This is a genomic window from Micromonospora sp. A202, from assembly GCF_006715105.1.
Classification (GTDB): Bacteria; Actinomycetota; Actinomycetes; order Mycobacteriales; family Micromonosporaceae; genus Micromonospora; species Micromonospora zamorensis.
In genome coordinates, this window is sequence record NZ_VFMP01000001.1 from 1,645,677 (window position 1) to 1,757,807 (window position 112,131).

The following is a 112,131-nucleotide window of genomic DNA, read 5'->3' on the forward strand; positions in this document are numbered from 1 at the left end:
GCCGTCGGTCAGTGCGTCGCCGGCTTCAAGGGCCCGACCGACTGCAATCTGTCCGGCGGCGCCGCGTTCGTCAACGCCGACGGCAGCGGGAAGCTGCCCACGGTCACCCTGAAGCTGGCCCAGAAGTTCGGCGCGTTCGACTGCACCAAGCGCGAGTGCGTGGTCGCGGCGCAGATCCTGCCCACGAGCGGCAACGCCGACCAGGTCGAGGCCAACAAGGTCTCGGTGACGTTGACGTTCGGCAAGAAGCCGGCGCAGAAGCCCGCACCGGCAACCCCGTCCGCGACCCCAGCCGCGCCGGCGGCACCCTCGGCCACGCCGGCCGCCACCACCTCACCCCCGACCGGGCCGGGGGGCGCCGCCGGCACATCGGCCCCGACGCTGGTCAACGCCAACCGGGTGAACGCCGGCCCGGACCGGTACGCCGTCACCGTGCTGGTCGGCTCCGGCCTGCTGTTGCTCTGCATCGGCCTGCTCGTGCTGATGCCCTACCGGAACCGGAGGTCCTCATGACCCGACGTCGTTTCCCCGTCCGGATGGCAGCGCCCGCGCTCGTCCTGGCGCCGCTGCTGCTGACGATCCCAGCGGCGGCCCCCGTCCTGGCGGCGCCACCGGCCGCGGCGATCGGTCCCACGGCCGCGACGCTGGGCTGCCGGCTCTACTTCAACGACGCCGGTACCGGCAGCTCGCCGACGGTCTGGCAGGACACCTTCACCCTGACCCAGTCGCCGGCCGAGCCGAAGGTCGGCGACACGGTGACTGTCACACTCACCGCGCCCACCGGCCCCGACAATGGGCCGGTGGGGCTGAACGCCGGTGACGTTCCGGTGAACGTCACGCTGGCCCTGGGCGGCTCGCTCTCCGGCAGCGCGACGCTGCGGATGTCCTCGTACCCCGCGCGGGCCGTCGCCCCGACGGAACCGCTCGGCCCGATCACCGCGACCGGCACCTACTTCGCCGCCGCCGCCGGGGCGGCGACGCTCACCGTCGGCCGGGTCACCTTCGCCAACGCCTCGGCCACGACGCACTGCTCGGCGGCCGGCGACCGCGACCACAAGGCCGCACCGGTGCCGACCTCCATCGTGGAGAGCTTCACCGTCGGCGGTACCGGCACCGCGACCCCACCGCCGAGCCCGTCCGCCTCCGCAACGCCGCCGCCCTCCGCGAAACCGTCGCCGTCGCTCCTACCGTCCGCGACGGACGACCCGCCGCCGACGGCAACCGACGAGGTCGACACGCCGGCCCAACCCTTCGGCCCGAAAAGCGTGAAGCTGAACTGCAAGACGCTGAGCAGCCTCTCGACGTGGACCGCCACGCACACGCTGAGCATGTCGCCCAGCAACCCCGGTCGGGGTGCCAAGGTGACGGTGAGCCTGAAGTTCTCAGCCGGCCCGAAGAGCGGACCGGTGCCTGTCGGCGCCGGTGACCTGGTGCCCAAGGCGACCGTCAAGGTCGGCGGGGTGGGCAGCGGCACGGTCAACCTGACGGGCCCGGCGTACGGCGCGATCGACGCCAACGCGATCCTGCCCGGCGCGGCGCTGACCGGGACCTACACCACCTCGCAGGCGGGCCTGGTCAGTCTGACGGTCACCAACGTCGTCTTCGATCACCCGCAGGTCGACACCGAGTGCAACGCCGGCGCCGACCCGGTCACCGGCCCGAAGGAGACGTCGATCGTCGCCAAGTTCACGGTGAAGTCGCGGGCCGCGACCGACGACGAGGGCGAAGGCGGTAGCGGTGGCAACGGCGACGGTGGTGGGTCGCTGCCGACCACGGGCGAGGGGGGCGTGACGACGCTGATCCTGCTCTGGTCGAGCGCGGCGCTCCTGCTCGGTGTCGGTCTGGTCGTGGTGCTGCCGAGGCGTCGCCGTCTGCTGCGCAGCTGAACCGGCGAACGGCGCGGGCCGGGGATGCTGCCCCGGCCCGCGCCGCTTGCGTTTGCCGACAGCGCCGTGTCAGTACTCGCGCAGCAGGGAACCGGCGCCGTACACCTTGTCGGTGATCCCGTTCTCGCGCAGCGCCATCCACCAGGTCGCCGCGTTGATGGCGATCACCGGCTTGCCGAGCCAGCGTTCGGCCTCGTCGGCCAGCCCGACCATCGACAGGTTGGTGCCGCACTGGACCAGGGCGTCCACGTCCGGGCCGTCCACGGCCAGCAGCGCTCGGCGCAACTCGTCCTCCGGAACGTGGGCGATGGAGACCGCGGTCGGGCACTTGAGCCCCTCGATCGCGGCCACCTCGAAGCCGATCTCGGAGAAGAACTGCACGACGTTCGTGTCGCCGATCGGTTGGTACGGTGTGACCACGCCGATGCGGCGTGCGCCGTAGAGGCGCAGTGCCCGCTCACACGCCTCCGCGCCGGTTGCCACCTCCAGCCCGGTGATCGCCTTGATCTGGGCGACGAACTGCCGGTTGCCCTCGACGCCGCCCCAGAACGTCTCGGCGGACATGCCCATCACCATGTAGTCGGGCTCGCAGGTCAGCACCCGCTCGCAGGCCCCGCCGATCTCGTCGCGGATCTGGGTCAGGAGGTTCTCGAAGTTGCCGTCGCTGGAGAGGTCCTGGTCGCGGATGTGGATCCGGGAGAAGTGCGCGGTCACCCCGGGCACTGTCATCCGGTAGAAGTCCGGCTCCACGATGGTGTTGGTCGACGGGGCGATGACGCCGAACTTGCGGCGCCAGCCGAGCGCGTCGGTCATGAGCGGACGGCTCCTTCCTGGGCGGGGGTCGGGTGGGACGTGGTCGAGGCCCGGCGGTGAGCGCGCACGGTCAGCCACGCCGCGGCCAGCAGCGCCGCCTGTCCGAGGGTGTTGGTGCCCTGCTCCACCCACTGCATGGCCAGGGTTTCGTGATCCGGGTGGTTGCGCAGCGGCACCAGCAGCAGCACGCAGGCCAGCCCGGCGACGTAGAGCGCCACCGCGCCCCAGGCACGCCGCCGGCCGGCGATGATCGCGGCCAGGACGCTGACGGTGGTCACGCCCGTGGTGGCGAGGGCGAAGATGGGGGCGAAGATGGCGTACGCGGCAGCCACGCCGGCGGTCACGGCCAGCACGGCGGCGAACGGCCACCACGGCACGCTACGCCCGCGCAGCGCGCTCGCCAGGCCCCAGATCAGCCCGACCGCGCCGACCGCCATCAGCGGGAACAGCGCCGCCTCCAGCCAGGGCAGGTCGATCGAGAATCCGGCCAGCAGCAACTTCCAGGTCGACTTGGCCAGGCCGCCGAGGCCGATCAGGACGGCGCTGACGCGGGCGACCGGGCCCACCCGCGGCACGACCCGGGCGGCCACGCTGGCCAGGATCCAGAACCCGACCAGCGCCAGGCCGGTCGGCACGAAGTCCTCCAGCGCGAGGACGACTGTGTAGTCGCTGCCGTTCACGACAGGTGCCCGCGCCGGGTCACCGCGGGCCCGCCGACGGGCTCGCCGAAGAGGTCGCGCTTGCGGAAGGCGGCGACGGCGAACCGAGCGGCGGCCTTGCGGCTGGTCAGCCAGGCGGCCCGGCTGCCGTTGCGGCCCCCGGCGAGGACCCGGTCGGCCAGCCACGGGGTGACCGTCTCGACCCGGTCACCGAGGATGTTGAAGACCTTCTTGGCCTTCGCCAGCTCGTCCGGCGGGTAGTCGTGGGTGAGCAGGTCGGTCACGACGATGCCGGGGGAGAGGTGGTGCACGGTGACCCGGTCGGCGACCCCGGCTGCGGCGAGCTCCTTGGCCAGCCCGTCGGTCAGGTAGGTGACCGCGCGCTTCGATGCCCCGTACCCGGTCAGCCCCGGCCGGGCCTGGCCGTTGGAGCCGAAGCCCTCCATGTTCCACAGCGCGCCGCGGCCCTGCTCGATCATCGCGGCGAGCACCACCGCGCTGGCCCGGGCCACCCCGCCGAGGTTCGCCGCGAGCACTCCGTCCAGCTCTGCCGGCGGCAGCTCCCACAGTGGGCGGCGGGCATGGTTCGTGCCCGCGTTGTTGATCCAGATGTCGACCCCGCCGAACGCCTCGGCGGCCGTCGACCAGAGCACGGACACGTCGGCGCGGTCGGTGACGTCCGCACGTACCCCGAGCACCTCGGCTCCGGCCGGCACGGAGGCTTCGGAACGCAGTGTGGCGAGCGCAGTTGCCACCGACTCCGCGTTGCGTCCGCAGAACGCGACCCGGGCGCCGCGGGCCAGCAGCGCGCGTACCAGGCCGGCACCGATCCCGCGGGTGCCGCCGGTCACCACCACCGCGGTCATTCGGTCGGCTCCCAGGCGAGCAGGCCGTGCAGGACGCTGTCCAGCACGTTGCCCCGGAACAGCTCGTACACCACGGCGAGGCGCCCGCCGGCGGACATGCCCGGTTCGGCGTCGATGGCGAACTCGCGGCCCTTGACCTTCCACACGTCGCCGCCGTCAGCGTGAAAGTGCCAGGACGGGTAGCTGGCCCGGCCGAAGCCCTGCGCGTTGCCCCAGGCGTCGGGGCCCTCGAAGAACAGCCGGTCACCGTCGCGGCGCTGCTCGACCACGTACCGCCGGTCCAGGCCAGCACCGGCCCAGCTGACCACCCGCCGGGTGCGCAGCAGATCGATCGGCTCCAGGTCGAGGCGCACCGCGACCTCGCCGCGCAGTTGCTGGTCGGCGCCCCACAGCTCGCAGCTGCCGGTGAACGCGCCGGCCTGCTTGGTCGGCAGGATGTACGGCACCGGACCGCGCCGCTCCTCGGCGGACAGGAACCCCGCCACCCGTTCGCGGGTGTCCGGGTTGGTGTCGTGGTCGAAGCTTCGGGTGTAGACGCCGTTGAAGCAGCCCACCACCGTCCAGCCCTGGTAGAGCATCGACGAGTAGACCTGGGTCTCGCCGTCGGGCAGCACCTGATTCCAGGTGTTCAGGTCGACCTGCCAGCCGGGGCCGTAGTAGTGCGAGTCTACAAAGGAGCCGTACGGCTGGCCGGTGCCGAAGAAGTCGGGGCCGGTGTAGACCCGGTCGGCGTCGGAGTCGATGACGCCGAAGGCGAACGGCGCGCCCAGCCGGTAGCGCCCGGCCAGCTCGCCCCCGCCGACCAGCCCGCCGTCCATGAAGTACGTGGTGACGCCGTCGGCGAAGACCGACGAGCGGCGGATCTTCTCGAAGCCCTGCCACACACCGGTGGCGGTGAACAGCGACGGCCGGCCGTGCCACTCGCCGGCGATCCGCTGCTGCCACTCGCTCGGTTCAGCCGCCGCCGGTGCGGTCGGTTCACCCATTGCCGATCAGCTCCGCCCGGATCCGGTCGGTCGCCGGCTCGCCGATCAGCCGGGTGACCCGGGCCCAGACCGGGTCGACGTCGGGACTGAACAGGTTGACCCGCACGGCAGTGTCCCGGGCGGCCAGGTCGGTGTCGGCCAGGCCGGCCACGACGTCGGCCGGTAGGCCGTCGGTGACCAGCGCGGACCAGTGCTCGGCGTACGCGGAGACGGCGGCTCCGATCTTCCGGAACGCCTCCTCGGTGGCCCGGCTGACCAGCATCCACGGCGACATCAGCGCGTGCTGGCGCGGCCCGATGTCGGCCCGGCTCAGCCCGTCCATCGCGCTGGCCTCGGTGAAGACCGGGGTGAGCGGCTGGTACGCCGCGTCCAGGTAGGGCAGGTGGCTGCTCAGCTCGGCCCGGGGAATCAGGTCGAGGTGGTAGGCGTAGTAGTCGCCGCCGTACACCGAGTCCAGGGTGAAGTGCGGGACCGCGCTGTCGGCGGCGGTGAAGGCGAAGACCATGTGGCTGTCGAGGCGGATCATCGGAACGACCAGCCCGACGTAGACCACCTTGGCCACCGGCTGACCGGGTGCGCCCTGCCAGACCCGCAGCGCACCCACCGGGTCGGGCGACATCGGGCTGCTCAGCGGCTCGTCGATGACCGCGGTGAGCGGGTGTCGGGCGGTCAGGTGGGCCACCGCGTTCTCGCAGAGTTCCAGCGGGAGACTCATGCCTGCTCCTTCGTCGTCGCGCTGCTGGTCGGGCTCGCCTGCGCCTCGGCTCCTGCGGCGGCGTCGGCGCCCTCTTCCTCGGTGATGCGCTTGAGCCCGATCCGCTGCGCCTCCGCCACGGTCGGGTGGTCGCCCTTGGCCTTGTGCACCCAGGCGCGGGCCAGCTCCGGGTTCTCCCGGCGGGCCGGCGAGGGGATGACTGTCGCCTCCCGGCGCGGCACGTCGCCCGTGATCCGGTCGGCGTCGGAGAGCATCCAGCCTCGTTCGGCCAGCTCCTGGCGGCGTCGCCGGTAGTGCACCGCGATGAGGTCGCTCTTGACGTGCAGTTCCGCGCCGAGGTCGAACGGAAGCAACTCGGGGCGGACGTTGTTCACCACCTCGGCGTCCTGGTAGAAGATCTTGAGGACGCGCTGCACGGCGTTGCGGTTGGCCCACGCCCCGGTGAAGAAGGTGCGCAGTGCGACCCACTTGACCAGCGTGGTCGTCTCGTCCACCGGAATGTTGGTGTCGTAGATGATCAGCTCACCGATCGACAGCCGGACGTGGAGCTTGATCATGTTGGGCAGCATCCAACCGGCCGAGGTGACCACCGGCGGGCGGTTGGCCAGGTCCGCGTTGTCGCGGTTGACCAGCGACCAGAGGCCCTTGGAGCGCGGCGGGTGCAGGCTGACCGTGGCGAACGCCGACCACTCGTCGGGGATTTCGAGCTCGTACTCGGGAACCTCGGGCTTCTGCGGGTTGCCGAATGCGCCGCCGTGCACGAAGGGCGCGTGCGCGATGTCGCAGCCGTTCTCCAGGATCCGCTCGTAGTTGGCCTTCCACAGGAACTCGCCGGTCACCGCGCGGAACTTGCCGCCGTTCTCCACCAGGTTGTCGAACTCCGGCCAGACCGGGATCGGCGGTCGCTCGGCCTCGGGCAGGTCGCCCATGAAGACCCAGACGAAGCCGTAGCGCTCCTGCACGGGGTACGAGTCGACCCGGGCCTTGTTCGGGATGCCCCGGCCGGGCTGGTTCGCCGGGATCTTCGTGCACGCCCCACCCGGCTCGAACTCCCAGCCGTGATACGGGCAGACGATGTTCTCGCCGGCCGTCGAGCCGCCGGAGAGCGCCGCGCCCCGGTGCACGCACAGGTCGGACAGAGCCACCACGCGCCCGCGCGGGGTGCGGTAGAGGGCCAGGTACTGGCCGAGCACGGTGATCCGGGCCGGCTTGGTGGTGACCCGGTCGGAGAACTCGACCGCGTACCAGAAGTTCTTGAGCATGGTGGCTTACCTCCGACGGAACGAGGCGATCGAAGAGGTGGTGCCGAGCTGTGCCAGCAATCGGTCGAAGCCGTCGGCCGGTTCGCCGCGAAGGTGGACGGCGAGGAACCCGGACAGCAGGTCGACCAGGAGCGCGCGGGTGGCTTCCGGCTCGGCGGTCGCCTCCGCGTCGAGGAAGGCGCGCGCCGAGGTGGGATCGAGCGGGTGCACGATGCTGAAGTGGTTGGCGCCGGCCAGCCGCACCAGCAGGTTGGTGCCGCCCGCGTCGGGCAGCGCCTCGTCGAAGGTGCGGGTGATCGGGTCGGCGCGGGTGGCCTTGTCCTCGCCGTACCGGTCGGCCGAGCCGTTGATCACGCCGTCGTGGGTGCCGGCGAGCAGCATGACCGGGCAGTCCACCTGGGCCGGCAGCACGGTGCCGGCCGGCCAACCGAGCATGGTCGCCACCATGGTGTGCGCCCCGTAGCTGGCCACCGCATGGACCTCGGGCAGGAACCGCGCCGACTGCAGCGCGACCGTACCGCCGGCCGAGTGACCCACCAGCGCCACCCGGTCGAGGTCGAGCAACCCGTCGAGCGGCCCGGTGAGCTGCGCCAGCGCGTCGAGCACCGGGCGCAGCGACGGGCTGGTCGGTCGGCTGCCGTAGCCGTCCGGCCGGGCCGCGTCCAGGTCGACGCCGGGAGTGATCCCGTGCAGGCCGGCGAAGAGCACTCCGACCCAGTCGTAGGTCACCGCGACGACGCCCCGGGCGGCCAGTTCCATCGCCAGCCAGCGGTAGGCGTCCTGCCCGACGTTGACGCCGGAGACCAGCAGGGCCACCGGGTACGGGGCACCGGCCGGATCGGCCGCGAGGACCCCGCTGAGCCGCTCGGCGTCCGAGCCGGTGGGCCGGGCCGGGTAATAGACCCGCAGGTGCGCGGTGTCGAACGGTGCCGGCGCGCCGGGGACGCGTACGGCCCACCAGACCGACCGGACACCGCCTTCCTGCCCACCGCTCATGCCGACGGCCGGGGGAGTTCGCGGTCGCCGCCCCAGAGCGCGCGGACGAGCTGGTTGGTGGTCTCCTCGCCGAAGTAGCGCACGCCCATCACGTTCGCCGGGTCGCGGTCGGCGATATTGCGGCGGATCCGCAGATCGGTCTCGGCGAGCGCGGCCCGCTCCTCGGCCGGCACCGGCTCGGCCTCGTCGACCCAGCGCAGCCAGCGGTCGACGTGGGCGTGGGTCACCTGGCTGACCTTCTCGATGTTCTCCGGGCTGCGGTCGAAGGAGTAGCAGTATGCCGTCGGTGACAGGCTGGCCCGGATGAACCCGGCCCGGCTGACGAAGTAGTCGAACGCCGGGTCGTTGCGCAGTTGCAGCCACTCTTCGTTGGCCGGCTCGTAGTACCTGTCGTAGTAGTCGCCGTCCTCGACCATGTTGACCCGGGGCACCGAGTCGACGTAGAACCAGCCGCCGGGCCAGACCAGCAGGGCTAATCCCAGGTGCGGCACCCTGACCTGCGGGCCCAGCCAGCACGTCAGGTGCAGGTTGGCGAAGCTGGCACCCGGGTTGCCCAGCCAGGAGTGCACGAGCCAGTCGACCTCGGGCCCGGTGTACGCGGCGAGCGAGCCGCCCGGTCCGTTCGGGTAGTCCCCGTAGTTTTCCAGCGCCTCGGTGGACGGGTCGCGGGTCAGCGCGAACCGTGCGGTGATCTTGGCCTTCAGCTCATTCAGGAGTGCCTGGTACCGGTGGAACGTCTCGTGGACGTCGACAGTGGGGGAGTCGTCGAGCATCTCCTCGACGTGTTTCAAGGTGTCGGCCACGGTCAGCGCCTTTCGGTAAGGGCCTCGACGAGCCGCCACGGGCGGCCGTCGACGAGGTCGGTGCGGCGGGAGACGAGCCTGTTCGCCGCCTGCGCCGGCGCCACGACGGCATGCGTGACGGACCGGTCGGCGGCGATGTCGGTGCGCAGTGGGCTGCTGATCCGGCCGGTGAACGGCCCGGCCCAGGTGGTCCAGAGGGTGAAGTCGGCGCTGAGGGCGAAGACCGCGGCGCCGGTGCCGAGCGGCCCGGCGGCGATCACGTTGAGCCGGTTCTCCGCGGCCCGCTCCGGCAGCCCCAGCGCCAGCTCCCAGGGCTCGCGCGGGGTGAACGGCACGGCGACCACATCGGCGTCGGCGAGCGCGGCAAGCCGGAACGTCTCCGGGAAGATCGCGTCGTCGCCGACCACGATCGCCAGCCGCCCCCAGGGCAGGTCGAAGGTGCGCAGCGCGCCTCCGGGCCGTGCGGCGTCGCGGGCCGCGCCGGCCCGATGCAGTTGTGGCTGCTCGCCGAGCACGCCATCCGGGCCGATGAGCAGCCCGACCGGGCCGTCGGCGGTGCGGGCGGTGGCCACCGCGTACCCGTTGGTGCCACGCAGTGCCGGTGCCAGCGTCGCGGCCACCTCGGCCGGCCCGACGTGCGTGCCGAGGGCGTTCTCGGCGAGCACGGCGAGCAGCGCGCCTTCGGCGACCGCCTTGGCGAGCAGGTCGGCCGCCTCGCCCGGGTCCCGAGGGCGGACCACGGCGACCGGCAGGCTCGACGCGCTGGGCGGCCGACGGCGGCCGGTCGGCGCGTCCCCGAGCGGGCCGTAGAGCTCCGGCCGGCGGGCCGCGAGGATGTCGCTGCCGTCCGGGCGGTGCTTGTCGTCGGCGCGCTCCGGAGCGATGTCGGCGATGACGACGGCCTCACCGGTACGCGGCCCCTTGGCCAGCACCGTGCCGTCCGGTGCGACGATCTGCGACTCGCCGGCCCCGTGCAGCCACTGCTCCGGCACGCCCAGGCCGCGGCTCATGGCCGGCAGATGCTCGGCGGGCAGCAGCGGGCCGACCTTGTTGGCGGCGATCACCCAGGCCCGGTTCTCCGCGGCCCGCACCGGAATGTGCAGCGCGGCCTCATCGGTGGCGAACGAGTTCAGGCTGTTGAGCAGCACCTGCGCGCCGCGCAGCGTGAGCCCGCGGGTGGTCTCGGGAATGACGCCCTCCATGCAGGCGTACATGCCGAGCCGGCCGATCGGGGTGTCGAGCACCGGTCCGACCTCGGTCGCCGGGTCGAGGTGGTCGTTCTCGGCACCCATCAGGACCTGCTTGTCGCAGCTGCCGAGCAGCGCCCCGTCCGGACCGAAGAGGAAGTTGGTGCCGCCGGTGCGTCCGTCGGGATAGGCGTGCGTGACATTGATCTTGATATACATCCGATGCTCGGCGGCGCTCGCGGAGATCGCGGTGAGGAAATCGTCGCCCGGCCGGGTGGCCAGGGCGTGCGCCTGGGCGCGGTCGGTGTACCAGGCCAGATGGTTGCAGAACTCGGGTAGCACCACGAGCTGTGCGCCCTGTCGGGCGGCGTCGGTGACCAGGCGCAGGCAGGTGGCCAGATTGGCCCCGATGTCCTGGCCGGCCTCGAACTGTATGGCGGCAACCCTGATGGTCATTCCCGCTCCGGTTCCCCTGGCGAAACGCTGTTTCCAGAACATACACTCGGGCGACGCCGGGGAACAGGGGGAAGAACAGGTGTTTACGCACGTGGTACTCATGAAGTTCGACGATGCGGCCGATGCTGCCAAGGCGAGGTCGCTGCTGGAAGGTCTGGCCAGCTCAATTGATGAGATCGCGACGCTGACCGTCGCCCTGGACACGCTGCGGACCCCGGTCTCCTACGACCTGTGCATGATCAGCACACACACCGACGTGGACGCGTTGCGCGCCTACCAGTCCCACCCCGCCCACCTGGAGGTGGCGGGCTGGCTCAAGCCGCGCCTCGCGGCCCGCGTCGTCGTCGACTACTGACGGCAGCGCTCGACCGACGCGGCCCGGCCTCAGCCCGGGTACGCGTTGGCGGGCAGCCCGGCGCCACCTGGCCGGAACGGGCCGGGCGCGTGCACGACGCAGGTCTGCGCGTACTCGGCCAGACCCTCCTCGGCATACTCACGGCCGTATCCGGAGCGCTTCACCCCACCGAACGGCGCCCGCAGCGACAGCCCGGTGCGGTTGTGCGTGTTGACGAAGACGAAGCCCGCCTCGACCCGACGGGCCAGCACGAACGCCCGCTCCTCGTCGGCCGACCAGACCGAGCCGCCAAGGCCCAGTTCGTCGGCGTTGACCCGGGCCAGCAGTTCCTCCTCGTCGTCGTAGAGCAGCAGCGGCACCGTCGGCCCGAACTGCTCCCCGGTGATCACCTCGGCGTCGTCCGGTGCGTCCAGCACGAGCGTCGGGGCCACGAAGTACCCGCCGGCCAGGTCGGTGCCACCGTCGACAGTGCCCAGCGGCAGCGCCGTGGCACCCCGGGCGACGGCCGCCGCGACGATCCGCTCGACCCGGGCGACGGCACCGGCCGAGATGACCGGGCCCATGCTCACCCCCGGCGTGAGCGCGTCACCGACGCGCAGCACCTCCGCCGCGGCGGCCCGGTACGCCGCCACGAACTCGTCGCGGCGGTCGCGGTGCACATACAGGCGCTTGGCGGCCATGCACACCTGGCCGCTGGTGGCGAAACTCGCCAGGACCAGCCGGCGCATCGGCTCGGTGCCCAGGTCGGCGTCCGGCAGGAAGATCGCCGCGTCGTTGCCGCCCAGCTCCAGCACTACCGGTGTGGTCTGGGTGGCCGCGGTCGCCGCCACCTGCCGGGCCGCCACGCCGCCGCCGGTGAACGCCACCTTGCGCACCAGCGGGTGCCCGACCAACGCCGCACCGGCGGCGGCGTCGCCGTGGACGACCGCCAGCGTCCCGTCGGGCAGCGCCCCGGCGAGCAGGCGCAGCACCTCCGAGACCGCCAGCGGGGCCAGCGGTGAGGGCTTGACCACCACCGCGTTGCCGGCGGCGAGGGCCGGGGCCACCTTGAGCAGGGTGAGGATGATCGGCGCGTTCCACGGCGTGATCGCGGCGACCACACCGTACGGCCGGGGCAGCCGCAGCAGCCGACCGGCCGCGTCGTCGATCTCCCGATCCGCGTACGCCGCCGGGGCGTGCTCGACGACCCAGCGCAGGTACGTGCCGGCGAACCTGACCTCGCCGCGGCAGTCGGCGAGCACCTTGCCCGACTCCCGGGCCAGCAGCTCGGCCAACGGTTCGAGCCGCCCGGCGATCGCGTCGGCGCCAGCGGCCAGCGCAGCGAGCCGCCGCGCGATGCCGGTGGCCGCCCAGCTGCGCTGCGCGGCGTCGGCCCGGCGGACCAGGGCGTCCACCCGCTCGGGCCCGCTGACACCGACAGTGCCGACCAGCTCGCTGGTCCTGGACGGGTTCTCCCGCTCGATCACCGCGCCGCGCGGGCCGTCGCCAGGTGTCGTCATGCCCGGACCGCCGGCTGCCCGGCGTCGGGGCGCAGCGAGGCGATCATGGAGCTGCGCAGCAGGTACGCCCGGGCCGCCGCCGGATCCTCGGCCAGCGCGCGCAGGCCGGCCAGCTGCGCGGACCGTAACTGCGGATCGGCGGCCCGCATCCGGCGGTAGTTCTGGTCGGAGACCTCCTGCACGTAGGTCAGGGCGATCCGGCGCCGCTCGTCGGCCACCGCCGTCACCGCCCGGTCCAGCTCCCCGCCGTCCGGTGCCGGGCGGCCCGAGGCCAGCACCTGCGCGTAGGCGACCGCGTCGTGGATGCCCGAGTTCATGCCCAGCCCACCGAGCGGGTTGTTGACGTGCGCGGCGTCGCCGGCCAGCAGCACCCGCCCCTGCCGGAACGTCGCGGCGACCCGCTGGTGCACCCGGTACAAACTGGCGTGCGCCACCCGCCACGGCCGGCCCGGATCGGCGATCGCCCGCAGCCGCCCGTCGAGCCGGTCCAGCTCGTGCGCGTCAGGGGTGTCCTCGGGGGTGGGCAGCAGCACCCGCCAGTGGTCCGGCGTGCGCAGCAGCACCGACCACTCGACCGGGTCGAAGACGTAGTTGACGTACGCCAGCGGGCCGAGCAGCGCCGGCAGGTCCTCGTCGGTGGAGGCCACCAGGAACCGTTCGGGGTAGGTGATCCCGTCGAACGGCAACTCCAACGCCCGCCGTACCGCCGAACTGGCGCCGTCGGCCGCGATCAGCCAGTCGCCGGACACCTCCCGGCCGTCCTCGGCGACCGCGACCACACCGCCGTCGGCCTGATCCGCGCCCTGTCGTACCGAGTCGACCGGCCAACCGAAGCGGACCCGGGCCGTCGGCTGCCCGGCCAGGTGCGCCAGCAGGATCACGCACAGCTTGGACTGCTCGCACTGCACCCGGTACGGGAACGGGGTGTCCTCGGCGAGCACCGAGAGGTCCAGCTCCGCGATCAGTCCCTCCCGGCGATCCCGGTAGGCGAACGTCGGCGCCACCAGCCCGCGCGCCAACAGGTCCGCGCCGACCCCCAACGCGTCGAGCATCTCCAGCGTCGGCGGGTGGAACGTGGAGGCACGGGACTCGGCGGCGAGGTCGTCACCGGCCTCCAGCACTGTCACCTCGCACCCCCGGCGGGCCAGCGCGAGCGCCGCGGTCAGCCCGACCGGCCCCGCTCCGGCGATCAGCACGTGCATCAGGCGTACCTCCGATCGAGAGTCAGCGCATCGTCCTGGCCGACCAGCGCGGTGAACGACGACCAGGCGAGCCGGGGCACCGCGTCGGCGTGACCGTGCCGGCCGATCGCGGCATAGGCGGCGGCAGCCGCGCGCAGCGCGGCCAGCATCGGCGCGACCGGGTGCAGCACGACCCGGACCCCGAGCGCGCCGAGCGCGTCGTCGGGCGGGAAGGCGCGCACACCAGCCGCCTCCGAGCGATTCACCACCAGGGGTACGCCGGGCAGCGCGGTACGCACCGCCGCCAACTCCTCGGCGGTGTCCACACCCTCCAGGAAGACCGCGTCGGCGCCGGCGTCGGCGAACCGGCCGGCCCGCTCGATCGCCTCGTCGAGGCCGGCCACCGAGTAGGCGTCGGTGCGGGCGATCAGCACCAGGCCGGTGCCCGCCTCGGCGATCGCCCGGATCTTCGCCGTCGCACCTGCGATGTCCAACAGCTCCTTGCCGTCCAGGTGGCCGCAGCGCTTCGGGCTGACCTGGTCCTCCAGGTGCAGCCCGGCGACGCCGGCCGCCGCGTACCGCTGGGCGGTCCAGACCGCGTGCAGCGGATTGCCGTAGCCGGTGTCCGCGTCGGCGATCAGCGGCACGCCGGCCAGCGCCGGGACGAGCCGGGCGGCCCGCTCCGCGACGTGTGTGCCGTGCAGGTATCCCAGATCGGGAAGGCCCAGCTCGACCGCGGCGCAGACCGCACCGGACAGGTGCACGACGCGGTGCCCGGCCCCGGCGGCCAGCGCGGCGGTGAGCGGGTCGTGTACGCCGGGGGCGTGCACCGGCGAGGCGCCGCCCAGCAGCGCCCGCAGCACGTCGGCCGGGCGTGCGGTTGCCGCGCCGCCGGCCGTGGGCGGGGGCGGAGCCTGCGCCGGGGCGGTCTCGCCCGGGGTCATGACCGGCCGTGCAGCGCGAAGCCGCCCTCGACGCCGACGACCCGCGGGTTGGTGAAGAACCGCAGGGTCTCGGCGGTGCCCTCCTCGCCGTACCCGGACAGCCCGAACGCCGGGCGCGGGCTGAACAGGTGCAGGCTGAGCACCGAGGAGCCGTTGACCTTGACCTCACCGGCCCGGATCCGGCGGGCCACGGCCAGCGCGGCCTCCTCGTCCGCGCCGAGCACGTACGCCTCCAGCCCGTACGACGTGCCGTTGGCCAGCGCCACCGCCTCGTCGACGGTGGCGTACGGGTGCACCGCTGCCACGGGCCCGAAGATCTCGTCGCCGGTGTGCGCGGCGGCGACGCCGGTGACCAGCGTCGGGGCGAGGAAGTTCCCGCCGGCCAGCGGCCCGGCCGCCGGCAGCGTGGTGCCGGTGACAGCGGTCCCGCCGTGGGCCAGCAGGTCGTCGCGGGCGGCCACCACCCGGGCCAGGTGCCGGGAGTGCACCAGCGGACCGAGGTCGGTCGCGGGGTCCAACGGCGCGCCGGCGACCAGGCCGGCGAGCCGGTCGGCGATCGCGGCGACTATCTCGTCGTGCCGGTCGGCGGGCACGATCAGCCGACCCAGCGCCCGGCACCACTGCCCGTTGAGGGTGCTGAGCAGGTCGACCGCGGCCCGGGCGACATCGGCGACGTCGGCGTCGGGGAGCACGACCAGCGGGTTGTTGCCGCCGAGCTCGAGCTGCACGGGCTTGATGTCGTAGGCGCAGGCTGCCGCGACCGCCCGCCCGGCGGCGAGCCCGCCGGTGAAGGAGACCGCCCGGATCCGGGGATCGCCGACCACTGCCGCACCGGCCTCGGCCCCGCCGTGCACGAGCTGGAACACCCCGGCCGGCACGCCGGAGGCGGCGAGCGTGGCCCCGACGACGGCGGCGAGCCGTTGGCTGCCGTGCGGGGCGTACTCGCTGGGCTTGAGGATCGTGGGGCAGCCCGCGGCGAGCGCGTTCGCGACCTTGTGCGCGGCCATCGGCGCGGGCGCGTTCCACGGCACCACACAGGCGGCCGGACCCCAGGGCAGTCGTTCGGCGTACGCGATCCGGCCGTCCTCGCGCTGGAACTCCTGGCTCTGCGGGCCCTGCCGTAGCTGGGCGGCGGCCAGCCGGAACGAGCCGCCGAGGATCACGCCCAGCGGTATGGTCTGCCGGATCGGCACGCCGGTGGTCGCCGACTCCAGCGCGCAGATCTCGGCCGCGACGCCCTCGACCGCCTCGGCGACGGCGTCCAGTACGTCGGCGCGATCACGGGCCGGTAGCGCGGCCCAGCTCCCGGCCTCGTGCGCCGCCGATGCGGCGGCGACGGCGGCCTCGATCCGGTGCGACGGCGTGCCGGCAGCGGGCCGCCGCACCGCACCGGTCGCCGGATCCTCCAGGTCGAACCCGAGCGGTGCGTCGCTGGGCGTCCAGACCCCGTCGACCAGGTCGGCGAGATCGGGCAGGTCCGGCTGGGTCACCCGGCCACCGCCGCGAACAGGTCGTTGGACCGGTCGCTGGTCACCGAACTGGCCGCCTCCAACCGGCCGCGCTCCGGCGGGAACGTCATCACCAGTCCCATCGCCAGATCGCGCAGCGCCCGGCCGACGGACCCGTTCATGGTGGCGCCGGACGTGCCGGACGCCTTGAGCGCGCCGACCGCCACGTCGAAGCACGCCTCGCAGATCGAGCCCTTGGCCAACCGCCACTGCCGGTAGACCTCGGCGTGCGGGCGCAGCGGCGGCTCACTGGTCTCCAGCAGCAACTGGCGGCGCAGCCAGAGGTACGCCGTCTCCAACCGTTCCGTCATGTTGCCGATGATCACCTGGTGCATGGGGCTCTCCGCAATCGGCCGACCGGTGTCGGCGAAGGTCTTCTGGGTGAGGCTGGTCAGCGTGTCGTCGTAGACACTCTGCGCCGCACCGACGTAGACCGCCGTGATGGCCAGCTGGTTGCCGACGAAGCTGCCCCGACTGCACTGCAACATCTTCACGAAAGCGCCGGGCACGGTGAGCGCCTCGTCGGCCGGAATGAAGACGTCGTCGAGCCGGATGCCGTGGTTGGCCGAGCCGCGCATGCCGATGCCGTCCCAGGCCGGCCGTGAGGCGACCCCGGCGGCATCGCGGGGGACCAGGAACAGGGCCAGCCCGTCCGCCGTCTCGTGCCCGGCGAGTCGGGCGGTGACCAGGTAGGTGTCGGCGACGCCGGTGGCGCAGCCGAACGACTTCTCGCCGGTGAGCGACCAGCCGTCGACGCCGTCGCGGCTCGCCGGCGTGGCGGTGGTGGAGATGGCGATGTTGGCCGACGAACTCTTCACCGCCTCGCTGGCGAAGTTGGCCAGCCACACCCCACCAGCCATCCGGGTCAGCACCTTCTCGGCGAAGGCCTGCACGGCGGGGACGTCGGCGTCGTCGAAGAGGCCGCGCTCGATGGCCTCCAGCGGCAGCAGACCACGGGAGGCGCTGGTGTTGTGGAAGAAGAAGGCCAAGGCCGTCGACGGGCACGCGCTGCCCATGGCGAAGGTGGCGGCGGCGAGGTCACGCAGGCCGCCGCCGAGACCGCCGTACTCCTGCGGAACCACCAGGCCGAGCAGCCCGGCATCGCGCAGCAGCGCGACGTGCGCGGCGGGGAACACCCCGTCGGCGTCGGCCTGCGCGGCGGCGGCCCGCAGCGCGGGCAGCACCTTCTCCACTCGGGCCGCGCGATCCTGCTCGGCCGGGGTGAGGTCGTCGATGAGCCGTCCGCCGGTGGACATGTGGGTCACTCCTCTGGTTTGTTGGCGGGGAGCCGGGGACAGGACACCCCGAGTTGCCGGGCGAGAAAGACCAGGTCGCGGGTGCGCAGGGCGCTCGCTCGACCGCTGAGGGTGGTGTCGAAGCCGGTGACGCCGCTCTTCATCGCGACCATGGCGTTGACCAGGCCGAGCCCGCGCTGGGGCCGCAGCCGCACCCGGAGTGAGGCGCGGCGGGCGCGTACCGTGGCGTCGGCGAGCACGGCCCGCACCTGCACCGGGCTGGCGTCGGCCTCCTCGACCAGGGTGACGGCGGTGTGCCCGGCACGCAGCAACTGGTCCAGCTCGGCGAGGGTGGCATCCTCGCCGCCGGGCCGGAAGGCGTCGGCGATCATCGGGCCGGGGGTTGCCCGCACCGTGAAGCCGGCCGTCAACAGGGTGTTCGCGCGCAGGCGGGAGAGTCGGCCCCCGATCGCGATGTCGATCTTCTCCGGCAGCGGGTCGGCGAGCTGACTCCACGCGCTGGAGTGGAACAGCAGCGGGGCGCCGACCCGGGGGGTGCTGGCCGCGAGCACCTCGGCGACGAAGATCGTGTGGTCGCCGCCGGGATAGGCGTGCACGACCCGGCAGTCCAGCCAGGCGGTCGCGTTGGCCAGGACCGGGCAGCCGGTCTCGGCGTGCGCCCAGTCCAGCCCGGCGAAGCGGTCGGTGACCTCGGGACGCATGCCGGCGAAGCGCTGGCCGATGCCGGCCTGGCCCTTGCCGAGAAAGCTGATCGCGAAGACGCCGGCCCGCTCCACCAGGGCGTGGCTGGGAAGGTGGACGCCCAGGCAGACGGAGACCAGCGGCGGGTTGAGGCTGACCGACGAGAACGAGCTCGCGGTCATGCCGTGCCGCTGGCCGTCGATGACCGTGGTCACGACACCGACGCCACTGGGCCACTGGGCGAGGGCCGAGCGGAACGTGATGCTGTCGACCGACACTGGCAGGTTCTCCGTTTCGCATGAGGAAACGTCGTTACCAGAAACGTAACGAGGGGTGGTGGCCCGTGTCAACCGCCGATCGGTCCGGGCGCCTCGCCGCCGAAAATCGGTGACCCGCTCAGGACACGGTGTTTCGCTAGGTGAAATCGAGCGCCCTACACTGCTCTGGAGACGGACGCACGAACAGCGCTGTGGAGGCCCAACCATGCCCAGTCGGACATCGGAGGCGAAGGCACCGGCCGCGGAGGACGGCGAAGGCCAGTCCCGCTCGATCGCGGCGGTCGAGCGGGCGATGGACGTGCTGCTCTACTTCGGGCGCAGTGGGCGCCCGGACCTGGGCGTCACCGAGATCGCGACCGCGTTGGACCTTACCAAGGCCGCCGTGCACCGTATCCTCACGGCGCTGCGCAGCCGGGAGCTGATCACCGTCGACCCGAGCACCCGTCGCTACGCGCTGGGCCACGCGGCCGTCACGCTCGGCCGGGCCTACCTGGCCCGCACCGACCTACGCGCGATGGCCGGCCCGGAGCTGCGCGGGCTGGCGGCCGAGACGGGCGAGACCGCCACGCTCTCGCTGCGCCGGGGCGACACCCGGCTGTACGTCGACCAGGTGGTGCCCGAGCAGGAGCTGCGGCTGGACGTCAACATCGGCATCCCGTACCCGCTGCACGCCGGCAGCTCGTCCAAGGCGTTCCTGGCCTTCGTCGACGACGACGAGCTCGACGTCTACCTGGAACGGCACCGGCTCGACGAGATCACCGACCGCACCATCACCGACCCGGCGAAGCTGCGCAAGGAGTTGGCCGCCATCCGTAAGCGCGGCTACGCCACCTCGCGCGGCGAACGCCAGCCCGGCGCGACGTCGATCGCCGCACCGGTCTACGACCACGACGGGCACGTGGTGGCGGTCGTCAGCGTGGCCGGGCCGGTGGGGCGGTTCAAGCCGGACTCGCCCGAGCTGTCGAAGTCGCTGCTGAAGGCGACCGGCCGGATCTCCGCTCAGCTCGGCTACAGCGGCGCCTGACCGACCTGCCCGGGTCACAGCGCCGCGAGCGGCTTCAGCACGCCGAGCGCCGCGGCCGCCAGCACGCTGCCCCAGATGCCCCACACGTAGGGCAGGCAGCCGTCGATCGCCCGCCGCATCGCGTGCTCCACCTCCGGCGTGGAGCCTGTCGTCATCAGCGCGCCGAAGGCCGGCCCGAACGGGCGCAGGGTGAGCCGGATGCCCAGTCCGCAGGCGATCGCGATGCTGTAGAGCAGGATCTTGCCGCCCAGCCACCTCGGGTTGGTGTCCACCCCGAACGGTGCGGCGGCGAAGAGCGTGTAGAGCGCGGTCCCGGCCAGGCCGGCGATCAGCACGGTCCGGACCGTCCAGTCCGCCCGGCGTACCCACCGACGGTGGCCTGGGCGGTGGTGGTCGGAGATCGTGGCGGCCAGCCACGCCGCCGCGAACACCCAGACCAGTGCGACGATCGGCCGGCCGAACGGGTTGATCCCGAAGACCTGCGCGCCGTGCGGGTCCAGCGCCATCAGCGTGACGCCGCTGGGCAGGAAGAGAACCAGGCAGATCTTGGGCCCCAGGTCGAGCCCGCCCATGATCTTCAGCGCGGTGGCCCGGGCGGCCGGAGTGAGGTCGGGCTTGAGGACGAACCGGCTCGACCAGAAGACCCCGAGATCCCCGCCCAGCCAGAAGACGAAGAGCACGATGTGCAGCAGAATCCACCAGCCGTGCGGGTGCGGTCCCATGGGGCCTCCTTGACGTCTCGACCACTAACGGAAACACTGTATCCGTAGCCGAAACAATGGCCGCATGGCCGGAGCATCGTGGAACGGAAGGGCGCGAAGCCGTTGAGGTCGTACCTGTACGTGCCCGGGGACGCGCCCGACAAGCTGGCCAAGGCGGCGAGGCGCGGCGCGGATGCGGTGATCGTCGACCTGGAGGACGCGGTGCCGCAGGCCGGCAAGGACGCCGCCCGCTCGGCGGTCGCCGCCTTCCTGCGCTCCGCACCACCCGGGGTCGCCTGGTGGGTGCGGATCAACCCGGGCCGGTTGGGCCACGTCGACGCGGCGACCGTCGTGGGGCCGGGGCTCGCGGGGCTCTGTGTGGCGAAGGCCGAGTCCGCCGCCGAACTGGTCGCCCTGGATGAGGTGCTCGGCGCGGCCGAGTCGGCGGCCGGGTCGCCGGTGGGCACGACCCCCGTGGTGCCGCTGCTGGAGTCGGCGGCGGCCGTGGTCGCGGCCCTCGACATCGCCCGCGCACCCCGGGTACGGCGGCTGCAACTCGGCGAGGCGGACCTGCGCGCCGACCTCGGTGTCACGCTCGGGCCGGACGAGCGGGAACTGCTCTTCGTCCGCTCGCAGGTGGTGCTGGCCAGCGCGGCGGTCGGCATCGAGCCTCCGGTGGGGCCGGTCAGCACCGACTTCCGGGACCTGGTCGCGCTGCGCGAGTCGACGATGGCGCTGCGGCGGCTCGGCTTCGTCGGCCGGGCCTGTATCCACCCTGCGCAGGTCGCGGTGGTGAACGAGGTGTTCACCCCTGCACCCGACGAGGTGGCGACGGCGGCGGACCTGGTGGCCCGCTTCGACGCGGCGGTCCGCGACGGCGTGGGAGTCTGCCTCGACGCACAGGGCCGGCTGGTGGACGAGGCGGTGGTCCGCTCCGCCCGGCGCCTGCTCGCCCTGGCCGTGTAGACGCCCGCCCGGGAGCCGGGCACTCGCCGGCACGCGCGGCTGCGGGTGACCGGGGTGTGACGCGGCGGTGGTCGTGGCCGCGGCACACCCCGTCGCCATCACATCCCGTCGCCGGACCAGGGGCCGCGCGAACGGGACCGCACCGGCAGGGTGGAGATGACCGGCGCCTCGTCGTGCTCGTGGTAGTTGGTCGCCGTGCCGCCCCACTTGACCCACTCGTCGGTGGTGTACCAGTTGATCAGCTCGCCGTCCGACCGGATGATCCAGTCGATGTCGGTCTCGGCGACGAAGTGGCCGTGCTTCACCCCGGCCGGCCGGAAGCAGTAGGTGCCCTCGTCGATGTCGCCGAAGTTGTACGCCATCTTCCCGCCGAGCGTGTAGAACTCCTCGTAGCAGGGGTGGTGGGCCAGCCGGTGGTCGCTCCAGCCCTTGTGGGCCCGGATCAGGCGGGTGTAGAAGTTGGTCACCGGGTCGCGGTGCAGGAGCTTGATGTAGAGCGGGGTGATCGGCCCAACCGTCGGGGCGGCGGTCCACTCCATGTCGTTGGAATCCACCGCCGTCACCTCGCCGACGGCGGACTCCCACCGCGCTGAGGCCGGGCTCCACTGTGCTTTCCCGACGTCGAAACCGCAGTCGCCGTACTCGCGCCAGTGCAGCACCGACGAGCCCTCGCGGATCTTGATCCAGTCCATCGGCACGCCCCGGGGCACCTGAAGGTAGCCGCCCGGGCCGATCTCCTGACCGCCGTAGATCAGCGAGCCGGACCGCACGAAGAACTCGGTGTCGGCGTGCGGCACACCGGGCCCGCGCCCCCAGTCGCTGTCGAACCGCAACGCCAGCGAGGACGATCCGTCCTCCTCGTCTGTGGAGAGCCGGCGTTCGTGGACCCCGCCCTCGCCGTGCGGCAGCTCCCCGACGTGCCAGATGTAGTCATTCTCGTGAATCAGTTCGACGTGCGCTCGCACCCGCTGCTCCTCACTTCGCGTTTCAGGGTCTTCCCGGCGGCGTTTGCGGGCGGCGCCCCCAGCCGGAGGTGCAGGGCGTCAGGCAGCCGGCGATGGTGAGATCGGCGCCGTCCGGGACCAGCATGGCTGCAATGGAAACACTGTTTCCACGGGCACGGCAAGCCCTGCAATGTTCCCCCTAGCGAAACGGTGTATCCAGCGCATACGATGCGTCGAATGAATGGTGCCGAGCTGTCCGCCACCCCCGGCGGCACCGCGCGCGGCGGCAGGCTCGATGCCGACTACGCCGGTGCCGGGTTCGCCCGCCGGCTCGGCTGGGGCACCCGGCCCGCGCTCGTGCTGGTCGACCCCGTCGCCGCGTACGCCGTACCCTCGTCGCCGCTGTTCCTGGCCACCGCGGAGGCCGCGCTGGCCGCGATGGCCGCGCTGGTGGCGGCGGCCCGCGCGGCCCGGGTTCCGGTGGTTTTCACCGCGGTGCGGTACGCCGACGAGTCCTGCGCCGAGGCACCCCTGTTCGCCGCGAAGGTGCCGGCGCTGTCCGCGTTCGCCGCAGGCAACCCACTCGGCGACTTCCCGACCCAGGTCACGCCCGCCCCGGGCGATCACATCGTTTACAAGCACTACGCCAGCGCCTTCGCCGGAACCGCCCTGGCCGCCTGGCTCACCGCGGCCGGCGTCGACACGGTGGTGCTCGGCGGCTTCTCCACCAGCGGCTGCGTCCGGGCGTCGGCGGTGGACGCCCTGCAACACGGGTTTCGCCCGATGGTGGTGCGCGAGGCGTGCGCCGACCGCGATCCCGGCCCGCACGAGGCCAACCTCTTCGACCTCGACGCCAAGTATGCCGACGTGGTGCCGCTGGCCGACGCGGTCGCCCGGTTGGCCGGCCACTGACCGGACCCGTTCTCCCGACTTGAGTGGGCAGGAGCAGTCATGCGTAAGGCAGTCATCACCGGCAGCACCAGGGGGATCGGCTTCGCGCTCGCCCGCGAGCTGCTCTCGCGGGGCCACTCCGTCGTCGTCTCCGGGCGCTCGCGGACGGCCGTGGACGACGCCGTCGCACGGCTGCGCCCACAGGCCCTCACGGCAGCGACGGTCCACGGGTTCGCCGTGGACGTCACCGACGCCGAGCAGGTCGAGCGGATGTGGAGCGCCGCGGTCGACGCGATGGGCGGTGTCGACCTGTGGATCAACAACGCCGGCGTCGCCAACACCACCCGGCCGATCGTCGACACCGCGCCGGAGGACGTCCGGACGATGGTCACCACGAACATGCTCGGCACCGTGTACGGGTCGCAGGTCGCCGTCCGCGGCATGCTCACCGCCGGCGGCGGCCAGGTCTTCAACGTGCTCGGCGGGGGCAGCGACGGCCGGATCCGCCCCGGCATGGGGGTCTACGCGGCCACCAAGCGTGGTCTGGACTCGTTCACCCGGGCACTGGCCAAGGAGGTCACCGGCACCGGCGTGCGGATCGGCCAGATCCGCCCCGGCATCCTCATCACCGAGGGGTGGCTGCGCGAAGCCGCCGCCGCGCCGGAGCAGGTGGCGCGGCAGCGCAGGTGGCTGAACATCCTCTGCGACCACGTCGACGACGTCGCGCCGTACCTGGTCGAACGAATGCTGACCAGCACCAGGAACGGCGACGCGATCGCGTGGCTCACCACCGGCCGGATGACCCGCAAGGTCCTGATCCCCGGCAAGCGGGACGTCCTCGCCCGCTACGGACTCTGACCGGGCCGTCATGCACATCGATGACTCAGGGAAGGACGGCACCGGGTGAAGGGTGTGCAGCTCAACATGGCCGCCGGGATCCGCGAGTTCGGCCGGGCCACGCCGGGCCGGGTCGCGGTCGTGGACGGCGACCACGCCGTGACGTTCGGCGCGCTCGACGAGCGCTCCAACCGGCTCGCGTCCGCGACGCTCGCGCACGGCATCGCCCCCGGTGAGCGGATCGCGGTGCTGAGCAACAACCGCTACGAGTACTTCGAGATATCGGCGGCGATGGCCAAGGCCGGCATCCCGACCGTGCCGTTGAACACGAAGAACAACAGCTCGGACAACGCCTACATCCTCGCCCACTCCCGGGCGAGGGGGATCCTCCTGGCCGACGAGCTGGCCGGCAACGTCGACGGCCTGCTCGACGACCTGCCGCTCGTGCTCAGCTTCGCCGGCGAGGTCGGCCAGCGGTACGAGACGTTCCTGGGACAGGGCCGCGCGGTCGATCCGCAGATCCCCGTCGATGAACTCGACCCGTTCTGCATCACCTACACGTCCGGCACGACCGGGCGGCCCAAGGGCGTCCTGCTGACCCACCGCGGACGGGTCCTCACCGCGTTCGGAGTCGGGCTGGACTACGGGCTCGGCCCCAACCGCAGCACGATCGCCGTCGCACCGATGTACCACGGCGCGGGGTTCGCGTTCGCCTACACCGCCCCGATGCTCGGCGGCTCGTGCAGCGTGCTGCCGACCTGGGATCCGGAGCGGCTGTTGGACCTGATGGCCTCCAGTCGCGCCTCCACGGTGTTCCTGGTGCCCACGCACGCCCAGCACCTCCGCCGGTTCTGCGAGGAGCCGGCCGCCCGGTACGACCTGTCGGCGCTGCGGACGCTCTACTTCAACGCCGCCGCGTTGCCGGTCGCGCTGAAGGAGTGGGTGATCGCCGCGTTCCCCGGCGTCGACGTGCACGAGCTGTACGGCTCGACCGAGTGCTCCATCGTCACCAACCTGCGCCCCGAGTTCGCCCTGGAACGGGCCGGCAGCGTCGGGCATCCCTGGTTCTGGAACGAGATCCGGCTCAAGGACGACGACGGCAACGAGGTCGGGCCGGGTGAGCCCGGCGAGCTGTTCGCCCGCTCGCCGCTGCTGCTGGCCGGGTACCTCGACGACGAGGAGGCCACCCGGGCCGGATACGACGCCGACGGGTTCTTCTCCGTCGGCGACGTGGCCGTGCGCGACGAGGAGGGCTTCATCACCATCTTCGACCGGAAGAACGACATGATCATCGCGGGCGGGGTCAACATCTTCCCGCGCGAGATCGAGGAGGTCATCGCCCGCCACCAGCCGGTCGACGAGGTCGCCGTCATCGGCGTGCCCGACGAGGTGTACGGCGAGCGCATCGCCGCGTTCGTGGTGGGCCGCCCGGGGACGCGGATCGACGTCGGAGCCTTGGAGGGCCACGTCCGGCAGCACGTGGCGCGCTACAAGGTGCCCCGCGAGTGGCACGTCGTCGACGCGTTGCCGCGCAACCCGAGCGGCAAGATCCTCAAGCGGATGATCCGCGACGGGTACCTCGCGCGTTGTCAGAAGGAGAGTGACTGATGGGGCTCAAGCAAGGCTGGACCGGGCGGTTCTTCGAGGACTTCGAGATCGGAGACGTCTACCAGCATCCGCTGGGACGCACAGTCACGGAGACCGACAACACCTGGTTCACGCTGCTGACCATGAACACCAACGAGATGCACTTCAACGCCGAGTACGCCGCACGGTCGGAGTTCGGCAAGCCGCTCGTGGTGTCGACGCTCACGGTGGCCATCGCGGTCGGGCAGAGCGTCACCGACCTGACCCAGAACGCGTTCGCGAACCTCGGCTGGGACGAGATCCGGATGACCCACCCGGTGTTCGCCGGTGACACGCTCTACAGCGAGTCACTTGTGCTGGAGAAGCGCGAGTCCGCGTCCCGCCCGCATGCCGGCATCGTCACGGTGCGCACCCGCACGCTGAACCAGCATGGCGACGAGGTCTGCTCCTTCAAGCGCACGTTCTACGTGTACCGCCGGGGCGCCGAACAGCTGGAAAACCTCTTCCCGGTGGGGAAGTCCCCACTCTCCCTCGACGGCGACAGCAAGGAAACGGCATGAGGCTCACGTACCAGCCGTGGGGGGAGACGCTAGCGGAGCTGGCCGATGCCGGGCGCCGGGCGGAACGCGCGGGCGCCGAGGTGCTGTGGGCCTCGGAGCTGCACCGGAGCGCGACCGGCACCGCCGCGGCCCTGGCCGGGGCGACGTCGACCGCACGGATCGGCACCTCGATCGTTCTGGCGTTCACCCGCAGCCCGATGATCACCGCGCTGGAGGCGCTCGACCTGGACGAGCTGTCCGGTGGCCGGTTCGTGATCGGCCTCGGCTCCGGAGTGCGGCGGCTCAACGAGCAATGGCACAACGTGCCGTTCGGCAAGCCGGTCGGTCACCTGCGCGAGACGGTCTACAACATCCGGCTGTTCTGGGACGCCTGCACCACCGGCGCCGAGATCCGTGCCGACGGCGAGTTCGAGCCGATGCACATCCGCGGTTACGAGCGGCCGTACGCCGTTCCGGAGCGGCCGATCCCGGTGTACCTGGCCGCGATGGGCCCGCTGATGACCCGGCTGGCCGGCGAGATCGGCGACGGCTGGATCAGCCACGAGCTGTGCTCACCGGGATACCTGCGGGAGCACATCCTGCCCGACCTCACGCTCGGCATCGACCGCGCGGACGGCAAGACGCGCCACGACGTCGACGTCGTCGTCTCCGCGTGCTGCTCGGTGGCCGCCGACCCTGCGCTCGCGCGCCGCCGCGCCGCCGGTGTGGTCGGCTTCTACGCCACGGTCCGCACCTACGCCGACTTCTTCGCGTTCCACGGCCTCGCCGAGGACCAGCAGGTCGTCATCGACGCGTTCCGGGCCGGTGCCGGCGCGGACCACCTCGCGGGCAGCGTCAGCGACCGGATGGTCGACGCGCTCACCATGGCCGGCACCCGCGACGACGTCGCCGCCCGGATCGCGGCCTATGACGGCATCGCCGACACCGTGAAGCTGAGCCCGCCGACCCACGGGCTGCCGGCCGTCGAGATCCGCGCGGCCCAGGACGAGATCATCGCGCTGATCGGTGAGCTGACGGGAGCGACCACGTGAGACCGCTGGAGGACCTGCGCATCATCGCGGTCGAGCAGTACGGCGCCGGGCCGTTCGGCAGCGTGCACCTGGCCGACCTCGGCGCCCAGGTCATCAAGATCGAGGACCCGCGGGCCGGCGGCGACGTCGGCCGGTACGTGCCGCCGTACGCCGAGGACGAGGACTCGCTCTTCTTCGAGACGTTCAACCGCAACAAGCGCAGCGTCTCTCTCGATCTGGCTACCGCCGCCGGGCGCGGCGTCTTCGAACAACTCGTCGCGGTCTCCGACGTCGTCTACTCCAACCTGCGCGGGGACGTGCCGGAGAAGCTGCGCATCCGGTACGACGACCTCAAGCATCTCAACCCGCGCATCGTGTGCGTGTCGCTGACCGGGTTCGGGATGACCGGGCCGCGCAAGCAGGAACCCGGCTACGACTACGTGTTGCAGGGTCTCGCCGGCTGGATGGAGCTGACCGGTGAGCCGGACGGACCGCCCACCAAGTCCGGACTGTCACTGGTGGACTACTCGGGCGGCTTCGTGGCCGCGATCTCGCTGCTGGCCGGGGTGCACGCCGCCCGCCGCGACGGCGTCGGGATGGACTGCGACGTCAGCCTCTACGACACCGCGGTGTCGATGCTGACCTATCCCGCGACGTGGCACCTGAACGCCGGGTTCCAGCCGGTCCGCACACACCACTCGGCCCACCCGTCGCTCGTGCCGTTCCAGGCGTTCGAGGCCAAGGACGGCTGGATGGTCGTCGGCTGCGCGAAGGAGAAGTTCTGGGCCCGGCTGTGCCAGATCGTCGGCCACCCGGAGTGGGCCGAGGCCGGCTCGCCGTACGCGACCTTCGCCAGCCGGCGGGAGCAGAGCGCCGACCTGGTGCCCCGGTTGGAGGCGATCTTCCGGCAGAAGACCGTCGACGACTGGCTCACGCAGCTCTACGCCGGGTCGATTCCGTGCGGCCCGATCAACGACGTCGGCGCGGCCCTGGCGGACGAGCACACCGCCGCCCGGAACCTCGTGGTCACCACCGACCACCCCCGCTACGGCGAAGTACGGCAGCTCGCGTCCCCGGTGCGGGTCGGCGACGAGACGCCCACCTACCGCCGGGCACCGCAGCGCAACGAGGACCTCGCACTCGTCACCGAGGAGATCCTGGGCCTGGACGCGCAGCAGGTGGTGGCGCTGCGGGCGGCCGGCGCGTTCGGCGATGCCGAGCCGGCACACGGCGCGAACACCCCCGACAGCCTCGACACCACAGCCACGTCACGATGATCGCCGAGGAGCTTGCCGAGTGGGGCACGGGCCACGTCGAAGTGCCGGCCGCGGTCCGGGCCGCAGCGCTGCGGCACCTGCTCGACGGGGTCGGAACGGCGCTGGGTGGGCTGCGCGCCAGCCCGATGACGGGCGAGCCCGGTGGGCGGTCGTCGATACCGGCCGTCGTCGTCGCCCGGGGACTCGGCGGGCCGCCGGAGGCGACGATCATCGGGTCGCGGGGCCGGGTCGGTGCGCCGGCCGCCGCGCTCGCCAACGGCACCCTCGTGCACGCACTGGACTTCGACGACACCCACGCCGGCGGCCTCGTGCACGCCACAGCCGTGGTGCTGCCGGCCGCGTTCGCCGTCGGCGAGCAGGTCGGCGCGCCCGGCCGGGCCGTGCTCGAGGCCGCCGTCGTCGGCTACGAAACCGTGTGCCGGGTCGCCGCCGCCGCGTCGCACGGCTTCCACGCCCGCGGGCTGCACGCCACGATGGTGGCCGGTGTGTTCTCCTCGGCGATCGTCGCGTCCCGGCTGCTCGGCCTCGACGCCGCGCGGACGACCGACGCGCTCGGCATCGCCGGGAGCCAGGCCGGCGGGCTCCTGGCGTTCCTGCACAGTGGAGCCTCGACGAAGCAGCTGCACCCGGGATTCGCCGGGCACGCCGGCATCCTCGCCGCCCGGCTGGCCGCGGCCGGGGCCGGCGGCCCCGCGAACGTCCTCGACGGCCCGCACGGTGTCTACGACGCACTGGCCGCCGGCGCGGTCGACCTCGCGTCCATCACCGCCGGCCTCGGCACACGCTGGGAGACCACCCGGATCGGCATCAAGCCGTACCCGGCGTGCCAACTCTCCCACGCCGCGATCGACGCGGTCCGCGACGCGGTGCGCCGCGGCGGTGTCCGTTCCGGCGACGTCGCCGCGATCGACGTCGACGTGCACCCCGACTCGGTGCCCACGGTCTGCGACACACGGCGGGACCTGGCGCGACCGGCGTCGCCGTACGCGGCGAAGTTCTCGTTGCCGTGGAGCATCGCCGCCGCCGTCGTCGACGGTGACCTGACCACCGCAACGTACGAGCCGGACTCGCTCGGCCGACCCGAGGTGGAACGCGTTGCCCGGCTGGTGCGTTGGCACGTTGCCCCCACCGGCGGCCCCGCAGCCGACGCGCCCGGCACCGCCCGCATCACGCTCGTCGACGGCTCGGCCGTTCCCGGCAGCGTGCCACGCAGCGCGGGCGGCCCGGACAACCCGCTGACCGACGAGCAGCTCGTCGCGAAGTTCCACGGCAACGCCGGTGGCGACACCACAGACGTCGTCGACCTGCTGTCCCGTCTCGACGAGCTGGACGCCATCGAACCGCTCATGGCGGCGCTGGCCGCCGCCGGTACAGGCAGGGACCGCCCGTGACACCACACGCCATCAAACCGCCCTCCTTCCGCTGGTTCCCGTACGACGGCTTCACGTTCTGCCTCGGCCTCGCCGAGGGCGACGCGGCCTGGACCTCCGGCCACACCTCCGCCGCGTTCGACGAGGCCGTCGGCAGGATGACGGTCACCGGGGACATGGCGGCGCAGGCGCGCACCGCGTACGAGAAGGTGCTGACGATCCTGGCGGCCGCCGGGTTCGGGCCGCAGGACGTCACCCGGGTCACCGAGAACGTGACGGTCGCCGGGCTCGCCGAGTACCAGGCGGCCGCGGCGGTCCGGCGGGAGGTCTTCGGCGACCACGAGCCCGTGCTGCGGACGGTCGTCGTCGAGCGGCTCGTGCGGCGTACCGCGCTGCTGGAGGTCGAGCTGCACGCGGTCCGCGGCGGCGGCGAGGTGCTGGCCGCCAGCGAGCCCCGGCCAGCCGGCACCTGGCAGGCCTCCACCGTGCGGGCCGGCCACGACGGCGCGGTGTACCTACCGACGATGGTCCCGGTCGACGCCACCGGCGCCGTGGTCCACCCGGGGGACTTCGCCGCGCAGTACGCCTACTGCCTCGACCGGGCGGGCGACCTGCTCACGGCGGTCGGGCTGTCCCTCGACGCGGTCGTCACGACCTACGACTACTCGACGCCGGAGACCCGCGACGTGTACCGCCGGACGCACCGCGTGCGGCGGGAACGCCTCGGCGGCGCCGGCGTCTACCCGGGCGCGGGCGGCATCCTGATGAGCCGGCTGCACCACCCGGACGCGCTCGTCGCGATCGACGTGACCGCCTCCCGGCACCCCCTGGAACTGGTCAACCCCGGCTGGTCCCGCTACGACACGCTCACCTACGCCCCTGGGGTCAGGGCCGGCCGGACCCTGTACATGTCCGGGTTCGCGGCGCTGGACATGCAGACGCAGCAGGCCCTGCACCCCGACGACATCGTGGCGCAGGCCGAGGCGACGTACGGCGCGATCCTGCACCTGCTGCGCCACGCCGGCCTCGGACCGGAGCACCTGCTGGAGACGACCGAATACTGCGTCGAGTCCGCGCTGTCGGCGTACCGGGGCGTGGCCGGCGTGCGGGAACGGCTGCTCAGCCCGCCCTGGCCGGCGTCGACCGGAGCGATCTGCAAGGCCCTGCTGCGTCCCGAGTTCCTGCTCGAGGTGTTCCCGACGGCGCTGTACCCGGTATCAGCGCCGCGCGGCGTGGCGGAGGAGAGGGCATGAGCCTGCTGACCGACGACCTGCGTGCACTGCTGGGCACGAGGAAGGTCTACACCGCGCCGGAACCGCTCGGCGCCGCGGCCGGCCGGTACTTCGGTATGGCCGTCGGCGACGACAACCCGCTCTACTCCGACCCCGAGTTCGCCCGCGCGCAGGGCCTGCCGGGCGTGACCGCCCCACCGACGCTCATCTGCGAGACCAACCAGTACGCGAACCTCCCGATGGACAGCGACGGCTATGCCGGGCACTCCTGGCACCTCGACCTCCCCGGTACCCGCCAGGTCCGCGGCGGCAACAGCTACACGTTCCACCGCCGGGTACGCCCCGACGACGTCATCACCGCGAGCTGGGAGATCCACGACCTGACCGAGAAGCGGACCCGCACCGGCGCGGACATGCTCGTGGTCTCCTCGCGCGCGACGTACACCAACCAGGACGGCGAACTGCTCGCCGTCAACGAGGAGACGATCATCCTGGTCGGCCTGGACGGTGCCGCATGACACCTCCGGTGCCACCGAACGTCGGGGCTGCGCTGCCCACGCTGGAGCGCACCATCACGCTCACCGACATGGTCGCCTACGCCGGCGCCACCTGGGACTGGTACCGCCTGCACTTCGACAGCGAGTTCGTGGCCGCCGCGCGGGTCCCGGGCCCGGTCGTGGACGGGCAGGTGTTCGGGGCGCTCTTCGTCGAGCTGCTGCAGGACGCGCTCGGTCCGCGCTGCTTCGTGCACGAGCTGTCGTTCACGTTCCGGAACCTGATGTTCGCCGGTGAGACCGTGCGGTGCGAGGCGACAGTGGTCGAGGTCGGCGCCGACCGCGTCCGGGTCGAACTCTCCGCCACGATCCTGGCCAGCGAGTACGGCCCGCAACGGCCCGCCGCCCGCCCTGCCCACGCGACGGTCCTGCTGGGCACGGCCGACGGGCCGGGCGCGCAGTGACCGGCGTGGCGATCGTGGGCGCGGCCGAGTGCGACCTCGGCAGCACCGGGAAGTCCACGCTCACGCTTCAGACCCAGGCCGTCACCCGGGCGCTCGCCGACGCTGGGCTGACCCTCGCCGACGTCGACGGACTGGCCACCACCGGAGTGTCCCGTTTCTCCACCACACAGCTCGCCGAGTATCTCGGGCAGCAGCCCCGCTGGGTCGACTCGACGTTCGTCGGCGGGTCGGCCGCCGAGATGATGGTCGCCCGCGCCACCCAGGCCATCGAAGCCGGCCAGTCGTCCACAGTGGTCATCAGCTTCGCGTCGAACCAGCGCTCCGCGCGCTCGCGCAGTCTCGGCGGGGTCGTCGAGGAGCACATCCCGGAGGCCCAGTTCGAGGCGCCGTACGGCCCGTTGTACCCGCTGTCGTACTACGCGATGGCGGCGCAGCAGTACTTTCACCGGTACGGCGGCACGCGGGAGAAGCTGGCCGAGATCGCGGTCGCCGCCAGGGAGTGGGCGCTGCTCAACCCGGCCGCGTTCCGCTACGGCGCCGGGCCGCTGACCGTCGACGACGTGCTCGCCGCGCCGATGGTCTCCAGCCCGCTGACCGTCGCCGACTGCTGCCTGGTGACCGACGGCGGCGGGGCGGTCGTGCTCACCACGCTCGACCGGGCCCGCGACCTGCGGCACCCGCCGGTACGGGTCCTCGGGTACGGCGAACGGTCGACGAACACGTCGATGACCGCTGTCGAGGACCTGACGGTCACCGGCGCGCGCGAGTCCGGCCGCGAGGCGTTCGCCCGGGCTGGCATCACACCGGCTGACGTGGACGTGCTGGAGGTGTACGACTCGTTCACCATCACGGCCGCGCTCAGCATCGAGGCACTGGGCTTCTGCGGACCGGGGGAGGTGCTCGACTTCATCCAGGGCGGCCGGATCCGTCCCGGCGGTGAGTTGGCGCTGGACACCTCCGGCGGTGGCCTGTCGTACTGCCATCCCGGTCAGTACGGGGTGCTGCTGCTGGTGGAGGCGGTCCGCCAACTGCGCGGCGAGGCGGGAGCCCGGCAGGTGCCCGACGCCAGGGTGGCCGTGGCGCACGGCACCGGCGGGATCCTGTCCACGCACGCGACGGTCGTGCTGGGGGTGCGGTGATGCACGTGCCGCCACCCGACGACGTGACGGCCGGCTGGTGGGACGCCACCCGGGAGCACCGCTACACGCTGCAGACCTGCGGGTCCTGCGGGCACGTCCAGCATCCGCCGCGTGCGCTGTGCACCGCCTGCTCGTCGATGGTGGGTCTCGGGTTCGTCGAGGCGTCCGGCCACGGCGTCGTGGACACGTTCACGGTGGTGCACCGGGCACCCGTGCCGGGGGCTGCCGTGCCGTACACGATCGCCCGGGTCCGGCTCACCGAGGGACCACTCGTGCTGTCCACCCTCGAAGGGCAGGACTGGCGGATCGGTGACCCGGTCCGTGTCGGTTGGCTCGACCTCGACGACGGCCGGGCGCTGCCGGTCTTCCACCGCTGACGGAGGCTACCCATGGACTTCACGCTCACCGAGGAGCAGCAGGACTTCCGCGCCCTGCTCCGCACGTTCGTCGACCGGGAGATCATCCCGGTCGCGCGGGAGTGGGAGCAGACCGGGCGGTACCCGACGGAGATCGTGCGGGGGATGGCCGAGATGGGGCTGTTCGGCATCACCGTGCCGGAACAGTACGGCGGCCTCGACCTCGACCCGGTCTCGTTCGCGCTGGTGTTCGAGGAACTCGCCCGCGGCTGGATGGGCATCGCCGGCATCCTCGGCAGCCACTCCCTGGCCTGCCGGATGATCGCCATACACGGCACCGAGGAGCAGAAGCAGGCCTACCTGCCCGGCCTCGCCACCGGCGCCCGGCGGAGCGGCATCGGCCTCACCGAGCCGGACGCCGGCACCGACCTGCAGGGCATCCGCACCACCGCCCGTCTCGACGGCGACCACTACGTCGTCAACGGCACCAAAATGTGGATCACCAACGCGCGGTACGCTGACCCGCTGCCGGTGCTGGTCAAGACCGACCCGCACGCCACGCCCGCGCACACCGGCATGAGCGTGCTGCTCGTCGACGCGACGCTGGACGGCTTCCAGGTCCTGCGGGACATCCCGAAGCTCGGCTACAAGGGCACCGAGTCCTGCGAGATCCTCCTCGACAACGTGCGGGTACCGAAGGACCGGTTGCTCGGTGGCGTCGAGGGCGTCGGCCTCAAGCAGGCGTTGTCCGCCCTGGAGTGGGGCCGGGTCAACATCGCCGCGCGGTCGGTCGGCATCGCGCAGCGCGCCCACGACGAGGCGCTGGCGTACGCCCAGCAGCGCAAGGCGTTCGGCAAGCACATCGCCGAGTTCCAGGCGATCCAGCTCAAGCTCGCCACCATCGCGATCCAGCTCCAGGCCGCCCGCCTGATGGCGTACTGGGCGGCCGACGCGGTCCGGCGCGGTCGCGCCGACGGCCAGACCGGGATGGCCAAGGTGTTCTGCTCGGAGGTGGCCCTCGAGGCCGCGATCGACGCGATGAAGGTGCACGGCGGCTACGGCTACTCCACCGAGTTCGAGGTCGAGCGCCTCTACCGGGACTCGATCCTGATGAGCATCGGCGAGGGCACGAACGACATCCTGCGGACCGTCGTCGCGAAGGCGCTCGTACGCGGCGACCTGACGGTCTGACACTCCCACCAGGGCGGGTTCGTCGTGCCCGGCCGACGACCGCCGAGGCGCGGAGCGGCGGTATGGGGGCCGTGGCAGGTGGGCCCGGTGGCCCACTCCGGGCGGGAGGATCGGTGACGGACCTTCCGCAGTGGGCCACCGGGCGTGCTCAGCGGGACGCGGCAACGTCGACCAAGATCGTCGTCAGCTCCTCCGGGGTGTCACGCATGAGATTGTGTCCACCGGCGAGAGCATGGGTGGTCCAGCCTGGCTCCGCGCGGAGCTTCTCGTAGGTCGTGGTGAACGGGGACTGGTCGGCCCACCCGGCGGCGTAGACGTAGTCCCGGCGGCGGATTTGTCCCGGGTCGCCGGTGAGTCGGAGTGGCTGGAGCACCGAGGCGATCGGGTGCGGCGTCGCCCGGACGTCGAAGAACGGCAGTGCTCGGGATGCGCAGCCGGTCTCGTCCACCTCCAGATACCACCTCCGCTCCTGGTCGGACACCAGTGACCAGCAAGAGTCGCCGTCGGCGGGTACCACGGCGTCCAGGTAAACCAGCGAGTCGATCCGGTCCGGTGCCCGGTCGGCGGCGCCGGTGATGACCATCCCGCCGTAGCTGTGCCCGACCAGCACCGTGTCGTGTAGGTTCTCGCCTTCGAGAAGGGCGACGACGTCCTGGATGTGCGTGTCGAGGTTGACCGTGCCGTGCAGCAGGTGGCTGCGTTCACTCACGCCGGTCAACGTCAGCGGGTGGACGGTGTGTCCCAGGTCGCGCAGCCGCCGGGTGACGTGCTCGAAGCACCAGCCTCCGTGGCACATCCCTGGGACGAGTAGGAAGTTTGACATCGGGCTTGCTCCTTCGGTTGGTTCTCAGGATTGTGTCCACTGTGGTGAGTTGTCCGAGGAGGGCGCTCAACGCTGCGGCGGCGCACAGGACAGCGGTCCACCCGAGTGTGGCGGCGGTGGAGGTGTGGTCGGCGACCAGACCGGCGAGCCACGGACCAGCGGTCTGACCGGCGGCGAACACGGCGGTGAAGACGGCGAGCGTGGCGGTCCAGTCAGCGGTCGGAGTGTGAGCCCTGATGAGGGCGGTGACCGCGGCCGGCACGCCCATGAAGGTCCCCCCATAAATGAGCGCGGAGACCAGGACGACCGGTGTCGCGGATGACGTCAGCGCCAGTGCCGCTCCGCCGCTCAGGACGGTCAGCAGGATGGCCAGGGCGCGGGTGCCGGGCCACCTGGCGATCGGGCGAGTCCAGACGGCGGGCGCCACCGCCACTGCCGTTCCGAGCACCGACCAGGTGAGCATCACCTGCAACACGGAGCTGTGCCGTTCGACCAGATAGGCGGAGAGAAAGGTGATGTAGGTGATGTAGCCGGCGGCGAACAGCAGGTAAGCCAGGGCTGCGGGCAGGAGTGGCCGAAGCCGGGCGCGGCCGACCTCAAGCCGCCGGGCACCGTCGCAACTGACCACGGTCCAGCTCACCCCGGTCGCTACGGCGGCGGCAGCACCCAGAGCCACCCAGGCGAGCCGCCAGTGCGCGCCGAGCAGGGGTATGGCCAAGCCACTGACCACGATGCCCAGCCCAGCGCCGGCGAAGTAGACGGTGAGGGGAGTAGCCGAGGCGGCGTCTGCGGCGAGGCGGGACGCGATCACACTGCCTGCGACGAACACCACCGCTCCGGCCGCGCCGGACAGCGTTCGGAGAGCCAGCAGCACAAGGTAGTCGCCGCTGACCGCGGTCGCCACCAGCGACGCGGCGGTCAGCGCCATGCCAGCGCGGAACGCGATGGCGGCACCGACTCGGCGTACCAGCCCGTTCGTCAGCAGCGCGCCCAGCAGATAGCCGAGCCCGTTCGCTGTCCCCATTCCGCCGGCAGCGGCCAGCGTCCAGTTCAGGTCGTCGCGCATGGCCGGCAGCAGCATCCCGTAGGCGAAGCGTGCCAAGCCGAGCGCGGCGGCGGTGCCCAGGGCCAGCCGTGCGGCGCGCCACACACTCGCGGGCGCTGTCGACGTCATGAGCCCTCCACGTCATCGAACCGATCGGTACGAACCCGGCGATGGTAGCAGTAGAAGGAACCGGTCGGTACCATCTCTGTTATGCCAGTTCCCAAAGGTTCGACGATCGACCCGGAGCGCACCCGCGCCGGCATCATCGAGGCCGCCGCCCCACTGCTGTACGAGCGGGGCCTCGACGGCATCGGCGTCGCCGAACTGTGCGCCAGGATCGGCGTGTCGAAGGAAACCGTCTACCGATACTTCGGCACCAAGGACGGTCTCATCCAGGCGGTGCTGGAGGCCCGCAGCGAGCGGGTGACGGCCTGGATCGCCGGGGCCGCAGCCGCAGCCGGGGACGATCCCCGCGAGCAGCTCGCCGCCGTCTTCGACGAACTTCAACGGTGGTACGAGGAACCGACCTTCCGTGGCTGCGCGATGCAGAACGCCGCCGCTCAACACCAGGTCGAGGCGGTACAGACGGTCACCGCCCGCCATCTGGAGCGCCGCCTCGGCCTGCTGGCCGCGATCGCTGAGCGCGCTGGCGCAGCCGACCCCGACGCGCTCGGGCGACAATTGCTCCTGTTGGTCGAGGGCGCAACCCTGATCGCCGCCCACCACGACCGGACCGGTGCTGGCCACCACGCCAAGCAGGCCGCCCTCGCACTGCTGCCCGCCAACCGGCCGAGCCGGGCCGCCCGTCGCTGACGTTGTGCCTCACTCTGGTCAGAGGCAACCTCCCGGCCAGTCGCGCCTCGTCGTGACAACCCGACCACGCCCACGTCAAACACGGAGAAGCTACGCAGTCCCGTGGCAGCTCCAGCCGTCCACGCCCGACAGCAGCCCTTCCACGAGCTGCCCGGCAGAACGACGGGCTCCGCCCGCAGGAACCGGTCAGCGGAACGCGTCACCGCCCCGTCTGGGACGAGACGCCACCCGGCGGGGTTTGTGCTGTGGCACACGGCCACCGCACGATCTTCGGTTGTCCTCACAAACCATCGATGATCACGCGGTGGCCGTCTTCATGCCCGCGCCACGCCCAACGCAAAGCCAAAGGACGTTGCAGTATCAGCGACTTACCTGTCGCCGACCGACTTGACAGTCAGTGCAATGGCAATGTTGATTACGACAATTACTGCGAACGAAGTAGCGAGCGCGCGATTTCCGAGCGCATGCAGCGCCAGCGCGGCCGAACCGAACACGAGCGCTTTTACCACGAGCACGCCAATGAGTGGCAATGCAATTGTCGCCTTGGGTGATGCAAACAGCCCCCATGTGATCGCCGCCAACAGGGGCGCTCCGACGGCGAGCGCGACCTTGACCGGGACGGCCGAGTCAGTCTTGAGGCCCCAGTAGCCGAGAACGGCCAGTGCTGCAAGTTCAAGAAGAAAGGCCAGCAGGTCGTTGACATGTCGCAGGAAGTTCATCCCAATTCCTCGTTCAAAGTCGATTGTCGCAGGCTTCAGGAGCCAAGAACGGGTGACCTGGTGCGCCTTTCTTGTCTCCGATGTCCGCCCGGCCACACAGGGCAACACAAGCTATCCAACACCTGAGGGGAGACCGGCCGCGTCGCATCGAGGGTGGGACTTCTTGGTCCGGCCAGCGGGCGGCGTGTCGAAAACTCAGGAACCAACGATCCGGGTCAACGTCGCCAGCAGGCGCTCGAGCTCCCTGCGGTCGGCGTCGGGCAGCTCGCGGAGAATGGCCGCCTCGTTGGCCAGGTGCTGCTCGATGAGGCGGTCGGTCAACGCCGCGCCGGCCGGGGTCAGTCCCACCACTCGGCCTCGAGCGTCGCTGTCGGAGACCGAACGCGACACGAGGCCCCGGGCGATGAGCCGGTCGACTCGCTTGGTCACCGCCCCGGTGGTGACGAGCATCCGTTGGCTCAACTGCCCGGCCGTGAGCGTGTACGGCGGGCCTTCCCGGCGCAGTGCCGCCAGCACGTCGAACTCGCCGTTTCCCAGATCCGCCTCGGCGAACGGCGGCCGTAGGGCCGCGTCGAGCACCTCGGCCAGCCACTGGATCCGCCCGATGATCAGCAATGGGTCGGGGTCGAGCTCGGGACGTTCACGACGCCACTGGTCGACGATGCTGCCGACGCGGTCCTCATTCATGCTTGCATCTTACCTTCCACGGAAGGTAAATTTCCTTCCGTGGAAGATAAATCTGATCGTACGTCGGTCCCGATGGTCACGGCCTACGTGGACCCGTCCTGCCCGTTCGCCTGGATCACCTCCCGATGGCTCATGGAAGTGGGGAGGCTGCGTCCGATCGACCTGCGGTTCGAGGTGATGAGCCTTTCGGTCCTCAACGAAGACCGCGAGCTGGAGCCCTGGTACCGCGCCTTCAACGACCGCGCGTGGGGGCCGGCGCGGGTATGCGTGGCAGCGGCGGTGCACCACAGCCCGGCGGCCCTCGCCCGCCTCTACCCGGCGCTCGGCCGCCGCATCCACGACGAGGGCGACAAGGACTTCGCCACCGTCGTCCCGGCGGCCCTGGCCGAGGCAGGCCTGCCCGCCGACCTCGCCGACGCAGCCCACCGCAGCAACCTCGACCCGCAGATGCGCGCCAGCACCGCCAAGGCCCGGCAACTCGTCGGCGAAGACCTCGGTACCCCGACCGTCGTGATCGACGGCGTCGCCTTCTTCGGCCCCGTGCTGACCTCCATCCCCCGCGGCGAGGAGGCCCTGCGGGTCTTCGACGGCGCCCGCCTGCTCACCGGCTGCCGGGCCTTCTCCGAACTCAAGCGGGCCCGCTCCGATGGCCTCAGCTTCGCCTAGCCCGGCCGCGCTCACCGCGGTCCCTCACCGGCGGCCAACCACCACCCTCATCCGGGCACAGCTCGTCACCGCCGTGGGCGACGGCTGCTTCTACGTGATGTTCGTCGTCTACCTGGTGCAGGTCGGCCACCTGAGACCGGCGCAGGTCGGCGGCCTGCTGACCGTCGCGTGGGGGGCCGGCTTCCTCCTCACCCATCCCCTCGGAGCATTGGGCGACCGGATCGGACTGCGGCGGGTGACCATCCTGCTGTCCGCGGCCACCGCGGCCGCCCTGCTGACCTTGGCGTCGGCACCGACACCCTGGTTGGCCTCGTCCGCCTGCGTCGCGTACGCGATCGCCCAGAGCGGGGCCGGCGCGACCCGGCAGGCCCTGCTGGTCTCCCTGGTGCCGTCCACCGAACTGGTCGCGGTGCGAGCAGGTATCCAGACCGCCGTCAACGCCGGCATCGGGTTCGGCGCCGCTGCCGGAGGGCTGGCGCTCTTCGCCGGTACCCCCACCGTCTACCGCGCCGCCCTGGTCGGTGACGCGGCGCTCTTTGTCGTGAGCGCGATCATGCTCACCCGGCTGCCGCCCGCCGCACGGGCCCCCGTACGGACGGGCCACGGATGGGACGCCCCGCGGGACACCCGCTATGTCGTGGTAGCAGCGCTCAACGCGGTGCTGTACCTGTACATGCCGATGCTCAGCGTGTTGCTGCCCCTCTACCTGACCAGCCGCACGGCGGCGCCGTCCTGGATCGTGGCGGCGGTCTTCGTCGTCAACACCCTCGGCGTCCTCGGCTGGCAGCGCCGGACGGCCCGACGGGTGACCACCCTGGCCGAGGCGACCCGGGCGATCCGCCTCGCCGGCCTCGCGCTCTGCGTAGCCTGCGTGCTCTTCTGGACGGCGACCGCCACCACCGACCCTGCCGTCACCACGGGTCTCCTCCTCGCCGCCGTGGCTGTGCAGGTGGCTGGCGAGCTGCGACTGGCCGCCGGTTCGTGGTGCGTCGGATTCGCGTTGGCCGATCCAACCCGCCCCGGGCAGTGGCAGGGCGTGTATTCCAGCGGCGTCCCGCTGGCCCGTGCCGTCGGGCCGGCCGCCCTGACCACCCTGGTTATGGTCTGGTCCGGTCCGGGGTGGCTCGTTCTCGGGCTCGTCTTCCTGGCCACCGGGCTCACCACGACTCTCGCCGTCACCTGGGCCGCGCACCGCCGGCCCTTCCAGACACTCGACCCGGGAGCCACCTGACCACTTGCCCTGGCCTACCGCGGCCACGAGCAGGCAGTGCACCGATGGATTGATGGTTACGCGGACAGGCTGGAAGAGCGGCCACGGGGTATTCGGCCCATCCCAGGTGACGAGTGGCGCGACCCGCTCGGCGACCCGGTTCGTACCGGAGACTGGCTGAACTATTTCGACCGCGAGTTGGCCGGCGAACCTTGGCGGGAGGTGTTGGTCCGGTGGTGGCCGCGCCTGCTACCTGGCATAGCCGCCGGCGCGACCCACGGCGTCATCCGGGTCGGCCACGCCGTACGCGCGTTGCTTGACGAGGAGACCAAGCCGCGCGTCGCCGAGCTCGGTCAGGGGCTGGCCTACTGGGCCGCCCGGTGGCAGCCCCTCGCGCCACCTGGCGCCGGGCCGTACCCGACAACCGACGCCCGGTCCGCGCTCGACGCGGTACCCCGCGTACCCGACCAGCGGTCCGGCATTCGAGCCCGCCTCGCCCAACTGGCCGACCTGAGCCGGTGGCCTTCCGCAGCCGGCGCGGTGCCCGGAAACAACACGGACGACGTGCCGACACGGCTCGCGGGGATCGTCGACGCCGCGGTGGTCCGGCACGGCACCCACGGGTACGCGAGCCGTGTCATGCTCGTCCACGCCGCGACCGCGCCGAACGCGGTCCTGCGTGCGTTGCCGGCTCTGCCGCAGGCGCTCTGGGTGCCGAGCCTCGCCGCCGCCTGGGCGGCAACAGCTGCCGTTACTGCCGCTTACGCCCCGGCCGAGGCGCGGCCCGCCCCGTCCGCCGGCACCAACCTGAGCCTCGATGAGGTCATGCGCCGCGCAACAGACAGCGGAGACGCGCACGCGATCAAGTTCATTGATGCCTTGAGCGACACGTACACCCGATCCGGAGATTCCGCGCTGCTCGCCATCGCCGCGCAATCCGTCGAGCAGATCGCCGCCGACTGACGAGTCCGCGCGGCCGCTGGCGGTGTCGTCGTTCGTCCGATCTCTCGTGCCGTCAGTCAGGCAGGTCGGAGATCCGGGTAGAGAGTTTGCGCAGCACCTCGAGCTCGTCGGGACTTAGATGATTGAGGAAGCGCGCGCGTACGGAAACGACATGGTGTGGGGCAGCTTCATCCAGCACCCTGAAGCCGTCGTCGGTCAGGTGCAGGATGCAGCCCCGCGCGTCCTGTAGGTCGGGCTCCTTGTCGATGAGTCCGCGCGCCTCCATTCGGGTCGCGTGGTGGGACAGTCGGCTACGCGACCACTCCATCTTGTGGGCGAGGTCCTTGAGCGCCCACCGGCGGTTCGGCTTCTCCGACAGCGTGCTCAGCACCTCGTAGTCGGCCGGCGACAGCCCTGAGTCGCGGGCCAGGTCCCGGTTGAGCCGCGCCGGCAGCGTCGTCAGCAGGCGCCGGAAAGCGCGCCAGGCGTGTTCCTCGTCCTCGCTCAACCAGGCAGTGTCCACGCGGTCACCCTACATCTCGTTGACACGTCATCGAAAGCTCGGTTATGTTCGTTGACATGTCATTGAAAGCGCAGACTGCCCAACTGAACGTCCTGGTCATCGTCGCGAGCACCCGCCCCGGACGGCTGGGACCAGCAATCGCCGACTGGTTCGTCCAGGCGGCCCTCCCGACAGCCGCGGCGGCCCGGATCACTCTCGACGTCGCGGACCTGGCCGACATCGAGCTGCCGCTCCTCGACGAGCCCGAGCATCCCTCCAGCGGCATCTACGTCCACGAGCACACTCGCGCATGGAGCCAGCGGGTTGCCGCAGCTGACGCATTCGTGGTGGTGACACCCGAGTACAACTACGGCATGCCAGCGGTGTTGAAGAACGCTCTGGACTTCCTCTACCACGAGTGGGCGTGGAAGCCGGTGGGATTCGTCAGCTACGGCAACACCTCGGCCGGCACCCGGTCGGTGCAGATGACGAAGCAGGTCGTCACCACCTTGAAGATGATGCCCATCGGCGCCACCGTCGCCCTCCGCATCGCCGACAACACCCAGGACGGGCAGGTTCTCCGTTCCGCGGGACTCGACGACACGGCTCGCAGGGTGCTGCTTGAGTTGACCCGGGTGGCCTCGGCGATGCGGCCCCTGCGCACCGAACCGGACAGTGACGTCACCAGCGTGCCCGGGCCGGTCGAAGGACTACGGCTGACCATCGCCCAGCCGGACGACCTCGCCGAGCTGCTCGTCCTCCAGCGGTGCTGCTGGGTGCAGGAGGCCCTCGCGAACGACACGCTCGACCTGTCGCCGCTCCGGGAAACCCTCGACGAACTGCGCGAATCGACGTCGACATGGCAGCTGTGGTGCGTACGTCGACACGGACGCCTCGTCGCAGCGGTCCGAGCCCAGGCACGCGGCCGTGGGTGGTTGGTCGGTCGCCTCATGGTGGCTCCCGACCAGGCCGGAAACGGCATCGGCTCCTGGCTTCTCTCATACGCCGAACAGCAGGCCCCCGAGGAAACCACGCACTACGAGCTGTTCACCGGCCACCGCAGCACGAGCAACATCAAGATGTACGAACGCGCCGGCTACGCCCTCACCTACGCTGACGACACCCCGGATGGCAGCGTCCACCTCATCAAACAGAGGCAACCGACCGCCTGACCCTAATCGCCGGTTGTCAGCGGTTACCTCGGCGCGCAGGGCCGCCATACAGGTGGACGCGGCTGTCGACATCGAGGTCCGGTTCGCCGTGCAGGAAGCGGTCGTGTGCGACACGGCCGTTGCTGACATGAACCACCCAGTCCTCGTAGTACCAGCTGGGGTCGCACGCGCACTGGGTGAACCGGAACCGGAAATTGGCTCGATACCGGCCGACCTGTCCGTGGGCGAGGGTGAACAGGCGGGCCGACACTCCCGGTGGGGGGAACGCCGCCGCGCCGGGCAGGCGCTCGACGGTCACCGCCGGGCCGTCTTCGGAGGTGAGCCACAGATTGAGGTTGCGGGCGATGCTCACGTCACCGGTCAGTACGTCGCTACGACGTACGTAGCCGCCGGCCTCATCGGCCAGGACGTCGTGGACTACGACGTGGCCTTCTGAGAGTGGCGCCGGGAGTGCCACTGGGCGGTTGAGCCCTCGACGGGCGTTGGCCTGTGGAGCGCCGCGCCCAGCCGCGCTCCATCGCACGCGTACCCGCTGAATGACGATCACGCCCAAACCATGGCCCACTGAACACACGTCTCGCCAGCCGGTATCCGCTCATGCCGCTGCGCTGCGGCACTCGGCGAGCAGACGAGGGGTGATGTCCCACTGTGCTGTTACCTTGCCGGCAGTGAATTAGGGCGGAACGGTTGTGTCGTACCTCCGGTGTTCCTCCTCACCTGATCGATCGAGGCGACCGGACCGCAGATGTGCTTCGGTGTGCTCGTGACTCGCACAAGGCTGGTTAGGTGGGTGACCCCCGAAAGGGCGGAGTCGGTTCTGCTCATGGTCGCCGGGCTCGCTGGCTGGCTCGTGTGGAAAGCCGGTGCACCCAAGTGGGCGGGCCTGGTCCTGTCACTCGGCGTCGCCCTGTTGGTCCGATGGATGCGGCAACGAGGACACATCGAACGCGCTCTCGTCCGATGGCTCCACCGTAACGAGGAGCCATCCGGGGTATAGATCAACACGGTGCCCGACCTGACAGCTCAGCTGGATCAGGAGGGGCTCGCCCGCTCTATCTGGTGCGGGCGGACCCGGACGCAACTCTTCTGTCGGCCGGATCGTTGGTGCGACAAGGGGAGGACGGGGGCGGACGATGGCGGCGGAACGCGGCGCCGCACTGCTGCGCCCTCCGACGAGTTCGGGCCGCGCGACCTTCCTCGAACTCTTCTTCGATCTGGCCTTCGTAGTGGCCCTCACCCGGGTCTCGCAACGATTCGCCGGCCTGAGCGATGACACCGGTTGGGCCCTCGTCGAGGGGTTCGGTCGTACGCTGCTGCTCTTCTTGGCCCTCTGGCTGATCTGGTCGCACACAGCCTGGATCACCAGTCGCTACGAGCCAGAGCGACCGATCATCCAGGCCGTCGTGGTCGGCACCATGTTCGCCGGCCTGGTCATGGCGGTGGCGTTGCCCCGGGCCATGGAGGAACGGGCGCTGCCGTTCGCGGTCGCGTACCTGATGGTGATGGTGGTGCGGCCGCTGGTGATCGCGGCCGCGCTGCGTGGCCATCCGCGACGACTGGTGCCGTTTCGGCTTGCCGTGTGGGCTTCGGCGAGTGCGCCACTGTGGCTGGCCGGCGCATTGGGGCCGGATCGACTTCGCCTGCCGCTGTGGGCTGCCGCCCTTACTGTCGACTACGTCGCCTGGGCCCTGGGTTGGCCGTTGCCGTGGCTCGGGGCCTCAGAGGTGGGCCGCTGGCGGATCGCCGGCACGCATCTCGCCGACCGTTACCAGCAGATGTTTCTCATCGCACTCGGTGAGTCGATTCTGGTCATCGGCGTGGTCTTCAGCGGGACGGACTACTCCGCGGTGCGGGCGGCCGCCTTCGCGGTCGCGTTCGCCATCAGCGCGCTGATCTGGCGGATCTACTTCCACCGCGCCGGCTTGCTGTTGGCCGAGGCGTTGGAACGGTCGGCCATGCCCGGCCGGCTGGGCGCGTCGTCGGAACGGACGCATCTGCTGATCGTGTTCAGCGTGCTCGTCACCTCGGTCGGCTACGAGCTGGTGATCCACAATCCGTTCGGGTCGCCGCGGCCCGGTTGGCTTCTGTTCGTGGTGGGCGGTCCGATGCTCTTCCTTGTCGCCCGTATGCGGCTGGAGTACGAGATCTTTGGCCGGGTTTCGCCTTCCCGGGTGGCCGGAGTGCTGGCCCTGCTGCTGTTCACGCCGGCATTGGCCCGCTGGGCACCGATGGTCGGGTTGAGCGTGGTGGCCGCAGTGCTGGTCCTGGTCGCGCTACTCGACAGCCTGCGGAGCCGGGGACGACCACTGGAGGGTTCCGCTTCGCCGATCGGGCGAGAGGCATCTAGCGAGCGTGACTCCGAGGCGTGACCGCGCGACTCTTTGCACCAACCAGGCGTACTAAGGCGCGGACTCGGCCGACTGGCGCTCGGTATTGATCCGGAGCAGTCCTTCGACCCCGCTGAGGAAGGTCTCGGACACCAATGCGGGGTCGAAAAGGCACCCGGCCGCCATGGCGCCGTCGCGGAGCATGACGAAGTGGCGTGCGGCGGCATCCGCCGTTTCCTCGTGGACCTGCGCCATCTGCGTGGTGAGCGTGTCCAGGAACCATTGCCGGTGGGCGATGATCTCCTGGTGTACGGGATGGTCGGTGTCGGGATACTCGGCCGCTGCGTTCAGGAAGGCGCATCCGCGGAACCCGGGGGACTGGAGGTTTCCAGCGATGGAGCCAGCAACGGCCAGGAGGCGGTCGACCGGCGCGGAGTCGGCGGCGATGGCCGCCTCGACCGTGCCGCGCTCCATGCGGTGGATCTCCCGCAGGTACGCCAGAATGAGGTCGTCCTTGCTGGGGAAGTGCCGGTAGAAGGTGGCCCGGGTCACTTTCGCCTCAGCAATGATCCGGTCAACGCCCACGGCGTGGATGCCCTCGGCGTAGAAGATCCTGGTGGCCGTGGTGAGGAGCCGGAGCCGCGCCTCAGAAGGCCGCGTGCCGGGTTCGGTGCGGAGCATCCCACCATCTTAGCGATAGAACGTTCGGTCTAACACGTCGCGCAGCCGAAGGTTTGTGGTGGCGACCCCCGGCGGATTAGTGGGTAGAACGGTCTGTCTTGACAGGCGGGCGGGGGCTCGTCATGCTTGAGACGCGACAGAACGTTCGTTCTCGTCGAGCCTTCGCCGAAAGGGTCACCGTGACCACCATTGCCGCTTCCCCCGGGATCTTCCAGCCCGCCTCCGCCTTGCGGCGGCTGTACTTCACCCGCTTCGCGTTCGCCATCGCGTGGGCACTCGTGACTATCGCCACCGCCAGGGAGATCGGCCCGCTCACGGTGGCACTCTTCGTGCTCTACCCGCTGTTCGATGTGGGCGCCGCCATCTACGACCTTCGTTCGACGCGGCTCGCCGGCTCGCCGGCCCTGCTGTACGTGAACATCGCGGTCAGCCTGATAACCGCCGTCGGCGTGGGCGTCGCCAGCGCGTCCGGCATCCCCGCCGTTCTGCGGGTGTGGGGCGCCTGGGCGATCGTGGCCGGACTGGTCCAGTTGATTGTGGGTGTCACTCGTCGAAAGATGGGTGGCCAGTGGCCGATGATCATCAGTGGCGGTATCTCGGTTCTGGCTGGTGGGTCCTTCATCGCCGGTGCGTCCGCGGCTGACCCGTCGCTGACCAACGCGGCTGGCTACGCCATCCCCGGTGCCATCTTCTTCCTCATCGCGGCCGTCCGTCTCGGCCGTGCCGCGAAGGGCAACTGACATGACCGCCTTCGAGTACGACGTCGTCGTGATCGGTGCCGGTCCGGTTGGGGAGAACGTCGCTGACCGGGTCGTGCAGGGCGGCCTGACCGCCGCCATCGTCGAGCGGGAGTTGGTCGGCGGGGAGTGCTCGTACTGGGCCTGCATGCCGACCAAGGCGTTGCTGCGTAGCGCGTCCGCGTTGCGGGCGGCTCGCCAACTGCCGGGTGCGCGGGAAGCGGTGACGGGACGCCTGGACGCCGCAGCGGTGCTCGGACGCCGGGACTCCTTCGCGTCGCAGTGGAAGGACGACGGGCAGGTGTCCTGGCTTGAGTCGGCGGGGATCGCGCTGCACCGCGGGCAGGGGCGAATCCGTTCGACTCGGGTCGTCCAGGTGACGGGGGTCGACGGCGTGACGGTCACGCTGACCGCGCGGCACGCGGTGGTCGTCGCGACCGGGAGTAGCGCTCTGCTGCCGGATATTCCAGGCCTGCGGGAGGCGGCGCCGTGGTCCAGTCGCGAGGCCGCCTCGGCCGCCTCGGTGCCCCGCCGGCTCGCGATCATCGGTGGTGGTGTGGTGGCGGCTGAGATGGCGACCGCGTTCGGCGCCCTGGGATCTTCGGTGACGGTGCTGGCCCGTGACGGTGTGCTGCCGTCGGCAGAGCCGTTCGCGGGGGAGTTGGTCACGGAGTCGTTGCGCGAGGCCGGTGTGTCGGTACGCCTCGGCGCGAATGCCGTCTCCGTCAGCCGCGACGACAGCGGAACCGTCCACGTCGATACGGCCGACGGTGAGCAGGTTGAAGCCGACGAGGTGCTGGTGGCAGTCGGTCGTATCCCGAACACCCAGGACATCGGACTGGAGAACGTTGGGCGGGCGCCGGGTGTCTGGCTGGCGGTCGACGACACGCTGCGCGTCGTCGGCGGCGGGGGATGGTTGTACGCCGCCGGTGATGTGAACCGGCGAATGCTGCTGACCCATCAGGGCAAGTATCAGGCGCGCGCGGCGGGCGACGTGATCGTGGCCCGGGCGAGGGGTGAGAAGGTCGAGGACGGTCAGTGGGGCCGTCATGCGGTGACGGCTGATGAGCGTGCGGTGCCGCAGGTGATCTTCACCGATCCGGAGGTCGCGTCGGTCGGGCTGACCGCAGCTGCGGCTGCGGCGGCCGGACTGCGGATCCGGGTCGTGGATTACGACCTGGGCTCTGTCGCCGGATCGTCCCTGCACGCCGATGGCTACAAGGGGCACGCCCGAATGGTCGTCGACGAGGATCGAAAGGTGATCATCGGCTTCACCCTCGCCGGCCCGGACGTCGCGGAACTGATCCATGCCGCGACCATCGCCGTCGTCGGCGAGGTTCCGCTGGACCGGCTGTGGCACGCGGTTCCGGCATACCCGACCGTCAGCGAGGTCTGGCTACGGCTGCTGGAGACATACGGCCGGTGACGGTGCAACCAAGCGCTCGCCCCGCGTCGTCGAGTTGTACAGCTGGCATTCCAGATCTCGCTGACAGAGGTCTGAGCCGCCTTGAATACTGGGTGCTGCACCGTTCCCACAGCCGAAACTGCGGGCCGGTACGACGGCCGCCAGCTCGGAAGGAATGCCGCGATGAACGCTGCATCTGACATGTCCGCCCAGGACGCTGGGATGCCCACCATCGTGCTTGTTCATGGCGCATTCGCCGACTCGTCGAGTTGGAACGGAGTGATCGCTCACCTCAAGGGTCGGGGCTATCCGGTCATCGCCGTCGCGAACCCGCTCCGCGGTGTGCACAAGGACGCGGCGTACGTTCGATCTGTCGTAGACACCGTGTCCGGCCGGGTCGTGATGGCCGCTCATTCATACGGCGGATCAGTGATGACCGAGGCTGCCGATGGTGCCTCCAACGTCAAGGCTCTGGTGTACGTCGCCAGCGTGAGCCCGGACGTCGGCGAGAGCGTGGCCGACCTGGTCACGAAGTTCCCGGGAAGCGCGCTCCTCACTTCCGTCAAGATGGTGCCGTACCCCCTCGACGAGGGCGGCACGTCCATGGAGCAGTACATCTATCAGGAGAAATTCCCTGCGGTTTTCGCCGCCGACGTCGACCCCGACACCGCTGAGCTGATGGCGGTGACGCAGCGGCCGCCCACCGAGGCCGCCCAGACGGAGAGCGTGACCAGGGCCGCCTGGAAGACGATCCCGTCCTGGACCCTGATCACCACCCAGGACATGGGGATTCCGCCGGACCTCCAGCGCTTCCTGGCCAAGCGGGCCGGCTCCACGACGGTTGAGATTGAGGCGTCCCACGCCGTGGCGGTCTCTCAACCCGGCCCGGTCGCAGACCTCATCGACACCGCCGCCCGCGCCACCACGCGCTAGGTGTTCGTTCCGACTGGTCGGACTGCGCTGGCCGTGCCTGCTGGGAGCAACAGGGTACGTTGGCGCGGTGGGCACTCTTTGGACCCTGGGATGTGATGCCGACGATCCCCAGCGGATCGCTGCTTTCTGGGCGTTGGCCCTCGGCTATGTCAATGAGCCCGGCTTTGACGAGCCCGACAACGCGTCCATCGTCGACCCGGACGGCCGGGGCCCCGCCATTGCGTTTCTCAAGGTGCCCGAGGGCAAGTCTGCCAAGAATCGCATGCACATCGACATCCGAGTCGCCGGTCCGGGCGCCGGTGACATGGCCGAGCGCACCCTGTTGATCCGGCAGAAAGTGCCCGATCTGGTCGCCGCCGGTGCGACGGTGGTCCGCGAGGAGTGGCACGGCGATGTCCTCGGGCACGTCGTCATGCTCGACCCCGAGGGCAACGAGTTCTGCGTCGCTTGAGGCCATGATCAGGGCCCATTCCGCAACCGGGTCTGTCGTTGTCCGTTACTGCGTGGGCCTACTCACCGGCATCTCATGGATCTCGGGAAACCAGGCGCAGGGTGTGACACGTCCTGCACAGTCACCGACGACGACCGACCCGGGGATCCGGCATGCGGTTCACCAATGGTTGTCGATGTTGGCTGCCCACGATCGGACCGGATGGCACCCTGGGCACGTGGACAGGGCAGGGAGCCGGGGGAAGCTGGCATCGGGATTGCGGTGAACGTCCTCTGATGCGTACCGCGATGATCGTAGTGGTCGCGCTGGCGGCGGTAGTGATCGTGGACCTGATCTTTGGCCTGCTGGTCCGCCGCGTAGCCCGTGGCCGTTACCGGTGGTTGCTGGAGCCGCTGCGGCAAGCCTGCCGCCGCCCGGCGGCAGCCGTCCTATTGGCCGCGGCGTTGCACTACGCGCTGCCGTTGGGACCGGCCGGGTGGCAACGTCATCTGCGGCACGTGGTCCTGGTGGCTTTGATCGTGGCCGGGGCCTGGCTGGTGATCAAGGCGTTGCACGTCGCCGAGGCGCTCGCGTTCAGCCGACTGCCCGGCGATGTGGCCACCAGCCGGCGGGTCCGGCGGGCTCGGACGCAGATCCGCCCCGTGCGGCGGCTCACCGTCGCCGTGGTCACGATCGTCGCGATCGGCCTGATCCTGATCACCTTCCGGCCGGTACGCCTCTTCGGTATCTCCGTGCTGACGTCGGCAGGAGTGGTCGGCGCACTGATCGGCCTCTCCGCCCGAACCGCGCTCGGCAACGCGTTCGCCGGCATCCAGGTCGCCTTCGCCGACGGTCTGCATGTCGACGACGTGCTGGTGGTGGACGGCGAATGGGGCCGAGTCGAAGAGGTGAAGCTGACCAACGTGGTGATCCGGCTCTGGGACGAGCGGACGCTCATTCTGCCAACCACGTATTTTACCGAGCGGCCGTTCCAGAACTGGACCCGGAACGTGTCCCGGGTCGTCGGCAAAATCCAGATCCATGTCGACCACACCGCCGACCTGGACGACCTGCGCCGCGAGGCGCGCCGGCTGGTCGAGTCCTCACCGTTGTGGGATCGCAGCCAGTGGGTGCTCCAGATGGTCGACTCCACCCCTCAGACGGCGGTCATCCAGGTGCAGGCCTCGGCCGCCGACGGCGCCAGCGCCTGGGACCTGCGCTGCGACCTGCGCGAGGGGCTCGTCGCGTACCTGCGCGACCATCATCCCCAGTGGCTGCCGCGCACGCGCAGTCAGTACCAGCCCTGACCCGCAGACCACGCGCCCACTCACCTCCTACTGTGGGGTTGCCCGTCTTTCTCGTCCCGCCAGCCATCGGGTTCGGGGTGGTAGCCGTAAGCGGCAGCCCGGACTGTTTCCTCGTTCTCCAGCCCCGAGCCGATCGCGCCGCCGACGGTGGCCAGCGAGCTGGTGATCCAGGCGAGCGTCAGATAGTCGGTGACGTTGACTGGCCGCTGCAAGACCTGTTCCAGCACCGATGTGTCGATCAGCAGCGCCCCGACGAGCACCGTTCCAGCGAACAGCACCACGTAGGACAGCCCCGTCGCCAGAGCGAGGGTGAGGATCGTACCCAGGTTGAACAGCCGTGACAGCTCAGCCGGTGTCTCCCGGTCCGGTTTCTCCCACAGGTTGTGCGCGACGATCAGCCAGGTCACCAACGCCGACAGCCCGAGAAGCATGATCACCGCGAGCCGGAGTCCGCCGAGGGCATCGCCCATCTGCCAAATGGTGTCCGTGGTGAGCGCGAACGCGGCCGTGCCGAACGCGCCGACCAGCAGCTTGGACAGGCCCAGCAGGGCTCGCCCCGGGCGGTTGGCTCGGACCATGCCGGTCAACAGCCGCACCCGGCCGATGAACCGCGAGGCGACGTAGCTTCGTTCCCCGGCGTCGGCCTCGCCGACCATCCGGTGGATGGCGGGAACCCTGCTCGCCATCTCGGGCGGTGCCCAGCCGGCCTGCGGCACCCGCTGGTCCGAAGCATCGCTCAGCAGCCGGCTCACCAGATTCGGAACGGCCGCGCGGGCCGCTCGTAGCTGATTCAGTCCCAGCGCGGGCAGGGACACCACCGCGACTCGCCGCCGAGCGGAGGTCTGCGCGACCAGCGGCGCCCGCTCGACATGCAGCGGCAGGTCGGTCAGGCAGATTGCGACGTCCCACTGGTCTTCGGCACGCCGCCGAGCAAGATCGTCGAGCAGCGCCTCGACACCACCGTCGCGGCGCGGCGCCACCTCGCCCCAGCCTTCCCGGACAGTCCACCGCACGTCCGCGTTCACCCGCTCGCGGAGCCCGCCGGCCAGCTCGGCGGTGAGCCGCGCGGCCACCCGGGCCGGATGATCCGGCGGGGTCGCCACCAGCCCGACGACGATCTGCGGGCGGTGCTCTTCACTGTGGGTCATCGCTGCTCCTCACCGCTAGCCGGGCTCGTCGCCGTCCGTCGTCACCAACGCCAGCTGGGGAGTAGGCCATGAACCCTTGCAGCGCCCGGCTCGACGACCGCGGCGGCGGACGGCAGTGGGGCACGCCGATCAGCACGTCCTGAGAAGCGAGTGCTTTCCAGTGTCGACCGTCGGGGTGCAGCAGAACTTTGGTCCTGCCGTCATCACGGCAGCGAAGTTCTGGTAAACCGTTGCCTTTATCTGCACGTCCCTCGCGGAAATTCCACGCACTGCCGATCCACGCCCCTGGCGTTCACATCGTCGCAGACGGTTCCGATCCTCAAGGCCGGTTTGCGCCAGGTATGCGCTCGTGCCGCCGACCGGGCGTCACGAGCGGCCGGGGGAAACGCTCACCACGTTGCTCTAAGCTGCCGACGTGCCGGTGTTGATCGAGATCGTGTCCGTCATCGACGCTGCCCCGGACGTGGTGTTCGACCTGGAACTCGATGTGGACGTGCACGCCGCGTCCCTGCGCGGCAGCCAGGAGACGGCCACCACCAGCACCGGACGTCGTCTCCTCACGCTCGGGGACGAGGTCACCTTCCGCGCTCGCCATCTGGGTCTGCGCTGGTGCATGACCAGCCGGATCACCGTCTATGAACGGCCCCACCGCTTCGTTGACGAGCAGACACGGGGTCCTTTCAGCGCCTTCCGTCATGAGCACCACTTCCAGGGCCTCGACGGCGGTGGGACGCGGATGACCGACCGCGTGACGATGAGCGCACCCTGGGGGCCGCTGGGAGCGGTGGGCGTCCGGGTGCTGGTCGCGCCGTATCTGCGACGCCTGCTGAGGCAGCGGGCAGCGCACATCAGGTCCTTGGCGGAAGGCCACGACCGTCGGACGTGACGACGCCGGGTGGCGTGTCGTGACCGTCCTGAGAGCCTGTCGATCACGGGGATTCCTCCCGGGCTAGTCTTCGCCGCATGGCTTTGCGACCGGACGAGTTCTACGACCACGCAATCGCCGCCGCGGACAGCGAGCGTCGGCTTCCGTTGGCACGGATGACGGGCTGGGAGATCAGTCCCTTCGAGCCGGACGGGTTGCGCGTAACGCCCCTGCGCCCGCCGGTGCTCCCGGAGCTCCCGCGCCACGGTGAGGACCCGTCGGACTGTGACGCGTGCCGCGACCGGGACAAGGGCATCTGGTGGAACGACCACTGGCGACTGGCCCGGATCTCGGGCGTGGGCGTCCCGCTCGTACTCATGCTGCATCCGCGTGACCACTACGACATGGCGGACCTGCCGGACGAGCTGGCCGCCGAACTGGGGCTGTTGGGCACCCGCATCGTTCGCCACATGCAGGCGCTGCCGCACATCTCGCGGGCTCACCTGTATCGCATCGGCGATGGTGGCGCCCACCTGCACATCTGGTTCTTCGCCCGGCCCGAAGGGCAGGCCCAGTTCTTTGGGTCGTGGCTGCCCGTCTGGGACGACCTGCTGCCGGAGTATCCGGCCGACGTCGCAGAGGCCGACGCTGAGATCGTGGCGGAGGCGCTGCTCGCGTCCCACGGAGGCCACCGGCCGTCCACGGATCGAACGGGGTCCTAGCGGACGCGCTGCCCCAGGCGGAGTCGGCCTGGTTGGACGACATCGGCGTACGTCCCGAAGCAGGCGGCGTGCCCGAGCCCGGCGACCGGGACGCGGTAGTGCCGAGCCAGGGCGCTCAGCACCGAGCGGTCCGCCGGCAGGTCGGCCTGGGGCAGGCCGGGAATGACGCACCTCGGGGTGGGCAGGGTAACCCGGAGCACGACGTCGCCCAGACGTAGCTCCTGCCCCGGTTCCGGGTCACCGGGTGCGTCGATGACCAGGTTCGGTCGAAAGCGCGCCGCGGCCACACTGGCGCCTCCGGTGCGCTGGCCCAGCAGATCCAGCGCACCGGTGGTCACGATGTGGACGGCGCCGAAATCGACGAACCGGCCGACCCGTTCGGTGCCCGCGATCGTCGTGATGGTTTCCTGGCCGGGCCGGGTGCCGCTCATCCAGTCCGGCACCATGCCGACCTCGTCGGGCAACGTCCGGTGCAGCCGCGCGTCAGGCGGCAGCTCCCGGCTCAGCCGCACCGGGCGGCCCAGGTGCCTGCTCAGTGCGGCATCTGCCGCAGCGCTGCCGGCTCGCAGGGAGGTGCCGTCGACGTTCAGCGTCACCGTCGTCTCGGCGCCGTCGACGTGTGTCGTGGCGGCGACACCGCACAGGCGACCCCATCGTCGTGGATGTTTTGCGCTGCCCACCGTCCCGTCCAGGCGATCGATGCAGGCCCACGCCCGATCGCCGCGCAGACCGGTCGGCTCGACCTCGACCGCCGTGAGTGCCTCGCCTTGAGCGCTCTTGAGCGGGTAGCGCCGGAGCATGACAACCGAACTCATGACGACCATGCTGCCCGATCACCGCTGGTACGGCAGGGACAGCACGGGTTGTCGTCATGCCCGGGAGGACGAGAGCGCTTCCGCGATCATTCGATGGCCCTGCGCTTCGAATGGTTCGTCGCCCACGCGGTGGGCCCAGACGGCCGTGCCTATCGCCGCGCGGACCCGGTCACGGTGCCATGCACCCGCATCGCGCGGATCCGGCCCGTACCCGTCGAGGAACGCCGGTTCGAGGTTCGGGTTGCGGTTGAAGTCCTGGACGGCGAGCCGGGCGAAATCCGTGGACGCGGGACGCATTGCCGCACGGCCGAAGTCGATGATGCCCACGACGTCGTGGTGGACAATCCAGTTTCGGGGCTGCCAGTCCCCATGGGTGGGCACCAGGGTCGCGGGTGGTGTCGACCAGGTCCCGATCTCGGCTCGTAGGCGCTCCGCGGTGGCCGCGGCGATCCGGTGTGGTTGGCGCAGCCACGCCAGTGACTTCTCGTTCTCGCGCCTCTCGTAGTCGTCGTCCACGACGACACTCTGCGCGTGCAGCAGGGCCAGCAACTCGCCCGCCTGCCGATACACGGCGGGGTCGTCGGCGTGCGCGCTGCCCAGCACCAGCTCACCGGGCAGGTACCGGGTGACGAGGACCTTCGCGTCCGCGCTGCCGTGCACCAGGGCAGGCGCGCGTCCCCGGCTGGTCCAGGGGTGCAACCAGTTGAGGTGGGCATGGAGTTCTCGTTGGATGTGGTGGTCGTCAGGGCCGGCGGCTTTGACGATGAATCGTGACCCGGCGTGGGTCATTTCGACGACGGTGGTCGTCGTCAGGCCCCAACTGTGGTCTCTCTCGACGATCGCGTTCGGCAGCCACCGGTCCACCAACGCCCGCTGCTGGGCAGAGAGGTTCCCGAGCGCAGAGGTCACGGCCGAAATGATACGACTGAGCGCGGTGGCTCTCCGGGGGTTACAGTCAGCCGCCATCAATCCCCATGATCGAGGAGAGCCCCATGTCGATCCAGGCATTTCTTTACATCGTCGCCGTCATTCTCATCGTGCTCGCTGCCCTGCCCCTGCCCACCCGGGGCGTCTCACTCGCGCTTCTGGGTGCGGCGTGCGCCCTGCTCGCCTACGCCTGGCCGGTGATCACCAACTGACGTGAGGGGCGGGTCGTCGTCGCGGCCGGTGGCCGGCAGTAACAAACTGCCGCCTGCCCGCCGTGTGCGATGTCGCGGCGCGGTGCTGCGCGGCGCGGTGCTGCGCGGCGGAGAGCAAGCCCTCCTCCGGTACGCGCACCAGGACGTTAATGCCTTTGTCGCCCTGCCTGGGCGGTGTCTAGGGTCTGGTGATGCGTTCGCGACTGCTGGCAGTGACCGTCGAGGCGGACGACCCGGCTCGTGCGGCCCAGTTCTGGTCCGCTCTGCTCGGCCGGGAGGTCTTCGAGGACGCCGTCGGTGCGCTCCTGCCGGGCGAGGACGCCCAGCTTGCTCTTCGGTTCGTTCCGGGCCGCGCTGGTCAGCTCGGCGCGAACCGCATGCACCTGCACCTGACCAGCGCTGATCTCGACGAGCAGCAGCACACGGTGGCGGCGGCGTTGAAGCTGGGTGGCCGCCACCTCGACGTTGGGCAACGACCCGAGGAGAGGCACGTCGTCCTGGTCGACCCCGCGGGCTACGCGTTCTGCGTGATCGAGCCGGGCAACGCCTACCTCGCCGGATGCGGCTTCCTCGGTGAGCTTACCTGCGACGGCACCCGGGACGTCGGCCTGTTCTGGAGCAACGTGCTGGGCTGGCCGCTGGTGTGGGACCAGGACGAGGAGACCGCGATCCAGTCACCACGCGGCGGCACCAAGATCGCATGGGCGGGCTCGCCGGTGGCCCCGAGAACCGAGCCGAACCGGCAGCGTTTCGAACTGGTCCCGGCCGCTGGGGACCAGCAGGCGACGGTCGACGAGCTGGTCTCGTTAGGCGCCACCCGACTCGATGTCGCTCAGGACGGCGCAGTCGTGCTGGCGGACCCGGACGGCAACGAGTTCTGCGTCAGGCCGGCGCACCACAGCTCTGCCGCATCGCCTGCTGCGGCACCTCAATGAGATGGCGTGACGCAGGGGCCTCCCCGCCCTTGCACGGCTGAGCACGAAGGGCTCGACCTTCACACCGCGATCGCCGCGATGGCGGCATGCGGTCGCTGGTCGCCTTCTCGCGGTCGCTCCAGGCGCTCGACCTCCTTGAAGCCGGCCCGGCTGAGTCGCTCGGAGATCTCGTCCAGGGGCCAGCGGTAGGCGGTGACCACCTTGTGGTCGAAGGCGCCGACCTCGTCGGCGACGAACACGCCCAGCACCACCGTCCCGGCCGAGGCGATCGCTCGCCGGAACTCGTTGAGGACGCCGTCCAGCTCCTGCGGCGGCAGATGGATCGTCGAGTACCACGCGAGGATGCCGTCGAGGGAGCCGCTGGCGACGTCGAGGTTCTCCAGCGACCCGAGCTGGAACTCGACGTCCGGGTGGGCGGCCCGCGCGTGGGCGAGGAACTCGGTTACCAGGTCGATCCCCGCCGCGTCGACGCCCAGCGAACGCAGGTAACCGGTGAGATGGCCGGGGCCACACCCCAGATCGAGCACCCTGCCCGCCCGAGTCCCCAGATGCCGGCCGATGAACGAGAGGTCGGCCGGGTTCACCTGCTCGCGGCTGCCGAACAGCCCGATGTACAGCTCCGAGACGGACGCGTATGCCTGCCGGACCTTGTCCCTGTCCACCCGGGCACTATACGGCCCACCGGAGCGGGTGGGTCCGCCCTCGGCGTTGGCTGCCCCCGCCCGTTTGTCGGACTGGCATGCCGGGCACAGAAAGACCATGACGAATGAACGGGTCAAGTCTGTCGGCGGCTACTTCATGCGATTTCTCGGCGGAGTGGCAGTCATCATCGGCATTCTGGCGGTCTTCTCCAGTCTGGCCGAGGGCAATCTCGTCGGGATCGTCCTCGGCGTCGTCTTCGTTGCCGGCGGGTCGTACATGCTCAAGCGCTCAGGAGGGGCCAGTCAGGCCCGCGGTGCGGCATCGACGTCAGGCAGCACCCGCTGACGCTCGAACGGGTCGTCGCTCGTGCCGGCTCCGCACACCTCGCAGAGCCGGCACGGTTGTCGAGCGTCCGGTGGATATGCTCGTCAGCGCAGCCTGGTGCGTCCCGTGTCGGGGCAAGATTCGATTCGAGGGCGGTCTATGAACATCGGGGAGATCGCTCGCCGGGCCGGGGTTTCCCGCAGCACCGTGTCCTACGTGCTGAGCGGAAAACGGACGGTGTCGGAGGCGACCCGGCAACGGATCCAGGCGGTCATCGACGAGCTGGACTATCGGCCGAACGCCAGCGCCCGCGCGTTGAAGGAGGGCCGCACCCGCACCCTCGGGCTGGTGATCCCTCCGGCGAGCCAACGGTTGACCGACATGCAGTTGGGCTTCGTCGCCAGCGTCGTCGAGGCGGCCGCTCGCCACGACCTCGATGTGCTGCTGTCGCCGTCCGGTGGCGACCACGACCGGTCGTTCGAGCGGATCGTCACCGGGCGTCGGGTCGACGGCGTGGTGCTCATGGAGATACGCCTGGAGGACGAGCGGGTAACTCGGCTGACGAAGGCCGGCCTGCCGTTCGTCACGATCGGGCGGACGGCCGAACCACACGGCATGAGCTGGATCGACATCGACTACGCCGGGTTGATCGCCCGGTGCGTGCACCACCTGGCCGATCTGGGGCACCGGCAGGTGGCCCTCGTGAACCGCTCCGCCGAGCTGGTCGCCGCGGGTTACGGCCCCAGCCATCGGGCGCTGGCCGGGTTCCGGGCGGCTGCCGAGGAACGAGGCCTGACCGGTGTGGAGGTCTGCTGCGGCGACGACACGGCCTCCGGCGAGGCGTGCGTCGAGCAGCTGCTCGTGACGCACCCGGCCGTCACGGCGGTGGCCACCATCAACGAGGCAGCGCTGCCCGGAATGCAGCGCGCGTTGACCGGCGCCGGGTTGTCCGTGCCCGGCGACTTCTCCGTCACCGGCGTCGCTGCCCAGCACTGGGCGGAGGATTTCCGCCCACCGTTGACCGCTGCCGACGTGCCGATGGTCGAGATGGGCGCCGAGGCGGTGTCGCTGCTTCTGGAGAACATCGCCGAGCGCGGGGCCGTGCCACGACACCGGCTATACAGCCCGCCCATCTCGTTGCGCTCCAGCACCGGCCCGGTCCGGGCCCGCTGATCCCGCCCTAGCCTCCCGTTGCCCGCCGTTGCTCCTGCGCGGCGGCGAGGATGAGATAGCTGCTGGCGGTCCAGGTGTAGGCGCGGTCGCGCAGCCCGGCTCCGGTCTCGGCGTCGAAGTTCTCCGCGAACCCGGACTTCTCACACAGGGCGAGGAATCGTCGACTGATGTCGTCGGCCATCCGGCTCTGGCCGGCCCGCCGCAGACCGTCCTCGACCAGAACGGTGGCGGGCGCCCAGATTGGCCCGCGCCAGTAGCCGTCGGCGACGTAGTGAGCCGAATCCGTCGGTTCGGTGGCCAGCCCGTGGGTGGTCAGGTGGGTTTCGACGCCCCGCGCCAGCGCTGCCGCGACCGGTGCCGGCAGGTCGGCCCCGAGCGCGATGGGCATCAGGTCGAGCAGGCTGCGGCTGGCCCTCCGTCGGCCGGTGCGGGGGCTGCGGGCGGTGAAGCGTTCGCCGTCCCACAGGTCCCGTAGCAGGGCCGCGCAGATCCGGTCGGCCTCCCGGGACCACGGCTCGGCCGGCTCGCCCAGCTCGGTGGCGAGGTCCGCGAGGCAGCGGAGCTGCGAGACCAGGAACGCGGCGAGGTCGGCCGTCTGGAGGACCCGGCCGGCGTCGAAGGTGGTCGCGTTGTCCCAGCCGCTGTCATTGCCGTGCTGGTAGTGGGGCAGGTCCTGGCCGGGGGCTCGACGGGCGTCGAGCCAGAAGCGGGTCCAGCGGGCAAGCCGGTCGTATGTCTGCGCCAGCGCCGCCCGGTCCGGTGGCTGGGGAAGTCGTCGGCGCAGGTGTCGCAGGGCCCAGCCGTGGATGGGGGGCTTGACGTAGTTGTGCAGGACCTCGGAGTGGGTGACCGAGTCGGGCAGCGCGCCGGCCTCGTCCTGGTGGTCGAAGGGCAGATGGAACTGGTGCCAGGCCAGCTCCGGCGCACCGGCGGCCAGGGCGATCGCGTTGAAGCAGTGGTCCCAGCTCCAGACCTTGTCCATCCAGTGCTTGGACATCAGGACCGCCGGTCGGGTGACGAAGCCCGCCGGGGCGACGGTGGCTGACCACAGGACGTACGCGGCCAGCTCGGCGGCCGGGGTCTCCGCACCGCGCCACGGCGCGATCGCGTCGACGAACGCGGTGAACTCAGCGGTCCGGTCCCGGCGCAACTGCTCGAAGGTGACCGATCCGGCGTACGGGCGGCGGGCGGTGGCGAACTCCTCGACCGCGATCTCCCAGGGCTGGTCGCCCGGCAGGTCCAGTGAGCGGTCGGCGGTGCCGAGCGCCTCCGCGCCGTCGGTCCGCGCGAGAGTGCCCGAGAGCACCGTGACCCGGTAGCGGCGACCCGTCTCGTACGAGGTGAACACGTGTGACCCGTCGAGCGGGTCCAGGTACAGGTAGGTGCCGCTGAACGGTGTGAGGGTGCGCGCGGCGGCGGCCACCCGCAGACCGAGCCCTCGGCCCCGGATCCGCAGGGTGTCCGGTCCGTCGTAGACGGCCTCGATCCGACCGGTGCCGTCACGCCAGGTCAGCAGCGCGGGTGTGGCGACGACAGTGGTGCCGGCGACCGTGGGGGACAGGCGCAGCACCGGATGCATCCCCGTCTGGTGGGAGACCAGGTGCAGGTCCTCGGCGTACGTCTTCTCGGCTACCACCGGGGAGATGTTGAACCAGGAACCGCGGTAGCTGAACGGGATGTCCTGGATTGCGAACTCCGGACCGGACGGGGCGACGGTCATGGGTGGCGGGTGCCTTTCTGTGGTGCGGGTGGTGAATCCTCGACCGCGTGGGTGGTCAGTCCTTGACGGCGCCGGCGGTCACGCCCATCGAGACGTACCGCTGGGCCAGGATCAGCAGCGCGGCCGCCGGGATGGAGGCGACGACGGCGGTGGCCATGATGGCGTTCCACTGCTGGTTGTTGTTGCCGATGTAGTGGTAGATGCCGAGGGTGATCGGCTGGTGGTCGCCGCCGCCGGCGAGGGTCGAGGCGAAGATGAAGTCCGACCAGGACCACAGGAACGCGAACAGCGACACCGTGACGATCGAGTTGCGGCTCACCGGCAGCACGACCGACCAGAAGGTCCGCAGCCGGCCAGCGCCGTCGACCACGGCCGCCTGGAGCAGCTCGTCGGGAATTCCGGACATGAAGGCCGTGAAGATCAGTACGCCGAACGGCACCGCGAGTGTCGTGTCGGCCAGGATCAGGCCGGGCAGCGTGTTGAGGATGCCGAGGGTGAGATAGATGGCGTAGAAGCCCATCGCCATGATGATCCCCGGGATCATCTGCGCGATCAGCAGCACGAAGCTCAGCGCCGGGCCGCCGGGCGGCCGGAGCTTCGCCAGCGCGTACCCGGCGGGAGCGGCCAGCGCCACGGTCAGCACCACAGTGCCGAGGCCGACCAGGAAGCTGGTCCCGAGGTACGGCAGTTGCTGGTCGAGCACCGCCCGGTAGCCGTCCAACGTGCCGTTGGTCGGGATCAGGTGCGGGGGACTGGCCCGCATGTCCCGGTCCCGGGTGAACGACACGTTGATCATCCAGTAGACGGGGAAGAGCATTAGCCCGGTCAGCACCAGACCGACACCGGTCTTCCACCAGGCCCGAGGCGTTGATGTGGTCATCGTAGGTGCTGCCTTCGCTCGATCCAGATGTAGACGAGCCCGGCGATCAGGGCCATCACGATGAGCAGGTTGCCGACGGCCGCGCCCGGGCCGAACTCGGGCAGGAGGTTGCCGAAGCCGAGGCGGTACGACCAGGTCGCGAGCGTGGCCGAGGAGCCGGTCGGCCCGCCTCTGGTCATGATCCAGACGATGTCGAAGACCTTCAGTGTGTAGATCAACCCCAGCAACAGCGTGATCGCGGAGACGGGGCGCAGCAACGGGAAGGTGATCGACCAGAACCGCTGCCATCCCGTCGCGCCGTCGAGCGCCGACGCCTCGTACATCTCGGTGGGGATCGCCTGTAGGCCGCTGTAGAGCACCACCAGGTTGAACGGGATGCCGATCCAGATGTTCGCGATGATCACCGAGGTAAGCGACCAGCCCGGCGAGGTGAGCCAGTTGACCGGGTTGATGCCGACGACACCGAGCGCGGCGTTGACCAGCCCCGAGTCGCTGTTGAGCAGCCACGACCAGGTCGACGCCGACACGATCAGTGGCAGCAGCCACGGTACGAGGATCAGCGCCCGCAGCGTGCGCGACAGCGGGAAGTGCTGGTGGAAGAAGAGGGCCAGGGCCATGCCGATGGTGAACTGGAAGGCGAGCGACGCGGCGGTGAAGACCACTGTGTGCGTCAGCGTCGGCCCGAAGGCCGGGTCGGTCAGCACGGTCCGGTAGTTGTCCAGGCCGGCGAAGGGTGCGCCGCCCTGCACGAACGAGCGGACGGTGTACTCGCGCAGGCTGAGCTCGACGTTGCGGTAGAGCGGGTAGGCGTAGAAGGCCAACAGGTAGATGGTGACGGGTGCCAGGAAGCCCCATGCCGGCCATCGGCTGCGCCGGCGGGCACGGGACGGGGGAGGCCCGGGTGGGGTGGCCTTCGCCGCCCCACCCTGGTCTCGTGCGGTGGTGGAGCTCTGTGTCATCGGGGGCATGGTGTCGGTTCGGCGTGCTTACCTGGTCGTGGCGGCGGCCTGCGCGGCGGTCAGCGCCTCGCGCGGCGACTTCCCGCCGCTGAGCGCCGCCTGCACCGCGGTCCACAGCGATTCGGAGATCTTCGGATACTTCGTGCCGAGGTTGTCGCCGGTGCGGCCTTTGGCCGCTCGGACCGCCTCGACCCACACCTTGAGCTTGGGGTCGGCGGTGGCCTGTCGATCCTGGACGGCGGCGACGGGCGCGACGTAGGAGAGCGTGGTGTCGGTGGTGAGGAGGTTGTCGGCGTTGGTCAGGCAGGCGACGAGCTTCTGCGACGTGTCGTACCGACCGGTGTTCTTCTGCACCGGGATGGAGACGAACTCACCGCCGGTGGGCGCGGGGGCCGGGCCACCCGCGCTGGCCGGGATCGCGATGGTGCCGTACGAGAAACCGAGCTTCTCCGCGTTGGCCAGCTGCCAGGTGCCGTTCTCGGCGAACGCGTAGTCGCCGGTGGCGAACTCCTGCCAACTCGTGGTCTGGGTGTTGTTGATGACGGAGTTGGGGGCGTGGCCCTGCTTGAGCCAGTCCGCCCAGAGCGTCAGCGCGGACACCGCCTGCGGCGAGTCCAGAGTGGTCAGTTGGGCTCCCGATCCCCAGAACCAGGGCAGGAACTGGAAGCTGCCCTCCTCGGTGCCGATGGCCGAGAACGTGATGCCCTTCTTTCCCTTGGCCTTGACCGTGGTCAGCGCCGCGGTCAGGGACGTCCAGTCCTTGATCGTGGCCGGGTCGACGTCGGCGGCGGTCAGCAGATCCTTGTTGTAGTAGAGGGCAAGTGTGTTCGCCCCGATCGGCACTCCGTACGTCCTGCCCTCGCTCTGGCCGGCGCCGAGCAGGTTCTTCTCCATGGCCGAGACGTCCAGCTTGTTGTCGTCGGTGGTGGTGAGGGCGCCGGCCTCGGCCAGTGTCGAGATCACCGGGTTGTCCACGATCAGCACGTCCGGCGAGTTGCCCTGCTGGGCGGCGAGCAGCGCCTTGTTGGTCAGGTCGGTGGTGTCGTAGCCGGTCCGCTCGATCGTCGCCCCGGCGGAGGTGCCGCACTTCTTGAGCAGCGTGACCCAGTCGGAGTCGTCGGCGAACTGCGGGTACGGGTCCCAGACGACGTAGGCGCCGCCTTCGGCGGGGTCGTCGGTGGACGACGAGCAGGCGCTGCCCGCCGCTGCGGCGAGCGCCATCACGACAACGGCGGCCAGGCGCCGCCGACGACTGAGTCCTGTCATGTGTTGCCTCACTTCAAGTCGATCGTCAGGTGGGGTGTGCGGGTGACCGTCGCGGGTCGGACCCAGTCCGACCATGAGGCGAACCGATTCGCCGAATCGGTTCGCCCGAAGATAGGTCTGTCCACACCTGCGGGTCAAGGGATCGGCCAGCCCATCGGGGACCTGGGCGGAAACGCCAGCTTCATCGGGTCTTCACTTCATTGACACAGATCAGTCCCCGGTCCTACGATCCGTGCGAATCGATTCGCAAGTGCTGCCTCCGGAGAGCGTCCCCCGCGCCCCACCAAGGAGCCGCCCGTGAAAACCCCGTCCTGCGGCAGGTCAGGCCGAGCCCGTGCGCTCGTCGCCCGACTCGTGGTCGGCCTGCTCGCCGCCGCTGCCGCCGTAACCGTCGTCCCGTCCCCGGCCCAGGCAGCGAACGAGTCGATCAGCGTCGACTTCTCCACGACCAGCGGCACGCCGACCTACCGTGCGTCCGGCTGGATCTACGGCATGACCGAGAACGCCAGCGGCCCGGCCGACCACTTCTACCGAGACGTCAAGTTCCAGTACATGCGCGCCGGTGGCGCACAGCTTCCCGGCAGCGGCTGGGTCGGTGGCACCTACGACCGGCGGTGGAACTCCACAGTCGCCCAGGCCCATCGGACCACGGCCCTCGGTGGGAAGTTCATCATCCTGCCGCACGACCTCTGGGGCGCCGACGGTGCCGGTATCTCCCGCTTCCCTGGCGACAACGGCAACTGGACCGACTACGACAACTTCCTGACCCGACTCATCAGCGACGTCCGGGCGTCCGGGCTGTCCGTGCAGTGGGACATCTGGAACGAACCCAACATCACCATCTTCTGGAACCGCCCGATCTCGCAGTACCTCGAACTGTGGCGCCGCACCTACCAGCGCATCCGAGCGGAGTTCCCCAGCCAGCTCATCGTCGGGCCGAGCTGCGCCTGCGTGCCGTCGACGACGCACACCTTCTGGAACCAGTACCTGGACTTCGTCCGCTCGACCAACACGGTGCCGGACATCATCAGCTGGCATTCGCTGCCGGGTGACCCGGTCGCCAACGTCGCCGCCGCCAACGCCACCCTCGACCCGCGCGGCATCGCCCACCCGCGGCCGTACCAGATCAACGAGTACGGCGCCCCCGACGAGCAGAACCCGGCCGACGGCGCCTGGTACATCGCGCGCCTGGAGCGGGCCCGGGCGGACGGCCTCCGGGCGAACTGGGCCAGCGGCGGCAGCCTGCACAACGACCTCGGCAACCTGCTGATCCGCAACTCGGCCGGTCAGCACCAGCCCAGGGGCGAGTGGTGGGCCTACCGCTACTACGCCTCCCAGGCCGGGCAGATCGTCGCGGTGACCCCCAGCCAGTCCTACGACGCGTACGCCACCAGGGCGACCGGCGCGGCGAAGGTGCTGGTCGGTGGTGGTCGTACCACCGGGAACCTGACAGTCAACCTGCAACGCCTGGACGCCACCAGCGGCATCGTGCAGAACAACCAGGTCCGGGTCCTCACCCAGCGCATTCCCCACAACGGCGGCGGCGCCGTGCAGGGGCCGATCACCGTCTCGAACAGCGTGGTCGGCGTCTCCAACAACAACGTCACAGTGACAGTGCCGTACGCCAACCAGACCGACACCTACACGGTCACCCTGCTGCCGCCTATGGACGGCGGCTTCCAGTCGGTGGCGGTGGCCCAGCACTCGCAGCAGTGCCTGGACAACCCCAACCTGAGCACCGCCGACGGCACGGTCCAGCAGCAGTTCTACTGCGAGGGCGGTGATCAGCAGCTCTGGAACTTCCGCCCGGTCGCCGGGGTGGCCAACACCTACACGGTGGTCAACCAGCAGAGCGGCAAGTGCCTCGACGTCAGTGGCGTGTCCACCGCCGACGGCGCGGCCGTGCACCAGTGGACCTGCCTGAACGGCACCAACCAGCAGTTCACCCTGCGCAAGGTGACCTACTCGGGCAACGACTCGCACGACTACCAACTCGTCGCCCGGCACAGCGGCAAGTGCGTCGACGTCAGCACGGTTTCCACGGCGGCGCGGGCGCCGGTCCACCAGTGGACCTGCATCGGAGCCGGCCAGGGCAACCCGCTGAACCAGACGTGGCGGGTCCTGGGCCGGTAGGCGTCTCGGGGGAGGTGAGGCGCTGGCTGTCCGCCCACCGGCCAGCGCCTCGCCAGAGACGCACATTTATTGACATGAATTCAACAAAGGTCATACGATTCGCTGCGAATCGATTCGCCATCACCGCCGCCGTGACCACCGCCCTGGCGCGTCGACAATCCCCCACGCCCTCACGACTCCGAGGAGCAACCTCGTGCGAACCCCGTCCCCCGGTGGGCCAGGTAAAGCCCCCGAACTCATCCCGAGGCGCCATCGCGCCCGACGCCTGACCGCCCTGGCCGGCGCGCTGGTCGGCGTTCTCGTCGGCATCGGCGCCACCCCCGGCGCCCCCTCGCCGACCGCCGAGGCAGCCGCTGCGGCACCGCTGGCGGCAGCCATCGAGCCGGGGCAGAGCACCCCGATCATCGGTACGGCGTCCGGCCGCTGCCTCGAAGTGCCCAACTCCAGCACCACCAACGGCACCCAGACGCAACTGTGGGACTGCAACGGCGCTGCCGGCCAGACCTGGACCTGGACGTCGACCAGACAACTCCAGGTGTACGGCAACAAGTGCCTGGACGCCTCCGGCCGAGGCACCACCAACGGCACCCAGGCGATCATCTGGGACTGCAACGGCCAGAACAACCAGCAGTGGAACGTCAACAGCAACGGCACCGTCACCGGCGTGCAGTCCGGGCTGTGCCTCGACGCCAACGGCGCCGCCACCGCGAACGGCACGAAGATCATCCTCTGGGCCTGCAACGGCGGCACCAACCAGCAGTGGGCCTCGCCGACGACTCCGCCTCCGACCAACCCGCCGACCGGTTCACGCCCGTGCGACATCTACGCCTCCGGCGGCACCCCGTGCATCGCGGCGCACAGCACGACGCGGGCGCTCTACGAGGCGTACGCCGGCAACCTCTACCAGGTCCGGCGTTCGTCGGACAACACGACCCGCAACATCGGGCTCACGGGTACGGGTGGCACCGCCAACGCGGCGACCCAGGACTCGTTCTGCTCCGGCACGACCTGCGTGATCACTGTCGTCTTCGACCAGTCCGGGCGCGGCAACGACCTCTGGTATCAGGGGTCGAGCGTGGTTCCGGGGTCACCGCAGAGCAGGCCGGCGACCGCGACGTCGGAGTCCCTGACGGTGGGCGGCGCCAAGGCGTACTCGCTCTACATTAACCCCGGCAACAGCTACTGGCGCGACGGCCACCTGACCGGGGTGCCCACCGGCGCGGCTCCCGAGGGCATGTACATGGTGACCAGCGGCACGCACGTCAACAGCGGCTGCTGTTTCGACTACGGCAACAGCGAGACGACGAGGAAGGCCGACGCCGCCGGGGCGATGGACGCCATCAACTTCGGTACGCAGTGCTGGTTCGGCGGCTGCTCGGGCAGTGGCCCCTGGGTGCAGGCCGACCTGGAGTGGGGTCTGTTCCCCGGCGGAAGCAGCTCCTGGAACCCGAACCAGCGCGCCTTCACCAGCAAGTTCGTGACCGCGACACTCAAGAACAACGGCGTGAGCCGCTTTGCCATCAAGGGCAGCAACGCTCAGTCCGGCAGCCTCTACACGCTCTGGGACGGCTCGCTCCCGCCGGGATACAGCCCGATGAGGAAGCAGGGCGCGATCATCCTGGGCAGTGGCGGTGACTGCTGCAAGCCCGACGGCGGCGCGAACCTGAGCGCCGGCACCTTCTACGAGGGGGCCATGGTCGCCGGCTATCCGTCCGACGCCACCGAGAACGCCGTGCAGGCCAACGTGGTGACCGCGGGTTACCGCTGACCATGCCGGAACGACCCGTGCGCCGGTCACCACCTGAGTGGTGACCGGCGCACGGACTCGTCGGGCGTCGGCTGGTGTCAGGAGACCGCGCAGGACGCGCCGTTGAGGGTGACCGCGCTGGGCTTGGCGGTGTTACCAGAGTGCGTGGCCTGGAAGCCGATAGTCACCGACCCGTTGGCGGGGATGCCGGCGTTGTAGGCGACGTTCTTGGCAGTCACCTGCCCGGAGCTCGGGGAGTAGGAGGCGTTCCAACCTGAGGTGATGGTCTGCCCGGAGGGCAGGGTGAAGACCAGGGACCAGCCGTTGACGGCGGTGGTGCCGGTGTTGGTGACGGTGATGTTCTCGGTCAGGCCGGTGTTCCAGGCGTTGATGGCGACTGTCACACCGCAGGTGCCGGGAGCCGGCGGCGGTGTGGTCGGCGGCGGCGGCGGCGTCGTCGGGGGCGGGGTGGTCGGGGGTGGCGTCGTCGGGTTGGTCAGGCCGAAGAACTGGATGGCGGACGCGGCCATGCCGCTGGAGGGCAGGCTGTGCCCGGCGCCCTGGATGCTGTACGCCTCGACCTGGACGGTGCCGCTGGTGTCGGCGTACCTCCGCCGGTTCCAGTTGGCCTGGGGAGTGTCGGTGGAGGTCGGTGTCTGGCTCAGCCCGAACACGTTGGTCCACTGCTCGATCGTCTCGGTCAACAACGAGTACGGCACGAGGGTGTCGTTGGTGCCGTGCCACAGCTGCACGCGCGGGCGGGGGCCGGAATAGCCGGGGTACGCCTGGCGCACCGCGTCACCCCACTGCTGCGGGGTCCGGTTCATGGCACCGCCGGTGCACTGACTGCTGGTGGGCGGGAAGTCCGCCGCGTTGGCGAAGCAGTTGTACGGCACCCCCATGAACGCCGCGCCGGCCTTGAACAGGTCGGGATAGAGGGCGAGCATGTGGTTGGTCATCATGCCGCCGGACGAGCTGCCGGTGGCGTAGACGCGGTCCGGGTCGGCGGCGTACTGCTGTTGGACGTGCCGGACCATCGAGACGATCGACACCGGGTCGCTGCCACCGCCGCGGCGCTTGGCAGTGTCCGACCAGACGTCGAAGCAGTTGCCGAAGCCGGCCTGCTGGGTCGCGGACGGGTAGATCACGATGAACCCGTACCGGTCGGCGAGGCTGGCGAACTCGCTGCCGGAATAGAAGCCGGGGCCCGACCCGCCGCAGCCGTGCATGGCCACCACGGTGGCCGGCCTGGCCGGGCGGTTGTCCGGCACGTAGACGTGCATTCGCATCCGGCCCGGGTTGTCGCCGAAGCTGGTCACCTCGGTCAGCGACGCCGCGTACGCGGGTCGGATCGCGGGGACCACCAGGCCGGCAGCCACCAGTGTCATGGCGAGGGCGAGTAGCAGTTTCCTTCTGGTTCTCAACGAACGACTCCTTCGGTTGCCTGTGCAGGCTGGGATTGGCTGCGCGGTCCGCTGGCGGGGACGCCCGGCTCCCGCGGGTGATCGCGCGATGCCCGCTGTCTGTGACTCGCCCTGCCCGGCTCCGGACGGCATCGTGTGGCAATTAGTGTTCCCCGGGGACCGACAAGTGTCAATCGAAGCTTCTCTATCGAGGGCGGCTACCGCGACCCGGCTCGGCGGCGGTCCGTCTACAGTCGTCACACCGTCCCTGAGGAGCACGGAGCGCCTGTGGCAAGCCCGTTCGACATCGACGAGATATATCCGGACGACGGAGACCAGCCACTCCGACTGCCCCGGCGGCAGGTGGGCAACTCACCCCAGGGCGTCGCGGTGACCCTGCTGGCGGACTACACGCTGCGGACCAGGGCTGCCCTCCCGTCCGCCGCCATCGTGGAGCTGCTCGCCGAGACCGGCGTGACCACGGCCGGGGCGCGTACCGCGATCAGCCGGCTGGCCCGTCGTGGCGTCCTGGAGGGCAGTCGGCTGGGGCGGCGCAGTTCCTACCGGCTCAGCCGGGCGGCCGCCGCCAACCTCTCCGCCGGCGGCCACTGGATCATCACCTCCACCACGGCCGCGGCACTGTGGGACGGGTGCTGGACGGTCGTCGCCTTCTCGCTGCCCCAGGGCCTGAGCACGCAGCGACGGGCCCTGCGCGCCCAGCTCCGCTGGCTCGGATACGCGCCGTTGTACGACGGGTTGTGGATCTCGCCCCGCGAACTGACCGCTCCCGCTCGGGCACAGCTCGACCAGCTCACCCACGGTGCTGTCACGGTGTTTCGCGGACGGCAGGTCGCGCTCGACTTGGCCGGTCACCGTGCCCCGATCGAGGCCTGGGACGTCGAGGCGATCAGTCGCAGCTACGAGGAGTTCCTCAGGCGCTGGACGCCACTGTTGCCCCCGGTGACGTCCGGGGCGGTCGACGGAGCCGCCGCTGTGCGGGCCCGTACCGAGATCATGGACACCTTCCGCCGTTTTCCCGTCCTCGACCCGCAACTGCCCGTGGAACTCCTTCCGGACGGATGGCTCAGGCGGCCGGCCCGCGAGTTGTTCGCGGCCGTCTACGACGGCCTCGCCGCACCCGCCGAACGACACGTACGGGCCGTCGTCGCCCGTTTCACCGATGCCGCCCAGCCCGGCATCGAGGCGCACACCACCGCCGACATCCTCGCCGGACTGCGGGTCGACGCGGACCCGGCGCAGCCGGCCCCGGGCGGCCCGGCCACCGGTTGCCCGTGAACCGCGAGAAGTCGACGGTCGTCCTCGGCTGACGACTGTGAGCGATAACAGCGTTGCCGTACGGCAGCACTCCGGCGGCGCGGCGCTGCGGCTCGCGTGGCTGCTGACCACGGCTGCTGCGGGCCCGTTGGTACCGGGCGAAACGCGGCGGTCCGGGAGATGGGCGTGAACGGCTCGTTACGTCTTGACGAACGACATGTTATCGCTCACTCTCGATATAGAGGTCGATCGTTGTGGTGGCTCACCGGGCGAGCCGCACGGGTCGTACCTCCGATCGCGACGTCCCCAGGGCATGCGGACGTCACCTCGGGACCCGGCAGGTGCCGGCAGTCCTCTCGGACCGGGCGCGCCGACGCCTGGTGGCCAGGATGGCCGGCTCGGCCATCTGTCCCGAGTGAAGTGGCACATCACCACCACCGATGCAACCACTGAAAAGGAACGACATGAAGCCCATGAGAAAGATGCTGGCGGCGGCGACCCTCGCCGTCGCCCTCACCACCGGTATGACCGTGGCGCTGAATCCCGCAGCCGCCGCCGGCACGACCCTGAAGGCCGCGGCGGCGGAGAAGGGCCGCTATTTCGGTGCGGCCGTCGCGACGGGCAAGCTCTCCACCAGCGCGTACACGACCATCCTGAACCGTGAGTTCAACAGTGTCGTGGCCGAGAACGAGATGAAGTGGGACGCCACCGAGCCGCAGCAGGGCCAGTTCAACTACGGCGGTGGTGATCGGTTGGTCAGTCACGCGCAGGCCAACGGCATGAGCGTGCGGGGTCACGCGCTGTTGTGGTATCAGCAGCAGCCGGGCTGGGCGCAGGGGATGTCGGGTAGCGCGTTGCGGAACGCGGCGATCAACCATGTGACGCAAGTGACGACGCATTTCCGGGGCAAGATCCACTCGTGGGATGTGGTGAACGAGGCGTTCGCCGACGGTGGCGGTGGTGGGCGTCGTGATTCGAACCTGCAGCGCACCGGTAACGACTGGATCGAGGCGGCGTTCCGGGCGGCGCGGGCGGCGGATCCGGGTGCGAAGTTGTGTTACAACGACTACAACACCGATGGGATCAACGCGAAGTCGACGGGGATCTACAACATGGTGCGGGACTTCAAGTCCCGTGGTGTGCCGATCGATTGTGTGGGTTTCCAGTCGCACCTGGGCACGTCGTTGGCCGGTGACTACCAGGCGAATCTGCAGCGTTTCGCCGACCTCGGTGTGGACGTGCAGATCACCGAGCTGGACGTGATGACCGGCGGCAACCAGGCCAGCATCTTCGGTGCGGTCACCCGAGCCTGCCTGGCCGTCTCGCGCTGCACCGGCATCACGACTTGGGGTGTGCGGGACTGTGACTCGTGGCGGGGTTCGGACAACGCCCTGCTGTTCGACTGCAACGGCAACAAGAAGGCCGCGTACACGGCCGTCCTGGACGCGCTCAACTCCGGCTCGACCCCGCCGACCACGCCTCCGCCGGGCTCCGGGGTGGACACCAGTGCCTGGTACGTCCTGCTGAATCGCAACAGCGGCAAGGCCCTGGACGTGTACGCCAACGCGACCACTGACGGGGCGCGAATCAGCCAGTGGACGCGCAACAACGGCGTGAACCAGCAGTGGCAGTTCGTCGACTCGGGCGGCGGCTACTACCGGCTGAAGTCGCGGAACTCCAGCAAGGTGCTCGACGTCTACAACTTCTCCACCGCCGACGGTGCGGCGATCGTGCAGTGGAGCGACGGCAACGGCACCAACCAGCAGTTCCGGCTCGCCCAGTCATCCGATGGCTACGTGCGTGTGATCAACCGCAACAGCGGCAAGGCCGTCGAGGTGCAGGGCGCGTCCACCGCCGACGGCGGCAACATCGTCCAGTACGCCGACTGGGGTGGCAGCAACCAGCAGTGGCAGCTGGTCCGCATCGGATAGTGACCGCCGCATCTCGCCCGCACTCATCCCCCCAGACGTGCTGACGCCACCACCAGACGTCGGCACGCACGCCAGGGCACCCGCGTGCGTTCTGCTCGTGGATGACCCCGATCGAAGGAGTGGACCATGAAGGCCATCGGTGAGGCTCGTCCCGCCTCTCCACGGAGACGTCGCTGGCGGTCAGGCTTGGCCGCAGCGGCGGCCGCGGTCATGGCGGCCAGCACGCTCGTGGCGGTCAACGCGTCCCCCGCCTCTGCGGCGACCGTGGACACCAACGCCTGGTACGTCCTGGTCAATCGCAACAGCGGCAAGGCGTTGGACCTGTACGGCTCGGCCACCAACGACGGCGCACGGATCAGCCAGTGGACCCGGAACAACGGCGCGAACCAGCAATGGCAGTTCGTGGACTCCGGGGGAGGCTTCTACCGGCTGAAGTCCCGGCACTCAGGCAAGGTCCTCGACGTCAGCAACTTCTCGACCGCCGACGGCGGAGCGATCGTGCAGTGGTCCGACCTCAACGGGACCAACCAGCAGTTCCGGCTGGCCGACTCCGACGGCGGCCACGTGCGGCTGATCAGCCGGCACAGCGGCAAGGCCGTCGAGGTGCAGGGAGCGTCCACCGCCGACGGTGGCAACATCGTGCAGTACGCCGACTGGGGTGGCGCCAACCAGCAGTGGCAACTCGTCCCCACGGACAGCGGCAACCCGCCGCCGACAGGCGGCAGCGGGTGCGGCAAGGCGCCGACGCTCTCCAGTGGCACGCACACCATCCAGACCAACGGCAAGAGCCGCACCTTTATCCTGCGGGTGCCCGCGAACTACAACAACAGCAACCCGTACCGGCTGATCTTCGCGTTCCACTGGCGAGGCGGCACCATGCAGGAGATCTCCTCCGGCGGCACGAGCGGGACCCCGTGGTCCTACTACGGGCAGCAGGAGCAGTCGAACAACAGCGCGATCCTGGTCGCGCCCCAGGGGTTCGGCAACGGCTGGGGCAACGCCGGCGGTGAGGACATCACCTTCGTCGATGACATGATCGCCCGGATCGAGAGCAGCCTCTGCATCAACCCGAGGCAGCGCTTCGCCCTCGGCTTCAGCTGGGGCGGCGGCATGAGCTACGCCATCGCCTGCGCGCGGCCCACCGTCTTCCGGGCCGTCGCGGTCATCTCCGGCGGGCAGATCAGCGGCTGCAGCGGCGGCACGCAGCCCATCGCGTACTTCGGATTGCACGGCATCTCGGACAACGTCCTGAGCATCTCCCAGGGGCGGTCGTTGCGGGACACGTTCGTCCGCAACAACGGGTGCACCGCGCAGAACCCGCCCGAGCCGGGCGCGGGCAGCCGCACCCACATCACGACCACCTACTCGGGCTGCCGGTCCGGTTACCCGGTGCAGTGGGCGGCGTACGACAACGGTCACATGCCCGGTCCGGTGGACGGCACCTACGCCGAGAGCGGCATCACGACCTGGACCAAGGGTGAGATCTGGAGGTTCTTCGCGCAGTTCTCCTGATCCCGGTCGCCGGCGAGGCCGGCGCTGACATCGGCGGTGGCGCCTGCTCCGAGACCGCGGGAGCAGGCGCCACCGCCCTCAGCGTTGGAGCTGCCGCCCTTCAGCGTTGAAGACGTACCGGCTTGCCCGAGCCGCTGCGGCGGACCAGCCAGGCCTCGGTGATGTGGGTGAACATCGCCTGGGCGGCGCCCTCGGAGTCGTGGGCGGCGATGCGCTCGTAGATGCGTCGGTGGCCCTTGTTGGATGCCACGCACAGCGAGCGTTCGGTGCGGCCCATGTAGCGGGCGGTGTTGATGACCTGGCTTTCCAGTGCCCGCACGACGCCGCGGGCGATGCGGTTCCCGGATGCCTGCATGATCGTGTCGTGGAAGGCCCGGTCATGGTCGTGGTACGTGACGTGGTCGTCGACGAGCTCGTCCATCCGGTCCACCATGGCGCGCAGCCGGTCGACAGTCTCGGCGTCGGCGAGGCGGGCGGCGACGTTCGCCATGTCGGACTCCAGCACCCGCCGGGTGACGACGAGGTCGTCCAGAATGGCGAGGCTGTCGTCCTCGGCGATGGTGGCCGCGAGGACGAGCTCGTCGAGCATGTCCCAGTGTGACGGTGGGGTGACCATGGTGCCGGCACCCTGGCGGACCTGCACCAACCCCTTCTCCTGAAGGATCTTGACGGCTTCCCGGACGACGGTCCGGCTCACGGAGAAGGTGTCGCAGAGGACCGGTTCGGGTGGCAGGGACGTCCCGGACGGGTGGACGCCACGGACGATGCGCTGCACGAGTTCGGCGGTGACCGCCCTGGCGAGGTTGGTCGGTCGACGCACCCACTCCGGGGTCCCCGGATTGTTCAGGGCTGTCTCCTGCGCTGGCGTCATGTCCCCCTCCGAATGGCTCGCCGTGGCACGACGTCGACATCAGTCTACGGCCGACTATTGACGTCACACGTCATACGAGTTACTTTCCGATCAACAATGGCATGGCGGCCTGCCCGTCGGCCACCCCACGTTCAGAGGTGACAACTGATGAGACAGCGCGCAATGTGGTCGGCCGTCCTCGTTGTGGGACTGGCCTTGGCCGGCTGTGGCAGTGCCAGCGATTCGGGCAAGTCCAGCGGCGGTTCGGACAACAAGTTGGTGGTGTGGGACTGGAAGTCCGGCGAGCCGTTCGCGAAGTCGTACCTGGACAAGGCGAAGGCCGACTTCAAGAAGAAGCACGCCAACGTCACCGTCGAGTTCGTCGCGCAGCCCTTCGACCAGTACTACACGCTGCTCGGTGCGGCCATCCAGTCCGGCAAGGGGCCGGACGTCATGCTGTTCAACGGCGGTGGCCAGATCCGCGACCGGGTGGACGCGCTGGTGCCGCTCGACGACTACGTGGCCGAGGACAAGCAGCGGTTGGCCGGCTGGGAGGCGTTCGGCAAGGACGGCAAGACCTACGCCGCCCCGGTGACGCTGCAGGGCTACCCCATCTACTACAACAAGGCGGTCTACCAGAAGGCGAACCTCGACCCGGCGAGCCCGGCCACCACGTGGGACAAGTTCGTCGCCGACTGCGCTGCCATCGCCAAGGCCGGCTCCAAGTGCTTCGCCCTCGGCAACAAGGAGGGCGTCGGCATCCAGTTCTGGCTCTCCACCATGGGCTCGACCACCCTCACCGCCGCGGAGTACGACGCCTGGATCACCGGCAAGCGCGACTGGAACTCGGCAAACGTCAAGCGGGTCTTCCAGCTCTGGAAGGAGACCGGTGAGAAGAAGATGAACAGCGACGGGGCCAACTCGACCGCCATGTTCAACGACTCCTTCGCGCTCTTCCAGTCCGGCAAGGCCGCGCACGTCATGGGTCTGATGTCGGATGTGGGGCACTGGCAGGACTTCAACGAGTTCCTCACCCCGGAGAAGCTCGGCGTCATGAAGGCCCCGGTCGTCACCGCCGGCACCACCCCGAGCCTCCCGTACGACGGTGGCATCGGCTACGCCGTCGCCAAGTGGACGAAGGACCCGAAGGTGGCCGCGGACCTGGTGCGCTCCCTGAGTTCGGCCGACGCGCTGAAGGCGTTCTACGCCGACGCCGGCGCGATCGCCGCCGACACCACCATCGACGTGTCGCAGGGTGGGCCGGCGGTCTCCACGATCGTCAGCGAACTGAAGAGCGGCAAGGCCGCGCTGCACGTCGCGCTCTCCTCGAAGACGCTCGACCTGATGGGCCGCCTCTCCCAGCAACTGCTCAGCGGTTCGATCACCGTCGACGAGGTGGTGAAGCAGTTGGCCGCTTCCGACCAGGCGGGCTGACCTCGTGCCAATCGGAAACACGCAACCGTCGGTCCGTCTGGCTCCGGCCGGACGGGCCGGCGGGGCGGCGGGCACCCCCGCCGCGCACCGGGGTGGCGTACGCCCCCGTCCCGACCGGGGCGGGCTGCGCGCGGAACGCTTCGCCCCCTACATCCTGGTCGCCCCAGCCGTCCTGATCATCGTGCTGCTGCGGCTCTACCCGCTGATCCTCGGGGTCAACTTCTCCTTCACCGGCGACGGTGCGCAGAACGGGACGGCCGTCGGTTTCGGCAACTATCGGGAGCTCTTCGCCGACCCGCTGTTCCAGACCGCGCTGAAGAACGTCGGGCTGCTGGTGCTGCTGCTGCCGGTGGCGGTGGCGATCCCCGGTCTGCTCGCGACGTTCATCTACCTGCGGGTGCCCGGTCACCGCTTCTACCGCAGCGTCTACTTCTTTCCCGCGGTGCTCTCACCGGTCATCGTCGGTGCGATCTTCAACCTGCTGCTCGCCTTCGACGGCCCCCTCAACGCCGTCCTCTCCTCGGTCGGTGTCGATCCGATCGACTGGCTCGGTGACCCGGGCATCGCGATGTTCATGGTGGTCGGCGTGCACATCTGGGCCACCTTCGGCATGGCCCTGGTGGTGTTCCTCGCCGGGTTCGCCACGCTGGACCCCGCGCTGCTGGACGCCGCCCGCGTGGACGGGGCGTCGCTGCGCCAGGTGGTCTGGCACGTGATCGTCCCGAGCCTCTCGCGCACCATCCAGTTCGTCTTCGTGACCACGATGATCGGGATGCTGACCTCGATGTTCGGGCTGCTCTACGTCATGACCAGCGGCGGTCCGGAGGGGTCGACGTACCTGCCGGAGTTCTACATCTGGAAGCAGCAGGGCCAGATGAACCGTCCCGCTCTCGCGTCGGCCGCGTCGACGATCCTCTTCATGATCATGCTCGTGGTGGGGCTGTTGCAGATCAAGCTGCTCGAACGATCCGGAAAGGAGGATTGATGTCTCGCCTCCGCCTGGGCTGGTGGCTGATCGCCATCCCCATGTCGTTGCTCGCCCTGGCGACGATCTACCCCCTGCTGTTCACCGCCAACGTCGCGATGAAGACGCGCCGTGACTACATCCTCGACCGGTTCTCCCTGACCGACGCTCTGCGTTGGGAGAACATCAGCACGGCGTGGAACAGCGTCGGCATGGGCCGCTACTTCGTCAACTCGCTGTTCGTGGTGACGGCGTCGGTGCTCCTGCTGTTGCTGCTCGGGTCGATGGCCGGCTTCGCCCTGAGCCAGTTGCGGTTCCGCGGCTCGTCGGCGTTGTTCCTGGGCTGCCTCGCGGGGCTCTTCATCCCGTTCCAGGTGATCATGGTGCCGCTCGCCCGGATCATGGCCGACACCGCGCTCATCGACACGTACCCGGGCCTGATCCTGGTCTACGTGGCCCAGTTCCTGCCCTTCACCGTCTTCCTGATGACGAGCTACTACAAGGGCATCCCGTCGGAGATCGTCGACGCGGCCCGGATCGACGGCAACACCGTGTACGGCGTGTACCGCCGGATCATGCTGCCCCTGGGCACCCCGGCGCTGCTGTCGGTCGGCATCCTCAACGCCCTGTTCTGCTGGAACGACGTCCTCATGGCACTGGTGATGATGCCGTCGGCCGAACACCGGACGCTGATGATCGGGGTGACCTCGCTGCGCGGGCAGTACTCCGACAACATCCCCACCTTCGCCTCCGGGGTGCTGATCGCCGCGATACCCGTCCTGTTGGTCTACCTGTTCCTCCAGCGCCAAATTGCCGACGGTGTAGCCGCCGGTTCCACGAAGGGTTGACATGCGCATCACGGGATATCGGACGCTCACCACGGTCCAGGAATGGGGGCGGCCGGTCGGCGATGCCAACGGCGTCTTCGCCGACGGGGTGGTCCCGGTCTCGATCGTCGTCGTCGACACCGACGAGGGCATCTCGGGCGTCGGCCTCGGGCCGCACGTCGAGATCGAGCGGGTCTTCGCCGCCATCGAGGGCGAGGACCCGCGCGCGGTGACGACCCTCTACGACCGCATGTTGCGGCACACGTTCAAGGCGGGCCACGCGGGCCCGGTGTTCGGCACCATCGGCGCTCTCGACACCGCACTCTGGGACATCAAGGCGCAGGCCGCCGGTGAGCCGTTGTGGCGGCTGCTGGGCGGACGTGACCGGCGCGTTCCCGCCTACGCGTCCGGCCTGGACATCGGGCTGACCGACGACGAGCTCGTCTCCGAGTACGAGGTCTACGCCAGCCACGGCCTGCGGGCCGCCAAGCTCAAGGGTGGCCTCGACATCGAGCGCGACCGGCACCGGCTCTGCCTCGTCCGGGACGTCCTGACCGAGGCCGGCCACGGCCGGCGGCCGGGTCTGATGCTCGACGTGAACGAGGCATGGACCCGCAAGCAGGCCGTTCGGCACGTCTGCGAACTCGAACGCAGCCTGGACCTCATCTGGATCGAGGAGCCCGTCCGACGCTGGGACGCCGAGGGCAACGCCGCGGTGAGCAGAGGAGTGCGCGCGTCGGTCGCCACCGGGGAAAACCTCACCGGGCTCGAACAGTACCGCCCGCTGATCGCCGCCGGCGCGGTCGACGTCGTCCAGATGGCCGCCGTCTGGGGGGTCACCCACTTCCTGCGGGCGTCCGCCCTGGCGCACGCCCACGACCTGCCGGTCAGCCCGATCGGCAACAGCCCGATCGGGCTGCTGCACGCCGCGACCTCGGTGCCGAACCATCTGACCAGCGAGCTGCAGGACCTGCACCGACCGGTCGGGGTCTCCATCGACCTGCACGTCGAGGACGGTGCCTTCGTCCTCGGCGACTCACCCGGGCTGGGTGTCCGGGTCGACGAGGAGCTGATCCGGGCCGCCAACCGCCGTCCGCAGCCGCAGACGGCCGACAGCCCCAACGTCCGGCCGGAGTGCGCCGGGCGTCGGCTGCTGGCCGGGGTCGACGGCATCGTCCCCGGCCGCCAGGTGCCCGTCGTGTCGCTGAACTCGCACAACGACGTGGCACCCACCGCGCGGCACTGAGCTGACCACCACATCAAAGGGAGCGTGGGTGCACCGCCACGGCGGTGCACCCACGACCATGCCGGTCGGCACGACCGACGTACCGACCGTCGAGACGGAGGATCGATGAAGGCAGTCGTCTACCGGGGGGCGCGTCACCTCGGAATCGAAGAACGCGAACCGGTGCCACCCGATCGCGGCCAGGTGCGGATCGAGGTGGCCTACACCGGAATCTGCGGCACGGACCTGCACATCTACCACGGGGACATGGACGCCCGGGTCGGTGACTCCGCGATCATCGGCCACGAGATGTCCGGGCGGATCGCGGCCCTCGGCGAGGACGTCGACGGCTGGAGCGTCGGCCAGGCCGTCACCGTGATGCCGACCCGGCCGTGCGGGCAGTGCGCCGCCTGCGAGCGCGGCAACTCCCACGTCTGCCACGCCATGAACTTCCTCGGTATCGACTCACCGGGCGCCATGCAGTCCTCCTGGAACGTGCCGGTGGAGCTGGTCCTGCCGCTGCCCGAGGAGTTGCCGCTCGACCACGCGGCGCTCGTCGAGCCGGTCGCGGTCGCCGTGCACGACGTCCGACGGGGGAACGTGACCGCCGACGACCAGGTGGTCGTGGTCGGCGGTGGGCCGGTAGGTGTCCTCATCGCCACCGTCGCGCAGAGCCGCGGCGCACGGGTGCTCCTCGTCGAGCCGGACCCGTTCCGCCGCGAGGTGGCGGGCGGGATCGGGATCGAGGCCGTCGACCCGGGATCGACCGATGTCGTGGCACTGGTCAACGACCGCACCGACGGCGCGGGCGCCGACATCGCCTTCGAGGTGTCCGGCTCCGCGGCCGGCGTCACCACGGCGGTCGACGTCCTCACCACCCGGGGCCGGCTGGTGATGGTGGCGATCCACCCCAAGCCTCGCGAGGTGAACCTGCACCGGTTCTTCTGGCGCGAGCTGGAACTCCTGGGTGCCCGGCTGTACCAGCGCGACGACATGGTGGAGGCGATCCGGTTGGTCGCCTCGGGCGCGATCCCGGCGCGACAGCTCATCTCCCGTGTCGAACCGGTCCAGGCGGTCGCCGACGCCTTCACGGCCCTGGAAGGTGGCGGCGTCATGAAGGTGCTGCTCGACCTGCGGGAGGGCGACCAGTGACCGCCCTGTTCGACCTGTCCGGACGGACCGCCGTCGTGACCGGGGCACGGCGCGGCATCGGCCTCGCCATGGCCGAGGCCCTGGCCCTGGCCGGTGCCGACATCGTCGGGGTCTCCGCCCAGCTCGAAGCGACCGGCAGCGAGGTGGAACGCCGGGTGCAGGCCGCAGGCCGCGGGTTCACCGCGCTGCGGGCCGACCTCGGTGACCGCGCGGCCGTGCACCGGCTGGCCCGGGACATCACCGCTCTCGGGCCGATCGACATCCTGGTGAACAACGGCGGCACGATCGCCCGTACTCCGGCCGCGGAGCACCCGGACGAGATGTGGGACCACGTGATCGAGGTGAACCTCAGCAGCCAGTTCGTCCTGAGCCGGGAGATCGGCCGGACGATGGTCGAGCGGGGCCGAGGGAAGATCATCTTCACGGCGTCGCTGCTGAGTTTCCAGGGTGGCATCACCGTCCCCGGCTACGCCGCGTCCAAGTCGGGGGTGGCCGGTCTGACCAAGGCGCTGGCGAACGAGTGGGCGGCCCACGGGGTGAACGTCAACGCCATCGCCCCCGGCTACATCGCCACCGACAACACTCAGGCGCTGCGCGACGACCCCGACCGTGCCCCGGCGATCCTCACCCGGATCCCGGCGGGTCGGTGGGGCCGGGCCGACGATCTCGGTGGCGCCGCGGTGTTCCTGGCGTCGGCGGCATCCGACTACGTCAACGGAATCGTCCTGCCCGTCGACGGCGGCTGGCTGGGCCGATGACAGACGCAGAGGTGCCCGGACGAGCCGGGATCGTCGACGCGCACCACCACCTCTGGGTCCGCGCACGGCACCCTCAGCCGTGGATCGACCCGGTGACCATGGCGGCCATCGACGCCGACTTCGAACCCGCGGATCTCGCGCCGGTGGCCCGGGCCGCCGGGGTCACCGCGACCGTGGTGGTGCAGTCCATCGCCTCGGAGGCGGAGACGGTGGACCTGCTGGCCGTCGCGGCCGGGGACACCCTCGTCCGTGGTGTCGTCGGCTGGGTGGACCTGACCGCCGACGACGTCGCCCAGCGCCTCGAACGCCTGCGGGCCGCACCGGGCGGGGAACGCCTCGTCGGCATCCGCCACCTCGTGCAGAGCGAGACCGACCCGGCGTACCTGGACCGCCCGGACGTCCGCCGGGGGATCGCGGCGGTCGGCGCGGCCGGCCTGGTCTTCGACCTGCTGGTCCGCCAACACCAGCTGCCCATGGCCGCACGCCTGGCGCACGACCTGCCGGAGGTGCGCTTCGTGCTCGACCATCTGGGCAAGCCCGCGTTGGGCCGTCCGGAGATGACCGAGTGGACTCGCGGTCTGCGGGCGTTGGCGGCCTCGCCCAACACCACGGCGAAGCTCTCCGGTCTGGTGACGGAAGTGGAACGGTCACCCTGGACGACGGAAGACCTCCGACCGGCCGTCGAGGGCGCGCTCGACACGTTCGGACCGGACCGACTGATGTACGGCTCGGACTGGCCGGTCTGTCTGCTCGCCAGCTCGTACCCGCGATGGGTCGAGGCGCTGGCGGAGTTGCTGGGCGACCACGACGAGGCCGACCAGGCGCTGCTCTGGGGGGACACGGCGCGCCGCGTCTATCGGTTGGAGGCGTCATGAGGGTGCGAGCACTGCCGCGTCGCCCGGAGGTGCGTCTCACCGAGCTGGGCTTCGGTGCGGCCCAGGGTGGCAACCTGTACCGGGCCACGACGGACGAGGAGTTCGCGTCGGCGGTCGACACCGCGTGGGAGGCGGGCGTCCGGTACTACGACACCGCGCCGCACTACGGGCTCGGTCTGTCCGAGCGCCGACTCGGCGCCGCGTTGCGGCACCGCCCGCGCGACGAGTACGTCGTGTCGACGAAGGTCGGGCGACTGCTGGTGCCGTCGCCGCAGGACGCCCACCTGCGGGACTCCGACGGGTTCGATGTCCCCATGAGCCACCGGCGGGTGTGGGATTTCAGCCGCGACGGCGTCCTTCGCTCGATCGAGGCCAGCCTGGATCGCACCGGGCTGGACCGGATCGACATCGTCTACCTCCATGACCCGGACGACCACTGGGAGTGGGCCGCCAGTGAAGCCGTGCCGGCCCTGGCCGAGCTGCGTGACCAGGGCGTGGTGGGTGCCATCGGCGCCGGCATGAACCAGTCGGAGATGCTGGCCCGGTTCGTGCGGGAAGCCGACGTCGACGTGATGATGTGCGCCGGGCGGTACACCCTGCTGGAGCAGGGCGCGGCCGATGACCTGCTGCCCGCCGCCCAGAGTCGCGGGGTGGGCGTGGTCATCGCGGGCGTCTACAACTCAGGGCTGCTGTCGCGGGACCGGCCGCAGGCTGACGCCGTCTACAACTACCAGCAGGCACCGGCAGAGTTGATCGAGCGGGCGCGGCGGATCGCGACGGTCTGCGAGACGTACGGCGTCACCCTGCCGCAGGCGGCACTGGCCTTCGTCCGCCGGCATCCCGCGGTGGTGTCGACGGTGGTCGGTGTGCGCAACGCCTCCCAGGTCGCCGAGGCGGTGCGACGCTCGGAGGCCGTCGTGGCGGAGGAACTCTGGGACGCGCTGGCGGCGGCGGGGCTGCTCGCCACGGCGCACTAGGGCGACGCCCTCCCTCTCAGCCTGACGACGACGTCCCGGCCGGGACCGGCTCCGCTCATCGGATACCGGTCCCGACCGGGACGTCATTCGCTACGGCGACAGCCGCGGGTCACACCGCGGTGAACCGCCACTGCTGGTTGGCCGCACTGTGGCAGGTCCACTGCAACAGTCGGGCGCCGTCGGTGGTGGCGGCGCCGTTGACGTCCACGCAGAGCCCGCTCAGGACGTTCCGCACCGTGTACACGCCGGAGGTTCCCGTCGCGGTCGCGGTGAACTTCTGCTGGTTGCCGTTGTTGCAGGTGGCCTGCTGGAGGAAGGCACCCGCCGCCGTGGAGCTGCCGACCACCTCGACGCACTTGCCGCTGTGCAGGGCCTTGAGGTAGACCGCACCGCTACCGGCGTCGACGGCCTGCCACTTCTGGTTGTTGCCCCCGGTGGCCGCCCACTGGGTGATCTGTGCGCCGTCGGCGGTGGAGACACCGCTGACGTCCATCAGCTTGTTGCTGTGCTGCGCCGTGACCGTCCAGGTCTTGCCCGCCAGGCCACCACCGGTGCCGGGTGTTCCGACGCCGTTGCCGCCGAAGGTGTGCGAGTCCAGATCGAACGAGTTGCTGCTGTTCTTGAACACCATGTAGAGCGTCTGTGTCCCGCTGAGCGCGGCGACGCTCACCGGAGTCGTGGACTGGTAGTTGTCCCAACCACCGGTGCTGGGCACCGGAGTCGTGGCCAGCAACGTCCCGGTGGGTGAGCCGGCGCGCAGCTCGATCGTGCCGCCACCGGATGGCGACGACAGCCGGTAGCTGACCGTCGAGATACCCGACAGGCTCATCGGGCTGAACGCGATCCAGTCGTTGGTGGAGATGTCACCGACGCGCTTGGTGCTCTCCGCCGCCGCCTGGTCGACGACCCGGATGCCGGACTGGCTGCTGAAGTACTCGGACTGCTTGTGCTTCGGCTGGAGAATCGCCTGCGCGGTACCGGTGAGCGGAGCCGCGCCCCCCGCACCGCCGCTGTCGGTGTAGCGAGCGTTCAGCACGTAGAACAGGTTGGCGCCGTCCGGGTGACCACCGAGCAGGTCGGTGGAGATGGTGCCCGAGCAGCCCGGATACTCGGTGGTCTCGTGCGCGTGGTCGTCGTGACCGAGCGCGGGGTTAAGGACCACCTTCGAGCAGTCGACAGTGCCGCCGTCCGGGTCGGTCACGGTGATCTGGTACGACACCTTGTCACCGAAGGTGAGCATGCCGCCGTTGGATGGTGTGGTGATGGTGACCACCGGGGCGCTGTTGCCGACGGTGATCTGGACGTTGGCGAAGCCCGTCTTACCGGTGTTGTCGGTGACCTTCAACTGCGCTGTGTAGTTGCCGTTGGCGGTGTACACCTTCGACGGGTTCGCGGCCGTGGAGCTGGTGCCGTCGCCGAACGTCCACTGGTAGCTCAGCGTGTTGCCGGGGTCCGGGTCGGTCGTGCCCGCGCTGCTGAACTGCACGGTGAGCGGGGCGGTGCCACTGGTGGGTGTGCCGGTGGCCTTGGCGATCGGCGACCGGCCGCCCTGGACGTAGTCAACCCGGTAGAGCCCGGAGTCGCTGTTGCCGCCACCGAAGTTGGTGCCCCACTCCAGCAGGTAGAGCGAGCCGTCCTTGCCGAACTCCATGTCCATCGGCTTGTTGAACCGGGCCGTGGGCAGGAACGGGTTGGTGCGGGTCACCGCCGAGGCGGAGTCGAAGTGCACCTCCTTGATGTAGCTGCGCGACCACTCGTAGAAGAAGTGGACGCCGTCGTAGTAGGGCGGGAACTTCGTCGCGGACGGGTTCGCGGGGTCGTACCGGTAGACCGGCCCGCCCATCGGCGCGGAGCCGCCGGAGCCGAGCTCCGGGAAGGTCGGCGAGGTGCCGTAGCCGTACCACATGTTGGGTGCGACGACCGGCTTCAGGCTGGTCAGGCCGGTGTTGTTGGGTGAGTTGTTGACCGGTGCCGAGCAGTTGAACTTCGAGCCGACGACGCCGGTGTCCGGGTTGAACGGCGCGTAGGGCTGGTTGTCGCCGTGGCAGAACGGCCACCCGTAGTTGCCGGGCGTCTTGATCACGTTGAGCTCGACCAGGCCCTCGGGGCCGCGGTTGGTGGTGGGCGGGTTGCGGTCCGGCCCGTAGTCGGCCAGGTAGACCCAGCCGTTGGCGGGGTCGATCGAGAAGCGGAACGGGTTGCGGAAGCCCATCGCGTAGATTTCCGGCTTGGTCTGCGCGGTGCCCTGCGGGTAGAGGTTGCCGGTCGGGATGGTGTAGCTGCCGCTGGCACCGGGGCGGATGCGCAGCAGCTTGCCGCGCAGGTCGTTGGTGTTGCCGGCGGTCCTGGCGGCGTCGAGGTTGGACTTGCCCGACCGCCAGTCCAGCGGGGCGTAGCCCTGCCAGTTGGGGTCGAGGTTCGGCGGCGTGTCGTCGCCGGTGCCGATGTAGAGATTGCCGTCCGGACCGAACTCGATGTACCCGCCGGTGTGGCCGGGCTCCGGGAACGTCCGGTCACGGTAGGCCGGGATGTCGATGATCGTCACACCGCTGGACATGTTCAACGTGTCGCCGGAGAGCGTGTAGCGGGAGACGCGGTTGACGTCGGTCGTGCTGCTCGCCGGCGAGTGGTACAGGTACACGTACCCGTTGGTGGCGAAGTTCGGGTCCAGCGCCATGCCGGTGAGACCGTCCTCGCCGCCGGTGTAGACGCTCAGCGTGCCGGCGGTGACCGTGCTGTTGGTGGAGGGCTTGAAGATCTTCAGTTGCCCGCCGCGTTGGGCGTAGAGCACCCGCCCGTCGGGGGCCACTGCCATCGCCATCGGGTCGACGGTGTTGTCGTCGAGGGTGCGCTTCTCGAAGTTGCCCCAGACGGTGCCGCCGCAGTCGCCGGCGACGCTGCCGGCGGCCCACCGGACGCCACCGAGGACGTGGTTGCGGAAGTTCGTCTCGCTGTACGAGGCGATCGCGTGGCCCATCGCGGTGGCCCACACCCGCCCACCACCGGCGTTGCGGCACCAGGAGATCGGGTGGTCCGGGCCCATTGCCCGGGACCCCGGGGTGTACGTGCGCTCGTCGGCGGTCACCAGGACGTGCACGTTGCCGCGCGGGTTGGTGTCGAAGTTGTACCACTCCTCGCTGCGGTTCCAGCGATCCGGCAGACCGGCCGTCGACGGGTGCTGCTTGTCGGCGACGATGGCGGTGCCGGGCAGCACGCCGGGGGAGTGTTCGGGCATGTGGGCGCCGCCGTTGATGGTCTGGTCCCACCAGGGGTACTCCGACTCGATGCCCATGTCGGTGGCGTTGTGGACGCCGACGATGCCCTTGCCGCTGGCGAGGTAGCCCTCCACCGCCTGGCGCTGCGCCGCCGAGGTCCAGACCATGCCGGAGGTCTGGAACATGATGATGACGTCGAAGGTCGCCAGGTTGCTGGCGGTGAAGACGCTGGAGTCCTCGGTCGCTACCAGCTCGAAGTTGTTCGCCGCCGCCTGCTGCTGGAACATGGCGATTCCGGCGGGGATCGAGTCGTGCCGGTAGCCGGCGGTCTTGGTGAACAGCAGGGCACGGAAGGCCGGGGCCGCCGATGCGGGTGGGGCGAGTCCGAGCGACAGTAACAGGCCGGCGATCACCGCGATGATCAATGTATTGCGACGCATGCCGTCTCCTAGGTTGTGCGGTGGTGGGGTGCGATCCGGGCCCTTCGGTGCGTCAGGTTCTGCCTGGACGCCTGGGCGGGCACGAGCGCGCGCTGGGCTGTCCTCGTGCCGTTCGCCGAAACGGCAGTCAGACCGGCAGGACGTCACACAGCGTGATGATGGCCGTGGTTGTCGTCCCGTGGCCCACGAGGTCAGGATGAGCTAGAGATCGATGGGTGTCAATCAACGAGGGTAACATCCGATGTCCTGCCCGGTGGACGACGGCCGTGAGCGGCTCCCTGGCTGCGGTTCCGCTGTCGATCATGGACCGGCCTGCCAGTCGGTCTAGATCGAGGATTGCGGACCCGCATCCAAACATCTATCTTCATACGTGTGATGTTTCGCGGATGTCAAGAGAATGTTTGCAACACGCGAACGTAAGCCGCCTCCGTTCCTACGAAAGTTTGATGTCCAGCGCTTCAAAGTCGCCGTAGTGTGGCATCGAACGCTGTCGATAACTACTGTCTGTGAGGGCACTCGGGATGTCAGACTCGCGGCCGGTGCCGCTGCTCACCCTTCGGGGTATCGGCAAGTCCTTCCTCGGAGTACGAGTTCTCGGCGAAGTCGACCTCGATGTGGCGCCAGGCGAGGTCCACGCCGTCGTCGGTGAGAACGGCGCAGGGAAGTCGACCCTCATGAAGATCGTCTCGGGCGGATACTCGCCGGACGATGGCACTGTCGAGTTCGCCGGGGAACCCCGGGTGTTCCGTGGCCCGCGCGACGCGCAACGGGCCGGCGTCGGCATCATCCACCAGGAGTTCAACCTGCTCCCGGAGCGCACCGTCGCCGAGAACGTCTACCTCGGCCACGAGCCGGTCCGCCGCGGGTTGGTCGACCGCCGGGCGATGCTCGACCGCACCACGCGGCTGCTCGCCTCGATCGGGGAGACCACGTTGCCGGCGGACGCCCGGGTGGGGCAGCTCGGTGTCGCGCAGCAGCAGGTCGTCGAGATCGCCAAGGCGCTCGCCCTGGACGCGCGGCTGCTCATCATGGACGAGCCGACCGCCTCGCTGGCGGACCACGAGGTCGAGCTGCTCTACGGGTTGGTGCGCCGACTTCAGGAGAGGGGCATCGGCCTGCTGTACGTCTCGCACCGGCTCGCCGAGGTCTTCGACCTGTCCAGTCGGATCACCGTCCTGAAGGACGGCCGCCGCGTGACCACAGTGGACACGGCCGACACCACCGCCGACCAGTTGGTGCGGCACATGGTCGGCCGCGAGCTCTCCAGCTACTACCCCGACCGGGCCAGCCCCGACGACCTGGGCCCGGTGCGGGTCACCGTCCGCGACGCGGGAAACCGGAAGCTGCGCGGCGTCAACCTCGAGTTGCGTGCCGGCGAGGTGCTCGGCGTCGGCGGCCTGCAGGGCTCCGGGCGTTCGGCGCTCGCCCGCGCGCTCTTCGGGGTGTCGCCGTTCACGACCGGCGAGGTCACGCTCGACGGCAGGCCGGTGCGGCTGCGCTCGCCACGCACCGCGATGCGGGCCGGCATCGCCTACGTCACCGAGGACCGCAAGGGCGAGGGGATCGTCCCCCGACAGTCGGTCCTCGACAACACGCTGCTCGCCAGCCGGGCCGTGTTCGCCATCCGCTCCGGCCACGCCGCCCGCACCGTCCGCGCCCGCGAGCTGCTCGCCGCCGTGGAGGTCCGTGGCGCCGGCGACGACCAGGAGATCCGCTTTCTGTCCGGGGGCAACCAGCAGAAGGTCGTGCTGGCCCGATGGCTCGCGCTCAACCCGCGGATCCTGCTCTTCGACGAGCCGACCCGGGGCATCGACGTGGGCGCGAAGTCCGCCATCCACGATCTCGTCCGTCGTCTCGCCCGCGACGGCGCGGCCGTGCTGATGATCTCGTCCGACCTACCGGAGCTGCTGGGAATGAGTGACCGGATCGTCGTCCTGCGCGACGGCCGCATCGTGGGCGAGTTGCCCGCCGGCGCGTCCGAGGAGGACGTCGTCGCGTTGGCGGTCGGGACCGCGCGGGAGGCAGCTGCATGAGCGCCCTGTCGCTCCTTCCGGCCCGCCGTCCCGTACCGGGCGTCTTCGTGGCCCTGACCCTCACCCTCGCGATCGGCTGGCTGGTCGTCCTCGTCGACGGCGGTCAGCTGTTCAACCAGTCCACCACGGTGAGTCTGCTGCACGTCGCCGCCGGCCTCGGGCTCGTCGCCGTCGGACAGACCCTGGTCATCCTGGGTGGCTCGCTCGACCTGTCGGTGGCGTACGTGATCAGCCTCAGCACCCTCGTCGCGGCCGAGACGATGAACGGCAGCGACGGCGCGTTGGTGCCGGCGATCGGCCTGGCGCTCGCCGTCAGCGCCGGTGTCGGGCTGCTCAACGGGCTCCTCGTCACCAAGTTCCGGGTCAACGCGTTCATCGCGACCCTCGGCGTCGGGCTGCTGCTCAAGGGTTACCTCGACAACGGCTACGACGGCCCGGCCGGCACGACCTCGCCCACGCTCGTGCAGTCTCTCGGCTATCAGCGCGTCGGCCCGGTGCCACTGTCGTTCCTGTTGCTGATCGCCGTGACCGCGGCAGCCTGGTTCGCGCTCTCGCGGACCCGCTTCGGCCATCACCTGGTCGCCGTCGGCGGCGACCCGGAGGTGGCCCGGCTCTCGGGTGTCCGCAACGACCGGATCCTGGTCACCGCCCACGTGCTCTGCTCGATGTGTGCCGGGCTCGCCGGTATCTACCTGGCCAGTCGGCTCGGTTCGGGCGCTCCCCGGGTAGGCACCGAGGGTCTCTACGACCTGGAGTCGATCGCCGCCGTGGTGATCGGCGGGACCGCCCTCGCCGGCGGGCGCGGCGGTGTCATCGGCACCGTCGGTGGGGTGCTGCTGCTCGCCAGCATCGACGCCATCTTCAACCAGCTCGAGGTGGATGCCTTCTTCAAGCAGGTGATTCGGGGCGTCATCATCATCGCCGCGGTCGCCGTCTACGCCCGCAGGGCCATGCGAAAGGCAGCCTGACCGTGCAGACCGTCCAGCCCCGTTCGCTGCCGCTGCGTCTGCCGCGGGTGCGCCCCGGTGGTGTCCTGCCGATCCTCGCGATCCTCGCGGTGCTGCTGGTGCTCGTCGGCATCCGGCAGCCCGACTTCCTGTCCCCGCCGTCGCTGATGTCCTTCCTCGGTCGTTCGGCGCCGATCATCCTGCTCGCCGCCGGTCAGTACTTCGTGATCGTCTCCGGTGAGTTCGACCTCTCGGTCGGTTCCCTGGTCACGGCGCAGGTGGTCGTCGCCGCCCGGCTGATCGACGGAGACCCGGCGCGTACCTGGCCGGTGGTGCTGCTCCTGCTCGCCTTCGGAGCACTCGTCGGGCTGGTCAACGGCCTCATCACCACCCGGCTGCGGGTGCCGTCGTTCATCACCACCCTCGGCATGTTCCTGATCCTGGTCGGGGCGGTCTACCTGTGGTCCGACGGTGCCCCGAAGGGTGGGCTCTCCGAGGAGTTCCGGCGGTTCGGCCGGCGCGCCTTCGAGGACGTGCCGGTGCTCGGCCGTATGCCGTACGCGCTGCTGGTCCTGTTGGTCCTGGCGGTGTTGGCCGTGCTGCTGATGCGGTCCGACTTCGGCCGGACGCTGGTCGCCGTCGGCGACAATCCGCGCACCGCCGAGTTGAGCGGCGTACGCGTCTGGCGTACCCGGACCATCGCCTTCATCCTCAGCGGGCTCGCGGCGGCCGTGGCGGCGATCCTGCTGGGCGGCTACAGCGGCGTCTCGTTCCAGGCCGGAGCGGGCCTGGAGTTCGGTGCCATCACCGCGGTCGTCCTCGGTGGCGTCGCTCTGGGCGGGGGTCGCGGCGCGGTCGTCGGCGCGATGCTCGGGGCGCTGACCCTCGAACTGCTCTTCGCCCTCATGAATTTCTACGGCGTCTCCGGCGCCCTCAGGTCGGCCGTCCAGGGCGGGATCATCCTGCTCGCCGTGGCGGTCTCCGCAACTCGTTCTTCGTCGAGATAAAGGGGAACCATAGTGCGACGTTTCATGGCGGCGCTGGCCGCTGTCACCCTGCTGTCCGTCACCGCCTGTTCCACCGACGAGCCGGCCGCCGGCCCCTCGGGCAGTGCCCCCGCCGCCGGTTCGGGCACCGGGGACCAGTCGAAGTTCTTCGTGCAGGCCGATTACGACGCGGAGCTCGCGCTGCTCGACGCCGCCGCCACGGGCCCGGCCGACAAGCCGTGGGAGCAGGTGCTCAACCCGACGATGGTGGACACCGCCAAGTTCAAGAAGAAGGGCCCGCACAAGATCTGCTTCTCCAACGCGGCCCTGAACAACCCGTGGCGGCAGGTCGGGTTCAAGACCATGCAGGCCGAGGTCGAGGCACAGAAGAGCCGCATCAAGGAGTTCGTGCACGTCGACGCCGAAGGCAAGGACCAGAAGCAGATCGCGGACATCAACGACCTGCTCGGCAAGGACTGCGACGCGCTCATCGTCTCGCCCAACACCACCGCCACGCTCACCCCGGCCGTCGAGGCGGCCTGCCAGGCGGGTCTGCCGGTCATCGTCTTCGACCGTGGCGTCAACACGAAGTGCCCGGTGACCTTCATCAACCCCATCGGCGGTTACGGGTTCGGTCACGTCGGCGCCGAGTTCGTCAGTCAGAAGATGAAGCCCGGCGGCAAGGTCCTCGCCCTGCGGATCCTGCCTGGCGTCGATGTCCTGGAAACCCGATGGTCGGCGGCGAAGGTGGCGTTCGACAAGGCGAAGGTCGACGTCGTGGGTGTCGAGTTCACCGACGGTGACCCGGCCAAGACCAAGAAGATCGTGGACGACTACATCCAGCGATACGGGACGATCGACGGCGTCTGGATGGACGCCGGAGCGGTTGCCGTCGCGGCGGTCGAGGCGTTCCAGGACGCGGGCAAGCCCGTTCCGCCAATGAACGGTGAGGACCAGCTCGACTTCCTGAAGATCTGGAAGGACAAGCAGCTCACCGCCATCGCGCCGACCTACCCGACCTACCAGTGGCGTACGCCGATCATCGCCGCGCTGCGGATCCTCGACGGCGAGCAGGTCTCCAACCCGTGGAAGCTGCCGCAGCCGACCGTCACCCAGGACAACCTGGACCGGTACCTCGATCCGAGCATGCCGCCGCTGCACTACGCGATGTGCGGCTGCACCGACCTGCCCGGTTACCCGCAGCGCTGGAAGTAGGTTCCGGTGTACGCCATCGGTGTCAACCCCTGGGTGTGGGCCTCGCCGGTCGACGACGAGGCCCTGGCCGAGCTGATCCCACGGATCGCCGAGTTCGGCTTCGACGCCGTCGAGTTGCCGATCGAGCAGCCCGGTGACTGGGACCCGGTCCGTACCCGGGAGCTGCTGGCCGCGCACGGCCTCGCCGCCGCCGGGGTGTGCGCGGTCACCCCGCCGGGACGGGACCTGGTGGACGCCGCACCGGCCGTCGTGGAGTCGACAGTGGCGTACCTCATGGGATGCGTGGCGAGCGCCGCGGCCGTCGGCGCCCCGTGCGTCGGCGGCCCGGTGTACGCCTCGGTCGGCCGCACCTGGCGGATGTCACCGACGGCTCGCGCCGCCTGCTACGCCGACTTCCGGCGGGCCCTGGCGCCGGTGGCCGAGCGGGCGGACGAGTGCGGGGTGAGCATCGGCGTCGAGGCGTTGAACCGCTACGAGACGAGCGTCGTCAACACGATCGAGCAGACGGTCGAGCTGATCGACGGCCTACCGCCGAGCGTCGGCATCATGATCGACACGTATCACATGAACATCGAGGAGGCCGACCCCTACGCGGCCCTCGCGGTCGCTGGCCCGCACATCAAGCACGTCCAGGTCAGCGGCACCAACCGGGGTGCTCCCGGTGCCGACCACTTCGACTGGCCCCGTTTCTTCACGGTCCTGCGGGACACCGGCTACCAGGGCGCGATCTGCATCGAGTCGTTCACGGCGGAGAACGAGACCATCGCCACCGCCGCGGCGATCTGGCGCCCGTTGGCCCCCTCACAGGACCGCCTCGCCACGGACGGCCTGCGCTATCTCCGGGAGATCCTCGGCTGACCGGCGCCGCGCGCCAACCCCGCGCTCGTTGAGGCGATCCGCCACCCCCATCCCTTTGTCATGTCAGGAGCACCGTCCCGTGTCCTCGTCCCTTCCGCCGCTGCGCCGAATGCTGGCCGGCGCCGCCGCGACAGCGTTGACCGCGCTGGTCGTGGTGGCCGCCTCGGCGTCCCCGGCCTCCGCTGCCACCACCACCCTCTACGCGTCGCCCGCTGGCACCGGCACCAGTTGCTCGGCCAGCCAACCGTGCTCGCTGACCGCCGCCCAGGCCGCGGTCCGGGCGAGCAACGCCACGATGTCCGGTGACATCGTCGTGCAGTTGGCCGATGGCGTGTACCGGCTCTCGTCGCCGATGCGCCTGACCGCTGCCGACTCCGGCAACAACGGCTACCAGGTGATCTGGCGGGCGGCGCCGTCCGCCCGTCCGACGATCACCGGTGCCCGGGCCGTCACCGGTTGGTCGCAGGTCGACTCCGGCAGGAACATCTGGCGTGCCAACGTCGGCGCGGGCCTCGACTCCCGCCAGCTCTACGTCAACGGGGCCGTCGCCACGCGGGCGCGCACCGCCGTGAACCGCTCCGACTTCACGTTCACCACGGCCGGCATGCGGTTCAGCAACAGCGCTCTCAACTATCTCAACAACCTCGGCAACCAGAACCGGGTCGAGGTGGAGAGCGTTGGCTCGTTCACCGACCGGTACTCGCCGGTGCAGAGCATCAGCGGCAACTTCCTCACGATGCAGCAGCCCGCGTGGAACAACAACACATTCGGGTTCGACACCCTCTCCAGCCCGCACCGCGCCGGTCCCTTCTACCTGACCAACGCGTACGAGTTCCTGGACTCACCGGGGGAGTGGTATCTCAACCCGGGCAACGGTCAGCTCAACTACATCCCGCTCGCCGGGCAGAACATGAGCTCCGTCAGCGTGGAGTTGCCGCAACTCCAGTCCCTGGTGAACGTCGGTGGCACCTACGACGCGCCCGCGCACCACATCTCGTTCAGCGGCATCACCTTCACGGGCACCAGTTGGCTCGGCCCCAGCAGCAGCAACGGCTTCGCCGACCAGCAGACCGGCGCGCACATCACCGGCACCTGGGCGCGTCCGTCCGACGCGTTGACCTCCTGCCAGGCCGGCTGCCCCCAGTTCGAGGCCACCCGGCCGAACTGGAACCAGATGCCCGCCGCCGTGCAGGTGTCGGCGGCCAACACCATCACCTTCAGCGACTCGCAGTTCGTCAACCTCGGGCAGACGGCCATCGGCATCGGTAACGACGCCAACGCCCACGCCAGCGGTGTCGGCCTGGGCGCCAGCAACATCACCGTCACCCGATCCGAGATCGCCCGGAACTCCGCGGGCGGCATCGTGGTCGGCGGCGTACGCGCCGACGCGCACCACCCCGGCGACCAGCGGATGGTCAACCGCAACATCACCGTGAGCAACAACCGGGTGCACGATCTCGGCCTGGAGTACCGGGGGGTCGTCTCGATCCTGACCACCTACGTGAACACGTCGCTGATCTCGCACAACGAGGTCTACAACATGCCGTACACCGGTCTGTCGGTCGGCTACGGCTGGGGCGCCAACGACGCCGGCGGTAGCCAGCACTACGCGAACCGGGGCCTGTACAACTACCAGCCGCGCTACACCACGGCGACCACCGCGGCCAACAACCAGGTCATCGGCAACTACGTCCACGACGTGATGCAGCAGATGACCGACGGCGGGTGCATCTACACCCTGTCGGCGAACCCGGGCGGCACCATCAACGAGAACTACTGCCTGCGGACCAACGGCTGGTTCGGGCTCTACTTCGACGAGGGTTCCCGCTACTACACCGCCCGCAACAACGTGTTCTCCTCCACCGGCACCTGGGCCACCGCCAACTACTGGTACGCGGAGAACATGGGCAACTTCACCGTCACCAACAACTGGTCGACGAACAACTCCACGAACGTGACCAACGGCGATCGCGGCAACGTCGTCAACGGCAACGTCACGGTCAGCAACGGCAGTTGGCCGTCGGGCGCGCAGACGGTGATCAACGCGGCCGGCGTGCAGAGCGGCGGCAGCACCAACCCGCAGAACGTGCAGGTCGTGGGCGTCCAGTCGGGCCGGTGCGCCGAGATCGGCAACTCCAGCACGACCAACGGCACGCAGGCCCAGATCTGGGACTGCATCAGCTCGGCCACCAACCAGCGGTGGACCCACACCGCCAGCCGGCAGCTCATGGTCTACGGCACCAAGTGCCTGGACGCCTCCGGCCAGGGGACCACCAACGGCACCACGGTGGTGATCTGGGACTGCAACGGCCAGGCCAACCAGCAGTGGAACGTCAACGCCAACGGCACGATCACCGGCGTGCAGTCGGGCCTGTGCCTCGACGCGAACGGCGCCGGAACGGCGAACGGTACGAAGTTGATCCTCTGGTCCTGCAACGGCGGCACCAACCAGCAGTGGCAGCTGCGCAGCTGAGACTGCGGCGTGCGTCAACAGGTCCGGGCGGGGCGACATCGCCCCGCCCGGGCCTGCGCGGTTACGGCTCCTCGACCACGCTCAGCGCTGCTGGTGGCGTCGGTGGAGAACAACGACGAGGGCTCCCCGTCGACCACTGCAACAAACCTGCAAGCGCTAACCCTTGCCTTGAGGGAAACCGCTTTCCTACGATTGCGTCACATCGATGTTTCATTCATGAGCCCGGGTGATCGCATTTAGGGCGATGCCAGCAGTGGGTGCCGATTGCGCGACGCCCACTGCGTTCACCAGGGGCAAGGGGATGTCGAGGACAGCCTGGCGATTTACTACCGCCAATTTCTGAGACGCGAGGTTCCGGCCGGTCGCGACGGCCGTCGCGTTGCGTCGGCAAAGACCAGACGAATGCGAAGTGAGGCGAGATGAGACGAGCAGTTTCGGGACGACTACCGGCAGCGCTGGCCACGGCAGCCGTGGGGATCGCGGTCGTGGTTGCCATGCCGACCCCTCAGGCGTCGGCGGCGGTCGGCAGCGCCACCGGCTACGCCACCCAGAACGGCGGGACCACCGGCGGAGCGGGTGGGCAGACGGTGCGGGCCACGACCGGCACGGCGATCCACGCGGCGCTGTGCGGCCGGGCCAGCAGCAGCACCCCGATCACCATCGAGGTCACCGGGACCATCAACCACGGCAACACCACCAAGGTGTCGGGGTCGAGCTGCAACACCGCGGCGGGCGTGATCGAGTTCAAGCAGATCAGCAACGTCACCATCATCGGGGTCGGCAGCGGAGCCGTCTTCGACCAGCTGGGCATCCACATCCGCGACTCCAGCAACATCATCATCCAGAACGTGACCATCCGGAACGTCAAGAAGTCCGGCTCACCCACCTCCAACGGTGGAGACGCCATCGGCATGGAGAGCACGGTCCGCAACGTCTGGGTCGACCACGTCACCCTGGAGGCGTCGGGCGGGGAGTCCGAGGGGTACGACGGCCTCTTCGACATGAAGGACAACACGCAGTACGTGACCCTGTCCTACAGCATCCTGCGCAACTCCGGTCGCGGCGGCCTCGTCGGCTCCAGCGAGAGCGACCTCTCGAACGGCTTCATCACCTATCACCACAACCTGTACGAGAACATCGACTCCCGTACGCCGTTGCTGCGCGGCGGCACGGCCCACATCTACAACAACCACTACGTGAGCCTGCACGAGTCCGGCATCAACTCCCGAGCCGGCGCCAAGGCCAAGGTGGAGAACAACTACTTCCGTGACTCGAAGGACGTCCTCGGCACCTTCTACACCAACGAGCGCGGCTTCTGGCAGGTCAGCGGCAACATCCTCGACAACGTGACCTGGTCTGGCACCGGCAGCGAGAACTACCCCGCCGGCCCCAACCTGACGTCCACCACCACTGTCAGCATCCCGTACCCGTACAGCCTCGACGGCGCGAGCTGCGTGCCGGACATCGTTCGGCAGACGGTGGGCGCCAACACGGGTCTGCGGGTGTCGAACGGCAGTTGCTCACCGCAGACCCCTCCGCCGACCACGCCTCCGCCGACCACGCCCCCACCCACCACGCCCCCACCCACCACGCCTCCGCCCAGTGGGACCAACCTCAGCCTGGGTGCCAGTGCCGACGGCTCCAGCAAGGCCAGCGGAACGAGCTACGGCAACGTGCGCGACGGCAACATCAGCAGCTACTGGTCACCGGCCGGCTCGACCGGCTCCATCTCGATCAAGTGGGGCTCGGCCACCCGGGTTTCCCGAGTGATCATTCGTGAGCCGTCGGGAACCCAGGGCTCCATCGGGTCCTGGCAGCTGGTCAACCACGACACCGGGGCCGTCCTGGCCTCGGGCAGCGGGGCGGGCTCCATCAGCTTCTCCGCTACGTCGTTGAGCAAGATCACCTTCAAGATCAACAGCTCCAGCGGTACGCCGCGGGTCGGCGAGTTCGAGACGTACGCCAGCTAGGGCGGTTTCTGATCGCGGGCGCTGCCGCGCTCCGGACTCAGGAGCGCGGCAGCATGCCCACGAGCGACGTAATGATCGCGACCCGCAGGGCTGTCCGCAGGTCGACCTGGTGGACCGCGAGCGCCGGCTCGGACTCGTAGACGGCGAGCAGGCTCGGCGGTGGCGAGGTGTAGGCGGACAGCGCGCCACCCACCAGCAGGGCGTTCAGGCAGAACAGCTCGGCGCGGTCGCCGACCTCGGGCAGGTGCCGCCGGACCAGGTCGGCCATCACCGCGAGGTTGCCCAGCGAGGCCCGCTTGTGTCGGCGGACCACCTCGACCGACACGTTGTGCTCAAGCACCCCGCCCTGCGCGCCATAGAGATCACAGAGCACGGTCTGGGCGGCGAGCGACCGACTGAGCACGTCGGCCACCTGCTCCGCCCGTTCCAACGCGGACCGGCCCAGGTCGACGCCGTGGGCCAACTCCTGGTCAAGCTCGGCCAGCCAGGTCGTCGTCCGGTCGTCCATCAGGTCGAGCAGCACCGCCTCGCGGGACTCGAAATAGCGCAGCACCGCCGTCTTGGCCAGGCCGACCCGCCGGCTCAGCTCGTTCAGGGTCACCTCGGCGACCGGCATCTCGTCGAGCATCGCCGAAGTGGTCTCCAGGATCGCCCGGCGCCGGATCTCACGCTGCTCCTCGCTGCGCGCCCGCTGGAACGTCATGACGTCAACCCTAGCTTAGGTACCGGCGGTCCCTTGACATCGTACCGGCGGTACATTACCGTTCGAGCATAAGTTACCGGCGGTACATTGGGGAGCCCAAATGAAGTGGACCGAGCAGCAGATTCCGCGCCAGGACGGCCGGGTGGCCGTGGTCACCGGCGCCAACACCGGACTCGGCTTCGAGACCGCCCGGCTGCTCGCCGAGCGCGGGGCCTCAGTCGTCCTGGCCGTGCGCGACGCCGAGAAGGGCAAGCTGGCCGCTGCCCGGATGAACGGCGACGTCTCCGTACGGGAGCTGGATCTGACCTCGCTGGAGTCGGTACGCGCCGCCGCGGACGGCCTTCGCGCCGCCCACCCGAGGATCGACCTGCTCATCAACAACGCCGGCGTGATGTACACCCCGAAGCAGACCACCCGCGACGGCTTCGAGATGCAGTTCGGCACCAACCACCTGGGCCACTTCGCCCTCACCGGCCTGCTGCTCGACCTGCTGCTGCCCGTGCCCGGCTCCCGGGTGGTCACCATCAGCAGCACCGGCCACCGCATCCGCGCAGCCATCCACTTCGACGACCTGCAGTGGGAACGGTCCTACGGCCGGGCTGCCGCCTACGGCCAGTCGAAGCTCGCCAACCTGATGTTCACCTACGAGTTGCAGCGTCGGCTCGCCGCACACGGCACCACCGTCGCGGTGGCCGCACACCCCGGCGTCTCCAACACCGAACTGGCCCGCAACACCCCGTCGGTCGTCCGCCGGCCGGTCACCTGGCTCGCCCCGGTGATCACGCAGCCCGCGACGGCGGGCGCGCTACCCACCCTGCGGGCCGCCACCGACCCGTCCGTCCTCGGCGGGCAGTACTACGGCCCCGGCGGCCTGGGCGAGGTGCGCGGCCACCCGAGGCTGGTCACGTCCAGCCCCGAGTCCTACGACGTGACAGTGCAGCAACGCCTCTGGGCCGTCTCGGAAGACCTCACCGGCGTGCGGTTCCCGGTGGGCCAGGCAGCCGTCGCGGCGTGACCGTGCCACGGGCACCCGTCACGAGGGCGTGGCCGGCAGGGTGTCCATGAAGGAACTGACCCGAGAATACGGCCCGGCCCGGTCCGGCCGGGCCGTATCCGGGTGGGCTGGACAGGCCGTTGGCGTCCATCGTCGCCCGGTAGACCTCCAGCAGGCGGACGTGATATTCGAGCGGTGCACCCTCGGGGTTGGCTCGGCCGAGCGGCGTGGTGGGCTCCGGGCACCAGGTGGTGAACCTCGGCGTGATCCCACGCGACATGAAGTATTCGAGCCCCGTGGCGGTGGAGTCGATCGCCTCGCTCACGCTCGCGAAACCGTGCGGGGCCGCCATCTCGATGCCCGCCACGAAGTTCGGGATCACGTTGCCCGGCCCGAAGACCTCGGCGGAGTCGAGGATGCGGCGGTGCCACTCCTCCCGGCCGACGTAGCGCTCCTTGCCCGGGCAGTACAACTCGAACAGCCGCTTGTCCCACACCTCGTAGTTGGGGTGGTAGATGCGGATCCCGTAGTCGTGGAAGCGCTGCACGTCGGCTCGGGGCAGCGCCTGGGCGACGACCTTGCCGATCCACCGCCCGGGAAACCGTTCCTCGATCGCCTGCGCGTACCGGCCGTAGAAGTCCGCCTCAGCCAGCCCGTCGACCTGCGAGGTGATGCTCCCGCCGGTCAGCGTGTACGCCTGCGAGGCGCGGTCGGTGTCGTACCGGTCGATGATCTCCAGGGCCTCCAGCACCTCGTCCACGGGCTTGACACCGGTGTAGGGCCGACCCGCCTGCTTGTGCTGGCGCCAGTTGTGGTTGATGTCGCAGTACTGGCACTCCTCCTTGGCGCCGAAGTACTGGCAGACCCGGAACGCGGTCAGGTAGATGAGATAGCCCCACTGGATCGTCGGGGCGACCTCCATCACCGACTTGCCGTTGGCGAGCGTGTGGCGGTAGTAGGCCGGCATGGGCGGCAGCCCGACATCGGCGATCGGCCGTCCGTCCAGGAACAGCCGCAGTCGACCGTCGCCGTCGGTCCCGACCCGGTACGGCGAGCTCGGGTTGATGCGGACCGACACGACGGTACGATGTAGCTCGTACGGACCCCCGGTGAGCACGATCTCCTCGGGCGGCCGACGCAGCGCGGCCGTCCCCAACTCCGGCAGCGTCCGATGATCGAAGGAGAAGATGAAGTATGACTTCGGCTTGACCGTCCCGCTCTCGTTGTCGGTCAGCGCCGCGTCGTCGAAGGCGAGCCCGCCGCGCAGCAGATCCTCCTTGAGGACCGCCTCTCGTGGCACCTGCGGAAAGCGGCTCATCAGCTCTTCGACGAGGTGTGTGCGCGACGTCATGCGGTCCTCCTGAAAGGTGATACGCCGGACCGGGTGGCCTGGCCACCCGGTCCCGGTCGGTTCAGCTCTGCTTGGTCTCCCAGAAGATCTTCGAGATCTCCTCGATCTTCCCGAGGAGCCGGTCCGCGACCGCCGGGTCAGCGGCGCCCTTCGCGCCACCGGCGCCGGCCAGCTTGGTGGCCTCGTTGAAGAGGCTGTGCAGCTCGGGGTACTTCTCGAAGTGCGGCGCCTTGAAGTAGTCGGTCCACAGGACCCAGAGGTGGTGCTTGACCAGCTCGGCCCGCTGTTCCTTGATGAGCAGCGATCGGGTGCGGAACTCGGGGTCGTCGCTGGCCTGGTACTTCTCGGAGATCGCCTTGATCGACTCGGCCTCGATGCGGGCCTGCGCCGGGTCGTAGACGCCGCAGGGCAGGTCGCAGTGTGCGCTCGCGACGGTGCGCGGGCGCAGAAGGCGTGGCAGGTACATCAGATTTCCTCCGACAGCAGTGCTGGGGTGACGGACGTCCGGCGAAACAGCTCGTCCGCCTTCCGGCCGTCAACGTGATCCACCACCGACGCTAGAACCTGAACCACGGTTCATGTCAAGCTGCCGGGCCCAGGCCTCGGCCTTCAGTCCCTTTCGGTGCGCTGTCTGCGGATGAGAGCCAGCAGAGCGGCATGTGTCTGCTTGTCCGCGGCGGCGACGAGGCCTTCGCCGCCGGCGTGCAACGGCCGGCCGTCGATCCCGGTGACCACACAACCGGCCGCCTCGCAGAGGGCGATGCCGGCCGCGAAGTGGACGCTCTGGCGCAGGTCGCGGCCGTCCGTCACGTAGGCGGCGCGGCGGCCGGCAGCCACCCAGGCCACGGCCAGGGTGCTGGAGACCACACGTGGGCGGAACTGTGCGATGAAGCCGTCGTCGGCGAGCATCCGGGCGGCCAGGAACACGTCCCGGTGAGGAAACGGTGGATCAAGATTGACGTCGACCAGCGTCGACTCGGCCGACGGCACGAGTCGTTGGTCCGTCCCTGCGCGTCGGACGTACGAGGCGACGCCGTCGGTCCAGAAAACCTCCTCGCTGAACGGGTCCGCCGAGGCGGCCACGGCGAGGTGTGTGCCGGTGCGTAGAGCGACGTTGACCGAGACCAGCATCGTCCGCGCGCTGTAGTTCAGCGTGCCGCACAACGGGTCGACCAGCCAGGTACGTCCGTTTCCGCCGGTGCCCGTGCGTCCGCTCTCCTCGCCCAGCAGGCCGTCGTCCGGACGTGCCGCCCCCAGGACGTCGAGGATGGCCTTCTCCGCCTCGATGTCGGCGGTGGTGGCGAAGTCGGTGCCGACCTTCGCGAAGCGCGTCAGCGAGGATCCGTACTGCGAACGGACCACCGCGGCTCCGGCCTCCGCCGCCTCGATGGCCAGCGCATGGTCTTTGGTGGACATCGGTCACTCCGCCGGTTCGGTGATCGGGGCATGACTGACGACCGCAGTCATGATCATTGGGGCGTCGCCGTCACACTGGTTGACCGAGACCGCGATCCATCGGCCTCCGGTCGCCGTGGGCCCCCAGACCGTCAGGTCGCCGAAGCAGTCCAGGTCGCCAAGGGCCTGGAACAGCGCCGGCAGGGGTGCGCGGGCCTGGTGCCGAAACAGCGGCACGCGCATGGAGACCTTGCGATGCGGGCCCCACCGATGGTCCGACTCCCGGACGACGAGAGCCAGGTTCGCCTCGGCGGCATCCTCGGCCTGGTTCCAGTCGGCGCCGTACACGCCCGTGAGGGCTTCGCTCTCCCACAGCGGGATGATCCGAAAACCCGCGCCCCGGGTGCCGGTCCACTCCCCGGTGGCCGGGTCACCCTCGCTGACCGTCGCGCCGCTGGTGGGCAGATCCGCGGCGAGCAACGTCTCGATGTCGGACACCGCCCGAGTGGTGTCGAACACCTCACCGGCCCGGCCCGTCACCGGGCGACCCGTCCCACCGCTGTCGGCCTGTGCCACATCGTTCGCACTGCCTGCCTCCCTCAGCCTCCGAACCCCGATCATCGTCCACGTCACCGCCGTCCGGTCAGCGAGGGCCGGACGGCGCCCGTGCCGATGGGCGGACGCAGCGGGGCGTAGGTCAGGAGACCGCTGCCTTCACCAGCTCGGTGACCTTCTTCTCCACCGCGGGGCTCCACTTCTGCAACGCGTACGCCACCGGCCACAGGTCTCCGTCGTCGAGGTTGGCCGCGTCCTGGAAGCCCACAGTCGAGTACCGGTAGTTGAACTTGCCGGAGTCCTGGAAGAAGACGACGATCTTGCCGTCCGCGTTCGCGTAGGCGGGCATCCCGTACCAGGTCTTGGGCGTCAGGTCCGGGGCGGCGGCGGTCACCGTCACGTGCACGCGCTCGGCGAGCGCGCGGTCGTCCGGCTCCATCTGCGCGATCCGGTCGAGGATCGCCTGCAGCCCGTCGGCCTTCTTGGCGCCCTTCTTGCCCTCGGCGCGCAGCTCGGCGGCGCGCTCCTTCATCGCGGCCCGCTCGTCGGCGCTGAAGCCGTCGGAGGTGGTCGTGGAGGTCTTCGCGGACATATCTAGGCTCCCTCTCGTTGGTCAGGTCAGGCGCGCTGCCGGTGACCTGGGAAAAGGCTAGGCCGGGTCGTGCCCGTCGGGCTTCTCGATTCCTGATCGGTTTTCGCCGCTCGGACGGACGCGAGCTCGGGACGGCGGGGCGGCAGGCACCGTCAGGGCGTCCGGGCGGTGATTCGGACACATGGGTGGAGGAGAGGCTTCGTGACCTTCAGTGAGAGCGTGCGTTCGGCCTTTCGGCGTGGTGAAACCGATGCCGTGGTGCGGATGAGTGAGGCCGAGATCGAGCGGGCCCAGGCGGCCGGTGACCCGGCGGGTGAGGTGGAGGCCCGCTACAGCCTGGCCCGGGTGGCGATCCGCGGCGGCGACCTGGTGGGCGGCGAAGCGCGGGCCCGGGAAGCTCTGGAGGTGGCGCTGCGCTCCGGCGACCGCAGCCTGGAGGAACGGCCGAGGCACGTGCTGGCCGGCGTGGCGCGCATGTCCGGCGATCTCCTGCGGGCTCGGGACCTGTACCGGGAGAGCATCGCGCTCAACGAGTCGCTGGGCCGGCCGATGATGGTCAACTCCGAGTTCCACAACCTTGCGTTCTGTGAACTGGGGCTGGGCAATCTCGAAACGGCGAGGGCACTGTTCGCCGAGAACCGCGAGCGGGTGTTCGCCAACGACTGGGCGGACTTCGTGCCGTACGTCTGCGTCGCGGGCGCCGCGCTCGCGACGGCCGAGGGCGATCACGCGCGGGCGGCGCTGATGATCGGTGTCGCGGACGCCGCGTTCACGGCGCTGGGCCAGGTGCCGGACCCGGACGACGCGGCCGACCTCGCCACGATGCGCACCACCGCGATCGAGGCGCTCGGCCGCGCCGCCTTCGACGCGGAGTACGCGGCGGGTCAGGGCCTCCAACCACGGGCGGCCTTCGCGCGCGACCAGCGCTGAGGGCCGGTGACCGCTGGTCGCCGGTCAGGCGTCGACCGACGTCCGGTACGCCCCAGCGCACAATGTCTGAGGGGCGACGCCACTGTCGACTACGACGCCTCTCGGGCTGCCGCGATGGTCCGTCCGCGCTCCGACTCGGGAAAACGGTCGAGCATGGCGCGTACCTCGTCGGCGCTGACGTTCGCGCCGAACATCTCGCTGCCCGGTTCGAGCCGTACCCCCTCGGCCAGGGGGCCCGCGACAACCGGATCGAAGCCGAGCGCGTCCACAAGGGAGGCGACCGCCGTGACGGCGGTGGTGTCGTCGCCCGCGACCGCGATGGCCTTGCGGCCGGTCGTCCCCGCCGGCCGCGCCTCATCCTCAAGGTCGTGGTAGCCCATGTGGTTGAAGGCCTTGACGACGCGCGAGTCGGACAGGAAGGCCTGGACGATCTCGCTCGACGAGGTGTGCGGATCGGTGAGGTCCGCGCGGATACCGTCGATCTCCCACCAGTAGTTCATGGCATCGACGACGAGCTTGCCGCGCAGTGCGTCGACGGGAACGCTGCGGTACTTGCCCAGCGGGAGGGCGAGGATGACGATGTCGGCGTCCGCTGCCGCGTCAACCGCGGTGGTGGCAACCGCCCCCGGCGCGAGCACCTCGACGGTGAGGGCGATCTTCGCGGGGTCGCCGGAGCCGGCGACCAGGACCCGGTAGCCGGCGGCGACGGCGAGACGGGCGAGCACAGTGCCCACCTTGCCGGCCCCGAGAATGCCGAGGGTCACCAGCCGGCTCCGGTCGTTGTCGAACATGTCGTCCTTCCGGTACGAAACGCGTGCGCTGGTCAGCTCGCCAGGATGTCGCGAACCATGGGGATCACCTTGGATCCGTACAGTTCCACGGCGCGCATCCGGGCACTCACCGGTTGCGCCCCGGCCGAGTAGATGAGGTCGAACCGGCCGACGCCGAGGCTGCGGATCGCGCGGGCCATCCGGCGGGCCACGGTCTCCGGGGAGCCGATGTAGAGCGAGCCGTTCTCCACCTCGGAGTCGAACTCCTGGCGGCGGATCGGTGGCCAGCCCCGCAGCGCGCCGATGCGGTTGCGCATCACGCGGTAGTGCGGCCAGTACACCTCCTTGGCCTCCTCGTCGGTGTCGGCGATGAAGCCCGGCGAGTGCATTCCGACCGGGTGCGCCGTCGTGCCGAGTTGATCGGCCGCCCGGCGGTACAGGTCGATGTAGGGCGCGAAGCGCTCGGGCGCGCCACCGATGATGGCGAGCATGAGCGGAAGGCCGTACTGGGCGGTGCGGACGACCGACTGCGGCGAGCCACCGACGCCGACCCAGGTGCTCAGGTGACCGGACTCCGTCTTGGGGAAGACGTCGGCGTTCTCCAGGGGCGCACGCAGGGTGCCGCTCCAGCTGACCGGCTTCTCGTCCAGCAACTTCACGAACAGCTCGATCTTCTCCTCGAACAGCGTGTCGTAGTCACGCAGGTCGTAGCCGAAGAGGGGGAACGACTCCGTGAACGACCCGCGACCGAGGATCACCTCGGCCCGGCCGTGGGACAGCGCGTCGACGGTGGCGAAGCGCTGGAACACCCGGACCGGGTCGTCGGAGCTCAGCACCGTCACGCCGGAGGCCAGCCGGATCCGCGACGTACGGGTGGCGATGCCGGCCAGCACCGTCTCCGGCGTCGACACCGAGTACTCCGGCCGGTGGTGCTCGCCCAGGGCGATGACGTCGACGCCGAGCTGGTCGGCGAGCACCGCCTCGTCGACGACCTGCCGGATCGCGGCGGCGTGGGAGACGAGCTTGCCGGAGTCGTCCTCCGGTACGTCGCCGAACGTGTCGAGGCCGAACAACAGATCAGACATGGGTGGGCTCCTTCGCCAGCAGCTCCCGGACCCGCGGCGCGACCTCACTGCCCAGCAGTTCGATGGTGCGCGCGCGTGCCTCGCGGGGCAGGTGCATGATGTCGTACTTCAGGTCGAAGCGGCTCAGTCGCAGGTCGCGGGCGACGGTGGCGATCTTCTGCGCCACCGTCTCGGGTGACCCGACGAAGAGCGCGCCGTGGTCGATTTCGGCCTCGTAGCGCGCGCGGTCGGGTTTGTAGAAGCCGCGTTCCTCGGCCAGCGCGGCCACCACCGGCTGCCAGTATCGCCACCACGTCTCCACCGCCTCCTCGTCGGTGTCTGCGACAAGGCCGAGAGAGTGCTGCCCGATTGGCTGCGGGGTATGCCCGAACTGTTCGAGCGCCTTGGTGTAGAGCTCGACGTGGCCGGCGAACCGCTGGGGTCGCCCGCCGATGATCGCGAGCATCAGTGGGAGTCCGTGCCGGGCGGCGCGGATCACCGAGTTCGGGCTTCCCCCGACGCCGATCCACGTCGGGATGCCACCCGGCTGCATCCGTGGTGCAGGCGCTGCTCGACCAGGGCACTTCGCACGGTGCCGGACCAGGTGACCGGCTCGTCCCGTTGAAGCCGCAGGAAGAGGTCCAGCTTCTCCTCGAACAACCGCTCGTAGTCGGTCAGGTCGTAGCCGAACAGCGGGAACGACTCGGTGGCCGACGCGCGTCCGAGAACCATCTGGGCGCGCCCGTTCGACACCGCGTCGAGGGTCGCGAACTCGTGGTACAGGCGTACCGGGTCGTTCGTGCTGAGCACCGTGACCGAGGTGCCGAGGCGAATCCTCTCGGTGGCCGTCGCGGCCGCCGCGAGCAGGACGGGTGTCGCCGAGTCGTTGTGGCCTTCCCGGTAGTGCTCGCCGACGCTGAACACGTCGAGCCCGACCGACTCGGCGAGTCGCGCCTCGTTGACGAGGAGCCGGACGGTCTCGGCGTCGCTCAGGACGCGGCCGCCGTCGGTGGCCACCTCCCCGAACGAGTTGAGCCCCAGCTCGAAGCCTGTTGCTGCCATCGTCTCCTCCTGCCGGTTGACGTGTCAATCATGCTAACTTGGCGATTGACACGTCAATTCCCGGGAGAATGACATGACGGACACCACACCCGGCCGGCGGGGAGGACGCCAGCTCCCGACCGCCGAGGAGCTACGCATCTGGCGGGACTTCATCGAGACGACGGCAGCGCTGAGTTCGCGCCTGGAGTCCCGCCTACAGGGCGACTCCGCGTTGTCGACGGGGGACTACGCCGTGCTGCTCGCTCTCAGCGAGGCGCAGGGCCAGGCGATGCGGTCCTCCGAACTCGCGTCACACATCGGCTGGGAGCGGAGCCGCCTCTCCCACCACCTGGGGCGGATGGAGCGACGGGGCCTGATCCGGCGCCAGGAGTGCGCCACCGTGCCCCGGGGAGCCGAGGTGCTGCTCACCAAGGTCGGAGCCGACGCGTTCGCCGGGGCCACCTATCCGCATCTGCGCGCCATCCGTGAGCTCTTCGTGGACGCCCTCACACCGGATCAGATCGTCGCGGCGGGCGAGATCGCCGCGGCGCTGCGAGCGCGCCTCGACGTCGTGGGCAAGGGCTGATCAGCAGGGACGCTGCGGTCAGCTGGCGAGTTGCGCGAGCGTGCTGCGACCTTCCGCCAACCATCCGTTCATTCATGACTGCGAGTGATCAGGCAATTGCTAACGGCTATGTCTGGGTGGTCCAATCCTCCAGGAACCCGCCAATCCGCCTGCCCTGGCTGAGACGGCGACGGTGCGCCGCCCCGGGAGGTACGACCATGATCGAGACCGCCGCCGCAGAGCCCCACCGCACCCGGTCAGGCCACCCGGGTCCCGGGCGCACCGAGTCGGTGTTGCCAGAGCTGCGGGAGATGTGGTGGGAGACGGGGGTGCGGGCGCGAGCCGAGGCCGGTGTCTTCGCCGTCTTCGCCGAGCTGCCCAGGCTCGTACGGACAGCCCTGGGCATCAGCTGGCGCGCCGACCGACTGCGTACCGGCGTGGTGGCCGCGGCGACGGTCGGCGCGGGGGTGATGGCCGCCTTCGGCCTGTTGGCCACGCAGCGGGTGCTGGTGGAGTTGTTCGCCGGCGGGCCGACCGCGGACAAGGTGCGGGCGGCGATGCCCGCCCTGGCCGTGCTGGCGGCGGCGGTCGCGCTGCGCGCGGGGATGGGCATCGCCACGGGGTACGCGCAGAACGGTTTGACGCCGCGGGTGAGCCGCGAGGTGGAACGGGGTCTGTTCGAGGTGTCCACCGCGGTACGCCTGGAGGCGTTCGACGCCGACGCGTTCGCCGACGACATGGAGCGGGCCTCCCGGGGCACCGAGTCGACGATCGGGCTGGTGCAGGCGTCGATGAACCTGCTCGCCGGGCTGGCCGGGCTGCTCGCCGTGGCGGCCGCCGTCGTCATCATCCACCCACTGCTGCTGCTGGCACTGCTGGTGGCCACGGTGCCCAACGCGTGGGCGTCGTTGCGGGCCGGGCACCTGCGCTACCAGACGTACACCGCCGGGTCCGTGCGCAGACGTCGACTGTGGCTGCTGCACAAGCTGATGGCCGAACGGGCCTCCGCCCCGGAACTGCGCTCGTACGGGCTGCGCGGGTTCCTGCTCGATCAGTACGACCGGGTGATGCAGGTGGAGACCGACATCCAACTCGCCCTGGCCCGTCGGGTCACCACGACCACCACGGTCGGGGCGATGATCGGCGGTCTCGCCACGGGCACCGTCTACGCACTGCTCGGCCTGCTGCTCCTGGACGGGCAGATCCCGCTCGCCGCCGCCGCGACCTGCGTCATCGCGGTGCAGTCCGCGCAGCGGTCCCTGGCCATCGCCACCTTTCAGGTGGACCACGTCTACACCGAGGGCCAGCATTTCGGCGACTACACCGGCTTCATGACCCGCGCCGACGCCTACCTGCCGGACGCGACACGACCCGCCGCCGCCGGTCCGGAACGGTTGCGGGAGTTGACCGTCAGCAGGGTGAGCCTGCGCTACCCGGACCGGGACACCCCCGCCGTGGACGACGTCACATTGACGATCACCGCCGGCCAGACGGTCGCGTTCGTCGGGGAGAACGGCTCGGGCAAGACGACCCTCGCCGCGATGATCGCCGGCCTCCGGGCCCCCTCCGAGGGCAGCATCGAATGGAACGGCCGACAGTTGTCGGAGTGGAACGTCGCCGGGCTGCGGGCCCGAATCGCTGTGGTGACGCAGGAATACCACAAGTGGCCGTTCACCGCGGCGACGAACATCGCCATCGGCGACGTCGACACCGAGGCCCGGCAGGACCTCATCGAGGCCGCCGCCGCCCGCGCGGTCGCCCACGACATGATCAACGAGCTTCCGCACGGGTACGAGACGCTGCTCGACCGTACCTTCGCGAGAGGTCAGGATCTGTCCGGCGGTCAGTGGCAGCGCATCACCGCGGCCCGCGGGTTCCTGCGCGACGCCGAACTGCTGATCATGGACGAGCCGTCCTCCGCTCTCGACCCCCGAGCCGAGGACGCGTTGTTCCAGGCCATCCGCGACCGTCGAGGCCGGGCCACCACGATCCTCATCACGCACCGGCTCGCGAACGTCCGCCACGCCGACCGGATCTTCGTCCTGCACCACGGCCGACTGGCCGAGGCCGGCACCCACGACGAGCTGGTCGCCACCGGCGGTCGGTACGCCGAACTGTTCGCCCTCCAGGCCGCCGGCTACGACGCCAACCTGACCAGGGAGCCTCAGCTTCCGAACCAGAGCACCGCGACCAACCACTGAGCAACGACACGGGGAAGAGGGGGCACGAGCGCCGGCCATGTCCGACGGTTCGGGCGTACTCCCGCCTGTACGCCGGAGGTTAGGCTTCGGCCTATGTCAGGGTCGCGGTGGCGTGGCCGGGCGGCGGACGCGGGCCTGGTGCTCGGCGTCGGGCTGGTGGCCCTCGTCGGCCTGGTGGTGCAGTCGCGCGGCATCGACACCGCAGCCGAGTCGGCGGCGCTGCTGGCGGTGCTGGCCTCCTCCGGTGCGCTGTACGTCCGCCGCCGCCACCCGGTGCCGGTGGGCGTGGTGGCGTTGGTCGCCGTCGGCGCGTACGGGGCGTTGTTGCACAAGACCGGCCCGATCATGTTGGTGTTCGTCGTGGCGCTCTACACCGTTGTCGACGAGGGCCATCTCCGGGTCGCCATCGGGCTCGGCCTCGCCTCGGTGATCGCCTTCGCCGTCGCCGACAGCGGCAACCGTTCCCCGGACACCAGGAACGGTGCGACGCTGCTGCACGCCGGTTGGCTCGTCGCGGTCATCGTCGGGGTGACCCGAAACCGCCGGGCCTACCTCGCCGAGGCGCAGGCCCGGGCGGTTGCCGCCGAGCTGAGGCTGGAGGAGGAGGCCCGGCGACGGGCCACCGAGGAGCGGTTGCGCATCGCCCGCGAGCTGCACGACGTGCTCGGCCACCATCTCTCGCTGATCAACGTGCAGGCCAGTGCCGCGTTGCACCGACCGGACCCCGCCCGGTCCGAGCAGGCGCTCACCGCGATCAAGGAGACCAGCAAGGAGACACTGCGCGAGTTGCGGGCGACGCTGGGCGTGCTGCGGCAGGAGGGTGAGGCGCCGATCGTGCCCGCGCCGGGCCTCAACCGCCTCGACGACCTGATCACCACGGCGGGGCGTTCCGAGCTGGAGATCCGCACCGAGTTCGCGGAGATCCCGGCGCTGCCGCCGGAGGTCGACCTGGCGGTCTACCGGATCGTCCAGGAGGCACTCACCAACGTGGCCCGGCACGCAGGCGCCACCAACGCCGTGGTCCGCGTCCGACCCGACCGCGACGACGTGCTGGTGGAGGTGGAGGACGACGGCACCGGCGCACCGGGCGCGCCCGGCAGTGGGATCCTCGGCATGCGCGAACGGGCCCGGGCGCTGGGCGGGTCGCTGACCGCGGGCACGCGGCCGGACGGCGGCTTTCGGGTCCGCGCCCGCCTGCCGCTGCGGCCCGACCCGACGCCGGTGGGGGAGCGGGCGTGATCCGGCTGCTGCTCGTCGACGACCAGACCCTGGTCCGCGCCGGTTTCCGCTCCATCCTGGACGGTGAGGACGGCATCGAGGTGGTCGGTGAGGCCGCCGACGGGGCGGAGGCGGTGCGGCTCGCCGTGCGGCTGCGGCCGGACGTCGTCCTCATCGACATCCGGATGCCCGTGCTGGACGGCCTCGCCGCCACGGGGCAGATCGTCGCGCGCACCGATGCCCGCGTCATCATCCTGACCACGTTCGACCTGGACGAGTACGTCTACGGGGCGTTGCGAGCCGGCGCGAGCGGCTTCCTGGTCAAGGACACCGAGCCGGCGGAGCTGATCCACGCGGTGCGGGTGGTCGCCCGCGGTGACGCGCTGATCGCGCCGGCGATCACCCGTCGACTGATCGCCGAGTTCGCGGCCCGGGTCCGGCATCCGGACCCCGGGCCGCGACTGAGCGTGCTCACCGAGCGGGAGCGTGAGGTGCTGACACTCGTCGCCGCGGGCCTGTCCAACGACGAGATCGCCGCGCGACTGGTGCTGAGCCCGGCCACCGCCAAGACGCATGTCAGCCGGATCATGACCAAGGCGCAGGTGCGGGACAGAGCCCAGCTGGTGATCCTCGCCTATGAGTCGGGTCTGACCGTTCCCGGCTGGCTCACCCGATCCTGAGCCACTCTCAGCCGGCCAGCCGGCCGGTGCGGCGGGCGCGGGCCAGCGCCAGCCCACCGAGGACCACGCCGACCAGGCCGACCGCCACGGCGAGGTAGGCGCCGCCCCGCCCGTTGCCGGTGCCGATGCCGCTGTCGGAGGTGGCCACCACCAGCCCTCCGAGCGCCAGACCGAGCAGGCCCGCCGCCAGGGCCAGGACGGCGCCGAGCAGCCCGGAGCCGGTGCCGAGGCGACCGGCGGGGCGGGCCAGGGCCAGCCCGCCGATGACCGCACCGACCAACCCCAGCAGTACGCCCACGCTGGCGCCGAGCCGCCCGGAGCTCATGGCGGTGGCGGCGGTCGGCTGGACGGAGGAGTGCGCGGCTGCCGGGGCGGCCAGGGCGATTGCCCCGGTAGCGCCGGCAACGGCGGCGGTGAGCAGGCGACGGATCGACATCACGTTTCCCTTCGGTCCCACGACGGTTACCGCCGCAGCGTATGAACCGGAGTGCACGTGAGTCGTCATGCCGAGGATGTCGATGGGCCTACCACCGGGGATGTACGCGCGGGCGAACACGTACCGCCGCAGTTGTCCCCGGCCCGGCTCCTACCGCTGCCAGGCGTCGATGGTGCGTACGCCGTCGCGGAGGACCCGGTCCACCATAGCGGGGTCGCCGTTGGTGCCCTCCCACCCCTGGTCGTCGAAGACCGTCACCGTGGTGTCGACGCGCGCTACGGCGATTTGGCTGGACGAGCTGCCGCCGGTGCGGTCTCCGTTCAGGTTCGTCCCGGCCCACGTCCGGTCCAGCAGCAGCGCCTCGTCGCCAACGCCGGACAGGGCCCGGCTCTTCACGGTGCCGGGGCTCCCGAAGTGGTCGTAGGAGGGGCACGCCTGCACGGCGGTGCGCAGGCGCGCCATGTACGCCGAGGCGCCGTCGCCCTCAAAGGTGAAGATGGTCTGGTGGATCATCCCCTGCGGCACGTTGGTCTCCGGTTCGCCGGCCTTCTTGTAGGTGACGGTCATCGCGGCGCTGGCGGTGACCTGTCGACCTCCGGTGCCGAACTCGTTGGCGCACAGCTTCGGCAGGGCCTCCTCGACGGGCGTCGTCCGTCGGGGGGACTTCCGCAGTTCGGTGGGCAGCTCGACGAAGGCTGACGTCGGGATGGTCGCCGGAGCGCTCGCACTCGACGATGGCGGGTCGCTCGGGTTCGTTGCCGCGCCCGCGGTCGTCGGCGCCGCGCTCGACGGGGTCGCGTCGGGCGAGTCCTCAGCCGTGGTGCAGGCACTTGCGAGTGCGATGCTGCCGAGCAGCGGGACCAGCACAAGCAGACTTCGCGTACGGGAGGTCGGCGGTGTCACGTGTCGGCTCATGGTCACCCCTTGTCTGTTCTCCGACGCAGTTCCCTGCGACGAGTCGTCCGAAACGACAGTGGGCGGAGGCCGGACCGGCCCCGGGAAACGGGGTGCCGCCACTGTTGTCGGGCCGTTAGGCTGCCCCGCATGACCAGCGTGAGCGCCCACCGCACCGGAC

At 70.2% G+C, this 112,131-nt stretch carries 108 protein-coding genes (1 of these 108 cut by a window edge); 61 read left to right on the top strand and 47 right to left on the bottom strand.

The annotated features are described in order from the left end of the window. Positions 1–513, top strand: the 3' portion of a protein-coding gene (locus FBZ33_RS07645) for a neocarzinostatin apoprotein domain-containing protein (RefSeq protein WP_185755240.1). 192 nt of this gene lie to the left of the window's left edge; the window shows 513 of its 705 coding nt (coding positions 193–705); its start codon lies beyond the left edge, outside the window; the stop codon is at positions 511–513. Continuing rightward, the gene (locus tag FBZ33_RS07650; protein WP_141908496.1) at positions 510–1,886 is read left to right on the top strand and encodes a hypothetical protein; all 1,377 of its coding nucleotides are present in this window, start codon (positions 510–512) and stop codon (positions 1,884–1,886) included. Before FBZ33_RS07645 ends, FBZ33_RS07650 begins: the two co-directional genes overlap by 4 nt. 69 nt (positions 1,887–1,955) lie before the next feature. On the opposite strand, the gene FBZ33_RS07655 is transcribed toward FBZ33_RS07650, so the two are convergent. From FBZ33_RS07655 to FBZ33_RS07695, 9 genes are read right to left on the bottom strand one after another with little or no spacing between them, the layout of a single operon-like run. Continuing rightward, the gene (locus FBZ33_RS07655; protein WP_141908497.1) at positions 1,956–2,699 is read right to left on the bottom strand and encodes an arylmalonate decarboxylase; all 744 of its coding nucleotides are present in this window, start codon (positions 2,697–2,699) and stop codon (positions 1,956–1,958) included. Beyond that, entirely contained in the window at positions 2,696–3,379 is a 684-nt protein-coding gene (locus FBZ33_RS07660) for a hypothetical protein (protein ID WP_141908498.1), read from the bottom strand. The genes FBZ33_RS07655 and FBZ33_RS07660 overlap by 4 nt, the downstream gene beginning before the upstream one ends. Beyond that, a complete protein-coding gene (locus FBZ33_RS07665) occupies positions 3,376–4,224 on the bottom strand; it encodes an SDR family NAD(P)-dependent oxidoreductase (RefSeq protein WP_141908499.1) in 849 nt (282 codons plus the stop codon). The genes FBZ33_RS07660 and FBZ33_RS07665 overlap by 4 nt, the downstream gene beginning before the upstream one ends. After that, positions 4,221–5,210 carry a hypothetical protein gene (locus FBZ33_RS07670; protein WP_141908500.1) on the bottom strand — a complete coding sequence of 330 codons (990 nt, stop codon included), beginning with the start codon at positions 5,208–5,210 and terminating at the stop codon, positions 4,221–4,223. Before FBZ33_RS07670 ends, FBZ33_RS07665 begins: the two co-directional genes overlap by 4 nt. Continuing rightward, the gene (locus FBZ33_RS07675) at positions 5,203–5,925 is read right to left on the bottom strand and encodes a hypothetical protein (RefSeq protein ID WP_088947003.1); all 723 of its coding nucleotides are present in this window, start codon (positions 5,923–5,925) and stop codon (positions 5,203–5,205) included. The genes FBZ33_RS07670 and FBZ33_RS07675 overlap by 8 nt, the downstream gene beginning before the upstream one ends. Beyond that, entirely contained in the window at positions 5,922–7,187 is a 1,266-nt protein-coding gene (locus FBZ33_RS07680; protein ID WP_141908501.1) for an aromatic ring-hydroxylating dioxygenase subunit alpha, read from the bottom strand. Before FBZ33_RS07680 ends, FBZ33_RS07675 begins: the two co-directional genes overlap by 4 nt. A gap of 6 nt (positions 7,188–7,193) precedes the next feature. Continuing rightward, positions 7,194–8,183 (bottom strand): dienelactone hydrolase family protein, encoded by a 990-nt coding sequence (locus FBZ33_RS07685; protein WP_185755241.1) that lies wholly within the window; start codon positions 8,181–8,183, stop codon positions 7,194–7,196. Next, positions 8,180–8,986 (bottom strand): oxidoreductase, encoded by an 807-nt coding sequence (locus FBZ33_RS07690; protein WP_141908502.1) that lies wholly within the window; start codon positions 8,984–8,986, stop codon positions 8,180–8,182. Before FBZ33_RS07690 ends, FBZ33_RS07685 begins: the two co-directional genes overlap by 4 nt. Before the next feature lie 2 nt (positions 8,987–8,988). Continuing rightward, entirely contained in the window at positions 8,989–10,629 is a 1,641-nt protein-coding gene (locus FBZ33_RS07695) for a nitrilase-related carbon-nitrogen hydrolase (RefSeq protein WP_141908503.1), read from the bottom strand. On the opposite strand from FBZ33_RS07695, the gene FBZ33_RS32645 reads away from it, so the two are divergent. After that, positions 10,622–10,984, top strand: coding sequence for a Dabb family protein (locus FBZ33_RS32645; protein WP_255509111.1), 363 nt, complete (start codon positions 10,622–10,624; stop codon positions 10,982–10,984). The genes FBZ33_RS07695 and FBZ33_RS32645 overlap by 8 nt on opposite strands. A 29-nt stretch (positions 10,985–11,013) precedes the next feature. On the opposite strand, the gene FBZ33_RS07705 is transcribed toward FBZ33_RS32645, so the two are convergent. From FBZ33_RS07705 to FBZ33_RS07730, 6 genes are read right to left on the bottom strand one after another with little or no spacing between them, the layout of a single operon-like run. Then, positions 11,014–12,483: an aldehyde dehydrogenase family protein gene (locus tag FBZ33_RS07705; RefSeq protein WP_141908505.1), complete on the bottom strand. Its 1,470-nt coding sequence runs from the start codon at positions 12,481–12,483 to the stop codon at positions 11,014–11,016. Then, positions 12,480–13,685: an NAD(P)/FAD-dependent oxidoreductase gene (locus FBZ33_RS07710; protein ID WP_255508752.1), complete on the bottom strand. Its 1,206-nt coding sequence runs from the start codon at positions 13,683–13,685 to the stop codon at positions 12,480–12,482. The genes FBZ33_RS07705 and FBZ33_RS07710 overlap by 4 nt, the downstream gene beginning before the upstream one ends. Continuing rightward, on the bottom strand, positions 13,685–14,608 hold the full coding sequence (locus FBZ33_RS07715; RefSeq protein ID WP_141908506.1) for an oxaloacetate decarboxylase: 924 nt from the start codon (positions 14,606–14,608) through the stop codon (positions 13,685–13,687). Before FBZ33_RS07715 ends, FBZ33_RS07710 begins: the two co-directional genes overlap by 1 nt. Further along, on the bottom strand, positions 14,605–16,098 hold the full coding sequence (locus FBZ33_RS07720; RefSeq protein ID WP_141908507.1) for an aldehyde dehydrogenase: 1,494 nt from the start codon (positions 16,096–16,098) through the stop codon (positions 14,605–14,607). Before FBZ33_RS07720 ends, FBZ33_RS07715 begins: the two co-directional genes overlap by 4 nt. After that, positions 16,095–17,372, bottom strand: coding sequence for an acyl-CoA dehydrogenase family protein (locus tag FBZ33_RS07725; RefSeq protein ID WP_141908508.1), 1,278 nt, complete (start codon positions 17,370–17,372; stop codon positions 16,095–16,097). Before FBZ33_RS07725 ends, FBZ33_RS07720 begins: the two co-directional genes overlap by 4 nt. Before the next feature lie 5 nt (positions 17,373–17,377). Continuing rightward, entirely contained in the window at positions 17,378–18,331 is a 954-nt protein-coding gene (locus FBZ33_RS07730) for a flavin reductase (RefSeq protein WP_185755242.1), read from the bottom strand. 205 nt (positions 18,332–18,536) lie between these two features. On the opposite strand from FBZ33_RS07730, the gene FBZ33_RS07735 reads away from it, so the two are divergent. Next, positions 18,537–19,355 (top strand): IclR family transcriptional regulator, encoded by an 819-nt coding sequence (locus FBZ33_RS07735; protein WP_141908510.1) that lies wholly within the window; start codon positions 18,537–18,539, stop codon positions 19,353–19,355. 14 nt (positions 19,356–19,369) lie between these two features. Here FBZ33_RS07735 and FBZ33_RS07740 read toward each other — a convergent pair whose 3' ends face one another. Beyond that, positions 19,370–20,077, bottom strand: coding sequence for a hypothetical protein (locus FBZ33_RS07740; RefSeq protein ID WP_141908511.1), 708 nt, complete (start codon positions 20,075–20,077; stop codon positions 19,370–19,372). Positions 20,078–20,155: 78 nt separating this feature from the next. Here FBZ33_RS07740 and FBZ33_RS07745 point away from each other — a divergent pair, with 78 nt between their 5' ends. After that, entirely contained in the window at positions 20,156–21,022 is an 867-nt protein-coding gene (locus FBZ33_RS07745) for a CoA ester lyase (protein WP_255508753.1), read from the top strand. A gap of 98 nt (positions 21,023–21,120) precedes the next feature. Here the strand turns inward: FBZ33_RS07745 and FBZ33_RS07750 are convergent, their stop codons facing one another. Then, on the bottom strand, positions 21,121–21,987 hold the full coding sequence (locus FBZ33_RS07750; RefSeq protein ID WP_141908512.1) for a DUF4437 domain-containing protein: 867 nt from the start codon (positions 21,985–21,987) through the stop codon (positions 21,121–21,123). Between the two features lie 216 nt (positions 21,988–22,203). Here FBZ33_RS07750 and FBZ33_RS07755 point away from each other — a divergent pair, with 216 nt between their 5' ends. The 13 genes from FBZ33_RS07755 to FBZ33_RS07815 are packed head-to-tail and all read left to right on the top strand — an operon-like array spanning position 22,204 to position 34,374. Then, a complete protein-coding gene (locus tag FBZ33_RS07755; RefSeq protein WP_141908513.1) occupies positions 22,204–22,878 on the top strand; it encodes an isochorismatase family protein in 675 nt (224 codons plus the stop codon). A 39-nt stretch (positions 22,879–22,917) separates the two neighbouring features. Continuing rightward, positions 22,918–23,715 carry an SDR family oxidoreductase gene (locus FBZ33_RS07760; RefSeq protein WP_141908514.1) on the top strand — a complete coding sequence of 266 codons (798 nt, stop codon included), beginning with the start codon at positions 22,918–22,920 and terminating at the stop codon, positions 23,713–23,715. 45 nt (positions 23,716–23,760) lie between these two features. Beyond that, positions 23,761–25,302 (top strand): class I adenylate-forming enzyme family protein, encoded by a 1,542-nt coding sequence (locus FBZ33_RS07765; RefSeq protein WP_255508754.1) that lies wholly within the window; start codon positions 23,761–23,763, stop codon positions 25,300–25,302. Then, positions 25,302–25,841 (top strand): MaoC family dehydratase, encoded by a 540-nt coding sequence (locus tag FBZ33_RS07770; protein ID WP_088947019.1) that lies wholly within the window; start codon positions 25,302–25,304, stop codon positions 25,839–25,841. The genes FBZ33_RS07765 and FBZ33_RS07770 overlap by 1 nt, the downstream gene beginning before the upstream one ends. Further along, entirely contained in the window at positions 25,838–26,872 is a 1,035-nt protein-coding gene (locus FBZ33_RS07775) for an LLM class flavin-dependent oxidoreductase (RefSeq protein ID WP_141908515.1), read from the top strand. Before FBZ33_RS07770 ends, FBZ33_RS07775 begins: the two co-directional genes overlap by 4 nt. Continuing rightward, positions 26,869–28,128, top strand: coding sequence for a CaiB/BaiF CoA-transferase family protein (locus FBZ33_RS07780; RefSeq protein ID WP_141908516.1), 1,260 nt, complete (start codon positions 26,869–26,871; stop codon positions 28,126–28,128). The genes FBZ33_RS07775 and FBZ33_RS07780 overlap by 4 nt, the downstream gene beginning before the upstream one ends. Further along, positions 28,125–29,519: an MmgE/PrpD family protein gene (locus FBZ33_RS07785; RefSeq protein ID WP_141908517.1), complete on the top strand. Its 1,395-nt coding sequence runs from the start codon at positions 28,125–28,127 to the stop codon at positions 29,517–29,519. Before FBZ33_RS07780 ends, FBZ33_RS07785 begins: the two co-directional genes overlap by 4 nt. After that, the gene (locus FBZ33_RS07790) at positions 29,516–30,751 is read left to right on the top strand and encodes a RidA family protein (RefSeq protein WP_141908518.1); all 1,236 of its coding nucleotides are present in this window, start codon (positions 29,516–29,518) and stop codon (positions 30,749–30,751) included. The genes FBZ33_RS07785 and FBZ33_RS07790 overlap by 4 nt, the downstream gene beginning before the upstream one ends. Beyond that, a complete protein-coding gene (locus FBZ33_RS07795) occupies positions 30,748–31,248 on the top strand; it encodes a MaoC family dehydratase N-terminal domain-containing protein (RefSeq protein WP_088947024.1) in 501 nt (166 codons plus the stop codon). Before FBZ33_RS07790 ends, FBZ33_RS07795 begins: the two co-directional genes overlap by 4 nt. Continuing rightward, entirely contained in the window at positions 31,245–31,688 is a 444-nt protein-coding gene (locus tag FBZ33_RS07800; RefSeq protein ID WP_141908519.1) for a MaoC/PaaZ C-terminal domain-containing protein, read from the top strand. Before FBZ33_RS07795 ends, FBZ33_RS07800 begins: the two co-directional genes overlap by 4 nt. 5 nt (positions 31,689–31,693) lie before the next feature. Then, a complete protein-coding gene (locus tag FBZ33_RS07805; protein WP_255508755.1) occupies positions 31,694–32,827 on the top strand; it encodes an acetyl-CoA acetyltransferase in 1,134 nt (377 codons plus the stop codon). Continuing rightward, positions 32,827–33,204 carry a Zn-ribbon domain-containing OB-fold protein gene (locus FBZ33_RS07810; RefSeq protein ID WP_141908521.1) on the top strand — a complete coding sequence of 126 codons (378 nt, stop codon included), beginning with the start codon at positions 32,827–32,829 and terminating at the stop codon, positions 33,202–33,204. Before FBZ33_RS07805 ends, FBZ33_RS07810 begins: the two co-directional genes overlap by 1 nt. A 12-nt stretch (positions 33,205–33,216) precedes the next feature. Then, positions 33,217–34,374: an acyl-CoA dehydrogenase family protein gene (locus FBZ33_RS07815; protein ID WP_141908522.1), complete on the top strand. Its 1,158-nt coding sequence runs from the start codon at positions 33,217–33,219 to the stop codon at positions 34,372–34,374. Between the two features lie 148 nt (positions 34,375–34,522). On the opposite strand, the gene FBZ33_RS07820 is transcribed toward FBZ33_RS07815, so the two are convergent. Both FBZ33_RS07820 and FBZ33_RS33285 read right to left on the bottom strand, forming a co-directional pair. Further along, the gene (locus FBZ33_RS07820) at positions 34,523–35,170 is read right to left on the bottom strand and encodes an alpha/beta fold hydrolase (protein ID WP_141912484.1); all 648 of its coding nucleotides are present in this window, start codon (positions 35,168–35,170) and stop codon (positions 34,523–34,525) included. After that, entirely contained in the window at positions 35,076–36,371 is a 1,296-nt protein-coding gene (locus FBZ33_RS33285) for a YbfB/YjiJ family MFS transporter (RefSeq protein WP_141908523.1), read from the bottom strand. Before FBZ33_RS33285 ends, FBZ33_RS07820 begins: the two co-directional genes overlap by 95 nt. 81 nt (positions 36,372–36,452) lie before the next feature. On the opposite strand from FBZ33_RS33285, the gene FBZ33_RS07830 reads away from it, so the two are divergent. Further along, entirely contained in the window at positions 36,453–37,055 is a 603-nt protein-coding gene (locus FBZ33_RS07830) for a TetR/AcrR family transcriptional regulator (protein WP_141908524.1), read from the top strand. 368 nt (positions 37,056–37,423) lie between these two features. Here FBZ33_RS07830 and FBZ33_RS07835 read toward each other — a convergent pair whose 3' ends face one another. Then, positions 37,424–37,774, bottom strand: coding sequence for a YrdB family protein (locus FBZ33_RS07835; protein WP_141908525.1), 351 nt, complete (start codon positions 37,772–37,774; stop codon positions 37,424–37,426). A 195-nt stretch (positions 37,775–37,969) separates the two neighbouring features. After that, positions 37,970–38,461, bottom strand: coding sequence for a MarR family winged helix-turn-helix transcriptional regulator (locus FBZ33_RS07840; RefSeq protein WP_141908526.1), 492 nt, complete (start codon positions 38,459–38,461; stop codon positions 37,970–37,972). A gap of 72 nt (positions 38,462–38,533) precedes the next feature. On the opposite strand from FBZ33_RS07840, the gene FBZ33_RS07845 reads away from it, so the two are divergent. From FBZ33_RS07845 to FBZ33_RS07855, 3 genes are read left to right on the top strand one after another with little or no spacing between them, the layout of a single operon-like run. Then, complete coding sequence (locus FBZ33_RS07845) at positions 38,534–39,127, top strand: DsbA family protein (RefSeq protein ID WP_141908527.1); 594 nt, start codon at positions 38,534–38,536, stop codon at positions 39,125–39,127. Next, positions 39,108–40,358: an MFS transporter gene (locus FBZ33_RS07850; protein ID WP_141908528.1), complete on the top strand. Its 1,251-nt coding sequence runs from the start codon at positions 39,108–39,110 to the stop codon at positions 40,356–40,358. The genes FBZ33_RS07845 and FBZ33_RS07850 overlap by 20 nt, the downstream gene beginning before the upstream one ends. A gap of 36 nt (positions 40,359–40,394) precedes the next feature. Further along, positions 40,395–41,300 carry a questin oxidase family protein gene (locus tag FBZ33_RS07855; RefSeq protein WP_255508756.1) on the top strand — a complete coding sequence of 302 codons (906 nt, stop codon included), beginning with the start codon at positions 40,395–40,397 and terminating at the stop codon, positions 41,298–41,300. 52 nt (positions 41,301–41,352) lie between these two features. On the opposite strand, the gene FBZ33_RS07860 is transcribed toward FBZ33_RS07855, so the two are convergent. Then, positions 41,353–41,802, bottom strand: a complete 450-nt coding sequence (locus FBZ33_RS07860) for a MarR family winged helix-turn-helix transcriptional regulator (protein WP_141908530.1) — start codon at positions 41,800–41,802, stop codon at positions 41,353–41,355. Positions 41,803–41,858: 56 nt separating this feature from the next. On the opposite strand from FBZ33_RS07860, the gene FBZ33_RS07865 reads away from it, so the two are divergent. Then, positions 41,859–42,953 (top strand): bifunctional NAD(P)H-dependent oxidoreductase/GNAT family N-acetyltransferase, encoded by a 1,095-nt coding sequence (locus tag FBZ33_RS07865; RefSeq protein ID WP_141908531.1) that lies wholly within the window; start codon positions 41,859–41,861, stop codon positions 42,951–42,953. 16 nt (positions 42,954–42,969) lie between these two features. Here FBZ33_RS07865 and FBZ33_RS07870 read toward each other — a convergent pair whose 3' ends face one another. After that, positions 42,970–43,305 (bottom strand): hypothetical protein, encoded by a 336-nt coding sequence (locus tag FBZ33_RS07870; RefSeq protein WP_255508757.1) that lies wholly within the window; start codon positions 43,303–43,305, stop codon positions 42,970–42,972. Positions 43,306–44,086: 781 nt separating this feature from the next. Here FBZ33_RS07870 and FBZ33_RS07875 point away from each other — a divergent pair. Then, positions 44,087–45,322 (top strand): low temperature requirement protein A, encoded by a 1,236-nt coding sequence (locus FBZ33_RS07875; protein ID WP_141908533.1) that lies wholly within the window; start codon positions 44,087–44,089, stop codon positions 45,320–45,322. A gap of 30 nt (positions 45,323–45,352) precedes the next feature. Here FBZ33_RS07875 and FBZ33_RS07880 read toward each other — a convergent pair whose 3' ends face one another. Next, complete coding sequence (locus tag FBZ33_RS07880; protein WP_141908534.1) at positions 45,353–45,961, bottom strand: TetR/AcrR family transcriptional regulator; 609 nt, start codon at positions 45,959–45,961, stop codon at positions 45,353–45,355. Between the two features lie 122 nt (positions 45,962–46,083). Between FBZ33_RS07880 and FBZ33_RS07885 the strand changes: the two genes are divergently transcribed. From FBZ33_RS07885 to FBZ33_RS07905, 5 genes are all read left to right on the top strand, one after another. Beyond that, positions 46,084–46,701: a hypothetical protein gene (locus tag FBZ33_RS07885; RefSeq protein WP_255508758.1), complete on the top strand. Its 618-nt coding sequence runs from the start codon at positions 46,084–46,086 to the stop codon at positions 46,699–46,701. A 1-nt stretch (position 46,702) separates the two neighbouring features. Continuing rightward, the gene (locus FBZ33_RS07890; RefSeq protein WP_141908535.1) at positions 46,703–48,124 is read left to right on the top strand and encodes an NAD(P)/FAD-dependent oxidoreductase; all 1,422 of its coding nucleotides are present in this window, start codon (positions 46,703–46,705) and stop codon (positions 48,122–48,124) included. Positions 48,125–48,286: 162 nt separating this feature from the next. Continuing rightward, the gene (locus tag FBZ33_RS07895; protein WP_255508759.1) at positions 48,287–49,036 is read left to right on the top strand and encodes an alpha/beta hydrolase; all 750 of its coding nucleotides are present in this window, start codon (positions 48,287–48,289) and stop codon (positions 49,034–49,036) included. A gap of 67 nt (positions 49,037–49,103) precedes the next feature. After that, positions 49,104–49,487 carry a VOC family protein gene (locus FBZ33_RS07900; protein WP_141908536.1) on the top strand — a complete coding sequence of 128 codons (384 nt, stop codon included), beginning with the start codon at positions 49,104–49,106 and terminating at the stop codon, positions 49,485–49,487. Between the two features lie 275 nt (positions 49,488–49,762). Beyond that, a complete protein-coding gene (locus tag FBZ33_RS07905) occupies positions 49,763–50,773 on the top strand; it encodes a mechanosensitive ion channel family protein (RefSeq protein ID WP_141908537.1) in 1,011 nt (336 codons plus the stop codon). A gap of 20 nt (positions 50,774–50,793) precedes the next feature. On the opposite strand, the gene FBZ33_RS07910 is transcribed toward FBZ33_RS07905, so the two are convergent. Further along, a complete protein-coding gene (locus FBZ33_RS07910) occupies positions 50,794–51,846 on the bottom strand; it encodes a hypothetical protein (RefSeq protein ID WP_255508760.1) in 1,053 nt (350 codons plus the stop codon). Between the two features lie 490 nt (positions 51,847–52,336). Between FBZ33_RS07910 and FBZ33_RS07915 the strand changes: the two genes are divergently transcribed. Together FBZ33_RS07915 and FBZ33_RS07920 are read left to right on the top strand one after the other, a co-directional pair. Next, positions 52,337–52,807, top strand: coding sequence for an SRPBCC family protein (locus FBZ33_RS07915; RefSeq protein ID WP_255508761.1), 471 nt, complete (start codon positions 52,337–52,339; stop codon positions 52,805–52,807). A 77-nt stretch (positions 52,808–52,884) separates the two neighbouring features. Continuing rightward, a complete protein-coding gene (locus FBZ33_RS07920) occupies positions 52,885–53,508 on the top strand; it encodes an HIT family protein (RefSeq protein WP_141908539.1) in 624 nt (207 codons plus the stop codon). On the opposite strand, the gene FBZ33_RS07925 is transcribed toward FBZ33_RS07920, so the two are convergent. Continuing rightward, positions 53,505–54,323: an MOSC domain-containing protein gene (locus FBZ33_RS07925; RefSeq protein WP_141908540.1), complete on the bottom strand. Its 819-nt coding sequence runs from the start codon at positions 54,321–54,323 to the stop codon at positions 53,505–53,507. The two genes, FBZ33_RS07920 and FBZ33_RS07925, sit on opposite strands and share 4 nt — an antisense overlap. Positions 54,324–54,377: 54 nt before the next feature. Then, positions 54,378–55,232: a phosphotransferase gene (locus FBZ33_RS07930; RefSeq protein WP_221629439.1), complete on the bottom strand. Its 855-nt coding sequence runs from the start codon at positions 55,230–55,232 to the stop codon at positions 54,378–54,380. An 83-nt stretch (positions 55,233–55,315) separates the two neighbouring features. Between FBZ33_RS07930 and FBZ33_RS32650 the strand changes: the two genes are divergently transcribed. Both FBZ33_RS32650 and FBZ33_RS07935 read left to right on the top strand, forming a co-directional pair. Next, positions 55,316–55,462: a hypothetical protein gene (locus FBZ33_RS32650; RefSeq protein WP_172861983.1), complete on the top strand. Its 147-nt coding sequence runs from the start codon at positions 55,316–55,318 to the stop codon at positions 55,460–55,462. Positions 55,463–55,653: 191 nt separating this feature from the next. After that, the gene (locus FBZ33_RS07935) at positions 55,654–56,397 is read left to right on the top strand and encodes a VOC family protein (RefSeq protein ID WP_185755245.1); all 744 of its coding nucleotides are present in this window, start codon (positions 55,654–55,656) and stop codon (positions 56,395–56,397) included. A 59-nt stretch (positions 56,398–56,456) separates the two neighbouring features. Here FBZ33_RS07935 and FBZ33_RS07940 read toward each other — a convergent pair whose 3' ends face one another. Continuing rightward, positions 56,457–57,059, bottom strand: a complete 603-nt coding sequence (locus FBZ33_RS07940; RefSeq protein WP_185755246.1) for a bifunctional 2-polyprenyl-6-hydroxyphenol methylase/3-demethylubiquinol 3-O-methyltransferase UbiG — start codon at positions 57,057–57,059, stop codon at positions 56,457–56,459. Between the two features lie 97 nt (positions 57,060–57,156). On the opposite strand from FBZ33_RS07940, the gene FBZ33_RS07945 reads away from it, so the two are divergent. Then, a complete protein-coding gene (locus FBZ33_RS07945) occupies positions 57,157–57,384 on the top strand; it encodes a hypothetical protein (protein ID WP_141908544.1) in 228 nt (75 codons plus the stop codon). Between the two features lie 138 nt (positions 57,385–57,522). Then, on the top strand, positions 57,523–58,536 hold the full coding sequence (locus tag FBZ33_RS07950; protein WP_141908545.1) for a LacI family DNA-binding transcriptional regulator: 1,014 nt from the start codon (positions 57,523–57,525) through the stop codon (positions 58,534–58,536). A gap of 7 nt (positions 58,537–58,543) precedes the next feature. Here FBZ33_RS07950 and FBZ33_RS07955 read toward each other — a convergent pair whose 3' ends face one another. The 4 genes from FBZ33_RS07955 to FBZ33_RS07970 are packed head-to-tail and all read right to left on the bottom strand — an operon-like array spanning position 58,544 to position 63,361. Next, the gene (locus tag FBZ33_RS07955) at positions 58,544–60,256 is read right to left on the bottom strand and encodes an amylo-alpha-1,6-glucosidase (RefSeq protein WP_141908546.1); all 1,713 of its coding nucleotides are present in this window, start codon (positions 60,254–60,256) and stop codon (positions 58,544–58,546) included. Between the two features lie 55 nt (positions 60,257–60,311). After that, positions 60,312–61,136: a carbohydrate ABC transporter permease gene (locus tag FBZ33_RS07960; protein WP_141908547.1), complete on the bottom strand. Its 825-nt coding sequence runs from the start codon at positions 61,134–61,136 to the stop codon at positions 60,312–60,314. Beyond that, a complete protein-coding gene (locus tag FBZ33_RS07965; RefSeq protein WP_255508762.1) occupies positions 61,133–62,095 on the bottom strand; it encodes a carbohydrate ABC transporter permease in 963 nt (320 codons plus the stop codon). The genes FBZ33_RS07960 and FBZ33_RS07965 overlap by 4 nt, the downstream gene beginning before the upstream one ends. A 27-nt stretch (positions 62,096–62,122) precedes the next feature. Beyond that, positions 62,123–63,361 carry an extracellular solute-binding protein gene (locus FBZ33_RS07970; protein ID WP_141908549.1) on the bottom strand — a complete coding sequence of 413 codons (1,239 nt, stop codon included), beginning with the start codon at positions 63,359–63,361 and terminating at the stop codon, positions 62,123–62,125. A 297-nt stretch (positions 63,362–63,658) separates the two neighbouring features. On the opposite strand from FBZ33_RS07970, the gene FBZ33_RS07975 reads away from it, so the two are divergent. Together FBZ33_RS07975 and FBZ33_RS07980 are read left to right on the top strand one after the other, a co-directional pair. Then, positions 63,659–65,494, top strand: a complete 1,836-nt coding sequence (locus tag FBZ33_RS07975; RefSeq protein ID WP_141908550.1) for an RICIN domain-containing protein — start codon at positions 63,659–63,661, stop codon at positions 65,492–65,494. A gap of 193 nt (positions 65,495–65,687) precedes the next feature. Then, positions 65,688–67,262 carry an arabinofuranosidase catalytic domain-containing protein gene (locus FBZ33_RS07980; protein WP_221629440.1) on the top strand — a complete coding sequence of 525 codons (1,575 nt, stop codon included), beginning with the start codon at positions 65,688–65,690 and terminating at the stop codon, positions 67,260–67,262. A 77-nt stretch (positions 67,263–67,339) separates the two neighbouring features. Here FBZ33_RS07980 and FBZ33_RS07985 read toward each other — a convergent pair whose 3' ends face one another. Then, positions 67,340–68,665, bottom strand: coding sequence for a PHB depolymerase family esterase (locus FBZ33_RS07985; protein WP_185755247.1), 1,326 nt, complete (start codon positions 68,663–68,665; stop codon positions 67,340–67,342). Between the two features lie 267 nt (positions 68,666–68,932). On the opposite strand from FBZ33_RS07985, the gene FBZ33_RS07990 reads away from it, so the two are divergent. The 3 genes from FBZ33_RS07990 (at position 68,933) to FBZ33_RS08000 (ending at position 73,362) form a co-directional block, all read left to right on the top strand. After that, positions 68,933–69,940, top strand: coding sequence for a PaaX family transcriptional regulator C-terminal domain-containing protein (locus FBZ33_RS07990; protein ID WP_141908551.1), 1,008 nt, complete (start codon positions 68,933–68,935; stop codon positions 69,938–69,940). 443 nt (positions 69,941–70,383) lie between these two features. After that, positions 70,384–71,850: an endo-1,4-beta-xylanase gene (locus FBZ33_RS07995; RefSeq protein ID WP_141908552.1), complete on the top strand. Its 1,467-nt coding sequence runs from the start codon at positions 70,384–70,386 to the stop codon at positions 71,848–71,850. Between the two features lie 126 nt (positions 71,851–71,976). Next, positions 71,977–73,362, top strand: a complete 1,386-nt coding sequence (locus FBZ33_RS08000) for an RICIN domain-containing protein (RefSeq protein WP_141908553.1) — start codon at positions 71,977–71,979, stop codon at positions 73,360–73,362. 100 nt (positions 73,363–73,462) lie between these two features. Here the strand turns inward: FBZ33_RS08000 and FBZ33_RS08005 are convergent, their stop codons facing one another. Beyond that, positions 73,463–74,233, bottom strand: a complete 771-nt coding sequence (locus tag FBZ33_RS08005; RefSeq protein ID WP_088947070.1) for a FadR/GntR family transcriptional regulator — start codon at positions 74,231–74,233, stop codon at positions 73,463–73,465. A gap of 147 nt (positions 74,234–74,380) precedes the next feature. Between FBZ33_RS08005 and FBZ33_RS08010 the strand changes: the two genes are divergently transcribed. From FBZ33_RS08010 to FBZ33_RS08045, 8 genes are all read left to right on the top strand, one after another. Beyond that, complete coding sequence (locus tag FBZ33_RS08010; RefSeq protein WP_141908554.1) at positions 74,381–75,646, top strand: ABC transporter substrate-binding protein; 1,266 nt, start codon at positions 74,381–74,383, stop codon at positions 75,644–75,646. 4 nt (positions 75,647–75,650) lie between these two features. Then, positions 75,651–76,631, top strand: a complete 981-nt coding sequence (locus FBZ33_RS08015) for a carbohydrate ABC transporter permease (protein WP_172861986.1) — start codon at positions 75,651–75,653, stop codon at positions 76,629–76,631. Continuing rightward, positions 76,631–77,458, top strand: coding sequence for a carbohydrate ABC transporter permease (locus FBZ33_RS08020; protein WP_088947072.1), 828 nt, complete (start codon positions 76,631–76,633; stop codon positions 77,456–77,458). The genes FBZ33_RS08015 and FBZ33_RS08020 overlap by 1 nt, the downstream gene beginning before the upstream one ends. A gap of 1 nt (position 77,459) precedes the next feature. Beyond that, entirely contained in the window at positions 77,460–78,683 is a 1,224-nt protein-coding gene (locus tag FBZ33_RS08025; protein WP_141908555.1) for a mandelate racemase/muconate lactonizing enzyme family protein, read from the top strand. A gap of 105 nt (positions 78,684–78,788) precedes the next feature. After that, positions 78,789–79,814, top strand: coding sequence for a zinc-binding dehydrogenase (locus tag FBZ33_RS08030; protein WP_141908556.1), 1,026 nt, complete (start codon positions 78,789–78,791; stop codon positions 79,812–79,814). Then, entirely contained in the window at positions 79,811–80,572 is a 762-nt protein-coding gene (locus FBZ33_RS08035; RefSeq protein WP_141908557.1) for an SDR family NAD(P)-dependent oxidoreductase, read from the top strand. The genes FBZ33_RS08030 and FBZ33_RS08035 overlap by 4 nt, the downstream gene beginning before the upstream one ends. Further along, the gene (locus tag FBZ33_RS08040; protein ID WP_141908558.1) at positions 80,569–81,447 is read left to right on the top strand and encodes an amidohydrolase; all 879 of its coding nucleotides are present in this window, start codon (positions 80,569–80,571) and stop codon (positions 81,445–81,447) included. The genes FBZ33_RS08035 and FBZ33_RS08040 overlap by 4 nt, the downstream gene beginning before the upstream one ends. Beyond that, positions 81,444–82,424 (top strand): aldo/keto reductase, encoded by a 981-nt coding sequence (locus FBZ33_RS08045; RefSeq protein ID WP_141908559.1) that lies wholly within the window; start codon positions 81,444–81,446, stop codon positions 82,422–82,424. Before FBZ33_RS08040 ends, FBZ33_RS08045 begins: the two co-directional genes overlap by 4 nt. 109 nt (positions 82,425–82,533) lie before the next feature. Here the strand turns inward: FBZ33_RS08045 and FBZ33_RS08050 are convergent, their stop codons facing one another. After that, positions 82,534–86,079, bottom strand: a complete 3,546-nt coding sequence (locus FBZ33_RS08050) for a ThuA domain-containing protein (protein ID WP_141908560.1) — start codon at positions 86,077–86,079, stop codon at positions 82,534–82,536. 521 nt (positions 86,080–86,600) lie between these two features. Between FBZ33_RS08050 and FBZ33_RS08055 the strand changes: the two genes are divergently transcribed. The 7 genes from FBZ33_RS08055 (at position 86,601) to FBZ33_RS08085 (ending at position 96,561) form a co-directional block, all read left to right on the top strand. After that, positions 86,601–88,112, top strand: a complete 1,512-nt coding sequence (locus FBZ33_RS08055) for a sugar ABC transporter ATP-binding protein (protein WP_141908561.1) — start codon at positions 86,601–86,603, stop codon at positions 88,110–88,112. Continuing rightward, positions 88,109–89,080: an ABC transporter permease gene (locus FBZ33_RS08060; RefSeq protein ID WP_088947080.1), complete on the top strand. Its 972-nt coding sequence runs from the start codon at positions 88,109–88,111 to the stop codon at positions 89,078–89,080. Before FBZ33_RS08055 ends, FBZ33_RS08060 begins: the two co-directional genes overlap by 4 nt. A 2-nt stretch (positions 89,081–89,082) precedes the next feature. Then, complete coding sequence (locus FBZ33_RS08065; RefSeq protein ID WP_221629441.1) at positions 89,083–90,066, top strand: ABC transporter permease; 984 nt, start codon at positions 89,083–89,085, stop codon at positions 90,064–90,066. A gap of 12 nt (positions 90,067–90,078) precedes the next feature. Then, positions 90,079–91,260: a substrate-binding domain-containing protein gene (locus FBZ33_RS08070; protein ID WP_255508763.1), complete on the top strand. Its 1,182-nt coding sequence runs from the start codon at positions 90,079–90,081 to the stop codon at positions 91,258–91,260. Between the two features lie 6 nt (positions 91,261–91,266). Beyond that, positions 91,267–92,118 (top strand): sugar phosphate isomerase/epimerase, encoded by an 852-nt coding sequence (locus tag FBZ33_RS08075; RefSeq protein WP_141908562.1) that lies wholly within the window; start codon positions 91,267–91,269, stop codon positions 92,116–92,118. 79 nt (positions 92,119–92,197) lie between these two features. Continuing rightward, on the top strand, positions 92,198–94,591 hold the full coding sequence (locus tag FBZ33_RS08080) for a ricin-type beta-trefoil lectin domain protein (RefSeq protein ID WP_370452995.1): 2,394 nt from the start codon (positions 92,198–92,200) through the stop codon (positions 94,589–94,591). Positions 94,592–95,010: 419 nt separating this feature from the next. Beyond that, positions 95,011–96,561, top strand: a complete 1,551-nt coding sequence (locus FBZ33_RS08085) for a polysaccharide lyase family 1 protein (protein ID WP_141908563.1) — start codon at positions 95,011–95,013, stop codon at positions 96,559–96,561. Between the two features lie 37 nt (positions 96,562–96,598). Here FBZ33_RS08085 and FBZ33_RS08090 read toward each other — a convergent pair whose 3' ends face one another. Continuing rightward, a complete protein-coding gene (locus tag FBZ33_RS08090) occupies positions 96,599–97,264 on the bottom strand; it encodes a TetR/AcrR family transcriptional regulator (protein WP_141908564.1) in 666 nt (221 codons plus the stop codon). Between the two features lie 100 nt (positions 97,265–97,364). On the opposite strand from FBZ33_RS08090, the gene FBZ33_RS08095 reads away from it, so the two are divergent. After that, on the top strand, positions 97,365–98,279 hold the full coding sequence (locus tag FBZ33_RS08095) for an SDR family NAD(P)-dependent oxidoreductase (protein WP_141908565.1): 915 nt from the start codon (positions 97,365–97,367) through the stop codon (positions 98,277–98,279). Here FBZ33_RS08095 and FBZ33_RS08100 read toward each other — a convergent pair. The 5 genes from FBZ33_RS08100 to FBZ33_RS08120 all read right to left on the bottom strand — a co-directional run bounded on the left by FBZ33_RS08100 (position 98,233) and on the right by FBZ33_RS08120 (position 102,151). Beyond that, positions 98,233–99,609, bottom strand: a complete 1,377-nt coding sequence (locus tag FBZ33_RS08100; protein WP_255508764.1) for a radical SAM protein — start codon at positions 99,607–99,609, stop codon at positions 98,233–98,235. The genes FBZ33_RS08095 and FBZ33_RS08100 overlap by 47 nt on opposite strands. Before the next feature lie 61 nt (positions 99,610–99,670). Then, a complete protein-coding gene (gene sodN, locus FBZ33_RS08105; RefSeq protein ID WP_088947088.1) occupies positions 99,671–100,075 on the bottom strand; it encodes a superoxide dismutase, Ni in 405 nt (134 codons plus the stop codon). Positions 100,076–100,218: 143 nt separating this feature from the next. After that, a complete protein-coding gene (locus FBZ33_RS08110) occupies positions 100,219–101,025 on the bottom strand; it encodes an inositol monophosphatase family protein (RefSeq protein WP_141908566.1) in 807 nt (268 codons plus the stop codon). A 3-nt stretch (positions 101,026–101,028) separates the two neighbouring features. Continuing rightward, positions 101,029–101,580, bottom strand: a complete 552-nt coding sequence (locus FBZ33_RS08115; RefSeq protein WP_221629442.1) for a hypothetical protein — start codon at positions 101,578–101,580, stop codon at positions 101,029–101,031. A 121-nt stretch (positions 101,581–101,701) separates the two neighbouring features. Beyond that, positions 101,702–102,151, bottom strand: a complete 450-nt coding sequence (locus tag FBZ33_RS08120; protein WP_088947090.1) for an iron chaperone — start codon at positions 102,149–102,151, stop codon at positions 101,702–101,704. A 264-nt stretch (positions 102,152–102,415) separates the two neighbouring features. Between FBZ33_RS08120 and FBZ33_RS08125 the strand changes: the two genes are divergently transcribed. Then, a complete protein-coding gene (locus FBZ33_RS08125; RefSeq protein WP_221629443.1) occupies positions 102,416–103,081 on the top strand; it encodes a tetratricopeptide repeat protein in 666 nt (221 codons plus the stop codon). A gap of 89 nt (positions 103,082–103,170) precedes the next feature. Here the strand turns inward: FBZ33_RS08125 and FBZ33_RS08130 are convergent, their stop codons facing one another. The 4 genes from FBZ33_RS08130 to FBZ33_RS33690 are packed head-to-tail and all read right to left on the bottom strand — an operon-like array spanning position 103,171 to position 105,977. Beyond that, positions 103,171–103,872, bottom strand: a complete 702-nt coding sequence (locus tag FBZ33_RS08130; protein WP_141908568.1) for an NADPH-dependent F420 reductase — start codon at positions 103,870–103,872, stop codon at positions 103,171–103,173. Between the two features lie 32 nt (positions 103,873–103,904). Then, complete coding sequence (locus FBZ33_RS08135) at positions 103,905–104,936, bottom strand: LLM class flavin-dependent oxidoreductase (RefSeq protein ID WP_141908569.1); 1,032 nt, start codon at positions 104,934–104,936, stop codon at positions 103,905–103,907. Then, entirely contained in the window at positions 104,929–105,381 is a 453-nt protein-coding gene (locus FBZ33_RS33685; protein WP_221629444.1) for a hypothetical protein, read from the bottom strand. The genes FBZ33_RS08135 and FBZ33_RS33685 overlap by 8 nt, the downstream gene beginning before the upstream one ends. A gap of 29 nt (positions 105,382–105,410) precedes the next feature. After that, positions 105,411–105,977 (bottom strand): LLM class flavin-dependent oxidoreductase, encoded by a 567-nt coding sequence (locus FBZ33_RS33690; protein ID WP_221629445.1) that lies wholly within the window; start codon positions 105,975–105,977, stop codon positions 105,411–105,413. 73 nt (positions 105,978–106,050) lie between these two features. Here FBZ33_RS33690 and FBZ33_RS08145 point away from each other — a divergent pair, with 73 nt between their 5' ends. From FBZ33_RS08145 to FBZ33_RS08160, 4 genes are all read left to right on the top strand, one after another. Continuing rightward, complete coding sequence (locus FBZ33_RS08145) at positions 106,051–106,542, top strand: MarR family winged helix-turn-helix transcriptional regulator (RefSeq protein ID WP_141908570.1); 492 nt, start codon at positions 106,051–106,053, stop codon at positions 106,540–106,542. A 290-nt stretch (positions 106,543–106,832) separates the two neighbouring features. Then, positions 106,833–108,722 carry an ABC transporter ATP-binding protein gene (locus FBZ33_RS08150; protein ID WP_141912500.1) on the top strand — a complete coding sequence of 630 codons (1,890 nt, stop codon included), beginning with the start codon at positions 106,833–106,835 and terminating at the stop codon, positions 108,720–108,722. Positions 108,723–108,815: 93 nt separating this feature from the next. Then, positions 108,816–109,961, top strand: a complete 1,146-nt coding sequence (locus tag FBZ33_RS08155) for a sensor histidine kinase (RefSeq protein ID WP_141908571.1) — start codon at positions 108,816–108,818, stop codon at positions 109,959–109,961. After that, a complete protein-coding gene (locus FBZ33_RS08160) occupies positions 109,958–110,620 on the top strand; it encodes a response regulator transcription factor (protein WP_088947097.1) in 663 nt (220 codons plus the stop codon). The genes FBZ33_RS08155 and FBZ33_RS08160 overlap by 4 nt, the downstream gene beginning before the upstream one ends. A gap of 7 nt (positions 110,621–110,627) precedes the next feature. On the opposite strand, the gene FBZ33_RS08165 is transcribed toward FBZ33_RS08160, so the two are convergent. Both FBZ33_RS08165 and FBZ33_RS08170 read right to left on the bottom strand, forming a co-directional pair. Then, a complete protein-coding gene (locus tag FBZ33_RS08165; RefSeq protein WP_141908572.1) occupies positions 110,628–111,056 on the bottom strand; it encodes a DUF6223 family protein in 429 nt (142 codons plus the stop codon). 150 nt (positions 111,057–111,206) lie between these two features. Continuing rightward, complete coding sequence (locus FBZ33_RS08170) at positions 111,207–111,971, bottom strand: hypothetical protein (protein ID WP_141908573.1); 765 nt, start codon at positions 111,969–111,971, stop codon at positions 111,207–111,209. Positions 111,972–112,131 lie beyond the last annotated feature (160 nt).

Excerpts from the sequence above, each read along its gene's own strand:
- FBZ33_RS07650 (WP_141908496.1), top strand. The coding sequence starts at position 510 with ATGACCCGACGTCGTTTCCCCGTCCGGATGGCAGCGCCCGCGCTCGTC.
- FBZ33_RS07655 (WP_141908497.1), bottom strand. The coding sequence starts at position 2,699 with ATGACCGACGCGCTCGGCTGGCGCCGCAAGTTCGGCGTCATCGCCCCG.
- FBZ33_RS07665 (WP_141908499.1), bottom strand. The coding sequence starts at position 4,224 with ATGACCGCGGTGGTGGTGACCGGCGGCACCCGCGGGATCGGTGCCGGC.
- FBZ33_RS07670 (WP_141908500.1), bottom strand. The coding sequence starts at position 5,210 with ATGGGTGAACCGACCGCACCGGCGGCGGCTGAACCGAGCGAGTGGCAG.
- FBZ33_RS07675 (WP_088947003.1), bottom strand. The coding sequence starts at position 5,925 with ATGAGTCTCCCGCTGGAACTCTGCGAGAACGCGGTGGCCCACCTGACC.
- FBZ33_RS07680 (WP_141908501.1), bottom strand. The coding sequence starts at position 7,187 with ATGCTCAAGAACTTCTGGTACGCGGTCGAGTTCTCCGACCGGGTCACC.
- FBZ33_RS07685 (WP_185755241.1), bottom strand. The coding sequence starts at position 8,183 with ATGAGCGGTGGGCAGGAAGGCGGTGTCCGGTCGGTCTGGTGGGCCGTA.
- FBZ33_RS32645 (WP_255509111.1), top strand. The coding sequence starts at position 10,622 with ATGGTCATTCCCGCTCCGGTTCCCCTGGCGAAACGCTGTTTCCAGAAC.
- FBZ33_RS07695 (WP_141908503.1), bottom strand. The coding sequence starts at position 10,629 with ATGACCATCAGGGTTGCCGCCATACAGTTCGAGGCCGGCCAGGACATC.
- FBZ33_RS07705 (WP_141908505.1), bottom strand. The coding sequence starts at position 12,483 with ATGACGACACCTGGCGACGGCCCGCGCGGCGCGGTGATCGAGCGGGAG.
- FBZ33_RS07710 (WP_255508752.1), bottom strand. The coding sequence starts at position 13,685 with ATGCACGTGCTGATCGCCGGAGCGGGGCCGGTCGGGCTGACCGCGGCG.
- FBZ33_RS07715 (WP_141908506.1), bottom strand. The coding sequence starts at position 14,608 with ATGACCCCGGGCGAGACCGCCCCGGCGCAGGCTCCGCCCCCGCCCACG.
- FBZ33_RS07725 (WP_141908508.1), bottom strand. The coding sequence starts at position 17,372 with ATGTCCACCGGCGGACGGCTCATCGACGACCTCACCCCGGCCGAGCAG.
- FBZ33_RS07735 (WP_141908510.1), top strand. The coding sequence starts at position 18,537 with ATGCCCAGTCGGACATCGGAGGCGAAGGCACCGGCCGCGGAGGACGGC.
- FBZ33_RS07740 (WP_141908511.1), bottom strand. The coding sequence starts at position 20,077 with ATGGGACCGCACCCGCACGGCTGGTGGATTCTGCTGCACATCGTGCTC.
- FBZ33_RS07755 (WP_141908513.1), top strand. The coding sequence starts at position 22,204 with ATGAATGGTGCCGAGCTGTCCGCCACCCCCGGCGGCACCGCGCGCGGC.
- FBZ33_RS07760 (WP_141908514.1), top strand. The coding sequence starts at position 22,918 with ATGCGTAAGGCAGTCATCACCGGCAGCACCAGGGGGATCGGCTTCGCG.
- FBZ33_RS07770 (WP_088947019.1), top strand. The coding sequence starts at position 25,302 with ATGGGGCTCAAGCAAGGCTGGACCGGGCGGTTCTTCGAGGACTTCGAG.
- FBZ33_RS07775 (WP_141908515.1), top strand. The coding sequence starts at position 25,838 with ATGAGGCTCACGTACCAGCCGTGGGGGGAGACGCTAGCGGAGCTGGCC.
- FBZ33_RS07785 (WP_141908517.1), top strand. The coding sequence starts at position 28,125 with ATGATCGCCGAGGAGCTTGCCGAGTGGGGCACGGGCCACGTCGAAGTG.
- FBZ33_RS07795 (WP_088947024.1), top strand. The coding sequence starts at position 30,748 with ATGAGCCTGCTGACCGACGACCTGCGTGCACTGCTGGGCACGAGGAAG.
- FBZ33_RS07800 (WP_141908519.1), top strand. The coding sequence starts at position 31,245 with ATGACACCTCCGGTGCCACCGAACGTCGGGGCTGCGCTGCCCACGCTG.
- FBZ33_RS07810 (WP_141908521.1), top strand. The coding sequence starts at position 32,827 with ATGCACGTGCCGCCACCCGACGACGTGACGGCCGGCTGGTGGGACGCC.
- FBZ33_RS07815 (WP_141908522.1), top strand. The coding sequence starts at position 33,217 with ATGGACTTCACGCTCACCGAGGAGCAGCAGGACTTCCGCGCCCTGCTC.
- FBZ33_RS07820 (WP_141912484.1), bottom strand. The coding sequence starts at position 35,170 with ATGTGCCACGGAGGCTGGTGCTTCGAGCACGTCACCCGGCGGCTGCGC.
- FBZ33_RS33285 (WP_141908523.1), bottom strand. The coding sequence starts at position 36,371 with ATGACGTCGACAGCGCCCGCGAGTGTGTGGCGCGCCGCACGGCTGGCC.
- FBZ33_RS07830 (WP_141908524.1), top strand. The coding sequence starts at position 36,453 with ATGCCAGTTCCCAAAGGTTCGACGATCGACCCGGAGCGCACCCGCGCC.
- FBZ33_RS07835 (WP_141908525.1), bottom strand. The coding sequence starts at position 37,774 with ATGAACTTCCTGCGACATGTCAACGACCTGCTGGCCTTTCTTCTTGAA.
- FBZ33_RS07840 (WP_141908526.1), bottom strand. The coding sequence starts at position 38,461 with ATGAATGAGGACCGCGTCGGCAGCATCGTCGACCAGTGGCGTCGTGAA.
- FBZ33_RS07845 (WP_141908527.1), top strand. The coding sequence starts at position 38,534 with ATGGTCACGGCCTACGTGGACCCGTCCTGCCCGTTCGCCTGGATCACC.
- FBZ33_RS07850 (WP_141908528.1), top strand. The coding sequence starts at position 39,108 with ATGGCCTCAGCTTCGCCTAGCCCGGCCGCGCTCACCGCGGTCCCTCAC.
- FBZ33_RS07865 (WP_141908531.1), top strand. The coding sequence starts at position 41,859 with ATGTCATTGAAAGCGCAGACTGCCCAACTGAACGTCCTGGTCATCGTC.
- FBZ33_RS07875 (WP_141908533.1), top strand. The coding sequence starts at position 44,087 with ATGGCGGCGGAACGCGGCGCCGCACTGCTGCGCCCTCCGACGAGTTCG.
- FBZ33_RS07880 (WP_141908534.1), bottom strand. The coding sequence starts at position 45,961 with ATGCTCCGCACCGAACCCGGCACGCGGCCTTCTGAGGCGCGGCTCCGG.
- FBZ33_RS07885 (WP_255508758.1), top strand. The coding sequence starts at position 46,084 with ATGCTTGAGACGCGACAGAACGTTCGTTCTCGTCGAGCCTTCGCCGAA.
- FBZ33_RS07890 (WP_141908535.1), top strand. The coding sequence starts at position 46,703 with ATGACCGCCTTCGAGTACGACGTCGTCGTGATCGGTGCCGGTCCGGTT.
- FBZ33_RS07895 (WP_255508759.1), top strand. The coding sequence starts at position 48,287 with ATGAACGCTGCATCTGACATGTCCGCCCAGGACGCTGGGATGCCCACC.
- FBZ33_RS07905 (WP_141908537.1), top strand. The coding sequence starts at position 49,763 with ATGCGTACCGCGATGATCGTAGTGGTCGCGCTGGCGGCGGTAGTGATC.
- FBZ33_RS07920 (WP_141908539.1), top strand. The coding sequence starts at position 52,885 with ATGGCTTTGCGACCGGACGAGTTCTACGACCACGCAATCGCCGCCGCG.
- FBZ33_RS07925 (WP_141908540.1), bottom strand. The coding sequence starts at position 54,323 with ATGAGTTCGGTTGTCATGCTCCGGCGCTACCCGCTCAAGAGCGCTCAA.
- FBZ33_RS32650 (WP_172861983.1), top strand. The coding sequence starts at position 55,316 with ATGTCGATCCAGGCATTTCTTTACATCGTCGCCGTCATTCTCATCGTG.
- FBZ33_RS07935 (WP_185755245.1), top strand. The coding sequence starts at position 55,654 with ATGCGTTCGCGACTGCTGGCAGTGACCGTCGAGGCGGACGACCCGGCT.
- FBZ33_RS07945 (WP_141908544.1), top strand. The coding sequence starts at position 57,157 with ATGACGAATGAACGGGTCAAGTCTGTCGGCGGCTACTTCATGCGATTT.
- FBZ33_RS07950 (WP_141908545.1), top strand. The coding sequence starts at position 57,523 with ATGAACATCGGGGAGATCGCTCGCCGGGCCGGGGTTTCCCGCAGCACC.
- FBZ33_RS07955 (WP_141908546.1), bottom strand. The coding sequence starts at position 60,256 with ATGACCGTCGCCCCGTCCGGTCCGGAGTTCGCAATCCAGGACATCCCG.
- FBZ33_RS07960 (WP_141908547.1), bottom strand. The coding sequence starts at position 61,136 with ATGACCACATCAACGCCTCGGGCCTGGTGGAAGACCGGTGTCGGTCTG.
- FBZ33_RS07965 (WP_255508762.1), bottom strand. The coding sequence starts at position 62,095 with ATGACACAGAGCTCCACCACCGCACGAGACCAGGGTGGGGCGGCGAAG.
- FBZ33_RS07970 (WP_141908549.1), bottom strand. The coding sequence starts at position 63,361 with ATGACAGGACTCAGTCGTCGGCGGCGCCTGGCCGCCGTTGTCGTGATG.
- FBZ33_RS07995 (WP_141908552.1), top strand. The coding sequence starts at position 70,384 with ATGAAGCCCATGAGAAAGATGCTGGCGGCGGCGACCCTCGCCGTCGCC.
- FBZ33_RS08000 (WP_141908553.1), top strand. The coding sequence starts at position 71,977 with ATGAAGGCCATCGGTGAGGCTCGTCCCGCCTCTCCACGGAGACGTCGC.
- FBZ33_RS08005 (WP_088947070.1), bottom strand. The coding sequence starts at position 74,233 with ATGACGCCAGCGCAGGAGACAGCCCTGAACAATCCGGGGACCCCGGAG.
- FBZ33_RS08010 (WP_141908554.1), top strand. The coding sequence starts at position 74,381 with ATGAGACAGCGCGCAATGTGGTCGGCCGTCCTCGTTGTGGGACTGGCC.
- FBZ33_RS08020 (WP_088947072.1), top strand. The coding sequence starts at position 76,631 with ATGTCTCGCCTCCGCCTGGGCTGGTGGCTGATCGCCATCCCCATGTCG.
- FBZ33_RS08025 (WP_141908555.1), top strand. The coding sequence starts at position 77,460 with ATGCGCATCACGGGATATCGGACGCTCACCACGGTCCAGGAATGGGGG.
- FBZ33_RS08030 (WP_141908556.1), top strand. The coding sequence starts at position 78,789 with ATGAAGGCAGTCGTCTACCGGGGGGCGCGTCACCTCGGAATCGAAGAA.
- FBZ33_RS08040 (WP_141908558.1), top strand. The coding sequence starts at position 80,569 with ATGACAGACGCAGAGGTGCCCGGACGAGCCGGGATCGTCGACGCGCAC.
- FBZ33_RS08045 (WP_141908559.1), top strand. The coding sequence starts at position 81,444 with ATGAGGGTGCGAGCACTGCCGCGTCGCCCGGAGGTGCGTCTCACCGAG.
- FBZ33_RS08050 (WP_141908560.1), bottom strand. The coding sequence starts at position 86,079 with ATGCGTCGCAATACATTGATCATCGCGGTGATCGCCGGCCTGTTACTG.
- FBZ33_RS08055 (WP_141908561.1), top strand. The coding sequence starts at position 86,601 with ATGTCAGACTCGCGGCCGGTGCCGCTGCTCACCCTTCGGGGTATCGGC.
- FBZ33_RS08060 (WP_088947080.1), top strand. The coding sequence starts at position 88,109 with ATGAGCGCCCTGTCGCTCCTTCCGGCCCGCCGTCCCGTACCGGGCGTC.
- FBZ33_RS08085 (WP_141908563.1), top strand. The coding sequence starts at position 95,011 with ATGAGACGAGCAGTTTCGGGACGACTACCGGCAGCGCTGGCCACGGCA.
- FBZ33_RS08090 (WP_141908564.1), bottom strand. The coding sequence starts at position 97,264 with ATGACGTTCCAGCGGGCGCGCAGCGAGGAGCAGCGTGAGATCCGGCGC.
- FBZ33_RS08095 (WP_141908565.1), top strand. The coding sequence starts at position 97,365 with ATGAAGTGGACCGAGCAGCAGATTCCGCGCCAGGACGGCCGGGTGGCC.
- FBZ33_RS08100 (WP_255508764.1), bottom strand. The coding sequence starts at position 99,609 with ATGACGTCGCGCACACACCTCGTCGAAGAGCTGATGAGCCGCTTTCCG.
- sodN (WP_088947088.1), bottom strand. The coding sequence starts at position 100,075 with ATGTACCTGCCACGCCTTCTGCGCCCGCGCACCGTCGCGAGCGCACAC.
- FBZ33_RS08110 (WP_141908566.1), bottom strand. The coding sequence starts at position 101,025 with ATGTCCACCAAAGACCATGCGCTGGCCATCGAGGCGGCGGAGGCCGGA.
- FBZ33_RS08120 (WP_088947090.1), bottom strand. The coding sequence starts at position 102,151 with ATGTCCGCGAAGACCTCCACGACCACCTCCGACGGCTTCAGCGCCGAC.
- FBZ33_RS08125 (WP_221629443.1), top strand. The coding sequence starts at position 102,416 with ATGAGTGAGGCCGAGATCGAGCGGGCCCAGGCGGCCGGTGACCCGGCG.
- FBZ33_RS08130 (WP_141908568.1), bottom strand. The coding sequence starts at position 103,872 with ATGTTCGACAACGACCGGAGCCGGCTGGTGACCCTCGGCATTCTCGGG.
- FBZ33_RS08135 (WP_141908569.1), bottom strand. The coding sequence starts at position 104,936 with ATGTCTGATCTGTTGTTCGGCCTCGACACGTTCGGCGACGTACCGGAG.
- FBZ33_RS33685 (WP_221629444.1), bottom strand. The coding sequence starts at position 105,381 with ATGCTCGCGATCATCGGCGGGCGACCCCAGCGGTTCGCCGGCCACGTC.
- FBZ33_RS33690 (WP_221629445.1), bottom strand. The coding sequence starts at position 105,977 with ATGGCAGCAACAGGCTTCGAGCTGGGGCTCAACTCGTTCGGGGAGGTG.
- FBZ33_RS08145 (WP_141908570.1), top strand. The coding sequence starts at position 106,051 with ATGACGGACACCACACCCGGCCGGCGGGGAGGACGCCAGCTCCCGACC.
- FBZ33_RS08150 (WP_141912500.1), top strand. The coding sequence starts at position 106,833 with ATGTGGTGGGAGACGGGGGTGCGGGCGCGAGCCGAGGCCGGTGTCTTC.
- FBZ33_RS08155 (WP_141908571.1), top strand. The coding sequence starts at position 108,816 with ATGTCAGGGTCGCGGTGGCGTGGCCGGGCGGCGGACGCGGGCCTGGTG.
- FBZ33_RS08165 (WP_141908572.1), bottom strand. The coding sequence starts at position 111,056 with ATGTCGATCCGTCGCCTGCTCACCGCCGCCGTTGCCGGCGCTACCGGG.
- FBZ33_RS08170 (WP_141908573.1), bottom strand. The coding sequence starts at position 111,971 with ATGAGCCGACACGTGACACCGCCGACCTCCCGTACGCGAAGTCTGCTT.